Raw genomic sequence first — 115,343 nt, 5'->3', positions numbered from 1 at the left:
TGAGAATGACCATGACGAACTTTCAGAAGATGCGGATCTGTATGAGCATTTTAGGATTGAAATAGATAAAAAACAAGCTCCGATCAGAATTGACAAATTTCTGATGGATCGTCTGCCAAATGTTACCAGAAACAAAATCCAGAACGGCATAGAGTCGGAAGCGATTAAAGTCAATGACAAGATTACAAAATGCAGTTACAAAATAAAGCCACTCGACGTTGTTACAGTTTCACTTCCTCATCCGCCAAGAGAAGACGTTGTAATTCCTGAAAATATTCCGCTGAACATTGTCTTTGAAGATGATCAATTGCTGATCGTCAATAAGCCTCCGGGAATGGTGGTGCACCCAGCATACAATAATTGGACTGGCACACTTGTAAATGCTTTGGCATATCATTTCCAGAATCTTCCGACCTCAAGGAATGGAGAGATCAGACCGGGCCTTGTACATAGGATTGATAAAGACACAAGTGGTCTCCTTGTTATCGCTAAGACTGAGTTTGCCATGTCGTATCTGGCCAAACAGTTTTTCGATCATACCATAGAGCGAACTTATATCGCCATGGTTTGGGGTGAGCCAAAAGAAAATGCCGGAACAATCAGGAGTAATATGGGAAGAAGTCTGAAAGACCGCAAAGTTATGGCTGTATATCCGGAAGGCAGTGAAACAGGCAAGCATGCCATTACTCACTATAAGGTTTTGAAAAATATCAGATATGTATCCTTAATTCAATGCAACCTTGAAACTGGAAGGACACACCAGATAAGGGTACATATGAAGCATTTAGGACACCCTATATTCAATGATGTAACTTATGGAGGAGATAAGATATTAAGGGGAACAAGCTTTTCAAAGTATAAACAGTTTGTAGAAAACTGCTTTAGCATCATTCCGCGCCAGGCGCTTCATGCAAAAACGCTTGGCTTCATTCATCCGACCACTAAAGAGTTTATGCAGTTTGATTCAGAACTTCCTCAAGATTTTAAAGATGCTATTGAGAAGTGGGAGAGTTATGTGGAGTACGAATAAAGCGGAAAGCGAAAGGCTTAAAGCGGAAAGTAATAAAAAACAAGACTTCCACTTTGTGCTTTTCGCTTTCAGCTTTTAGCTTTAGTCAATTACAAGCTTAGAAACCTGTCTTTTATTATCTGCAATAATTTCTACATAATACATGCCTTTCTGCAGACCTGAGACATCTCCAAAAATTTGCTGATCTCCGGCTGCTTGCCTTCCTTCATAAAGCGTCTTAATGAATTTGCCGTCTATTGAATTAACATTCACTTTCAACTGTGTTGCTTCTTTCAAACCATAAGTAAGGTTGATCTGACTGTTTGAAGGATTTGGGAAAAGATTTATTTCTTTAGACAATTCAAGAGATGCAATTCCTGCTGGTGCTTCCACAGCATTCTGGATAAATAAAACTTGAGACTGAGTTCCAAATCCAGGGACAGTTGTTTCAGAAAAGATTATTGTCAGTACGGGAAACTTTGCAGTTTGAGTGTACCATGTAAAGGAAGTAATGTTGGTTGTTGCAGTAACCGGCGAAGGCAATGGAAATATAGTTACTACATCTGTTATAGTTGCCACATTTTTTATCCTTAAAGCCTTTTCATAAGTGACTGCGTTATTCAAAACCAGAGAAGCCTCTTCATCTGCAGTAGATGTAACAGTAGCTGTCCTAGTTGAGTTACCAGAAAATCCCGAAAGCGAAAGGGATGCAGTCCCGCTAAAATTGTCTGTAAAAGTACTGTTTAAGGAGAAAGGATAAGATAGATATTTATAACCATCGGTATTTACAGCACTGCCGATATCCGTATTTTTGTACCCCCAATTAATCAATTCATTAGTAGTAGCTTGATAATACTGATATTCGGTCTTTGTGCTTTTAACTGATTGAAGAGCCAAATTAGCACTCGGATATGTTGAGACATCTCCAGAAGGAACAGCAACTACTTCGTTCTGGTAGGTACTTTTTAATGTCTTTCCGGAAAAATCTCTTGATGTAGCCGGATCAGTCAAATCTCCTACAACAAGGTTGCCCGGTTCATACTCACGGCTTGTGAATTTGTCTCCGATTTCATAATTATTTGCTGAAGTCAAAGTGATGGTTTGTGCATTTGTCATTTGCATAGTAAATAGAACTAAACAAGCTGATAAAATTTTTTTCATATGGTATAAGGTTATAATTTAACTTTGTAATGTAAAGAAAGAGTCCTCTATGGGAAAACGAAACATGCTTATTTCAACTATCTTATTTTCACTAATGCATGTTTCTATAAAATTTTTAAGCGGATTCAGTGTATTTCAAATTGCATTTTTCAGAGCTCTGATTAGTCTGAGCATCTGTCTGTACCTACTTAATAAATCCGGCTTAAGCCTGAAAGGTAACAGGCAAAGCATGCTTTGGTTTAGAGGATTTCTAGGAACTGCCTCAATTTTTAGCTTCTATTACACACTCCAAAACATTCCTTTAGCAACCGCATTTACAATAAGTCAGCTTGCTCCCTTGTTTATCGGAGTATTCGCTGCTATGTTACTAAAAGAGAAAATAAGCCGACTTCAATGGCTTTTTTTAATTCTGGCATTTTCAGGCGTACTATTAATTAAAGGCTTTGACCTGAGAGTAACCACATTTGATATTGCAATTGCTGTATTTTCTGCACTTATGACAGCAGGTGCACATTTTACTATCAAAGTCATAAACCAGGATGATCCCCCTGTAAAAGTAATGACTTATCTACCTCTGGTTTCGCTGCCTCTGGTTACTCCTTTTGCCTTTCTTTTCTGGAAAACTCCTACTTTATTAGAAATCTTTCTTCTTTCAGGCATCGGGCTTTTGGCTCATTTCGCCCAATTGTTTCTTACGAAAGCCTATCAACAAGAAAAGGCATCCAACCTTATTCCATTTTATTTTCTTGGAGTGATGATGTCTATCCTTTGGGGTTATCTTGCCTTTGAAGAGACTTTTAACATTCAGTCTATTACAGGCATGGCCTTTTTAATAATTGCCGGCAGTCCGGATATTTATAAAAGCATAATGGCGCAGAAAAAACCTAAAGTTTCTTAGCAGCCTCCCAATACTTATCCATTTCAGCAAGAGTCATTTTCCCCAATTCCTTGCCATCTTTTTTACTTTCTGATTCGAGATAATTGAATCGCTTGATGAATTTCTTATTGGTTTTTTCCAATGCATCTTCGGCATTTATATCTAAAAACCTTGCATAATTAATTAGTGAAAACATAAGGTCACCAAACTCACTTTCAGCCTTTTCCTTCTCAATTGCTTTATTCTCAGCAACGTTAAACTCAGCTTTAAACTCTGCCATCTCCTCTTCAACCTTTTCCCAAACCTGTTCCTTTTTCTCCCAATCAAAACCTGCACCACGGGCTTTTTCCTGTATCCTCATTGCCTTTACTAAAGCTGGGAGAGATTTTGGCACACCAGACAGCACTGTCTTTTGCCCATTAGATTCTTTAAGTTTGATCTGCTCCCAGTTTTTCTTCACTTCCTCTTCATTTTCAGCGTTAACATCTCCATAGATATGTGGATGTCTTCTTATCAACTTTTCACACAATGAATTGATGACATCTGCAATGTCAAAGTTGTTTTGTTCTGAGCCTATTCTGGCATAAAAAACAATATGTAAAAGAATGTCTCCGAGCTCTTTTTTTATCTCATCATTGTCTTTTTCAACAATTGCGTCTGAAAGCTCGAATGTTTCTTCAATAGTTAGATATCTGAGAGAATCTATCGTTTGCTTCTTATCCCAAGGACATTTTTCTCTCAGTTCGTCCATTATAGTTAACAATTTGTCAAAAGCTGAAAGCATTTCTTTCCGTCTTTCGCTTTTATTTAAGTCATTATAAATCATTTTTCGCTATTCCTAGTTCTATACAATAATAAGGTTTTGCTGTTAATAATTTCATCCTGAAAAACCAGAAATTTTGACATAAAATTTATTTTTGGCACGTTATTTAAATAAACAAAAAATACCGGAAAACCTTTTACTTTTACGGCAGGAATAGCTTTTAAACAGAAAATAAAATCATTAAAAAGTGACACTAATCAAATCAATTTCAGGCATTAGGGGTACGATAGGAGGCAAAAGCGGAGAAGGTCTTACTCCAATTGATATTGTGAAATTCACCACGGGATACGCTCAATGGATCAAGTCCAGAGGTGAAGGGAGAACTGTTGTAATAGGAAGAGATGCAAGACCTTCCGGGCAGTTGGTTTCCGGAATTGTTACTTCTACTCTGATATCTATGGGACTGGATGTGTTAGACTTAGGATTGTCTACCACTCCCACAGTAGAAATGGCCGTTACAATGGAAAATGCTGCAGGTGGCATAATAATCACTGCTAGTCACAATCCAATTCAATGGAACGCGCTGAAAATGCTAAATGAAAAAGGCGAGTTTGTATCTGAAGCAGATGGGAAACAAATCCTTGAATTTGCAGAGAATGAATCTACGGAGTTTTCCGAGATCAAAAAGATCGGGAAATATACGACCGACGACAGTTACATCAAGAAGCATATTCAGGCGATCCTTAAACTTCCGCTTGTCAATAAGAAATTGATTGAACAAAGAAATTTTTCAATCGCCATAGATTGTGTCAATTCAACGGGAGGTATTGCCCTTCCGATGCTACTTGAAGCACTGGGTGTGAAAAAAGTAACTCAATATTATTGCGAGCCTAACGGACAATTTCCTCACAATCCAGAGCCTCTTCCGGAAAATCTCACACATATTTCAAGAGAGATTTCTAAAGGAAAATTTGATCTTGGAATTGTTGTAGATCCTGATGTTGACAGACTTTGCTTTGTCTGCGAAGATGGAAGCATGTTTGGGGAAGAATATACATTAGTTGCAGTAGCTGATTATGTGCTTAAGAATAAGCCGGGCAATACTGTTTCAAATCTTTCTTCAACAAGGGCATTAAAAGATGTTACTGAAAAAGCAAAAGGTAGCTACTTTGCTTCTGCTGTAGGAGAAGTGAATGTAGTGACAGCAATGAAAGAGCATAATGCAGTTATAGGTGGTGAAGGAAACGGAGGAATTATTTATCCGGAGTTACATTATGGCAGAGACGCTTTAGTGGGTATTGCGTTGTTCCTGACACACCTTGCTAAATTCGGCAAATCGATTTCAATGTTGAGAATGCAATATCCGCCTTATCATATATCAAAAAACAAAATCGAGCTTACTCCTGACATTGATGTAGATTGCGTAATTGAAGAGATTAGAAAGAAGTACAACAAGCAGCCTATAAATAATATTGACGGGGTGAAGATTGAATTTGACAAAGAGTGGGTTCATTTAAGAAAATCAAACACAGAACCAATTATCCGAATTTATTCAGAGTCCGACACACAGGCAACAGCAGATCATCTTGCCAATAAAATTATTACGGACATAAAGGAGCTACTTTCAAGACATGCATGTCTACTTAGATAACGCCGCTACAACAATTCTTGACCCGATAGTACTGGATGCCATGATGCCCTTTTTTAAAGAGCATTTTGGCAATCCTTCTTCGATTCACACACATGGCAGAGAGGCAAAATCCGCTATAGAAAAAGCCAGAAAAACAGTTGCCTCTCTTCTCAATACTTCCCCTTCAGAAATATTCTTTACCTCAGGAGGAACAGAAGCTGACAACACTGCCATTACAAGCAGCATTAAAGCTTTTAACATCAGGCATGCAATCACTTCCCCGATAGAGCATCATGCAGTGCTTCATACTCTTGAACATCTGGAAAAAGAGGGAAAGATACAGTTGCATTATGTGAAGCTTAATGAAAAGGGAGAAGTAAACTATGATGATCTTGAACATCTGCTTCAAAATTACAGCCACTGCTTTGTCTCTTTAATGCATGGGAACAATGAGATCGGCAATCTCACTGACATCGCTAGAATCGGCGAACTTTGCCGTAAACATGGAGCTATTTACCATAGTGACACCGTACAAACAGCCGGACATTTTCCGCATGACCTTCAAAAACTAAAAGTAGATTTCATTGTCGGATCCGCGCACAAATTCCACGGACCAAAAGGTGTTGGTTTCCTATACGTAAATGGTGATCGTAAGATCAATCCATTAATTTATGGTGGTGCACAGGAACGCAATATGCGCGGAGGCACTGAAAATATCTATGGGATAGTTGGTCTTGCAAAAGCGTTAGAGCTAGCATATCAAAACATGGCCAGTCACAAAGAGCACATAAGCAAGTTGAAAGCCCATATGATCAGCTCTTTGAAAACCGAAATACTAGGGGTAGATTTTAATGGTGCCTGCGCTGACCTCGAAAACAGTTTATATACCGTTTTAAGTGTAAGTCTACCACCTTCGGATATGAATGAAATGCTGCTTTTTAATCTTGATATTAATAAGATATCTGCTTCTGCAGGAAGTGCATGTGCAAGCGGCACCGATGCAGGATCACATGTTTTGAATGCCATTAAAGCTGACCCCGAAAGAGGCCATATTAGGTTCTCTTTCAGCAAATACAATACAATTGAAGAAATAGATTATACAGTTAAGAAGCTTTCTAATTTCTATAAATAAGTTGTTAAAAATGAATGTGTATGATCTGTAAAATGTATATTTTTCCTGTAATTTATCCACATTTTTAATCCCTGTTTTCGCCTGTCACGTATATATAACCAGCACCAACGATTAAAAGTCATGGACAGGCGCACAACAATAAATCTCAAGCTTTTCATAAGAAGATTTAAGAGAAACTATGAGTACTACACCAATCTTTACAGTGGTAAAAATTGCCAAATGTATCTGGATCAGTTCGAAAGAGATAACCTGAAATTAGCACAGGTTCTTTTCGGCAGAGAGGGAGTCCGGATGATGAAAGAGAACATCAATTCGCTTCATTTATCAACTTAATTCTAAACTAAACTAAATGAAAAAACACGGATTGGTTGCCGTGTTTTTTTATTTAAAGCGGTTCGTGCACAAATCTACAGGAAGGCCACTTTGGGAAAACTTTAGATAATAATTCACACCCGCTGCATGCTCATCTAATTTCCTTCCTTTTTCAACCTTTACAACGACACCTCCAAATTCTCCAATCCCTCCGTCAGTCTGATAAACGCCTGGGACCAATCTGACATACTCATAACCAAATAGTTCAGGGACCCCTCTCATTAGATCTACAACAAATTCGTTTGAAAAATGTGGAATGTGCTCAGCAAATTCAATCAGCATTTCATTATCATCTTTGCTCAAGACAAACTTTGCTCTGTATTCTTCCTGCACTGTATCAGCAACGAGGGTATCCATTTTAGCCGTAACTACATCGCATATTCCAAATCCCTCCTGACAGCCTTTTGCTCCTTTTCTGAACCTGCTTTTTACCTCTTCCACCATCATTACAGGATCAACCGTAAGATTTTTGCTTATAGGAGCCGGATCCTCCGGAACCTCTGTTGTTCGTTTATCCTGCTCCTTCTTTTCACATGAAAAGGAAATCCCGAGAACCACCATTGCTACAAGCCCTATTCTTTTCATAGCTTTAAAAATCTATAACTCCTAAAAAATTAACTTCATTTAATATTTAATTGTTAAGAAGAGTGACTTGATTACGAACTTATCCCCTATTTTTACCTTTCTAATTTTAAGATTCAAAACGCTGATCGAATAATGAAAAAATTCTGGCTGCTGCTATTCTCCGCTTTACTACCTTTCATATCTTTTTCACTCCCCAAACTTTCCCCCCATGCCAAAGTGAGCCTCATCACAGTTGCTCCCGGACAAGAATTATATTCAAGCTTTGGCCATAGCGCTATCTGGATAAAAGATGATTCCAACTATATAGACAAAGTTTATAACTATGGAACTTTCGACTTCGAAACACCTGGATTTTATTCAAAATTTGTAAGAGGAAAGCTGTTGTATATGCTTTCTGTTTCCAGGTCTGATTATATGTTTTATGGTGCAGAACAGGAACAAAGATCAGTTATTGAACAACAGCTCAACATGACTTTGTCACAAAAGCAGAAACTATATAATTTCTTGGAGACAAACTACTTACCTGAAAACAGATACTATAAATATGACTTCTTTTATGACAACTGTTCATCAAGATTGAGAGATGCTTTCAAAACAGCATTGGGAGACTCTCTTCAATTTAAAAATATAGTCTTCAAGGATCAAAGTTTCAGGCAACTGATAGATCCATATCTTGTAAACAAGCAGTTTCAGGATTTAGGAATGGACCTTGGACTGGGTGCACCAGCAGATAGGATTGCTACTCCCTCACAATACATGTTTCTTCCTGATCACCTCATGAATGCTATAGGCAATGCAACGGTGCTTTCAGACTCAGGGAAGATGGCTTTTGTGGCCAAAAACAATATCCTTTTCAAAGCAAATCCACCAAAGGACCATGGCGCGCCAGTGACTCCTGCGATGGTATTTGCTGCGCTTCTACTGATTGGAGGTTTTTCTACTTTTGTTACCTGGAAGAAAAGACCTGAAGCATTTACCATGGACGGAATTCTGTTTCTTATACTTGGCTTATTCGGTCTCCTACTATTGTTTCTTTGGTTTGGCACAGACCACAAGGTAACTGTGCACAACTGGAACATCATCTGGGCATTTCCAACACACCTCATTGCGGCGGTTCTGCTGTTCAAAAAGAAAAGAAGTGTTACTACTGGCTATTATTTTCTTTTGAACGGAATAGTAGTTCTGATCTTTACAGCATGTATATCGGTCTTGCCACAAGAGATTAACATGGCAATTATTCCATTTCTCCTGCTTATTATTTTAAGGTCATTTACTCTTTATTATAAAATTACCAAAAGAAGAAATTTCTACCCTCTATGAATCTGGAACATCTTTGCCTTGAAGTAATCGCATTGACAAAAGAGGTGCGTTACTTTATCAAGAACGAACTTGAAAATTTTGATCTTTCAAAAATTGAACATAAAGGAAAGAATGACCTGGTGTCATATGTCGACAAGCAATCTGAAACGTTGTTAGTAAAAGGCCTTAAAGATATACTTCCGGAGGCAGGTTTTATCACCGAAGAGGCTACTATCAACAGGGAAGAAAAAACTTATACTTGGATCATAGATCCTTTGGATGGCACGACAAATTTTCTCCATAAGGTACCTTCTTTCTCCATTAGTGTTGGTTTGATGACTGAGGGAAGAATAATATTGGGAGTGGTCCATGAAGTGAACCTTAATGAGTGTTTTTATGCTTGGGAAGAAGGAGGAGCCTATTTAAACGGAAATCGCATTTTTGTTAATACCAACACCAAACTTGCTGAGTCTCTTATCGGAACAGGATTTCCTTATAGTTTGCTTGACAAAACCGATGTTTATTTCGAAATTATAAAAGAATTTGTCAAAAAGACCCATGGAGTGAGAAGATTAGGATCCGCTGCTGTGGATCTTGCTTATGTTGCCTGTGGACGATTTGACGGTTATTTTGAATTCAATCTCAAAATCTGGGATATAGCGGCAGGGATACTGCTCGTTAAAGAAGCTGGCGGAACTGTGACAGATTTTATGGGAGGAAATGATTTTCTGTCAGGAAAAGAAGTTTTAGCCTGTGGAAAGGCTTATGATGAAATCAGTACGGTGGTCAAAAAACGATGGAATTAATTACAGAATGAAAATCAATATATTATGCAAACCTTTTTGATAGCAGTTTTATTTCTTTTGTCCCTGGCTTATTTAATCAGGCTGGGTTATAGAAGCTTTAGCCAAAAAGGTCAATGCAACAAAGGCTGTTCCTGCAGCACAGTTGACATCAAAAAAATTGAGCAAGAACTTTCTCAAAAACAACTTTAGGAAAGTTATTTTTTTATTTCGAGCCTATTTAACTTCATTTTTTATCAGATAGCCTATATTATTTTTTTTATAGCTACGGCTGGGTTGATAATTCATCTCTCTTTGAAAAAAGTCAGAATCAGTATGTTTTTTACGACTTAAAACAATTTAAAGAAAAATAGACTTTTTCTAATAGGAATGTTATCTGAAGAAGTAAAAATTTTATGGAAAATTCAGCAAATTACAAAGAGAACAATGTTTTAGCGCTTATAAATCTTGAAGAAGTTTGCCTTAAAGTTATCGAGTTAACAAAAGAAGTTCTTAGTTTTCTAAAGCACGAACAGGAGGGTTTTGACCGATCAAAAATTGAGCATAAAGGGAAAAATGATCTTGTATCCTATGTCGATAAACAATCCGAAATTATGCTTGTTCAGGGGTTGAAAAAAATTCTTCCGGAAGCAGGATTTATCACAGAAGAGGCAACTATATCAAGAGAGGAAAGAAAATATACCTGGATCATAGATCCACTGGATGGGACCACAAATTTTCTCCATAATATGCCTTTTTATTCCATTAGCGTAGGACTGATGACTGAAGGTCGTATGATTTTGGGAGTGGTTCATGAAGTGAACCTCAACGAATGCTTTTATGCTTGGGAAGGTGGAGGTGCTTATTTAAATGGAAAGAGAATATTTGTGAATCCTAATACTTCCCTTGAATCTTCCCTATTAGCGACGGGATTTCGATATAAGAAACTGGATAAAACGGATGCCTATTTCGAAATGATAAACGAGTTTTTTAAAACTACCAATGGAGTTAGAAAGCTAGGATCAACAGCAGTCGATCTTGCCTATGTTGCATGCGGAAGACTAGACGGATGTTTTGAATTTAACCTTAATAGTTGGGATATAGCCGCCGGTGTTCTGCTTGTTAAAGAAGCAGGAGGTATCGTAACAGATTTTAAGGGAGGGAATGATTTCCTTTCAGGAAAAGAAGTTTTAGCCTGCGGAAAGGCTTATGAAGAGATCAGCAAGGTAGTTAAACAACTTTGGAATTAGGAGCGCAAGAAGACTATCAATCTTTTATTCAAATCAGCTCAAAGCTGTATTAGAGGAAATTTTAAGTATTTTTTAATTTTTCCTTACCCAACAAATTGAATTTTTTTTAGTCCAGCCATACAATCTATTAAGATTTTCTTCGTTCTTCTACATTACCCTATTGGAAAAACACAATAGAAGACTACACATTTAATTGATTTAGTGAAATTTACCAATTTGCCTCCTAAAACAATTTAAAGTAAATTAAGCTTTTAATAATAGGAAGGCTAACGAAGAAAATATAAATATTATGGAAAACTCAGCAAATAATACAAATCGTAAGGAGGATTTCAAAAAGCCACTTACAATTTTTGAAGCGATAAAAAATAATCCTTCAGAAGAAACCACTGAAAATTCGGAAGCTTCTTCCAAAGAAAATGAAAAGAAAAGTAAGGAAAGAAAATTTAAGGATTTTCTGTTCCCTACCTGGATGCTATTTTAAATTATACAATTCTCTTTAGGTCAAAATGCTCCATTGGTGAAATCACAAGTGGAACCTTTTCTACTGACACAGAACTGGTGTCCAGACCAAATGCGCTTGTTTCTGACAAGCTGATTTCCTTAAGGATAAAATAGCTGTTCATAATCAGCCTTTCATCTGCTGACAAATCATTATCGTGGCTCAGGTGTTTCTCAAGCACAACAAACCTGAAATCTCCTATAACATTTCTCTTGGAAAGTGAGGTATACCGGCTGGTAAAATCCACTTCTTTGTTAGCAACCAGATCTTCTACAACTTTTCTGAAAAAGAGGTTAATCCTGTGTTCAACTCTGAAACCAAGTCTGAAATCTACACGGATCACATCATTCGGCTCCAGGAATTTCACTTTATATTCCATGGTATAAGGCTCATCCAAAACATCAATATGGAGGAACCAGTAAATATCTGCTCTTTTGGGCTGTTTCTGAAAAATTGAATAGATCACCTTTGATTCTATTTCTCTCAGGCTGTTTGCACTGGTGAGATATACTAAATGGGTTGCATATTTAGGAATAGAAAGATCGTTGCTAAGTTCCTTAAGCAAGGGAATATAATCATCCAACTTAATGAATTCAGTCAATCTGTTTTTGATTTTACGTGCAGCATACCATGTATACATTACATAAATCAGAATACCACTAATAACCAGTGTAACGTAACCTCCATGCATAAATTTGGTAAGGTTACCGACAAGGAATGTGAGCTCGATTGCCATGTATACCACAAAAACCAGAGCCACCCAGAAGAAGGTCACCTTTCTTACAAAATACAGGTAAAAACAAAGCAGCATGGTGGTTACAATCATGGTGATGTTGATGGCAAGCCCGTAAGCAGCTTCCATTTGGGAAGACTCTTTAAAGTACATTACAATTCCAATACAACCTGCAAGCATCAGCCAGTTGATACTTGGTACATAAATCTGGCCTTTCATAATGGTAGGAAAACTTAATTTCACCTTTGGCCACAAATTCAGTCTGATGGCTTCAGAGATAAGTGTAAATGATCCGCTTATTAAGGCCTGAGATGCAATGATAGCCGCCATTGTAGCTACGCCGATTCCAATTGGTAGAAACCATTGAGGCATTATTGCATAAAAAGGATTTCTTTCATTCAAAAAACCTCCTGAGCTATGTAATATCCAAGCTCCCTGGCCCATATAGTTCAGTATTAAACACGACTTTACAAAAATCCATGAAATTCTGATATTAGGTCTTCCACAGTGGCCAAGGTCAGAGTAAAGTGCTTCTGCCCCAGTAGTACAAAGAAACACTGCACCAAGAAGCCATAATCCTCCGGGATAATTCATTAAAAGATTATATGCATAATAAGGATTGACAGAGCTCAATACGTGAGGGAACTGTATTACTTCTTTTATACCCATTATTGCCAGCATACAAAACCAGATAAACATGATCGGGCCGAATGCATTACCCATAAACTTAGTACCAAGCCCCTGAATGATGAAGAGCAGAACTAGAATACAGATTACAATAGGCATTGTATTTATTTCCGGATTAAAGATTCTTAAACCTTCGATAGCAGAGGAAACCGAAATAGGAGGAGTAATAATACCGTCAGCAAGCAACATACTGCCGCCAATCATTGCCGGAAATACCAGATAAGGACTTCTTCGGCGGATAAGTGCAAACAAAGAAAAAATTCCACCTTCACCGTTGTTATCAGCTCTAAGTGTAAGTATCACATACTTGATGGTTGTTTGAAGAGTCAGGGTCCAGAATACGCAAGACAAACCTCCTAGCACCAAATCTTCATTTACTTTGCTATCCCCTATTACTGCTTTCATCACGTACAGAGGCGAAGTCCCTATATCACCATAAATAATTCCAAGCGTAATTAATAAACCGGTAAAACTGACTACGTCAACTGCGTACTTTGAGCTTTTCATAAGAAATAAATAATTGGGGCAAAATTAACATTTTGCTGCGTTTGCGGAAAATAAAATCTGAGGAATACTTTTCTTCACAAAAATTTAAAATTTATTTGCCACCTTGAAAATTAAACAGCAGATTATCAATTGATTTTAGGTTAGATGACCTTACATTTTCCGGCCATTGAAAGTAGTTGGACATGTGATTTACTACAGCTTCTTTGTACTTTCTTACCTCATCTATGTCAAAGTAAAGTGCCCCAGTCCTTCTGACGAAAAAATCTTCTGCTCCTGCGATCATTTCTTCTTCAAGACAATACTGAAGTTGAATACTCCAATATAAAGAAATACCTTCTAAAGCCTCTTCTTGAGCATATTTCAAGACTTTTTCTGTGTTTGATCCAAATCGGTAAAAGACCTTTTCTGTTTCTTTCGCCGAAAGCCCTACTCTCTCCCCATCTTTAACATAGTTGGCAAGCACCTTTTCCAAACTTTCAGAAAATTTGCCTCCAGCGAGCTGTATTGCAGCAGTTTGACAATAACCAATGTCTTGACCAATTTTCACCTTAATCCTTTTCCGAATGATGTCTATCACTTTTTCAGCCATCTTTCGATAACCGGTCAATTTTCCTCCGGCTATAGTAATGAGCCCGCTTTCATACTCAAACACTTCATCTTTCCTGCTGATAGCTGATGGAGACTTTCCTTCCTCCCTCACCAATGGCCGAAGTCCTGCCCATCCAGATTCTATATCGCTAAGCTTCAAATCTGAATTCGGAAAAATCTGATTTGTAGCATTAATCAGATACTCTCGATCCTCAAGAGATATTTCAGGATCAACAATGTCTCCGGTATAAAAAGTATCAGTAGTACCAATATAGGTTTTGCCTTCTCTCGGTATTGCGAAAACCATTCTTCCATCCGGCACATCAAAATATACAGACTGACCTAATGGAAGTTTTTTATGATCAATCACAATGTGAACTCCTTTTGTATGAATGATTTTTGATTTCTTTGAAGATTGGTCCAAAGCGTCTGTTTCATCCACCCAAGGGCCTGTGGCATTAATTACATAATCAGCATTAATAAAACATATATCTCCAGTGATCAGATCTTTAGCTTTCACTCCAACGATCTTTCTTTCACCATTAAACAACATTTCTTCTGCCTTAAGGTAGTTAAGAGCAAGACCGTCCCTGAGCACAGCTTCCTTAATTATTTCAAAAGTAAGTCGAGCATCATCCGTCCTGTATTCATAATATAAAGCCCCCCCAATAGTTTTGGTTTTATCAAGCAAAGGTTCTCTTTTCAGAACCTCCTCGGCTGACAGCATTATCCGACGTTCCCCTTTTTTTACACCTGCTAGAAAATCATAAAGCCAAAGTCCGAATCGAGCTCCAAGCTTACCTATACTTCCCTTCTCAGTCAGAGGTAACAACATTTTCTCTGCAATCGTCAGGTGAGGTGCATTTTTATGAACAATTGCCCTTTCTTTGCCGACTTCAGCAACTAGGGCAAACTCAAATTGCTTGAGATATCTCAGACCGCCATGGATAAGCTTTGTAGAACGGCTGGAAGTTCCTTGTGCAAAATCCTGCATTTCAATTAATGCCGCCTTCAATCCACGTGTCTGAGCATCTAAAAGAATTCCAGCACCTGTAACTCCGCCACCAATGATCAGAAGATCAAACTTTTCATTCACCAAACGATCTCTGAACAGATTCCTGTTTTTATTACTGAAACTTATCATAAAGCATTAACTAATTTGCTGGTTATAATATAAATACTTAAAAACTAATTTTTCAACGGGATTTGAACCATTAGGTTATTATAAAGACAACTCATCCGAGGGAACGAATATATTCTTATGATGTTCTCAAATAAAGGGGAGGTAATATGTCTATTCATTTTGATAAATTTGCTTCTGATGGGAACGCTTTTATAAAAGAACTGTGTATGCGGTTCAATTACCCTGACAGAAGAACGCAGGCCAGTATAATAATCAGAGCTGTTTTACATACTTTAAGAGACAGCATCGCAATTCCGGAATCGCTTAATGTACTTTCTCAATTGCCAATGTTTTTAAAAGCTGTTTATGTGGAGAACTGGAAATACAGAGAGAAACCAAGAAGACATAAAAGCATTGAAGATTTTACCAGGGCGGTTGAGGAAGAACAAAGAGCATATGGAGAAAGCAGGTTTGATTGGGACATTTCTACAGAAGAAATAGTGAGAACTGTTCTTGATTGTTTAGGCAAATATGTTTCTGAAGGAGAATATGAAGATATTGCAGCTGAGCTACCAGAGCCGCTTAAAGACTTAATACAAGTTAAAATAAGAACTTAGTTTATTAAAGAAAATAAATGGAAAGACTGACTGAAAAAAAATCTGCTCCCTCTCTCTCTCTGAATCTATAAGCTTTCAGTCAGTCTTCAATAAAAGAACTGTAAAAATTTATTTATTGTTTATTTCAGATTATTTTTCTCTACAACGTACAGTAATTTGGACTCTGCCAAATCAGAAGGTGAAACAACTTGCTCCTCCAGAGGCGGATTTTTACCATATCTTTGTTCCATTATAGCCTTCACTTCCGGAGAGCTTAAATCAAAATCCTTCATCTTCTTCAGTGGACAAAGTTCCAATCCAAACGCCCTTTGGTATATTTTCCATACCAATTCCGAACAGTATAACTGATCATCAGACCAGCCAAAATAGATATCATAATGCTTTCCCACCATTTCTTTACCAAGTTTCTTTGCTATGTAAACTTTCTCTGTAATAAGATATTTATCACGTTCTTTTAACCTCATTACAGTATAAAAGGCGTTATTACCTCTTTCTATCCATTCCTTTAACGGAGTTATACATACAGGTTCAACAGCTTCCAAGACAAAAGCTTTTCCTTTGTCCAAAGTAATGATTCCGACATGACTGAATTTAGAATGTGTTGCAAGTTTCACGGCCTTGCATTGATCAGAATCCATACTTTGAAAAATAATGTCACCTTCTATAAATTGACCCTTTTGTATCTTCTTATTAATTCTGTTGTAAAGCTCCCCTCTTGCATTTGAAACATAACTAAAAATGGAAAGAGCTATAAGTACCGCCAAAAACAATAATGCTTTATTTCTCATACATTAACATGCATTTCAAGCTTACCATTAAACAAAAAAACCGGAAATAATCCGGTTTTTACTGTATTGCAAACTACTTTATTTAGTTACTTTTTCTTTCACTGGGTGAACCGGATAATAAATCGTATCCGACAAGCTTGTTCCCGGTGCAACCATTGGAAGGACATTCTCTTCTTTCTTAACTTTAGCATGTATTAAGAACGGCTTATCCAGATTGTGTGCTTTATTTACTGCAGCTTTAAGCTGATCAACAGTTTCAACACTTACTGATTCCAATCCAAAAGCTTTTGCCAATAATACAAAGTCCGGATTCATGAGCTCCACGCCTGAATAGTTCTTTGCATAGAACTGCTCCTGCCACTGTCGCACCATTCCAAGATATGAATTATCCAGCAACAATATTTTTATAGGCCATTTCTCCTGTACACATGTCATTAGTTCCTGAATATTCATCTGGAAAGAACCGTCACCTGTGATGCACCAAACATCTTTATCTGGCGCAGCAGCCTGAGCTCCCATGGCAGCTGGTAAGCCAAAGCCCATAGATCCTAAACCGCCTGAAGTAAGGAAGTGATTAGGCTGCATTCTTACAATGTATTGAGCAGCCCACATCTGATGCTGACCAACATCTGTTGTTACAATTGCATCAGGAGCCATCATCTCTTCAAGCACCTTTATCGCAGTTACTTCATTAAAATCAGTATAATCTGGTAGAAGAATCGGGAATTCTTCACGTGAATCATTAAGATTCATCAACCATTCAGCACGCGCCTTGCTGTTTCCAGAATCTCTTGTATCCGGCAGTTGTGGTAAAACCAATTTCAAATCTCCATGAAGGAATACATCGGTTTTAACATTTTTGCCATGCTCGCTTCTATCAATATCGCAGTGAATGATTTTTGCTTTAGGAGCAAATGTTGCAAGCGTTCCTGTAATCCTGTCATCAAAACGGATCCCTAGAGCTATGATAAGGTCTGATTCCTGAACTGCCAGGTTAGCATATTTCATTCCATGCATTCCCAACCATTGAAAGAACAATGGATCATTGTATTCCATAGCACCAGTCCCAAGGATTGTAGAAATCACTGGAATATTTTCTCTATGAACAAACTCTCTTAGTTCATCCCATGCTTTAGCCAACAACACACCATGTCCAGCAATTACAAGAGGTTTCTTTGCATTTTTGATCAATGTAGCTGCCTTATGAATGTCTTCATTTGTTGTCAAACATTTTTTCGGAGGCTGAGGTTTTTGAAAATGCTGTTCCCAATCTTCGTCAAGATCAATAAAGTTACCCTGAACACTTCTTGGAATATCGATAAGCACAGGACCCGGACGGCCTTCAATACATATTTTGTATGCTTCCTGAAAAATAGAAGCCGCATCTTCCAGCTTCGTAATCAGGTATGTCTTTTTTGTAATTGGAATACAGATACCTGTAATATCAGTTTCCTGGAATGCATCTGTTCCTACAAGATGAAGCGCTACCTGACCGGTAATCGCAATCATTGGAACTGAATCAGCGTATGCATCAGCAATACCAGTAACAAGGTTTGTTGCTCCTGGGCCTGAAGTCGCCAGGCAAAAACCCGGTTTGCCTGCTACTCTAGCATAGCCATTCGCTGCAAAAGAAGCTCCCTGCTCGTGACGAACAAGAACACTGTTTAGCTTGCTGAATGCTAATGCATCATATATAGGAAGAATTGCTCCACCTGGATATGCAAACAAATCTTCTGCTCCTAAAAGCTCGATTAGTTTTACAATGTATTCGGCACCTCTTAATTTAATTCTGGTCTTCATAAATTGCGGGTTGACTGTCTCTATTTAATTTCATCTGTTACGCAGCCCTCTGAAGCGGAAGAAACCGTTTTCAGATATTTGTATAACAGACCTTTGTTTGCTTTATATGCTGGTTTAACCCAGGCGCTTTTTCTTTTCTGAAGCTCCTCTTCGGAAACTAAAACATCTATTGTATTGTTGACTGAATCGATGATAATTTTATCACCATCTCTCACAAGACCGATAGGACCACCTTCCTGAGCTTCAGGAGTAATATGACCCACTACAAAACCATGGGTACCTCCTGAGAATCTTCCATCAGTAATTAAGGCAACTGAATTACCAAGGCCTTGTCCTATGATAAGTGATGTTCCCTTAAGCATTTCAGGCATTCCCGGAGCACCTTTAGGACCAACGTAACGAATTACAACAACATTTCCTGCTTTTACTTCGCCCTTCTCAATTCCAAGGTTCATATCTTCTTCCGAATCATAAACCTTAGCAGTTCCTTCGAAACGCTCCCCTTCTTTACCAGTAATTTTAGCTACTGATCCGTCCGGCGCAATGTTTCCGTAAAGTACCTGAAGGTGACCTGTTGCTTTAATCGGATTGCTCAATGGATAGATGATAGTCTGATCTTTAGAAAGGTCAGGGAATGTTTCAAGATTTTCCTTTACAGTCTTTCCTGTAATCGTCAAGCAATCACCATGAAGAAGACCTTCTTTCAACATCATTTTCATGACAGAAGGAAGGCCACCTATATTGTCCATATCCTCCATCATATATTTACCGCTTGGCTTGAAATCTGCAAGCATTGGAGTTTTATCAGACAAAGCCTGGAAATCTTTCAGATTAAACTTCACATCAGCAGCCTTTGCAATAGCAAGGAAGTGAAGGATCAGGTTTGTAGAACCACCGAGTATCATTGCAACTCTCACCGCATTGGTGATAGACTCATATGTAATGATATCTTTTGGCTTAATATCTTTAATAAGAAGGTTTTTGATCGCCTCTCCAACATTAAAACATTCTTGCTTCTTCTTATCGCTTAATGCGGGTGCTGAAGAGCTGTATGGTAATGACATTCCCAATGCTTCAATTGCTGAAGCCATTGTATTGGCTGTATACATACCACCACATGCACCGGCACCTGGGCAAGCATTCTGAATAACTCCTTTGAAATCCTCTTCAGTAATTGTTCCTGCGAATTTTTTACCTAAAGCTTCAAAAGCAGAAACGATATTTAATTTTTCACCTTTCCAGTTTCCCGCTTTGATCGTACCACCGTATACCATCAATGAAGGTCTGTTCAGACGAGCCATGGCAATAAGAGCACCTGGCATGTTTTTATCACAACCCATGATAGTAACCAATGAGTCATAGTAATGAGCTCCTGCAATAGCTTCTATACTGTCAGCAATCACATCTCTTGAAATAAGAGAATATCTCATCCCTGGCGTACCCATGGACATACCGTCACTCACTCCTATTGTATTGAATTGAAGCGGCTTTAAACCAGCTTTGGTAACGCCTTCTTTAACCCATCCCGCTAAAGTATTCAAGTGCATATTGCAAGTATTACCTTCGTAACCTGTACTCGCAATCCCCACCTGAGCTTTACTCATATCTTCTTCTGTAAATCCTGCACCATACATCATCGCCTGAGAAGCAGGCTGAGTCTGGTCCTGAGTTAATCTGGAGCTAGTTTTATTTATTTTTTCCATTGAATAATTTCCTGTAATGTAAATATTGTTTTTCCCACTGCTTAGACTGCAAGCAATTCTTTCTTTTTTGTTTTGATTAGCTCAGCAACTTTGTCACCGATCTGGGTAGTTGTATACTTGGAGTCTTTCTGGATATCAGAAGTAACGATACCCTGATTCAAGCACTCTTCAACTGCCTTTCTGATTAGAGAAGCTTCCTCGCTTAAGCCAAAAGAAGTTTCCAATAACATTGCAGCAGAAAGAATTGCACCGTTAGGATTAGCAATGTTTTTACCAGCAGCTTCGGGATAAGATCCATGGATTGGCTCATAAAGGGCAGTTTTGCTACCAACTGAAGCAGAAGGCAGCATACCAAGAGAACCTGTGATAACAGAAGCCTCATCTGTAAGGATATCACCGAACATGTTCTCTGTTAACACTACATCAAAGAATTTAGGATTCTGAATGATCTTCATTGCTGCATTGTCAACAAACATGAAATCAAGCGTTACATCGGGATAGTTTTTAGCAAACTCTTTCACAACTTCTCTCCAAAGTCTTGAAGTTGCAAGTACATTGGCTTTGTCAACTAGCGTCACTCTCTTATTTCTCTTCTGAGCAGCTTCAAAAGCAAGTTTGCTTATTCTTGTAATTTCTTCTTTTGAATAAGAGCAATTATCAAATGCAATATTTCTGTCTTCGCTTCTTCCCTTTTGTCCGAAATAGATACCGCCTGTAAGCTCTCTGAAAACAACAAAATCAACTCCATCAACAAGGTCAGCTCTAAGAGGAGAAGAGTTTGCCAAAATTTTATATGTGTTAATTGGTCTAATATTAGCGAACAAACCAAGGCTTTTTCTCATAGCAAGAAGTCCTTGCTCCGGCCTTACAGGAGCGTTCGGATCATTGTCATACTTAGGATGACCGATAGCACCAAAAAGAATTGCATCAGAAGCCTGGCAAGTTTTGAATGTCTCTTCAGGAAATGGATTTCCAGTAACATCAATTGCAATAGCACCAATTAAAGCTTCAGTATAAGTAAATTCGTGGCCATACACTTCTTCAATGGCTTTAAGTGCTTTTAGAGCCTGATCCGTTACTTCCGGACCAATACCATCTCCTTTAAGGACTGCAATGTTCTTTTTCATTTAATTAATAAATAATTATTTTCTTATTAAAAATACCTTTATTCGTTTTTACAATAGCTGTTACCAGACCTTTAAAAGTGCTTTCTACTTTGGTGCCTTTGGTCACTTCTTGCTGATTAAGTGCATTTACCAGGGTAATTTCTTCGATTGTGCAATCATCTGTAGTAAATGTGAGCACACCTCCGACGCTTGGGTTCGGGAAGACATTAATTGAATTTGTAATTTTATCATTTGGCTGCATCACAGAAGTTACAGTCCCAGCGAAACAATAAGCTGAATCATACAATAAAGAATCACTGCTGGTTGAAACTACTACTACTTTAATTTTTTTACTGAAATCATCTTCAAAATCCAAAATTGACTTTTCAATTTCATTTTCTGAAAGACCATTCCAATAATTATTTTCAATTTCTAAAGGAAGGAAGAACGTTCCCTCAGGGAGGGTAATATAACAATTAAAAGCATCTCCAATTGCTACATTGGCCTTTGTATAATTAAGAAAATTATTTCCTTTTATGCTTTTCGGTATATATGTGCATCCTAAACTGATGTTTGGACCATTATTGTCTTTAAACGTATTACAATTTATTGCAATGTTTTTGGTATCACCATATACCGATGCATTATAATTGTCATGAAAGAAATTACCAATAATATTAAAAGAAGAGGGGTAATATTCGTCATTCAATACAATCCCATATCCACTATTATGAATTTCATTATTTACAACATAAACATCTCCGACTGAAATACTAATAGGCGCATGAAATATTGCAAATATTTCATTTTCAACTATAGTAACGTTCCCTTCCACTCCAATACCTATAAATCCACCGTAAATACGGTTATTAGAAATAGTTGAATATAGGGATAACGCGTTAATTTTTATTCCAACAGCACCACCTGCTATGGTATTATTTGAAATTTTAGGGCTACAATCTACAATGTCAATAGCAGCAATATCGTCGGAATGAAGCCAAAATTCTCCAATCTTAAATGAAGCAAATGAAATAACTGAACCTTCACCGCTTTTGGGATCATAACTTTCTGAAGTTCCAGAAAATTTTATACCATTCCAATAGGGTGCATTCTGTGATATTTTAAAATAAATTGAATCCTCAATCGTACCAATGGCTCTTAATGTACCGTTTACCTGAATAAAAAGATTTGGGTCAACTAGTACTTCAACTCCAGGATCAATAACAACCTTTACTCCTGAAGGAATCAAAATATTTTTAGTAATATGGTATGGACTATTCGCCTTTGTCAGCGTCATATTTCCCAATATTCCACCGATATCAGTAGCTCCAGCTTTAATAGCCGCACAAACAATCAGTGCAAAAAGTAAATACTTCTTCATTGCTTATTTTACTAAACTCAGGTATTTACTTCCTTTTTCGTAAGCCTCGATTTTGTCTTTAATGCTTAGAAGATAATCTATATCATCATAGCCATTGATTAGACAAGTCTTTTTGTAGTCGTTGATTTCAAAAGACTCAGAAACGTTGTGTCCAACGATTTCAATCTTTTGTTTCTCAAGATCTACATTAAGTTTAAGGTTTTTATCAGCTTGTACTTTTTCAAAAACGGTATTTAAAAACTGCTGAGAAACCTGAACTGGTAAAAGACCATTGTTCAATGCATTGTTTTTAAAGATATCTGCAAAAAAGCTTGATACCACAACTTTGAACCCAGCATCTGTAATCGCCCACGCAGCGTGCTCACGGCTTGATCCGCAACCAAAGTTTTTGCCAGCTACTAAAATTCTTGATCCAGCATAGTCGGAATTATTCAGAACAAAATCCTTCTTAGGATTATTCTGTTCATCGAATCTCCAGTCTCTGAAAAGGTTTTCTCCAAAGCCTTCTCTTGTAGTAGCTTTAAGAAATCTTGCCGGAATGATCTGGTCTGTATCGATATCCTCAATAGCAAGAGGAGTTATATTTGAAGTAATAGTTACAAATTTTTCCATGGAATTAATTCAGATTAAAGTCACGAACATCAACAATTTTACCGCTCACCGCTACTGCTGCTGCAGTTAATGGGCTAGCCAGCAATGTACGTGCGCCTGGTCCCTGACGGCCTTCAAAGTTTCTGTTTGAAGTAGACACACAGTATTCTCCTTTCGGCACTTTATCTTCATTCATTCCAAGACATGCAGAACATCCTGGTTCTCTTAACTCAAAACCTGCTTCTGCCAATACTTTATCTATACCTTCTGCTATAGCTTGTTTCTCAACCTGCTTAGAGCCTGGTATTACGTATGCATTAATATTTGCAGCTTTTTTCTTTCCTTTCACAAATTCCGCTACCATTCGCAAATCTTCGATTCTTGAATTGGTACAGCTTCCTATGAAAACATAATTTACCTGTTTTCCGATAAGACTTGCACCTGGTTGAAAATCCATGTATTCAAGAGATTTCTTAAATGAAAGTCTGCTTGCTGCATCGATTTCTGTTTCAGCAGGAATATGTCCACTTACTTTGATTCCCATTCCCGGATTTGTTCCGTATGTAATCATTGGCTCAATATCTTCAGCCTTGTATGTTAATACCTGATCGAATTTTGCATCTTCGTCAGAGAACAAAGTCTTCCAGTAAGCAACAGCTTCATCAAACTTAGCACCTTTCGGAGCAAATTCACGGCCTTTGATATATTCAAAAGTAGTTTCATCAGGAGCAATCATTCCACCTCTTGCACCCATTTCGATGCTCATGTTACAGATGGTCATTCTTGCCTCCATAGAAAGAGATCTGATTGCAGATCCAGCAAATTCTACAAAATATCCGGTTCCGCCAGCTGCACTGATTTTAGAGATGATATAAAGAATGATGTCTTTTGAAACAACGCCTTTTCCTAATTTACCATTGATCTCAATTTTCATGGTTTTAGGTTTGCTTTGCATCAGGCATTGTGTTGCCATCACCTGTTCTACTTCACTTGTTCCGATACCAAATGCAATTGAGCCAAAAGCACCATGCGTAGAAGTATGACTATCTCCACATACCATAGTCATTCCGGGAAGTGTTACACCCAATTCAGGACCAATCACGTGAACAATACCTTGGTAAGGATGACCTAAACCATAAAGCGTAACGCCAAATTTATTGCAGTTTTCAGACAGCTTTTCTACTTGCTGTCTTGATAAAGCTTCTTTTATAGGTAAGTGCTGATCTTTTGTAGGAACGTTATGGTCAGCAGTAGCAAGGGTATTTTGTAATCTGAAAAGAGAGATACCTCTTTTCTCAAGACCTGCAAAAGCCTGAGGACTTGTCACTTCGTGAACAAGATGTTTATCGATGTACAATACACTAGGGCCACCTTTTATTTCGGTTACCACGTGTGCATCCCAGACTTTGTCAAATAAAGTTTTAGCAGCCAAGGTAATAGGGTTTTAAAATTTTTATACTCTAAACTTTTTATTGATTTCTTTAACTAAGGATTATTAGCAGTAAGGCGCCATTAATTCATTCAAATCGGCATCCTCAATCTGCTTTCTCTGATCAGCCATATCAAGGAATTTCTTGTAAACCTGATCCAATTGTTCTTTTGAAAGCTGGTAGCCAATAGTAGTAAGACGGTGGCTTAATGCTGCTCTTCCACTTCTTGCAGTAAGAACGATAGATGATGCATCAGCTCCAACATCAGAAGGGTCTATGATTTCGTAGTTCTCCCTATGCTTAAGGAAACCATCCTGGTGAATACCTGATGAGTGCGCAAAAGCGTTTTTACCAACGATAGCTTTGTTCGCCTGAACCGGCATTCTCATTAAAGAAGATACAAGATCACTGGTTGGAACTAATTTTTTAGTATTGATACCTGTCTCAATTCCAAGAGAAGGATGGCTTTTAATAATCATCGCCACTTCTTCAAGAGAAGTATTTCCTGCCCTTTCTCCGATACCGTTGATGGTACATTCTACCTGTCTGGCGCCATTTGCAATAGCTGCAATAGCATTTGCCGTGGCTAGACCAAGGTCATTGTGGCAATGCGCAGATATGATAGCTTTATCTACGTTTTTAACATTGTCCATAAGATACTTGATACGCTCACCGAATTGCCATGGCAAAGTATATCCGGTAGTATCAGGAATATTAACAACTGTAGCACCCGCGGCGATAACTGCTTCAACCATCTGTGCAAGGAAAACAACATCAGCACGTCCAGCATCTTCGCAGAAAAACTCAACGTCATCAACAAATTTGCGTGCATACTTAACTGCGGCAACCCCTTGTTCGATAACTTTTTCTCTCGTTGTTCTCAGTTTATACTGAATGTGCATATCAGAGCTTCCGATACCTGTATGAATACGTTTTCTTTTGGCAAATCTCAGGGCTTCAGCTGCACTATCGATATCCATTTCTTTTGCTCTGGTGAGCGCACAGACGATCGGTTCTTTTACTGCCTTACTGATTTCAACAACGGAGTTAAAATCCCCAGGGCTTGAAATCGGAAACCCTGCTTCGATAACATCAACACCAAGTTCTTCCAATGCTTTGGCAACCCTGATCTTTTCTTCAGTATTCAACTGGCAGCCTGGCACCTGCTCTCCATCACGAAGTGTTGTGTCAAAAATATAAACTCTTTTAGCCATAACTTTTTGTTTTCTCTACAGACGTATATTTTTAATGAAAAAGCCATCCTCAATTGTTGAGAATGGCCTTTTTTATTCGTTTAAATGCCTCACCCAACTGAAAATTTGACTTTCAGCAGCAGGAGGGTTTTAAATAATATATTAAATGACTTAAACATTTTCAATCTTGTAACACTTAACAGTTCGCCACAATTCCACTTTTTTATGCGATAATACTTACAAATTTACTAAATATCATCAGCAATATGTCATTTTTTAACTTAAAAAATGCATATATATACGGTTTCAAGACAATTGCTCACAAAAACATATCCAGTAAACTATCTATATTTTAGTAAATTACATAAAATATTCATTAAAAAAAATACAGTTTCAAAAAACACTCAAAACATTAAAATCACATTGAAATAGCTATGGCAGTTATTTTCCAAGGAGCTCTCAAAACTTTGAATTTGGGTAAAATTATTCTAAATTAATGGGGCTCTCGTTCATAAAAACTTTTACTTTTCCACCCATGTTTAAAGGTTAACTAGAATAACTCCAAATGAAGGGATTAAGATTTTCAAAATTTACACCTCCACCTAAGGGAGATTCAGGGTTTGAAAACCTATCAAAGGTTTTTTTCCAATTGCTGAATTATACCTCAGGAGACGTTTCCGAAGCACTTAACTGGATGAATGACCTTGACCGTCAACATGGATTAACGGATGACAGTTATGGAATGGGAGATTTTATCCGTGAACTGAACGACAAGGGCTTTATCAAAGAAGAAAGTTCCGAAAAGGGAACTTTTAAACTTACCGGCAAATCTGAGCAAGTTATAAGAAGAAATGCCCTGGAAGAAATATTCGGAAAACTTAAGAAGAATCAGAAAGGGAATCATAATACTTCAAAAACCGGATTGGGAGATGAGCCGAGCGCAGACATCAGACCATACCAATTTGGAGATGCTCTCGATTCAATCAATATTACGGACTCACTTCATACTGCTCAGATTAATCATGGAATTGAGGAATTCAAGCTTACCCATGAGGATCTTCAGGTTCAGGAAAAAGAACATAAGTCTCAGACCAGCACGGTCCTGATGATAGACATTTCCCACTCCATGATATTATATGGAGAGGATAGAATTACTCCTGCTAAAAAAGTAGCCATGGCTTTGGCTGAACTTGTGAAAGTAAAATATCCAAAGGACACGCTTGATATTATTGTATTTGGTAACGATGCATGGCCGGTTGAAATCAAAGATCTTCCTTACCTTGAGGTCGGCCCATACCACACCAATACTTATGCTGGATTAGAACTTGCGATGGACATTCTCAGAAGGAGAAAAACCAATAACAAACAGATCTTTATGATCACGGATGGTAAGCCCACCTGTTTGAAGGTAGGAACAAAATATTATAAAAACAGTTTCGGTTTGGACAGAAAGGTAGTGAATAAGACACTTGAAATGGCGGGCCAGTGCAGGAGACTAAATATTCCTATAACTACCTTTATGATTGCGAAAGATCCATATCTTCAACAGTTTGTCCAGGAGTTTACCAAGACAAACAACGGACGTGCCTTTTACAGCTCACTTACCGGACTTGGAGAATATATCTTTGAAGATTTTATTAGAAACAGAAAAAAAACAGTGAGATAATCACCTCTTAAACCATGAATCCTAACAGTCAGATAAAAACACTCGGACAGCTGAAAGCTTCCGGGTATACTTCAAGAAGTGTAAAGGAAGAAATGCGGGAAAACCTGGTCCGGGCACTCAGGGAAAAGAAAAACCTGTTCGGGGAAATTAAAGGATATGAGGAAACTGTAATTCCTCAATTACAAACTGCAATTCTTTCGAGACACAACATCATACTTCTTGGATTAAGAGGACAGGCAAAAACTAAAATTGCCCGTTTGATGACGAATCTCCTTGATGAATACATGCCAATTGTAGCGTTCAGCGAGGCCAATGATGACCCATTGAACCCTTTAACTCGATATGCTAAAGATGTTATCGATGAAAAAGGTGATAACACTCCGATTTCGTGGGTACATCGTTCAGAGAGATATACTGAAAAACTTGCTACTCCTGATGTTTCTGTATCTGATCTGATTGGGGATCTTGACCCAATTAAAGCCGCTTCATTAAAACTCACTTACGCAGATGAGAGAGTAATTCACTTTGGCCTTATACCGAGATCTCATAGGAGCATCTTTGTCATCAATGAACTTCCTGACTTACAAGCAAGGATTCAGGTTGCTTTATTTAATATTCTTCAGGAAGGTGATATTCAGATAAGAGGCTTTAAACTTCGTTTGCCTCTGGATATTCAATTTGTGTTCACTGCAAACCCTGAAGACTATACCAATAGAGGTTCGATTGTTACACCATTAAAAGACAGGATAGATAGCCAGATATTGACGCACTATCCTAAATCTCCTGAGATTTCTAAACAGATAACTATGCAGGAGGCGAAATTGACACAGTTTCAGAAAGAGTGCATAAAAATGCCGGAGCTACTAAAAGACCTACTTGAAAATGTATCTTTTGAAGCTAGGGCAAGCGAATACATTGATCAGAAAAGTGGTGTTTCTGCAAGGCTTACTATTTCTGCACTTGAAAACTTGTATAGCACAGCAGAAAGGCGTATGCTGATAAATGGGGAAAACAATACTTCAGGTAGAATCAGTGACCTTTTCGGAACAATCCCTTCCATCACCGGAAAAGTTGAATTGGTTTATGAAGGTGAACTCGAAGGGATTTCTAATGTGGCATTTTTTCTTGTTGGAAAAACAGTAAGAAAGGCATTTGAAAAAATCTATCCTTCTCCGGAAAAGATTAAAAAATCTAAAAAAGACAATCCTTATAAAAAGATTACAGACTGGTTTAGCGACGGTAACTATATAGACCTGGTCCAAAACATGTCAAATCTGGAATATCAGAAATCTTTAGAAAGCATTCCCGGATTAAAGGAGACTGTTTTACATTATCAACCCGGGCTTAGTAAGGAAGATCTCACTTTACAGATGGAGCTGGTTCTACACGGACTTGCTGAAACAAGTCAGATAAGTAAGCAAAAACTGGATGAAGGGATACAATTCAAAGATCTAATGAGTACCATGTTTAACCTCGGTCCTGATCCTGATGCAGATGAAACTGATTATGGATTTGGAAGAAATTAACTAGCACAAATCTTAAAAAGTATTGGCCTCTGAAAATGATTTTTATCATCACCAGAGGCCAATTTTTTTGCATCAAATCCAAAGTTCAATTACACCAAATTAACTTTCATTGACTTTAAACTTTCAGCTTTTAGGTTTCAACTTATTGCACATCTATTGAATATTCACATTTGAATGTTTTGCCCTTTACAAGAGATCTCATAGCTTCCTTGTCTTTGAACTGACCTTCAAATCCGATTTGATCTGCAACTCCAAACCAAGGCTCCAGACAAATAAACGGACCTGGTTTAGTCCAGACTCCCAGATAAGGAAATCCAGCAAAGTCCATGGTTATTTTATGAGATGACTTTTTGCTCTTAAGGCTTACCACACTTGATTTTAAATCCTTGAAAATGATTGCGTCTTTTCCTGTAAACAGATCTACTGAAAGAGGCAGAATGTTTTCATTATTCAAGACAGGTTCGGACTTTCCGTTAAGCAAACCATCTGTTAATAAATACCTGTTGACTGTTTCTTTCTTTTCAAACTCAAGATAGTAATCCGTAAATTCTTCTCCCTGCTCTATTGGGCAACGCAATGCAGGGTGAGCTCCTATTGAGAAATAGATAGTTTTATCATCTGTATTTTTTACTTCATAAGAAACGATCAGCTTGCTTTTCTGAAGCTTGTACTCAATGGTCAATTCAAAGTTATATGGATAAAGCTTCAACGTTTCTTCTGAACTAGAAAGCTTATAAGTAAGAGATTGATCTTGCTGATCTACCAGGTCAAAATGCATATCTCTTGCAAAACCATGCTGAGGTAATTCATATACCTCATCATCTGACTGATATTTATTTCCTGCGAGTCTTCCTACGATAGGAAACAATACCGGCGCCCTTCTTCCCCAGAATGCTGGATCTCCCTGCCAGAGGAATTCCTTGTTTGCCATTGTTTTTTTGAGACTTATCAGTTCAGCGCCCGAGCTTTTCACGCTCACCTTAAGGCACTCATTAATGAGGATTGCTACCATTTCTTTTATTTTCGGATCCTGGAGGATCAGTTAGGGTTATTAATTCTTACCTAAATATACAAAATACAAGTTCCTGCAAAATACCTTTAAAGGTCATTTGCAGGAACTACAAACTTAAAATTATTTTAATAAATATCAGTGTTCTTTATGCAGCTTCTCTTCCTCTTCTTCCAGATCCGGGTTATTTCTAAGCTTTACTGGCTTGGATTTTCTCTTTGCCCGCATATTAAGCATTTCAACACCTAATGAGAATCCTATTGCGAAATAGATATAGCCTTTTGGCACATGATAGTGGAATGCTTCAGCCACAAGTAAAATTCCTATTAGCAATAGGAATGTAAGTGCAAGCATTTTAATTGTTGGGTGCGTATTTATGAAGTGGCTAATGCTTTTTGCAAAAAGCAGCATCACTACAATAGAAACTATTATGGCCGCAATCATAATTGGCAAATCCCTATGAGGATTATTCACTAATCCTATTGCCGTCAGAATGGAATCAAAAGAAAATACGATGTCAAGAAGCACTATCTGGATAACAGCAGATACAAGCGATAATTTCTTTGTTTTAGCTGCATCTTCTTCCTCACCTTCAAGTTTTTCATGTATTTCAGCAGTACTCTTATATATAAGGAAAAGTCCTCCGCTAAACAAAATGATATCTCTCAAGCTGATATCTATTCCGTAAAAGTCTTCAATTACCGGTTTTGTAAAGCCAACGATGATTGAAATAATCATCAGCAGAAAGATTCTTATAATGAGTGCAAGACTAAGACCAATTAGTCTTCCTTTTTTTTGATCTTCGGCAGGGAGTCTGTCGGATAGAATGGAAATAAAGATAATGTTATCAATTCCCAAAACGACTTCCATAATTGAAAGCGTTAGGAAACTGACGATGCCTTCGGCAGTCAGGAATGGTTCAAGCATTTCTTATAAGAATTTAATATAATCCTTAACGCAAATAACCGTTAAAAAGTGATTATTGCAAATAAATCATAGTTTAAGCTCTTTAATCAAGCTATTCAAATCAGAGCATGCTTTAAAAAATGCGCTCTTGTGTTTTATTACTATAACTCTCAGTTTTTCAGGAATTTCCTCACTTGATGCAGCTTCATAAACCTCTATTGCAGACCTTTCCCGATCAATACAGTTCTCGAATAAACCCTTCTTATCAACCAGTGTATTTCCTGATGCCACATCCATCCATCCTTTGTATCTCACATTTAGGATAGTGATTTCTTCATCCTCCATTTCATCTCTACTTTCTGAAAATGGGAGTAACTCCAGAAAAAACCTGCCGCTTTCTGTCGCAAATTTATTTAATATATCTGCAAGGTAAGGATCTTTAATGCTATCAGCAGCTTTCTTATAATCTGCTTCTCTAGCATTACAGGTCTCAATCAACTGATTGACTACTAATGCGGTAACATAATCCGTTTGCATGACTTCTTTCCTCCCCTTTCTTAAGAAAACAAGTAAATTAAGGGTAAAGTTTAATCGGAATTAGGGCATTAGAAGTTTATCTATCAATTTAATTCAACCACTTGGTCTTTACTAAAGCGATTGATTTAAGATTAACAGGATAATTTATTCCTAATGATTAATTTGAGATTATAGCAGATTCTTATAGCCTGATTGCTCAAGCTTTTGCACAGATTCTTCTACTTTTTCTTTAAGAAAGGTTTTATACTTTTTCAGATTAGAAGCGATCTGAGGGTCGTGAGAACCAATAATCTGGGCAGCCAGAATACCTGCATTTACCGCACCATCAAGGGCTACTGTGGCAACCGGAACTCCCGCAGGCATTTGCAGAATAGACAAAACAGAATCCCAACCATCTATAGAATTAGAAGACTTCACAGGAACCCCGATAACAGGAAGTGTAGTAATGGATGCAACCATTCCGGGAAGATGTGCTGCACCACCAGCGCCGGCAATAATTACTTTAAGTCCTCTTTCTACTGCATTTTCAGCATAAGAAACCATTCTATGAGGAGTTCTATGTGCTGAAACAATTGTTACTTCATAAGGAACTTTTAATTCATCCAGAATTTCTGCAGCCTTCGACATCACTTTTAAGTCTGACTGACTTCCCATTATAATTCCGACCATTTTTTTTTGTTTTTTACCTCATCCTAAATCCTTCTCTCGAAGAAGAAGGATTTGAGTGTGGTGGTAGTTTTATGATTAATCTGTTATATCTTAGTTTGTACTTTAAAACTCAAATACTTTTTAAGCTTTCCGCTTTGAGGCTTTAAGCTTATCAAGCTATCACTCTGAATTTTTCTTTAATAATGTCTGCCTTTTGCTTTAAGCCAGAAACCTCGTCATCTAAAATTGTGATGTGGCCCATTTTGCGGAAAGGTTTAGTTATTTTCTTTCCATAAAGATGAATATGAACCCCTTCTATACCAAGGACATCATTTAACCCTTCATATTTCGCAAGCCCCGAATATCCATCAGCTCCTAGTAGATTTACCATGGCAGCTGGCTTTAACTGTTTGGTAGATCCAAGTGGCAATCCAAGAATTGCTCTTAGAAGTTGTTCATACTGGGAAGTGAAATTCGCTTCGATGGTTTGATGGCCTGAGTTATGTGGTCTAGGAGCAGCTTCGTTTACCAGGATTTTTCCGTCTTTCGTTAGAAACATTTCAACAGCAAGCAAACCAACCATTCCCAAAGATTCTATTACTCTTTCTGCAATCTCAACAGCTTCTTTCTCCTGTGCTTCAGTAATCTGAGCCGGAGCCATAAGGTATTCGACCAGATTATGAACAGGATGAAAAATCATTTCGGTTACCGGGAAATGTGCTTTTTCACCTTTGCTGTTTCTGGCAACGATTACAGAAATTTCCTTTTCAAATTCAATTTGCTTTTCTATAAGAGAAGGCCCGTCCATGGCTTTAGACAGATCCGAAACAGAATTTAATTGCTGCACACCTCTCCCGTCATAACCTGATTTGCCTAACTTTTGAAAGGCGGGAAATAAGTGAGGGAATTTTGAAAGCTCGTCAATATCATTAATAAGCTCAAAATCAGATGTAGGAATCGAATTGTTCCTGTAAAACTGCTTCTGAAGTCTCTTATCCTGAATAATTTTAATGCATGAAGGTTGAGGAAAAATCGTCTTTCCTTCATTTGCTAGTGCCTGAAGGGCATCCGCATTCACATTTTCGATTTCAATTGTTATAAGATTCTTATCTTTTCCGAAATTATAAACAGTATCATAATCTGTAGGATCTCCGAGAACAAACTCGTGGGCAATTTTTGCACAAGGAGCCTCTTTATCAGGATCCAGGGTACAAACATAAAGGTTAAGATCTACGGCTGACTGAATGAGCATTCTTCCCAGCTGACCTCCGCCAAGAATTCCTAATTTAAAATCCTGATAAAATTCCACTATTGAAATCTGTTTTTTCTCAAAATTACTAAAAATAAAAACCCCGGCCATACAGACTCGGGGCTTTTAACTAACCAGATGAAAAAAATAAACCTGAAAAATTTAACCTAACACATGATCATTTAAATTTTTAACATCTATCTGTTTTGATCTAATTAGAATTTAAAGATTGCGGCTAAACCAAATGTTGTTTGGCTATTTACAGCTTCACCATTTTTATCTTCATAAATTTTTGTTGGAGAAGTATCCATTCTGAACTCTGGCTTCAGGATAAAAGCACCATCGGCAAGGGTAATCGGGGCAGTGATAGTCAAAGAGTTGTTTGTGCTTTTCAGATATCTCATTCCGTATTTGTCTTTAAAGTGCTCATATCTAACACCGACACTTAGGAAATCTGTAATATCATAGTGAGCATATCCAGCTATACCACCCCAGGTAAGTGTAGATTTGTCTTCTCCATAAGGAGCTGAAAGTGCTTTGAAAGCTTCTTTTGTATTGTTGTCAGCTGCTTTATAGAAACCGTATGCTCCGTTCAAACCAACATAGAATTTTTCTGTAAGCTGATATCCTGCAGTAAGGTCGAATAAGTGTCTGTTGTAGTTAACAGACCAAGGAGTAGCACCACCTGTTGTGTCAAGAGAAGTATCATCGTTGTACCCACCAATCCAGTTTACATAAACATTCATTCCTTCAATTGGGCTTACAAATAACTGGGCAACACCTGATTTTTGTTTGTTGTTATCAAAAAGGTTATCCCAGTTGTTTACCAAACCAACCATTAAACCCAATTTATCGCTGAAAGCATAATTTGCTTTTGCACCCACATGGTAGAAAGGACCATTATTGAAAAGGTTTGATAAAGAGTAATTATAGTTAACCGGAGCGTCAATTACTTCATAACCAATGTGAGTACCGAACTGACCAACTGTAAATGAAAGTTTATCTGTTGCTTTGTAGGTTCCATATGCCTGTTTAATGGAAACGGATGAACCATAGATATTTGAAAAAGCAGGATTTGTATAAAGGTTTGCGCTACCTGTAGTGTAGCCTTGTGCATTTACGTTACCAAAGTTTCCTAACTCCGCATTCGGGCCAAAAGTAAGATCCGCAACGATATCAACCTTTTTTGATGAATACATGAATTTAGTCTGAACCAAGCCGAGAGCGATCTGATTTGTAGTTCTGTCAAATGCCCTTCCTGCTGCGGTAGATCCAAGTAAACTTCCTGATTTAGGTCTGTTAAAAGCCCAGTTGTAATAGGAGTCTATGTAACCTGTGATTGTTAATTTTCCTGGCTCAGCCGCGGTAGAATCTTGTGCTTTTGCTGTCAATACACTTAGTAAAAAAGTCAGCGATAGCAGTAAGTTAAATTTACGCATAGTACTTGTTTGTTTAGTTAGTAAATAATTTATAAAGGTTAATTAGTAAAGGTTAAGTTATTTGGTCTTTCACATTGAAATAATCATAATATAGCCTATGTAAACTTAGATAATTTTTATTTCCCTGTCAATAGCCTTAATAGAAAAATCCAAAATAAATATCAAATAATCAGCAAATACGAGGCAATATCAACACATTAAATTGAAATTATCCAATTTTAAATGATATAAAAGATAAAATTGAAATTTGAAAAATATTAGAATAATACAATTTAATACGTTCAGAGAAAAATATAATGAAATCAAGAAAAGCCGCAAAACTCAAAGAAAACAGGCTTTTTTACCAAAACAGGAGTAGATTTGAATACTAACGATAACTAAAATGTTATATTCTTTAAAAACTTGGCTAAAATTTTAACCTATTTTTTATAAAAAGTAATATTTTCTCAAAATATATGTCTTGTTTTAAACCTGAAATGAGACAATAAAAACAAATCGATTTATAACCCCTCCAAAAAATACCTAATTCAACCATTTCTTATGATTTCATATAAACCCTGAACAAAAAGATAGCATCAAAATTAAGAAATGAAGTAAATTCAATAATTCACGCCTAAAATTTCAAGCCATAATTAGAAAATTCACAAATTTACAAAAGTGACCCCAAAACTGAGGAAATAAAGAATAGAAGTAAACTCTTAAAAAGTCCTGATACAGCGAATCAACAATATAAAAACAAGTAAAAATGGATTCAAAGTCCCACAGCAGTTTTAAAAAAACGTAATTATATGGGTTCCACTACTAAAAAAGTAAATAATCAAACAGACAATACAGGTGGAAGTCGAAATTCCATAATAAAAAAGGGGCTAAACCTATCAAAGTTCAGCCCCCGTTAAATGTCTGATAGAAAAGTATCTGAAACTACCCTAAAAGAGAGACTCCAGTCATTTCTTTCGGCTTTTCAACTCCAATTAGCTCCAACACTGTAGGTGCAACATCCCCAAGCTTTCCGTCCTTCAACTTTCCTTTATATGAATTATCTACCACAACAAACGGAACCAGGTTAGTTGTATGAGCTGTATTCGGACTTCCATCTTCATTGATCATAACATCTGCATTTCCATGATCCGCAAGAATCAAAAGAGTATACCCATCGGAAAGTGCTTGCTTTACAATTGCCTCAACACATTCGTTTACTGTTTCAACTGCTTTCACTGCCGCGCTGAAAACTCCTGTATGTCCAACCATATCTGGATTCGCAAAATTCAGACACACAAAGTCAACTTCCTTCTTTTTGATTTCAGCAATTATTTTGTCTTTAATTTCAAAGGCACTCATTTCAGGCTGTAGATCGTAAGTTGCAACTTTAGGAGACTGACATAAGATTCTGCTCTCGCCTGCAAACTCTTTTTCTCTTCCACCAGAGAAGAAGAAAGTAACGTGAGGATACTTCTCAGTTTCTGCAATCCTAATCTGCTTTTTGCCAGCCGCAGCCAATACTTCGCCAAGAGTCTGATTAAGATTGTCTTTATCAAAAATAACTTTTACACCTTTAAAGCTATCATCGTAATTTGTAAGTGTTACATAATACAAATTAAGCTTTTTCATGTTTTGCTCAGGAAAATCTTTCTGAGTCAGCGCAATGGTAATCTCTCTTCCTCTATCTGTTCTGAAGTTAAAACAAAGCACCACATCACCTTCTTCAACAAGTGCAAGAGGCTGATCTTTATCATTTACCACTACAAGTGGCTTGATAAATTCATCCGTCACACCTTCTGCATATGAGTCCAGAATTGACTTTTGAACATCTTTTGTTTTAGTACCAGCACCATTAACCAGGAGATCATAGGCAAGCTTAACGCGTTCCCATCTGTTATCTCTGTCCATAGAATAATATCTTCCGATAACAGAGGCGATCTTACCAGCAGAACCATCAAGATGATTCTGAAGGTCACGGATATAACCTATTCCACCTTTTGGATCTGTATCTCTTCCATCAGTAAATGCGTGTATAAACACATTGTCAAGACCTTTTTTCTTTGCAATACTGCACAAACCTTTCAGGTGATTAATATGAGAATGCACCCCGCCGTCAGAAACCAAGCCCATAAAATGGACTTTCTTGTTGTTCTTTTTAGCATAATCAAGTGCATCAACCAAGGCTTGTTCGTGTTCTAACGTACACTCATCAACTGCTTTGTTGATCTTCACAAGGTCCTGATAAACAATTCTTCCGGCCCCAAGATTCATGTGTCCAACTTCACTATTACCCATTTGGCCTTCCGGAAGTCCAACCGCAAGTCCCGAAGCTTCTAGTTTGCTATTGGGATAATTTGCATATAAAGAATCAACAAATTGAGTGTTTGCTTTGGCAATTGCGGAAACCTCTGGATTTGATCCCAGGCCCCATCCATCCATAATGATTAGGATTACCTTCTTATTCATTTCAATAAATATTTTTAAAAACGATCACTAGTTACTTAAAATTTAAAAAACTTAAAAGTTAACCAGGATTAACAATTAAAAAAAATGTATTGTTAATGAATAATTTATAAGATATAATTGACGATGGATTTAAATGATTAACAGGATTTTTCAATGGCTTATGCATATATTGGTAAAATTCCTTTAACTTATTGGCATAATTTTAGCTTAAAAGAAAAATATTAAAATTCGAGTTAATTTATGAGAAATCGCTCTTTTTTAATTCTTACTATACTTCTGATGATATTTAGTAAGGATATCGTAGGCCAGTCCGATGTACTTGAAGGCACAAAAAATGCCTTGAAAGCCGGAAGCTCAAAAGATCTTTCGAAATATTTTAACGATATGGTGGAAATTGGCCTGAACAAAGAGGATAAAAAAACCTACAGCAAAACTCAGGCAGAATTCATCCTAAGAGATTTTTTCAAACAGTACCCTCCTACAGATTTTCAATATGTGCACCAAGGTTCTTCCAAAGAAGGCATGAAATACACAATTGGAAAATATATGTATAATGGAGGCACATTCAGGGTAATAACAGTTGTAAAACAATTTCGCGGAAGTTACCTGATCGATTCAATAGTATTTGAAGAGTAAATAATAAATAACGCAAATTTCTCGAAGGCTCTGAAGATATTCAGAGCTTTTTTTATTTTTGTCCCGTGAATTTTCTTTCAGAACAAGCAATTTTTGAGTTTATAGACTCAGCCCTTGCGGAAGACGTCGGGAACGGCGATCATTCCACCTTGGCTTCTGTGCCCGCAGATGCCATCAATAAAGCACAGCTTTTAGTAAAAGACGAAGGAGTGTTGGCCGGTGTAGCACTTGCGGAAATGATATTTTCAAGAGTGGATCCGGACCTCAAAATGGAAATTCTTATTCCGGATGGAATCAGAGTGAAGCCAAAAGATGTAGCATTTAAAGTGCATGGCAAAGCCAGGTCTATTTTAACAGGCGAAAGGCTGGTGCTTAACTGTATGCAAAGAATGAGTGGTATTGCAACGCTTACAACAACATACAACGAGCTTATCAGAGATACAGGCTGCAAACTTTTGGACACAAGAAAAACAACTCCAAACTTCCGTTTACCTGAAAAATGGGCAGTTGCAATCGGAGGAGGAGTAAATCATAGATTCGGCTTATATGATATGATTATCCTTAAAGACAATCATATTGATTTTGCAGGAGGAATAAAACAAGCAATTGAATCTACAAAAAATTATCTTCAGAAACATTCTTTATCACTAAAAATAGAAGTGGAGACAAGGTCACTTAAAGAAGTGGAAGAAGTGCTTAATGTAGGAGGAATTGACAGAATAATGCTTGACAATATGAGCCCTCAACTTATGAAAGAGGCAGTAACTCTAATAGCCAGAAGATATGAAACTGAAGCTTCCGGAGGCATCAATGAATCTACTATAAGATCTTATGCACTAACAGGCGTTGACTATATCTCCTGTGGAGCATTGACTCATTCATTCAGGAGTCTGGATCTTAGCCTTAAGGCATTTTAAAAAATTTAAATACAGAAGAATCAGGGAATTATGATTATTAAAACAAAAAAGTACCAGTTACCTAAAAACACTTACGTAAAGATTGCTCTTACAAACCTTGTCAAAAAGCAGTGGTGGTATATATTCGGACCAATATTGTTCGGATGTATTGCCATATTCCTTCCAGAATATAAATGGTGGTTTATAGTAACTGCAATCATTGCTGTCGTTGGTTACATCTTATTCTGGGCAATTCAGTTTACAGGAGTTACGCAACTACCACAAAATCAAATTATGTTTGATAAACTTACCTATGAAATTGACAGCAGACAGGTACTCATCAAGTTAAACCCTAAACAGGGAAGTCAGATACAATGGAATATGGTTGTAGCTGCTGAAAAAACCAAAGATGCCTATCTGTTAATAATCAATAAAGCCCAGATCATTCATCTTCCCTTTAAAATCTTCAATTCGGACAATGATATTCGTTTTATGGATAGCATTTTGAAAAGGAAAGAGTACATAAAATAAGCTGAAAGCAAAAAGCGTAAAGCAGAAAGAAACAAAAGCAGATTTAAACTTTAATAATATAGAGGGAATGTTATCTAATGATAACATTCCCTCTTGCTTTATGTAATAGTAAAAAGGAAAAGCTACCTTATACAGATAACCTTTCCTTGTATTCAAATCTTAATTTTACTTTCCGCTTTAAGCTTTCTGCTTTGAGCTTTTGACTTAATTCTTAACCATCTTCAAATGATACGTCTTCCCATTTATTACAACCTTTAGAAGATACATGCCTGAGCTTAATGAAGCTCCTATTTCAACTTTCTCTTCAATACCGAGATTCTCAGCAGTATCAATTACTTTACCAGACAAGTCAACTACATATACAGAATAAGTGCTGCTATAAGGTGAAATTACAGCTAGCAGAGATGATTTCTGGAACGGGTTTGGAACAAGGCTTAACCTTGTCTGATCTTCATTTGAGACTGAAACAATTTTACTTAGTTCATGTGAACCATCAAAATCCACTTGTTTTAATCGATAATAGAATATTCCATTTACCGGATAACTATCTTCAAAATTGTAATATAAAACTGACGAACTTATGCCTGCTGCGGGCACTTTAGCGATTCCGACAAAGTCTGTTCCATTGGTTGATCTCTGGATTTCAAAGTAACTGCTGTTTTCCTCTGATGCTGTAATCCAGGTTAATGAAGTCAAATTGCTTTCACGAGTTCCTTTAAACTCCAATAATCTTACGGGAGAAGTCTCACAACCAGTTCCCGTAGTTGCAATGACTGGCAGCCTGCTGCAATTGTTTCCAGTTGAAATTTTCCAGTCATAAAAATACATGTAATCATTTGCATCAGCATCACCTCCGCGAGTTCCTGTAAGAGATACAACACCAGAAGGATTAGAAGTATAAGGATATGACGCTCCGGTGGAATTCCAGAGAGGCTCACCATTTAGGTTGAGAGCAGATATTCTAAATCCCAGATTTGGCCCCCAGGCAGCCTTAACGTCGAACCCTGTAAAACTAAAGGAGATCAGACTATTCGCCATCGCAGTTGTTACATTTACCGGGTCTGAAGTAAATATTCTCGGAGGAGATAATGCTGTTCCTGAACTGTTCACAACTTCCACAGTAATTGTTGCTGTGGAATTATTAGCATAAATATTTCCAAAAGGAACTTTGAAAGAATTAAGTGTAAAATCCTTAGTAGCTGTAAATAGTAATACATTATCCGCAGGAGCTGCTCCCCAGTTTGTGCCAGTTCCTAAAGAAGTAGTAGGACCTACACTTCCTGTAGTGCTGCTCATATCCTGTACATAGTAAGTTCCGGCAGCTGGTGCATTGAAAGTAGTTACGCCTGTCGCCAATGGAGTGGTGGAAGTAGCAGTTGCATACCAGTTGTATGGTCCCCCAGTAGCACTTGCAATTGAAAGCTTAATAGGAGCACTAGACGCACAGCCATCAACTGCTATGGGAAGGCTCGAAGTGATAGTGATACTCGCCTCGGTAGAAGCACAACCGGATATACTTGCAGTAATTTTATACACTCCCGCCTTTCTTACATTGAGTAATGTTTGCGCTTCTTCACCCGTAATACTATTACCATCCAGACTCCATTGCCAGGTAGTTGAGGCGGGAAATGCTGCTCCATTAGAAACTGTGAGATCAACAGAGGCAGGATTACATAAATTAATAGGACCGGTAGGCGATATTAAAGGTAAAGGCAATGTACTGCTTATTATAATAGTATCTGATTTGGTACACGCCACTGCATTTGCAGCATCCAAAGAATCTCGTATGACCACGTAAGTGCCCGCTCCATTAGCAGCTGTAACTGAATATTTGTTATCTGCAGTGTTACTGCTGTTATTAACTAGTATAGATGCAACAGGACTAATTTTTTTCCAGGTAAATCTAATTGAAGTACCTGTGGGAGTATTTGAGTTCAGTTGAAAAGGAAATGAAGATCCGCATGCACTTATGTCTGCACCCAGCGAAGGTGTCTGACATGGTGGGGTATTTCCACAGAATTTATTAGTATCAACTGGAGCCACTTTTGAATTTATAAAGCCAAGAGCACCTACCAGTCCAGCGTTGTAATCAATACATACTTCAGAATTAGCATAGTCGCTCCTATCATCTGTGTATGTTCCATCACGTTTTCCTCCTACTAAAGCTCCCAACTGCTGGTTTTTAGCAGGAATAGTAAGAGAGTTATCGCCGTTCCCAGGATTGTCATCTCTAAGATAAACATTTCTGTGGTGAGGTTTCTGTGGTGCAACATAACCAGTTCCTGCGGGGGAAAAACCAACTATATAGGAACGTTTTGAAGAATTGTTCCCCATTATATAATCAATGTCTTTAAAAATAGCGTTAATAGTAGCAGCAGAAACATCATTATTCAGCTTTGAATAAAGACCAATAAGGAATGATGCTAAAGCATTATATCGCAAAGCTCCCCATGAAGCATTTCCACCATTAAAAATACCAGCACCATTTCTATTTCCTGAAATATAACCTGTGCTTATTCTATTATTAAAGGTAGTCTTTGCGGTTGTACTTCCTAATAAAGCCAAATTGTATAACGCAATTTCTTCATTATTTCCATAATCAAAAGCCCAACCTGTATTTATTGTAATCTGAGATTCGTAAGAAAGAGCCTCTGTTTTATAACTTACAGTGCCAGTAGCAAAATATAATTCTGTACACAAAGTAGCATAGTCATCCTTCCATGATCCATTTGCCGAATAAAAACCTCCGTCTCCTGAGCCTGCAGTTCCAGGATGATTTTTAGCATAAGTATATGCATAAACTGCATGAGTAAGGCAAGTCGCTGCGTAAGCGGGATCAAACTTCTTATACATTCTTGACATTAGAGCGAGAGTTGCTCCACAAAATGAAGCCATCGATGCATCATTTGGATTTTTATAAGCAACCCTAGGCTGTCCGCCATTCCCAACCGATTCTGTTTGCATTTTCACCGCAGTTTCCCATATCATGTGGTCTGGTCCTCCCTGACCAACCTGATAGTAAAATGTGGTGGCATTAGGAGTACATTTTATGAGAAAATCGGTTTCATGCTTCATTTCATCCAGTACATCAGGAATACAATTAGGATCATGGGCATTGTCTTCAAAATTCCATTTGCCAGCAGCTTTGTATCCCTGGTAATCAAAAGAGTACCTGTCGTCATAACCAGTTTTAAATTCCGCATATCCTTTGAGAAGCATATAGGCTGAATAAAACTGTGTCTGCCCAAACTTCACATGGTCTCCGCAATCATGCCAACCACCCGAAAGATCAGTACCACCATCTGCATCTGCGGTAAATGCTTTGCCTCTCAAGGCTGCTGGCACACCTGTGGGCAAGTGATTATAAATTGTCCAGTTATTATCACCTGATCTTTGGGCACCATAAAACCTAGTGGACATCCATAATGCTTTTTGATAATCGGCGTTCGTGAGTGTTTGAGAAAACGCTGTTTGACAAAAAATGAAGAGGATAAATAAAATTTGGTAAATCTTTTTCATTGGTAGACAACTCTATGATCTATTAATTTACAAATAAAAAATTGTACCATAAACAGACTGAATGAGGCGTATAAAATCATGCATGTAATAAATCCTCACTATTTTTTAACTATTTAGCTTTAATAATTTATTACTTAGCACCCAAAATTCGAAACATTATTATACTCCATTGAATTTCAATGCAGTAGTGACGCCTAATTTCACCTTAGATAAATCACATAATTAGACATAAAAAAGGCAAATTTGGCTATCCAAAAACAAAAGTGCTTTTCCCCGTTACCCAGAAAAAAGCACTTAAACTTGCGGCGAACCAAAAAATTAAACTGTCTCTGTATAGGGGGTTATTTCAAAAAGCTATAATTAACATCTCTGTCAGCAATGTTTGACAAATTAGGTCCTTGATAGGCATAATTTGGAACAAGCATTAGTATGTTCCTCTAGGTTGAATATACTTCATTTTTATGTGGTCTAATGGCATATCCATTCTCCGAATATTTTTCACATAAGAATTATAAACTTGCGAATGGACTTAATAAGAATGCAGGCAGTTTGTCTTCGTAATTCTGAAATTTCCTTTCAGGAACCTCGTTGGGCAGTATCAAAGCTGAAAAAACTCCCAATCATCAGGTATAGTTAATTTAAAGTCATCAATGATTTCATTTATCAGAGATGAAACCCTTCATCATCTTCTCAAGATTAAAATTTTCTCGTCCTCTTTCTTCTTAGCATCAAGAAGTATCACTGGTGTAATCTTCATCATGCCTACTGCTCAAGCATTCAAGGCTATAGGATCAATGTTTCCGGTATTAGACCTTTTGACCTGTATATGCAATGTTATTGGAAGAGCTAAGAGCAAATCCCCTCTTCCAATAATTTAATATATACAGAAAAATTTTTTTAACTTATCGTTGTAAGCTTATAGTAAAGATTAAACTATTATTCCTTTGATGGAATTACAATCATTAACTTTAATAATGAGACATAATTAGAATGCCGTGAGCTACATAAGTAGCTCACGGCATTCATTATTGTTTTACGAGTTTATATTTGTAATTCACATTTTCAGAAATTACCTCAACAATATAGAATCCCGGTGGATAATCTCCTCCTAAAGTAATTTCAGATCCTGAATCAACCTCCTTTTGACCAACTAAAAGATTTGATTTCAAATCATAAACTTTCACAAAAACATTACCACTTAATGAAGATAAATTCAGTGTGAAGGCACTATTAAATGGGTTTGGATAAATATTCACAAGTTGGTGTAATGAGGACAAAATACCGGTTACAGACTGAACAGTAACAACTTTAGAAGGGGAGGTTGTACTTCCATAAGAATTAGTAGCCAGGACAGAAATAGTCGCATTACCTCCATTAAATTTAACTACCAAAGCTGAAGTACCTTGACCAGAAACAATTTGTACATCTCCCGTCACAGTCCACACAAAATTTGTTCCTGAAACTGCTGTCACACTATATGTATTGGTTTCCCCTACGTTCGCTGTTGCAGGCCCTACAACTTGAGGAACATCCGGAGGAGCATTTACACAGATTTTATTAGTATCCACAGGAGCTAGCCTTGAATTAATGAAGCCGAGGGCTCCAACTAAACCTGCATTATAATCTATGCAAACCTCAGAATTAGCATAATCACTTCTATCATCAGTATAAGAGCCATCTCGTTTTCCGCCCACTAAAGCCCCCAATTGTTGGTTTTTGGATGGAATAGTAAGAGTATTATCTGCATTTGGTGGATTGTCGTCTCTGAGATAAACGTTTCTATGATGCGGTTTCTGAGGAGCAATATAACCAGTTGCAGAAGGAGTAAAACCAACTATATATGAACGTTTGGAAGAATTACTTCCCATTATATAGTCAATATCTTTGCAAATAGCATTGATAGTGGCTGAGGACACATCATTATTCAGTTTTGAATAAAGGCTAATCAGGAATGACGCAATGGCATTGTATCGCAAAGCTCCCCAAGAAGCATTTCCACCAGTAAAAAGCCCTGAACCATTTCTATTTCCATTGATATATCCAGAGTTTATTCTATTGTTAAAGGTAGTTTTTGCTGTTGTGCTTCCCAATAAAGCTAAATTATATATAGCAATTTCTTCATTATTGCCATAATCCAAAGCCCATGCAGTATTGATTGTTATCTGAGATTCATAAGAAAGCGCTTCTGTTTTATAACTTACAGTTCCGGTTGCAAAATATAATTCGGTACATAAAGTTGCATAGTCATCCTTCCATGATGTGTTAGCTCCATAAAATCCTCTATCACCTGCACCTGCTGTACCCGGATGATTTTTTGCATAAGTATAGGCATAAACCGCATGTGTAAGGCATGTAGCTGCATAAGCAGGATCAAATTTTTTGTACATTCTTGACATGAGTGCCAAAGTTGCACCACAAAAAGATGCCATCGATGCATCATTGGGATTTTTATAAACTACTCTTGGCTCTCCTCCGTTCGCAACTGTCTCAGTTTGCATCTTCACTGCTGTTTCCCAAATCTTATGATCAGGGCCACCCTGACCGACCTGATAATAAAAAGTTGTGGCATTAGGAGTGCATTTTATAAGAAAATCTGTTTCATGCTTCATTTCATCCAAAACATCAGGAATACAGTTCGGATCATGCGCATTGTCTTCAAAATTCCATTTGTTAGCAGTTTTGTATCCCTGATACTCAAATGAATATTTGTCGTCATAACCTGTTTTAAATTCTGCATATCCTTTGAGCAATATATAAGCTGAATAAAACTGAGTTTGACCGAATTTTACATGGTCTCCGCAATCGTGCCAGCCACCCGAGAGATCTGTGCTTCCATCAGCATCTGCGATAAAAGCCTTTCCTCTTAAGTTTGAGGCTACACCCGCCGGTAAATGATTATAGAGAACCCAGTTATTATCACCAGACCTTTGAGCTCCGTAAAATCTCGTTGTCATCCACAATGCTTTTTGATAATCCAGCTTCGTAAGTGTCTGTGAAAAGCCTTGTATATTTATGAAGACTATAGGAAGAATTACTTGAATGATTTTTTTCATGACTGCGGTAGTATCAACAAACTATTAAATTACAGGTACTAATTTTTTAAAAACTAGGCATCTTAAAACAAGCATTTCAATGCATTAGTCCTACTTGAATAAACTCAATGAACTAGACGAATTGCAGTCTGAAAAAGCAGCTTGTGATCTGACCTTCCCCAAATTAATGTTTTTGACTTGTTATATCATTTCTCGAAATAATACCATAAAATACAATTAATAAGAGAGTGTAAATTATTAATACTTTCTGAGGAATTGCTGGCTACAAACCCTTACTTAGCTCATTATGCTATATGCAGCTAATGGGAATGGTAAATATTGAGATACAATATTCGATGACAAAAGCTATTACCTGAAGTCTTTTAAAGCCATTTCACATTGTTCATTCCAGTTATAAAAGTCAATTAGACATTGACCGAAAAATGTCCATTAGTCCGAACAGATCGATGATTTAAGTAATTTCAAATGTGAAAAAATAAAAAAAGTGGCCAAAGATAAACTTTAGCCACTTTTTCAATATTGTACAAATAATTATTACTGCTTAACTAGCTTACATCTGAAGTTGCCTTTATTTGTAATCAGTTCAACTATATAAAATCCTGCAGGATAATCTGCACCAATAGTTATCTGAGTACTGGAGAATACTTCTTTCTGATCAATCAAAAGGTTAGAATTCAAATCATATACTTTGACTAATGCCTCTCCATTAAGAGTAGACAAATCCATTAAGAATTCATGATTGGAAGGATTTGGGTAGATTTTAATTGACTCTGCCTGGCCGTCATTGATTCCTGCAGGACGAACATCAACTAGCTTGGCCGGAGAAGGTGTTGTTCCGCCTGAATTTGAAGCCACAACAGAAACGCTTGCATCGTTATTGCCAAATTTAATAACAACACTATTGGTACCTTGACCGGAAATGATCTGTGCATCGCCCGTTACTGACCAGGTATATGTTACGCCCTGAACTTGAGTAACTGTATAAGTAGCATTCGCACCTTGACCAATATTATCGGGACCAGATACTTGCGGCTGAGTCGGAGGTGTTGATGTACATGAAGCATTGATCGTTGCAACTACAGGCAACCTCGCACATCCATTTCCTACACTTACATTCCAGTTATAATAATAGAGATACCAACCGCTTCCGACAATCCAATCAGGATCTGTACCCTTTATTGACACGACACCTGAAAGAGTATAAGGATAAGTTGCACCTCCTCCATTCATATTCAATTTAGCTCCTCCCGTAACTTGACCGTCCATGTAGTAATCAGTTCCTTGCGGTATAGAAAATCCAAGGTCCAAAACCTGTGAACCACCAGGACCTGAAAGCGTAAATGATTTAGATGCAAGTACTGTAGTTTTGTCACTTTTGAGGACCCTTACCGTCAGTGTTCCTGCTGCATTTGGGTATACAGTAACAGAGTTAAGTGTAAAAGCACTAAGTGCATCAAATTTTAACTTATAGGCATAATCATTTCCATCCCATATAGTTCCTATTGAATTATTTGCTGGACCTACATTGCCTTTTGTTCCTCCACCAGAAGCATCTTGCACGTAGTAAGTTGTAGTTGAGGAAATCGAAGGAGTAGTAAAGGTATTGCCGGTTGAAAGGGCACTTCCCCCTGAAGATCCGCTATACCAGCTATAAGGTGCCGTACCACCACTAACGCTTAAGGTAACTGTTCCCGCAGAAGATCTACATCCATTGACAGGAGTAGGCAAGCTGGAGGTTAATTTAATTTCGTCAGAAGTTGAAGTACACCCTGAGATACTTGCTGTAAGTTTATATGTTGCCGCTTCATTAACATTGGCTAATGTGCTACTAGTTGCACCATTAATATTTACTCCTCCTTTTTGCCATTGCCAGGTAGTTCCGGAAGGGAAAGAAGAAAGGTTAGAAGGTGAAAGACTGTAACTTGCCGGATTACAAAGAACTTTATCTGCACCTAATGCAGGAGTTTGTAATGTTGCAGAAATAACAATTTCATCCGTTTCTGTGCAGACAATCTTACCGGTATTGTCTACAGAGTCACGAACAACAACATAAGTACCTGCGCCATTCGCTGCTGTTACGCTATAGTTTGCATCTGCTGCATTACTTGAACTGGTTATAAATGTGGCGGCAGAAGGACTGGTTCTCTTCCACGTAAATCTGATATTTCCTCCACCATTTGTTTTAGACTGAAGTGTTACAGGAAAAGAACTTCCGCACATACTGATATCCGCTCCAAGATTTGGTTTTTTGCAGCTTGAAGGAGGAGTAACATTGCCACAAGGATACCACATGTTACCTGTTGCAAGCAATACATAGATTGTTCTTAAAGAGTTCTGAAAGTATGGAGCATCGTCCAATCTGGAACCTACGTTACCTGAAGTAACTGAGTTTTGGGTCCACCAGTTGAAGAAAGAATTTGCATCATCTTGACTAGATGCCATTGCCGCTAAAGCAAATGCACCTGTAAATGCGGAATTTCTATAATCCACATTTTGAGAACCATCTCTTTTGTAGCCAGCTTTTATACCACTGATTCCAGGACCACTTTTAACCCACGTGGTAAGTTTAGTCAGCCATGTTTTTGCATTTGGAGTTCCCCACCATAAATAATCAATTGCAATTCTCCATGGTGCTCTTGCAGCATCAAACTGATAATCGGATCTTGTTCCGCCACCATCTGCAGCCCTTTGCTCACAATCTCCTGACCCGCCAATACCTCCGTTAGAATCACTCCATGCAGGAATTAAACCTGTACTAGTATGAGCAGAAGCTAATAAAATTGTATAACTATCATCTGCAGCCTTTAACCAAAATGATGATTGCTCTGGTACAAACTGAGCAAATGCTCTATAATAGCCAGGAGAAAAATAGGAAGGGTTAGTACAGTTACAACCTCCAAACCAATCTCCTGCTTTTTGAACTGTCAAACCACTACAAGTTGTGAATTCCCAGTTTTTAATATTATTAATTAATGTTTTACCATCTGCTGCATAAGAGCCTGAAGGCCACTGACAGCTTGCGATTACTAATGCCATGGCCGCATCAAGATCTCCATCTGTAGCTCCATTAAAACCATCGGCACCAGAGCATCCACCTATCCGCCAATTCATCAGCCCATGGTTGTTCATATTATTTTTATAAAAGCCCCAAAGGCCATCAAAAAGAGTTTTGTCCCCTCTGTATACAGCCAGAAGCATTCCATAGCCAATGCCCTCAGAATAAGTTTTTCCACCACCATCTTTTACCCTTGCTGTACTTCCGCAAGTTTCTACCCATCTTGTTTTCCAGTCATTATACCAGGAATCTGCAATAGCTGAAGCTTCAGTTTTTGTTTTGACATTTTGCTGAAATCCATAAGGATAACTCCTGTTCTGAGGATAAGCATAGGTTGGCGTTTGAGCCTGCAATACCTGTATCTGAAAAACAGAAACAAGACAAAGTAGCAATAGGGTAAATTTTCTCTCCATAATAATTAATTGAATGGTTTTCCAAACCGGTTTATAAATTTATAGATACAAAATAGGATTTAACAATTATTGTTTAGCCAAGTTATAAATTTCATGTAATATAAATACAAAAAAATATAGTTTTTTTCCAATAAGATAGTTATAACAGCTATTTTTAAAATTGTATTAACCTCAGGAGTGAATTTTTAAACTACTCAAAACACAATTTTTTAAATGAAAGGTGTAATTATAAAGACTTAGTAAAAGTGGGATACGCAGCTTGGGACAATAAACTTTTACTCAAAAAATCTAAAAACGGAGCTACTGCTGCTGAAAATTTTCAAAAAAATAGGGTGATGTAGCGTTTTGAGGAAATTAAATTAAAAACGGATTAAAAATAAAATTCATTTAACGGAAATTTTCTGATCTACAAAGAAGAAAATCCCGCAATAGCTTGCAGGATTTTTAGAATGTCTATCCTAGCTAAAGATATTATAGGTAATAAAACTCAATCCATAAGCTAAACCAGTCATATAAACTAGTTGTAAAATGGGCCATGTCCAGCCTTTAGTTTCCCTACGAACAATAGCCAGTGTGCTCATGCACTGCATGGCAAACAGATAAAATATAAGCAACGAAAAAGCCAGTGCAGTTGTATACATTGGTCCCCCGGTTTTTGGATTAATCTCCTCTTTCATGCGCTGTCTGATTGTAGTATCATCATCTCCACTGTCACCCACACTGTATATTGTTGACATGGTTCCGATAAACACTTCTCTTGCTGCAAATGAAGTGATAAGGGCCACTCCGATTTTCCAGTCAAAACCTAATGGTCTGATAACCGGCTCTATAAAATGTCCAAACTGGCCAGCATAAGACATTTCCAGTTTTTTACCGGCAACAGCGTTTTCAAAATCCTGGCTTGGTTCCAGTAAATCAGGCTGTTCTTGTCTTACCTCAGTGATCGCTTTGGTTTCAATATCTCCAGGACCATAACTTGCAAGCACCCAAAGCACTATAGAAATAGCCACAATCACTTTCCCTGCTTCAAGAACAAAAGTTTTTACTTTCTCATAAATAGTTAAACCCACATTTTTCCATCTTGGTATCCTGTATGCAGGGAGTTCCATTATGAAAAAACTTCTCTGTTTATTCTTGAGAATTTTATTCATAACAAATCCGGAAATAATTGCTGACAGAAAACCGATCAGATATAAAGACATTAACACAATTCCCTGAAGATTAATAAACCCAAGCAAATCGACTTCCGGAACTACCAAAGCAATAAGAATTGTAAAAACAGGAATCCTGGCAGAACAACTCATTAATGGTGTTACAAAAATTGTAATGAGCCTTTCCTTCCAGTTTTCAATGCTTCTTGTGGACATAATAGCAGGAACAGCGCAAGCTACACCTGAAATAAGAGGTACAACACTTCGCCCACTCATTCCAAATGGTCTCATGAGTTTATCCATAAGAAACATTACTCTGGACATATATCCCGACTCTTCTAAGACAGCAATAAATGCGAATAAAATAGCAATCTGGGGGATAAAAATAAGTACTCCACCCAGACCGGCAATCAGACCATCTGTCAAGAGATCTGTAAACGGACCGCCCGGAAGGTTCTGCTTCAAAGCTCCATTGACCCATGCAATTCCGCTATCTATCAAATCCATTGGATAGGATGCCCAGGCAAAAATTGATTGAAACAAAACAAGCAGGATAAAGAAAAATATCAGATATCCGAAAACTTTATGAGTCAGTATCCTGTCTATTTTTGTCGAGGTTAATTCTTTATCATCTACAGATTTTTCTTCAACGGTTTCTTTCAGAATACGGGTAATTACATCATATCTGGCGATTGTTTCTTTTGATTGAAATGCTTTAGAATCAAAACTCCATTTTTTAACAAGTCTTGCCAGTTCTTCTTTTTCCTTTTGAGGAAGACCACGCATATTGTCATACTGATGTGCTAGCAAAATTGCCTGATAGTCATTTTCAAGGGAAAAGCTCTCCTTTACTTCTGATATAATTCCTGAAGCCAAAGGACCAGGCTTATAATAACTTTCTGGAGGTGTGTGTACAGGGCAGGCAATGGCGGCTTTAAGCTCACGGATACCAGCGCCTGTTCTGGCGTTAATTGCAACTATAGGTACATTAAGCTCCTTTTCAAGTTTAAGAGGATCAATCTTAATCCCATGCTGCTCTGCAAGGTCTAGCATATTCAGAACAAGAATGACAGGGAATCCAAGATCTCTGATCTGAGTGAATAAAAGCATGTTCCTCTTAAAAGTAGATGCATCTATTACAACAAGAAGCAGATCGGGTGAAGCAGGGTCCTTTTTGCTGTGCAGAAGGTCCAGCACTATCTGTTCATCAAGAGACTTCGGATAAAGACTATATGTGCCGGGAAGGTCAATTATTTCAGCATAAAGGTTCTCACTGATTTTACTTGTACCAGTTTTTTTGTCTACAGTGACTCCAGGAAAATTTCCGATTTTTTGATTTAAACCGGTAAGGTGGTTAAATAGAGAAGATTTACCGGCATTAGGATTACCCAGAAGGGCAACTTTTAACCTCGTTGTTTTTTCAATAGACATATCCCAACAGAGACCAGGAATTTAAAGCAGGATAACCGGAATATCTGGCACTCAAATTCAGAGGTTAATTTTTACTTGAATGTTAACTAAACTATCGCAGCATTACAGTAGCTGCTTCTTCTAATCGTAAAGAAAGATTATATCCGGAAACTTTAATACAAATAGGATCACCTAAAGGAGCTTTATTGCTCAACTCCACCATACAACCAGGTAAACAACCCATTTCAAGCAGTTTCAGAGACATTTCTTCGTCATTGAAACAACAGACGATTCCCTTTTCTCCGATTTTAAGATCTGCAATGCTTTTTTTGGGTTCACCCATGCTTATTTAGACTGATTTCAAACAAATTTACTACCTAAACGTGAAGCAAACAACACTGGTATTGCTTTTACAAAAATAAAAATTCAAATATAAGATTTACTAAAAGTAAGAAAAGTCAGGGGACTATTATCAAAAAATAATTGGCAATCTTATAAATATACTTTTTAAGAGAGGTATTTCTCAAGATCTTTTAATTTAATCATGCCTTCATAATACGCTTTGGCGAATATCACACCATAAACCCCAAGATCCTGAAGCTTATCAATATCTTCAACAGATCTCACCCCCCCGCTGGCCATTAGCTTAATATCAGGAAATTTATTGAGAATCTTTTTATAAAGATCAAACGGAGGACCAGCAAGTGAATCATCACAGTTAATGTCCGTGCATTTTACATACAAAATGCCCTGATTATGAAAATAGTCCAACAAGTCAAGCACATCTACCTCAGTACTTTTGGACCATCCCCTGGTAGCTATTTTATCATTATTGACATCGGCTCCCAGAATTATTTTATTTCTTCCATAGGAGATAATCCAGGAGGAAAATAAATCCTTGTTGTTTACCGCAATAGTAGAGGCATGGATAGCATTTGCCCCATGTTCAAAGGCGAGTCTGATATCGTCATCATCATTGATCCCACCACCAAAATCAATAGCAAGATCAGTATAACCAGCTATCGTTTCAATTACCTCCTGATTCATGATCCTCCCTTTTCTTGCCCCTTCAATATCAATCAGGTGTATTTTTTTAATGCCATGATCCTGAAACTTCAAAGCCATATCCAGAGGCCGCTCATCATAGATTTTAATGTTATCAAGGTTTCCGTTCTGAACTCTTGCAACTCTGAGCTTTACAACTGAAATAGCCGGAATTATCTCGATCATGGCAGTATATAACTTTTAAAACGTATTATCTGATACCTTTTATGAAAACGTCAATATCCTTCTCCAGGTTTTTGCTTCCTGTAATCGCCTTTACAAATGCGCTTCCTATAATTGCACCTTTAGCATAATTCGTTGCGAAGGCAAATGATTCTTTATCCCTAACATTGAATCCAATCATTAAAGGATTCTTCAGTCCGGATCCCTTTAGTCTGGAAAAATATTCCTCCTGTTGCTTGATGTCTTTTGTGTTTCCTGTGGTACTGTCTGTAGAAACTGCATAGATAAATCCAGTTGCATGATCATCAATGAGTTTCAAACGTTCTGGTGAAGTATGCGGAGTTACAAGGAATATATTCGAAAGGTTGTTCTTCTGAAAGATCTCTTCATAATCCTCCATATATTCCCTAACTGGTAGATCCGGGATAATTACTCCATCAATACCTACAGCTGCTGCGTCTTCACAGAATTTTTCAATACCATATCGCAAAACAGGATTGATATAACCCATTAACAACACAGGTATATGAATCTCTTTACGCATGTCTTTGATCTGCTCGAAAAGACCTTTAATAGTCATTCCATTTTCGAGCGCAATTTCACTGCTTCTCTGAATTACAGGTCCATCAGCCAATGGATCAGAAAACGGCATACCGATTTCCACCATGTCTACACACGCATTTTGTAAAGCCCTTAAAACAGGAAGAGTGTCATTCAAAGCAGGATAACCCGCTGTGAAATAAATATTAAGCAATGGCTTTTGATTCTCGCTGAAAGCCGCAGTCAATCGGTTTTTTACCTGAATTTTAGTATCCATTACCTTAGTCTTTTAAAAATTCTTCTTTTCTGGTTATATATGTCATCAGATCTTTATCGCCTCTACCTGAAAGGTTCACTACCACAGTATCAGATGGTTTAAGATTTAGTTTTGCCATAGATGCAATTGCATGTGAAGATTCAAGTGCAGGAATGATTCCTTCCAGCTTGCTCAATAAGACTGCAGCTCTAAATGCTTCTTTGTCAGTGATTGCTAAAAACTCAGCTCTTCCTGTTTCGAACAGATGGCTATGAATTGGTCCTATACCAGGATAGTCAAGACCCGCAGAAATTGAATGTGCTTCAACAATCTGACCATCTGCTGTCTGCATTAATAAGGTCTTGCTTCCATGCAACACACCTGGTTTTCCAAGGAAAGTTGTTGCAGCAGAATAACCTGAATCTACACCCATTCCTGCAGCTTCCACTGCCACAAGTTTTACATCCTTTTCATTCAGATAATGGAAAAATGCTCCTGCAGCATTACTTCCACCACCAACACATGCAATTACATAATCAGGATTTTCTGAGCCAGTCTTTTCTTTCAACTGAGCACGAACTTCTTTACTTATTATTGCCTGGAATCTAGCAACCATATCCGGGTAAGGATGTGGCCCTACTACAGAACCAATAATATAATGCGTATCAGAAGGGTTATTAATCCAGTCCCTGATAGCCTCATTGGTAGCATCTTTTAATGTTTTGCTCCCTGAAGTAGCCGGTACAACTTGAGCACCAAGCATCTTCATACGCTCTACATTGGGCTTTTGACGTTCCATATCAATTTCGCCCATGTAAACGATACAGTCAAAACCCATTAAAGCACAAACCGTAGCTGTTGCAACTCCGTGCTGACCGGCGCCGGTCTCTGCTATAATCCTTCTCTTACCAAGTCTCTTAGCAAGAAGAATCTGACCAAGCGTATTATTTATTTTATGTGCACCGGTGTGACAAAGATCTTCTCTCTTAAGATATATTTTTGCTTTGAAGTGTTCGGAAAGTCTTTTAGCAAAATATAAAGGAGTAGGTCTTCCCACGTAGTCCTTTAAGAGGTTGTTATACTCTGTGATAAAGGATTCCTCATTCATAATTTTGAGGTACTTATCCTTTAGTTCTTCTACATTGGGGAAAAGCATTTCCGGAATGTATGCACCCCCGAAACTCCCGTAAAACCCGTTTTCGTCTACTGTAAAATTCATAATGCTTTTAGCTTTTGAGCAAATGATGTTATACTGTCTATATTTTTAAATGCAGGTGTGATTTCAAACCTGCTGTTTACATCAATGGCGTGAATATTTAAACTTTTGCTTAGATCCGAAATTTCTCCCAGATGTTCTTCGCCAATACCTCCACTTAAAAAAAGCGGAATTTCATTATCATAATCTTTTAAAACAGACCAGTCAAATCTTTGGCCGCTGCCACCATAAGCTTCTGTCTTTGTATCCAGAAGAAAATAGTCTGACACTTTTTTAAACTTATCCAGTTCATTCACCGGCAATTGGTTGCTGACCGAAAAGACTTTAATAACCTTTAGCCCCAGACTCTTCAGCTCCTCAGCCTGAGCAGGTGATTCATCTCCATGAAGCTGAATTAAATTGAGATCCAGAGCTTTTGCGTGTTTGATAATTTCATTATTTTCTTCATTTACAAAAACTCCAACCTTTTGAATATTAAAAGGTTTAATGAAAGAAATAGCTTCATCATCACCCACAAACCTTTTGGACTTTTTATAAAAGATAAATCCTATATAATCCGGTCCAACCTGAATTAATTGCTTAAGGTTTTCTTCCTCCCTCATTCCGCACACCTTGAGCTTAATCATTTCTTAAATAGGTTTTTTGGTTTGAAATTGCTTTAGCTGCAATTCTCTTAATTCATTTGTGAAAGCCCCGAATGCTTCTCCCGGATTGGAGTTTTTCATAAAATTCTCCCCGATAAGAAACCCTTCAAAGCCGTATTCTTTCAACTGAAGAATGGTTTTAACATCATGAATACCGCTTTCAGAAACCTTAATAAATCTATCAGGAATCTCTTCCGAAAGCTTGTAGGAAGTTTCCAGGCTCACTTCAAATGTCTTTAGATTTCTATTGTTGACACCAATAGCATCTATTTCATCCCAGTGATTAGCCTCCAGCTCCTCAAGATCATGTACTTCCATCAAAATTTCCATCCCCAGGCTTTTAGTAAAAGCAGCCAGCGCTTTAAGTCTCTGTGGCTCCAGTACTGCAGCAATCAGGAGAATTACATTTGCTCCCATTGATTTTGCCTCCAGTATCTGATATTCGTCTATGATAAATTCTTTCCTTAAAATCGGACATTTGATTACATCTCTTGCATGAAGTAAATCTTCATCTGAACCACCGAAAAAATCTATATCTGTCAAGACAGAAACTGCGCTTGCTCCGCAATTATCGTACGCAGAAACAACTTCTTCAACAGTAACTTTATCATTGATAATGCCTTTTGATGGCGATTTTCTTTTAAACTCTGCAATGATTCCTGTTCTTGACGGATCTGTAAGAAACTTTCTGAAAGAAATGTTCGGTAATTCAAAGTATGCCGACTTTTCAAGCACACTTGGAGGAGTAAGCCTTTTCCTCTGCTCTACTTCCTTTATTTTGCGCTCGATGATTTTATCAAGTATGTTCATATTATTAATTCAGAGATAGCAATGTTTTAAATGCGCTCAAAGCTTTGCCAGATGCAAGAGACTCTTTAGCAAGCCCGATAGAATCTTCCAGGCTAAGGTCTGGTCTAGCACACCAGATTGCCATTGCTGCATTTACAATGACCGCAGAGGTTTGTTCCTCTGTTGCCTCATTGCACAATACATTAGTAAATATTTTGGCAGATGATTCAAGAGACTTCCCTGATGACAAGGCTTCTGCCTTAAGCTTTTTGAAACCTAAATCCTCTGGCTGAAGAATGGTCTCCTTTTTATTGCTGATCAGTTTGAATGCACCTGTAAGAGAAATTTCATCATAACCATCTAGAGAATGCAATATGGCAAAGTTTTTACCTGTCTTTTGGTAAAGATAACCATAAAGCCTTGCCAATTCAAGACTGAACACCCCAACAAGTTGGTTTTGAGGAAATGCAGGATTAGACATTGGTCCAAGCATATTGAAAAATGTTTTTACTCCCAGATCTTTTCTGATAGGACCTACATTTTTCATGGACGGATGGAAGAGAGGAGCATGCAGGATACAAATCCCAGCTTTTTCAATCTGCTTTCTTAAAGTACTTATATCGTTGGTAAACTTATAACCGAAGTGTTCCATGATATTAGAAGACCCAACGCCTGAGGAAACTCCGTAATTTCCATGCTTAGCAACCCTGACACCAGCTCCAGCTACCACAAAAGATGCTAGGGTAGACACGTTAAAGGTATCTTTACCGTCACCCCCCGTACCGCAAAGATCTATAGGATTATATTCGGATAAATCTGTTGCAAGACAAAGCTCAAGCATAGCATCTCTGAAGCCTTCCAGCTCCTCAACAGTAATGCTGCGCATCATGTAGACAGTCATGAAGCACGCCATCTGACTATGATTGACACGCCCCATGGTAATATCAGTCAGAGCCTGCTTTGCAGTATCTTTGCTCAGACTCTTTTGTTCCAGTAGCTGAAGAATTATTTCTTTCATTATTCAAATCGGATTAACCGTTTAACCAGTTTTTCATAATCAATTTGCCATTTTCAGTAAGCACCGATTCAGGGTGAAACTGCACTCCTCTTACCTTGTGCTTCTTATGTCTAAGAGCCATTATATTGCCTTTCTCATCTGCGGCAGTCACCTCAATCTGATCAAGATTGCTCTTAGGATCTACAGCCCATGAATGGTATCTTCCACACATAAACTCCTGAGGAAGGCCATTGAAAATATAGTCTGGTACGGAGACCTTTGTTTTAATTGACAGGCCATGATATACCTGATCCAGGTTGATAAGGCTCGCTCCATATACTTCACCTATTCCCTGATGACCAAGGCATACACCGAAAATATCTTTCTCAGCCCCATATTTCTTTACTATTTCATGTAAAATACCGGCTTCTGAAGGAACTCCAGGCCCCGGAGAAAGGAGAATTTTATCAAAATTCTTAACCTCGTCAATGGAAATTTTATCATTACGATGAATTTCCATGTTTGACCCAAAGCCCAACTCTTTTATAATATGAACTATGTTATATACAAAAGAATCGTAATTGTCTAAAACTAAAAGGCGCATTGTATTTATATTTCTTTAGCTAGTTTAATTGCCGTGCGCAGAGCAAGCAATTTATTATTTACTTCATTTAATTCGCTTTGCAATTCAGATTTTGCAACTACTCCTGCTCCTGCCTGATAATACAGATGATTGTTTTTACTCAGGAAAGAACGGATCATGATAGCATGGTTGAAATCTCCATTAAAGGAAAGCAAGCCGATACACCCTCCGTAATATCCTCTGTTTCCATTCTCAAATTTGTTGATCAGCGTCATCGCCATATGCTTAGGTGCACCTGAAAGAGTCCCTGCCGGAAATGTATCAGCCACAAGACTTAACGAAGATTTTTCACCTTCCAATACACCAGTTACTTTAGAAACAAGGTGAATAACGTGAGAATAATATTGTATTTCTTTAAATGTTTCTACTGAAACCTCTTTTCCACTGCGGCTCAAATCATTACGTGCCAGATCGACAAGCATCACATGTTCTGAGTTTTCTTTAGGATCGTCAAAAAGTTTTCTGGCAAGCTCAGCATCATTGTCATCGTTTCCAGTTCTTTTAAAAGTACCGGCAATAGGGTGAATACTTGCTTTTCCGTTTTTAATTACTATTTGTGCTTCAGGACTTGAGCCAAAAATTTTAAAACTTCCATAATCGAAATAAAAGAGGTACGGTGAAGGGTTTACAGATCTTAAGGCCCTGTAAACATTGAATTCATCGCCAGTATAACTTTGGGAAAACCTTCTGGAAAGTACGATCTGAAAAACATCACCTCTGTAGCAATGATCAATACCTTTTTTCACAACATCCAGGAACTCTTTATCCGTGAAATTTGATATTTCGTCATCGCAGGGGAAAAATTTATATGAAGCAAAATTCTTATTTATCAAAAGAGACTCCACCTGATCAAGTCCTTTACATTCATCGTTGTAACAGTGCTCAAAAATAAACAGCTCATTTTTGAAATGATTGATGACAATTACATACTGATACACATGGTAAAGAATCTCTGGGATTTTTCTATCATCAGATTCAAAGGTCTTGATTTCCAAGTCTTCGAAATATCTGACAGAATCGTAGGCTATATAACCAAATAACCCATTGTTGCTGAAATTAAACGGACTTTTTTCTGTTTCAAAAGAAGTTTTAAAACTTTCTAATGCACTCAAAACCTGAGCTCTATCGGTAATTTTTACTGATTTCGAAGTTTTGTTAGGGAATTCAGTAATGATATTTCCCTCAGAAACTTCAAATTTTGCCAGAGGACTACAGCAGATGTATGAAAAGCTATTCTCATTGCTATGATAATCTGAGCTTTCCAGCAGAATGCTGTTTGCAAATTTATCTCTGATTTTCAGATAAATGCTGACCGGTGTAATAGTGTCCGCTAATAATTTTTTGTAAGATGTTTTAAGTATGTACTGTGCCATAGTTATCTTATCCCTTAGTTTATCTTATCCCCATTTAAAACTAAAAAAGCTTGCTGTTGTTGAACAGCAAGCTTCCCTTAATATTTTTATGTATACATAGCTCTTGTGTTCACATTTCTTAAGAAATGCTCCACCACCAGCTCATATGTACGTTTAACTTCATGTTTTTATCGACGAATGCCCAAAGTAATTGATAATTTTTCGAAAGTCCAAAAGTTAGACAAAAAATATTGCATTAACTAATCCCAAAGGAATTGTTATCTTTGTATTTCATAAACTTTACTATGTTGCTCAAAGAGGTCAATTATCAGATTCAGGGTGTGGAATTAACCGAAATCGCAAAAGAATTCGGTTCGCCTGTTTATGTTTACGATGCGGAAAAAATCCTTTCGCAGTTTCAAAGGTTAAAAAATGCTTTTTCAGGTGTAAATTTAAAGATTAAGTATGCAGCAAAAGCATTGACCAACCAGGCCATCCTTAAGCTTTTAAATAAAGCCGGATCAGGGATTGATGTAGTTAGCTTACAAGAATTGGAGCTAGGTCTTTTGGCTGGCTTTACTGCAAAAGACATCATGTTTACTCCAAACTGTGTGGCTTATGAAGAAATTCAGGCTGGAGTGAAAAAAGGTGTAACTATCAATCTAGATAACCTTCCTTTCCTGGAAAAATTCGGTAAAGAATTTGGCTCATCAGTACCTTGCTGCATAAGAATCAATCCACATATAGACGCCGGCGGAAATGTTAAAATCATGACTGGCCACAAAGAATCTAAATTTGGTATTTCAATAGAGCAGTTCCCTGAAATTCTTGAAGTAGTTTCTAAATACAATATCGATATCATCGGCCTTCACATTCACAGTGGTTCTGACTTTAAGAGTGCAGATGCATTCGTGAAAGCAGCTGATATTCTTTTTGATCTTGCTAAAAACTTTAAGAACCTTCGTTTCCTTGACTTCGGAAGCGGTTTCAAAGTGGCTTATAAAGAAGGAGATTATACAACAGACATAGCAGAACTTGGAGAAAAGATGTCTTCTTCATTTCAGCAATTCTGCAAAAACTATGGCAGAGAACTGGAGCTTTGGTTTGAACCAGGTAAATTTCTTGTAAGTGAATCAGGATATTTATTGGTGCAAACAAATGTTGTAAAAGAAACACCTGACCTGACTTTTGTTGGAGTAAACTCTGGCTTGAATCACCTTATCCGCCCGATGATGTATGGTGCTTATCATAGCATAGTAAATATCTCTAACCCTTCTGGTGCCGAGAAGCCTTATAATGTAGTAGGATATATCTGCGAAACAGATACATTCGGATCAGGACTAATATTAAACGATGTTCGTGAAGGTGATATCCTTGCCATTAAAAATGCAGGAGCTTATGGTTTCAGCATGAGTTCAAACTATAACTCAAGATTCAGACCTGCTGAAGTACTTGTTTACAAAGGCAAAGCGCATCTTATCAGAAAAAGAGAAACAATGGAAGATCTGCTGAGAAATCAGGTGAATATAGAGCTTTAAGAATTAAGAGGCTGTCCGACAAAGACAGCCTTTTTTTTATGAGAAACTTTTCGTTACAAATTTTCCTCCAAGACATGGAGTACCAAACGAAAACTTAGTTGTTAAACAATTACTCTTACTTTCCTATCAAATTCATCCAAATATGATGCAACACAAAAAACAGCTTTAAACCATTATACGACTTAAATCATCTATTTAATAAGAAAAAACTTTCCTCCTTTAAATAAAAATGTTTGAGCACCTAATCTAATTTCCTCATTATCCTTCAAGGTTTTAAGTCCATAAATATCTTCTTCTATAGTATGCAGGCTTCCTCCGGTATTGTATGCAATCTGAATATAGTCTGCCATGATATTCTGCCTGACGCCACAAAGAATAATTTTAACAGGTTTGTTAATATTTGACAATAGCGATATATCTTTTACCTGAGCATAATTATCGGCAATCATAATCAGAGAACCACCGTTGGGAAATTTATTTAACGCATAAAGGCAAGCCTCTAAATTATTTTCAGGACCATCTCCTCCTCCACCTTTCTTCATGGTTTTAAAAGCTTCATTCTCTACGCTGTCAATATTTGAAGATTGAATACCATAAATGCCTCCAGTCTTTCCTATAATTTTCTTGCTATCGTCCATATTATCCCCATCGTTAAAAAATACAAACCTATTTACATTGCTTATATTCTTTCTTCTCCATAAAAAAGTTTGGGTAAGATATGGATACATGCTTCCAGTTACGTCTTCCACTACCACAGCATTACCTAAGAAAAGAGAATCTTTATAATTGGCAAGGAACTTTAAAACTACCGTATCTCTAAGAGAATTTTCGATATGAAATAATTTTTCATGGGATCTCCATACTGTATCACAAATTTGAATTGTGTCTCTTAAACTTTCTACTTCAATCTTTCTATTCCAGACAGACCTTGATTTATATCTTGTTCCATTTTCCAGCTTTTTTTTCGACTTCGGAAGATACTTGCCTGTAGTATCCTGTTTTATAATAATAGTATCTCTACAGCTTATATGCCTCTCCTTAAAAACGTCATCTTTGCATGCTTTGGTTAAAAAGTCTTTCACAAACTTTATCTCATCATTTGATGTCATTTCTCTGACTGTTCCATCTCTATCTTTAATTACATCCTTAGGTTGAACATGAAATATAAACCCATGAAATAAACTATCAGCTTCTTTGCGATTTTTAGCTGCATTCTGTTTTATAAGACGCCAGTGAATAAGATTATTATCGAAAAGTAAAGGGTATAATTGAAATAGATTCTTCAATCTTTCTCTGTTCAATATTTCCTGACTGAAAGAATTATTCGATTTGTATCCTGAATAAATCAGATCTATTCCTGCAATTTTAAACTGTTTTATGGAATCAATTTCAGATTTGTTTTTGATTAGCGTTTTAGAAAAATCCATCTCTATCACGAAAGTATTCTTTGGCAAATCTTTCAAATCAATCCGCTCCACCGTCTCTTCCCTTCGGGAAATTATATAATCGAAACTGACTACTTGTCCTGAGGATGTAAGGAAAGAGATAGCAATTAAAAAGGTAAAAAATAAATTTTTCATATAGACTATTTAAAAAACTATTAATAAAGATAGTGGATGTTTTATTCTTCCTCAAAATTTATTGTCCATTCTCAATTCACCATTATGTGGAGTCGTCCCTAAATTATGTAGTTAAAATTTTTGAAATATATCTTTTTAATTCATTAAAGTGAGATTGACAAGTCTGGTCAGAGTTAATAAAGAATTAAATTATTTTGCAATCGTATCCTCCATCTGAGAATCCCCAATATCCACACCTTTTGCTCCTTCATCCTTTCTTTTTTTCTCTTCCTCTTTCTTTCGCTCATATTCTTCAGGATAGAACTTTTTAATGCATTCATTCAGACTCATCATTTCATATAATGACAGGATATCACTTTTAAAATACCTTATTTCATCCTTTGTAAAGTTGCTCTTCGGAGAATTTATCAGAAGCATTGTTTCATTCATATAAGCGTCCCCTTCTTTTCTGTCTCCAACCTGGTAAGCAGCTGTAATTGCTGACCCACGCACATGAAGACTGATTTCTGATCCTACGCCAGTAAAAAGTTTCATATAGGTTTTAATCAGCTGGGATGCATTTTCTTTCTTACCAGCACGGGAATAAAGAGAAACAAGCCCAGCAATTTTATAGGCATAATAATTATAGTATTCAGGCTCTATCTGTTGTAGGCTTTTAATGCTAAAAACAATTGAAGCAGGATCATTCAGAAATACTTCTTTATCTCCTGTCAGGGAATCAAATGGTAAACCTAAATTCACAATGAATCCTTTCCGAGAACTGACGTCACCGAATATATAATTGCTTTCAAACATTAATGGATACTGGGGATTCTTTTCAGTAAAGGCCTGAAGAAAGTCCATCTGTAGGATTTCAGATTTTATAATATATGAATAAGTCTTTTGCGGGAAGCGATAAAATTTATCCTTACTGATATGCAAATCCAAATTAGAAAGATTGTATGGCAACTCGAGCTTGCCTGATGAAACTTGTTTCTCCTGAATCAATTCGAGAAAACTCTTGACCGAAATGTTTTTATATATACTGTTACTTGATGCTATTTGAAAACTGTTCATCTTATTATAAACTGAATCAGCAATGCTAAACTTCAGATCGTTCTCGCCATTAATAAAGTCCCGATACCAGTCTGCCAGCAAATCATTTACACCTATGACGATTACATCTTTTCTATAATTTTCAGTAAGCTGAATTCCATACAAAAGCAGCCAGTTTTGCGAAAACAGTAAAGCATTCTGCTCGCATTCATTCAAAACTCTCTTTCCGTGTGCCGAAAGAGTTGGGGTAAAATGGACTAAGGACAAAAATCGATTGTACTCTTTTATATTATTAAAATGCTTGGCACGCATAGCAATCAGCAGATAATTATATGCGAAAGAGTTCTCATTTAGGCCAATTTTTGAAACAAATGGTTGTTTAGAAAATTCTTTCAATGATTCGAAATAATACTGAGTAGCTGTAGTATCATTCTTTTCCAACGATTGAATGATCTGATCCACATATGCCTCGAATAAACTTCGTTGCAATGAATCCGGAACAGAAGCTTTGCCATGCAAAACTTTGATTACATCTTCTGACCAACCATCGTAGCCTGAATAAAGAGTTTTCGGCTTGAAGAGATGAGCATTTTTCTTATAATATTCATTAGCTCCCCTTCCATAGGTAGAATATTTCAAGCCAGGTGCTGTCACAAATTTCTGATCTTTATAACTCCAGAGCATAATTAAATCCTTTGATACCTCCGGACTTGAAATAAACCAGCCTGATGGTTTCCTATGCAAATAGCCCATTGTCTCATAATTTGTAATGAGGTATTTAAAGACCTCTTCGAAAGAGATGAAATACTTCAGGTCTTCAAGCTTTCCCGCAACTGATTCATTCGAATAGTTTTTCTCACCAATAAGTTTTCCAAATAAATCATATTCCTTCACGAGTCCTTGGGGCTGATCATTTATATAATTTAAAATCTTCCTCTCTTGTCCATTGTAATAAAATGTTTTGTCCGGACCATTCCGTTTACCATCTGTTTTCGTTTCTTCAGATTTTAAATTTCCGTTTGAGTAATATTCCCGGCCAATAAGGATGTTCCCTTCTCTTCGATATTCGTTTTTTAACTTCCCTAGAGGTGAATATTGCAATCTGAAAAGTACTTGATTTGAAGCACCCATTGTAGAGTCGAAAATATTTCCGTTTCTATAAAAATATGTTTTAGTGGATATTCCTGCCTGCTCGGTTTCCGTGGTCGAATAAACTTTTACTTTATTAGAATAATAAGTTTTAATAACACCCTTTTCCGATTTAACAACTACTGTGTCAGTAATTTTGGAGTCCCGAAAATCTTGACTTTTACTTACATCAGGCAATACTTGAGGAGAGCCAATCTGTGGTAAATAATTTTTCACATCGTCAGAAAAATAATCAAACTTTATTGAGCTACCCATAAGCTTGTAGCCCTTATTTGTTAAAACGATTCTTACAACGCACAGATAGTTACCGGTATCATTTACATTGAATGTCACCAGCACAAACTTTTGTTCGTTATCCTTGTTAGCAGGAAGCTCATAGGCTTTTTTAAATCTGACAAACTTCCAGTCTATACCTCTTTCATAGATTTCACTGTGGGCAGATAACACCTTTGAATAACCTCTGGAATACTCTCTTTCCAGCGAAGCATTTTTTTCTTCTTCTTTTTTATTTTCAAATTCCTTTATCTGTGGAACTGCATTTACCGAAACTACTTCATTCTTTAATTCCTCATACTTACATTCCTGCATGAGATTAAAAACATGTTGGGCAAATTTTTTGGGGTTATTAATCTGGGCTTTAACAACTGCACAATTGAGTACAAATAGTAGGGCAAAAGTATATTTCATAAGAACACTAAAAATTATAAATATAAAGTTACGGAATTTTCGTAAGACAGCATTTTAATAAATTTAATAAGCTTTACTCTTCCTATCTAGCGTGATCTGGAGAAGCTCTACAGCAGAGTGTTATGATCCTTTCTTTTATTGTCTAACAAAGCCATGTTACTTAGATATTGAATAAACATTGTTAAAGGCATCAAGAATACTGGTATCCCTATGAATGCGCCATTCGCTGCGCCATCCTGAAGGTTTGCAACTTGCATCAATATAAAACCTATCCCAATCATCCCGAATATTGTTAAAAGGTATGTTAAAAAATGCCAACGGAATTTTAAGAATCGGAATAAAAAGGAGATTATAAATGGAAGCATAAAAGGTGATATCAGAAGTATGGAGAGAGGCATCATAAGTTAGTTTTTAACAGTAATGTATACTTATTCTATTAAAACTTTAAATCACAGATATAACCTCGAGTTGTGTTTAGTTTTTTCTTATATATTTTTCGCCACTTTTATCAATCTTATAATCCACGTATTCTATAATTACCACTTTTGGATTTTCAAATTGCTCTATAAGCTTTTTCAAATCAAATTCAATTCGATGAAACGGGCTTACTATAAAATGTGGAGATCTAACATTAATAGGCCGATCATTTAAAGTAATTCCTGGAAATTCTGATTCAAGAATCCAAAATGTATTTATTATCGGGTAATCTTTTTTATAATCATAGGTGTCCCTATAAAAAACAATTTTACCAACCAATTTCACACTTTTTTTGGAATTGAAGATATATAGCCAATCATAGCTATCTTCTAAAATTATGTCTTCAAATTCCATAGAGTTAACTCTCGTCCAGTAATAATCATCATTATTGGCAATAAAAGACCCTTCAATAACCATTGCTGATTTATCAAGCCATTCAATAAACCTATGATAAGGAGATGGCTCACCCATTTCCCGCAATCTTATTACCCTCTGAATTAAATCTACTGTCAATGATTTTGAAAATTAAACTTAATGTGTCTGTTATTGCATTGGTAGCTATAGAAAATACTACATCATCCACTGAAGCCCAAATGCCATATAAAAATAATTAAAAGAGTAGGATTTAAATCGAGGTGTTCGCCTATTCCTCACACCCTGCAATGACCACAACACAATAATAGGCCCAGTGTTTTATTGTTTAGTAATTATCAAATTCAAAATTGTCATAGTAAAAATCTATATCAGTTTTTTTATAATCAATAGACATTTTTAGCTGTTTTATTCCTACTAATTCCTGATTATCTTTATGTACATTTGGATTTTGGAAAAAGTAAACCTTATCTGTTTCGTCTAAGCCGTCTATATAAAAAACAATAGCAGTTATCCTCTTTGCTATGTTCGATAAGTGAATTTCACAATTACCCCATTTATCATTTAATTCATATATTTTTCTGTTGTCATTAATTAATTCCATGAATACTCGACGAGCTAATGATCTAAGTCCAATATGTGCATCAAATAGGTTTGTAAATTCATAATTAAATTTAGGAGATAATACAAAAGATAATATATTAGATCTCTCTTTTAATATTTGGTCAGCGTGATTGAAAACGTAATATTTAAATTGTTCAGCAAACCTATATGGGTTATGGCTATGGACTGAGTAAGTCATATCCTTTTTCTCTTTGTGTATAGTATAAGATAGATTGGGATAATTGATTGAATTGTGGTGGCTTAATCCTTTCTCGATAGCATCTTCTAACTCTTTAATTTCTTTTTTTGCAAGTGAAGCCTTATTAAAGAAAGAGTCATATTGATAATTGGCTACAATATTCCAAACACAAGTAGATTTTTTAACTTCCCTAATAATATTATCTGTAAGTTCTTTATTAACTCCACTAAATCTTTTTACTTCAAAGTATAAATTATATGGAGAGTCAAGGTATATGTCAGGTAATGCATGGCTATTAATACCCATTAGGGTTTGTTCTCTGGGAATATTTTTTTCGAGATTTATTGGGAAATCGAAATCTTTAAGAAAAGAAATCATTAAGATTTCTGAATAGGTTCCTGACCAATTTCTTAAATCTAGTAATTTTTTGCTTATAATTGGTTGTAAGTCTTTATTCTGAAGAAGCTTATTAATTTTATTAATGAGCTTTATTTTATAGATACTATTATCTGCAATTACAGTCTTGCTATCTTTCGCTATTTTTTCTATGAAATTATTAATTAGCATACTGTATTGTTATTATTACATTGTGCCTAACTAAAGGTTAGGGTTCTAGTTGGCGCAAGTTTTAAAAAGCGTCACTATCAAACTCAAAGCCAACCCACCTTATAAAATTAAACAAAATAGTGCGGGATTTAAAGCTATATATTCAACTTTCACCGATCACCCCGCACTGACTAAAACCCAATGTTGTGGGACCTTTATATTCTCACTTTCTCATATGTCCAACTAAGTTCATCCAAAGTCATTTGTTCAATGTCAGCTGGTGGCTCTAGAATTATTTTTTCAATCTTCTCAGCAAAAGAGTGTTTGGTTGTTTCCTTGCCTATCCAGCCAATTAATACGTTACTTAAATTCTGATCACCAAAACTGCTCACTAATTCGTTCTGTCTATCACTCCTAAAACCTCTAATTACGAGATCATTAAAATGCAACACACTCTCTTTAGTTTGAATACTTGTCCATTCAGTTAAAAGTGATTTAATATCTATTTGGGTCTCCCAAAGCATTATTAATATTGAGTCAATACTTTCAAGTTCTGGTATTGGATATATTGTCAAACATTTAGAGAAAAATACTTGCCCAAAGTTCTTTATTAATTCATTCTCTTCGTAAGTCCATTCGCTTTTGTCATAATACTGAAATTGTGATAAGACAAGTTCAGCAGAATGGTGTAAAAATTTCAGTTCGGATGTAAGTTCAAGCAATCTCGGAAGAAAGTGCTTGAATTCTTCTATACTTGGCTTCTCTGTCTTTGCAGCTGTATTATAGTCATAAAGTAGTTTAAATGGGATGTCATGTACAGATAAGGTCACGAGTTCACTTTCTTGGTTCTTTGTCAAACAACATGCTGTGCAAGCGTCAAGTGGTATTGTCGCCTTGTACCTCTTGAATATTCGGTAAGAATTTGAAACTATATCCTTTAACTCTTTCGTCATTTTAAAATGGCCCAAAACATTTGAATATACCCCACATGGCATACATTTTTCTTTTACCACTAATTTAACGAATTCCTAATTTTGTTAAAAATATTAGTCAATAATACTTGCACCACTTAACCCGCAACTTATTTTTTACACGCCATTTGAATCTTAAAATTAATTCAATAATTTGCCTTAAGCAGTCAAACTTTCGCATTCAAATCTTCACCGACAAATGCCTAACCAGATCAATGACAAGAGTGTATTTTCATTGCTTGAAGTAACCAAAAGCATACAAAAGACGCTTTCTGAACGATATAAAAATGCTTTCTGGGTAATGGCAGAAATGAACAAGCTGAATCATTACAAACACTCAGGTCATTGTTATCCGGAGCTCGTTGAAAAGCAGGATGGAAAAGTTATTGCTCAGTTAAAATCCATTCTTTGGAAAACGGATTACTTAAACGCAAACGACAAGTTTCTTAAGATTCTTAAAGAGCCGTTAAAAGATGGCATCAAGATTTTATTCCTTGCAAAAATATGTTTTGATCCGGGTTATGGTTTAGCGCTTAACATACTTGAGATTGACCCAAACTATACTCTTGGAGATCTTGAAAGAGAAAAGAAAGAAACTATACAAAAGCTTCATAACGAAGGTATATACAATCAAAACAAAACATTAAAGCTTCCTCTGTTACCACAAAGGCTTGCTATCATATCTGTAGAAACAAGCAAGGGTTATGCAGATTTCATGAAAGTAATTGAGGAAAACTCATGGAATTATAAATTCTTTACCTTTCTCTTTCCCTCATTACTGCAAGGCGAGAAAGCTGTAGAAGACATCATCAGACAACTGAGGAATATCAAAAAGGTAATAGAACATTTCGATGCTGTTGCAATCATTCGAGGCGGCGGAGGTGATGTGGGATTGTCATGTTATAATAATTATTTACTGTCAAAAGAAATTGCCTTATTCCCGATTCCTGTTTTGACTGGAATTGGCCACGCAACCAATGAAACGGTAGCAGAAATGATTTCCTTTTCAAATCAGATAACCCCAACGAAGCTTGCTGAATTTCTCTTACAGAAATTTCACAACTTTTCCATTCCCGTTCAAAAGGCCGAGGATAAAATCAAAGACAAAAGCCTTCGAATGATCATGGATGAAAAGGCGAGATTTCATAGCACTTCCAGGTTATTCAGGTCTGTTTCAACTAACAGTATAAATAAATTCAAAAATGATATTGTTAATGAAAGCAAATCATTATCACATCATTCATTTTACATACTGAAAAAAGAAAACCTTTGCCTGAAAACAGTCACAGCAGATATAAGAAAAGATACAAAAGTCCACCTTCGTCAATCTCTTCTACTTTTGGCTCAGAATAAAAAAGAGATTGTCAAACGCTTGCCGGGATTTATAGAATCAAAATCACAAGAATTAAAAAACTTAGAAAAAAACATCAAAAACATGAGCCCTGAAAGCGTGCTGAAAAGAGGCTATAGCATTACCTTGTATAATGGTAAGGCTTTAAAAAGCGTTGACAAACTGAAGAAGGGAGATTTAATTCAGACAAGAGTTATAGACGGTGTTATTGACAGTAATGTTAAATCAATAGATCAATCAGACAAAGATGCGTGAAAAAATAAGCTATACAGAAGCCTTTGAAGAACTTCAACTAATTGTTTCAGAAATAGAACAGGGGGAAATTTCTGTAGATGACCTTTCAGATAAAGTAAAAAGAGCCGCACAGCTTATAAAAATCTGCAAGACTAAACTAAGTACAACAGAAGAGGATGTGAGTAAAATTCTGAAGGAATTAGAGAATGAAGAGTAGGTGGGAACAGTTAAGTACAAGATCTGTCTGATCCAATTTTTTTCCTTGTATTATTTATTGTGTACCTGTAGAGACGCCATGCTGGCGTCTCAGAAACTCTGTTAAAGAACCAAAATTAAATTTTAATACCACCTTTATTATATCATTGAATGTTGTATGTCCAATTTCACCCCTTATGGAAAGGGAGACGCCAGCATGGCGTCTCTACATGATTAAACCCAGTGTAACTATAGCTGAAAAACAAAAAAGGCCATCTCTTAGTGAGACAGCCATTTTCCTATGCTTTACTTACAGTTATTTTAACTTACTATTTTTACTTCTTTCTGATACTCCATGACAATTGCAACCTTTAGGTCTAAATTTTTAAGAGGTCATTGTATCATTATTTCCCCTTATCCAACTTCTTTCTCAGAACATCAAAATTCGCGTGAACAAAATTATTTACTCCTTTTGCTCCTTGCCTCCAAAGTATAGTTCCGTTCTTATCTAAAGAATAAATCATGATGTACCCTACCTTAGCATTATCAACGTAATCAAAGTAAAGAACGTCTGACTTTTTCTCCTCTAGGGCTTTTGAAAATTCCTCTCCGCTTAAGACTTTTACCGGATATGGATATTTTGCTTTTATATCTTCCTCATCTCTTGAGCCTATATGTAATTTATTTACATAGATAGTCTTTTCTCTGATACTCTGTTTCGGAGCAATCAGATCATCCATCCCATTCAATAGGTAGCCTTGTAAATTATAGATATCTTTAATTATTCCTCCTTTTAAAGAAAACTCTTGCATGCTGGTTGGAACGAAAATGAAATTTGATTTTTTTACTTTTCCTTTAGCATTCACCTCTGGCCCAAGATAAGCATTCCTTTTAACCGTTTTACCAAAAGCCAATCCTCCTCCAACAGTAGTTCCTACCTTTACATATTCAAAACTTAGAAAAATATACTTATCATTTTTCTGATAGTCCCCAATTTTCGTTTCAAGCTCATGAGAAGAGATTACTTTATAAGGGGTTAATGTCCAATCCGTCTTTAATACTTCATTCAATGGTTCTTTTATATCATTTGTATATTCCTCTGACTCGTCAAGAATTACAACAAGCGTTTTATCTTTATAAGAAATAGGCTTGCTTAGAGGGTTTAATCCTAAATACTGTCCCAAAACAGCACTTGAAAACAGGATAAAAAACAAGAAAAAAAGACTGCTAATTTTAATTCTATTCATTTTTGTAAAATTTAATCTTACGACAAAAATACATAAGACTAATCAGATTAAAAATCTCAGTTTCAGACAAACATTACTTCTAAAGCATAACTAAGAAGGGCCTTAAAGGCCCTTCTTTATGATAAAATCCTAAATATATAACAACAAACGTCTATACCAGTTGCCCTTCTTTCTTCTTCGCAATTGCCGGCCCTCCAAGATAACGGCAATCCTTAATATCCTGCATACTAGTAAAGTTCACCTTAACCTTATCGTATTTGTAAGAGTCTCTCAACTTTATAGTCATGTTGTTATCTCCCATGCTAAGATCCACATCTCTCATAGTCATCTGGCAAGGATGCTCATAACCACACGCATGCGTGATTTCAAGCAACTCTTTTCTTAGTGTTTTAATATAATTATAACATCTTTCAGACTTCAAAGTCACGTCTACCCCCGCTGCAAGCCATTTATTCTGAGTAGCAACACCTGCAGGGCATCTGTTTGTATGACAAACCTGAGCCTGAATGCAACCAATAGACATCATCGCTTCTCTTGCAACATTTATGATATCCGCGCCCATTGCAAATGCAGTAAGTGCCTTGGCAGGAAATCCTAGTTTACCTGAAGCTATAAATACGATTCTGTCTGATAAACCTCTTTCTGCAAATACTTTATAGATTTTACTGAAGGCATAAGCAAATGGCAATGAAACGTGGTCAGCAAATGCCGGAGGCGCCGCTCCTGTTCCACCTTCTCCTCCATCTATTGTAATAAAATCCGGACCAGTACCTCTTTCTGCCATCAAGTCAGCAAGTTCTTCCCACATCTCAAGTTTCCCAACTGCTGATTTTATTCCAACAGGTAAACCAGTTCTATCTGCTACCTTTTCTATAAAATCCATCATCTCAGCCACATTTCCGAATGCTGAGTGACAAGCTGGAGAAATAACATCTTTACCCATTGCAACCTGACGAATTTCAGCTACTTCAGGAGTAATCTTAGCAGCAGGGAGCACTCCACCTTTACCTGGTTTAGCACCTTGTGAAAGTTTAAATTCTATTGCTTTTACAAACGTGTTCTTTTTAACCAAGGCCTCCATTTTCTCCATTGAGAAATTTCCTAACTCATCTCTCACTCCAAAATATCCGGTACCTACCTGAAAGACGACATCTGCACCAAAAGAATGATAAGGAGCTAAACCTCCTTCACCTGTATTATGATAACAACCAGCTTTCAAAGCTCCCTTGTTCATAGATTCAACAGCTTTTGAAGAAAGCGATCCATAACTCATTGCAGAAATATTTACAATAGAATAAGGTCTGAACGGTTTTCTTCTTTTATTAGCAAGCCCAATAACCTTTGCGCATGGAACAAAAGCGGGATCTTCGATATTCGGATGCCCTGGCCTCAGCCTGAAAGGAAACATAGCAGGATTAATGAAAATATGACCTGCAGCATTCTGATCCTGGTCAGTACCAAAACCTTGATAATTATTTTCCCTCTTTGAACTTGCATAAATCCACGACCGCTGGCTACGGTTGAAAGGAAGCTCCTCTCTGTTGTTTGCAACGATATACTGTCTCATTTCAGGTCCGATCTTCTCAAGCAAGTAGCGCAAGTGACCAACAACAGGAAAATTGTGCTTGATCGTATGTGCACGGTTGAAGAAGATGTCTTTAATGGCTATCGAAACTATCACAACCAGCGGAACGATCCACCAGAAATGATTCATGAAGAAATGAAGGATAGAGTCCATAATTCTGTTTTGCTATTTTATAAAAACTAATGTTATGTACGAGGTAATTTCGCTTTGGATTTCTTTAAAAACGAAGAACAATGCCTATTCAGGTGAGTTTTAGGTAAAAATAATGTAAAACTATGAAAAGACTAATTTTTTGCAGCTTGATATTTATACATCTGTCTTGCAACAAATCACCTGAAGAACAGAAGGCAAAGATGCTGGAAGATAAACTTCAAAATGCAGCGGATTTGGAAAAGGCAAAAGCTGACTCTTTAGATCTGGCAGCGAAAAACCTTAAAAAAGAAGCAGATTCCGTAAGAGATGTAGCAAAAGAATTGAAGGACTCTTCGAAAAATATTAGAAAATAAATCCCCATCAGTTTCAATATTAAGAAACCAGGATTTATTTTCTATTATCTTATTCAACTTATGATCACAAACCTTAATCATTTGTGAGGATCATCTTTACATTTGGCAAAAACTTCTTAGCCTCTTCAAATTGAGCTGGTTTCCAATACGCATGATCAGAAATGTTTACTGCTTGAAGATTGGGAAGTTGAGCCAGAACGGGTGGAAGTTTGGCCATGTAATTTGTGCCTGTCAAATCGATATATCTTAATTTTTTCAAATTGGCCATTTCGGCAGGAAGTGTTGTAATCCTGTTAAAAGAAACATCCAGACATTCCAAGTTGGTTAATTTTCCAATTTCTGGAGGTATGGCAGTAAGCTTTAACATACTGATATCCAACTTTACAACTTTCTCCGGTTCAGCCAGCGCCTCCTGGAGAGAAGTGTATTTTTTTGCGTCCGGACAATAATCCGGGAAAAGAGGTTTAGAAGTTACGCTCAGAAGAGAAAGGCCTAAAATGATAAAAAATGCGGCCGGAACGATTATTTTTTTCATAGTTAATAGAACTTTGAACTTAAAATTAACGATTTTTATAATAAAAAAGCAGAATTGTCATATTCTGCCCGTTTGTTATCCCGCAAATCGTTAAATTTGTAGTTTCCTAAGAATATAAGAAGTTAATGCTGGCGAAATTAGAAGAACTGAAGAATTCACTTGAAGGCGAGTTTTTTACAGACCTTACCATGCGTACTCTTTACGCAACCGATGCATCTGTTTACCGCGAACTGCCATTGGCTGTGGCAAGACCAAAATCGGAGTCGGATATTAAAAAACTTATAACATTCGCCAATCAACATAAAACATCGATCATTCCACGTACTGCTGGTACCTCACTTGCTGGCCAGGTTGTAGGAAAAGGAATCGTAGTGGATGTTTCATTTCACTGGACAAAAGTTCTGGAAATCAACAAGGCAGAGAAGTGGGTAAGAGTACAGCCAGGTGTAAATCTTGACGAGCTCAACAAAATTCTTGAACCTCAAGGGCTTTTCTTTGCTCCGGAAACGTCTACCTCTACCAGATGTATGATCGGGGGAATGGTGGGAAACAACTCCTGCGGTTCTCACTCTGTCATTTACGGAACTACAAGAGATCACACTCTTGAACTGAAAACTATCCTGAGCGACGGCTCTAACGCAACTTTTAAAGCGGTTACCCTTGACGAATTTGAAGCAAAAGTCAAAGGTTCAAGTCTTGAGAGTAACATTTATAAGCATATTAAGAATATCCTTTCTGACTCCGCCAATGCTCAGGAAATCAGAAAAGAATTTCCCAAGCCTTCTATCAGAAGAAGAAATACCGGATATGCAATAGACGAATTGCTCGAATCACAGCCATTCACTTCTGGTAAGCCTGCATTTAACATGTGTAAACTACTTGCCGGTTCTGAAGGTACGCTTGCATTTACTACTGAAATAAAGCTTAACCTCGTGGATGTGCCGCCAAAGCATAAAGCTGTTGTAGCTGTTCACATGAACACCATCGACGAAAGTACAAGAGCGAACCTAATTGCCCTCAAGTATAATCCTGGTGCTGTCGAACTTATTGATGACATTATTCTCCAATGTACCAAACATAATATTGAGCAAACCAAAAACCGCTTCTTTGTGCAAGGAGATCCGGGAGCATTATTGGTAGTTGAGTTTGCCAGAGAGAGCAAAGAAGAAATTGAAAAGCTTGCCAGTGAAATGGAAGCTGAAATGAGAGCCAATGGATATGGATACTATTTTCCGGTACTTCATGGAGCTGATGTAAATAAAGTCTGGAGTCTTAGAAAAGCTGGCCTTGGCTTGCTGGCAAATGTTCCTGGCGATCCTAAAGCAGTAGCCTGTATTGAAGATACAGCAGTCGCAGTAGAAGATCAGCCGGGATTTATTAAGGAGTTCCAACAAATACTTGATAAGCACAATAAATCATGCGTCTTCTACGCACATATTGGTGATGGGGAAATTCACCTTCGCCCTATTCTTGATCTGAAAAAGGAAGAAGACAGACAAATGTTCTTCACTATCACTGATGAAGTAGCAGATCTTGTAAAAAAATTCCAGGGATCACTTAGCGGGGAGCATGGAGATGGAAGAGTTAGAGGGGAATTTGTTAAAAAGATGATAGGAGAAAAGAACTACAACATGATTGTAGAGCTTAAACATGTATGGGATCCTAATAATATCTTTAACCCAGGAAAAATAGTTCATACTCCCAAAATGAATGAATTCCTGAGATATGAATCCAATCAGGTTACCAATCAGTTTAATACTGTATTCGACTTCTCAGAAAGTCAGGGGATATTAAGACTTGCAGAGCAATGTAATGGTTCCGGAGATTGCCGCAAATCGCATATCATAGGCGGGACTATGTGTCCTAGCTTTATGGCAACGAGAAGCGAAAAAGAAACTACCAGAGCAAGAGCCAATATACTGAGAGAGTTTCTTACCAGATCTCCTAAAAAGAATAAATTTGCCCACGACGAAATTTACGAGGTAATGGATCTCTGTCTGTCCTGCAAAGGTTGCAAATCAGAGTGCCCATCCAACGTGGACGTGGCGAAGATGAAAGCAGAATTCCTTCAGCAGTATTATGATGAAAAGGGAGTTCCTTTCAGAGCCATGATGATAGCGAACTTTGCGAAAGCCAACAGCATTGTGAGCAATTTCTCAGGCTTGTCAAATTTTGTGATGAAAAACAGCCTTACAGGAGGCATCATGAAAAAGGTATTGGGCATGTCAAACAAACGTCCATTACCACTTCTTTCACCTGTTACTCTGAGAAAATGGGCTGGTAAAAATAAGGAAGCATTACAGGCAAAAGGCAGCAAAAAAGGAAAGGTCTTCTTATTCTGCGACGAGTACACTAATTATAATGAGTCCGAAATAGGAATTAAAGCAATAGGATTACTAACCAGGCTTGGCTATGAGGTTGAAATACCTCAGCACCTTGAAAGTGCAAGAACATACATGTCTAAAGGACTTATCCGTGAAGCTCAGAAAATAGCAAGAAAGAATATAGACATGCTAAAAGACAAAGTAACCAAAGAGCATCCAATGCTTGGTATAGAGCCTTCTGCTATTTTGTCTTTCAGAGATGAATATCCTGCGCTGGCAACACCTGAACAAAAACAGGCTGCGGAAAACCTTGCAAAGAACAGCTTGCTTATAGATGAATTCCTTGCAAAAGAAGCAGAAGCTGGACGAATCGATGCCAATGCTTTCAAAAAAGAGGCAAAGCAGATAAAACTTCATGGTCACTGCCACCAGAAGGCACTTTCATCTGTATCATATACCCAGAAGATTCTTACCCTGCCTTCAAACTATAAAGTGGAGGTAATTCCATCAGGATGCTGCGGAATGGCAGGATCCTTCGGATACGAAGAGGAGCACTATGATGTATCTATGAAAGTTGGCGAACTTGTGCTCTTCCCTGCGGTCAGAAATGCTTCTGAGGAAACCATTATTGCCGCACCGGGAACAAGCTGCAGACATCAGATCAAGGATGGAACCGGCAGGTCGGCTAAGCACCCTGTAGAAATTTTATTTGAAGCTCTTGCATAAACCTAAACATTTGAATAACAGATCAGTTAGGGAAATTCTTAACTTCTTAGTTCTCAGAAAACATTAAAAGAAAACAAATAGAACCATACCGCATTATGAAAAAAATAGCTTTTGCGATACTTTATTTTCTCATCTGCAAAGTATCCTTTGCACAGATGAGCCTCACCCCTAAGGAGAAACAAGCAATGGACTGGCTTCAGACTAAAACCAAGGCTTTTAAAGCTTCAAAGAATGATAGCCTATTTGTTGTGAATAACAGTGAAAAGCCTTACTACATCGTTCGTTTCAGTCCTGGTGACCAAAAAGAAGACATAGATAAAGAAATATTTGCTGCAAAAGTTGGTGACATAGTAGGGCCATTCAGAGGAGATTCTTTTTGTTATTCATTTAAAGTAAAAAAATTCAGCGAGCCTCTCAATAGAGTAAAAGCTGATCTTATCCAGTTTATACCAAAGTCTTTTAAAGATGAAGCTGAAATCAAAAAGTATATAGATAAGTATACAGCACTTATCAAAAAAGACGATAAAGAGGTTTATAAGATTGCATTGAAAGATGAAGAGAAACTTGCTCTAAAAAGAAAAGATCTTGGATGGTTCTGGGAGAATCAAAAAGACAAAGAATATTATGAGCAAGTTTATGCAGCAGAAAAAGGTGAACCAGTTGTAATAAGAAATGCAAAAGGCATTTTTATTCTGAATATTACAGCGGAGAAACAGGAAGCACCTTATAAGGTTGAGCTTGTTCCTCTGGTTAAAAAAATTGAATAATAACAAAATTCAAAAGGCCCATTAAAGAAAGGGCCTTTTGAATTTCAAAGCATAATCAATATCATAATATTTTTATTATCATCACAACTTCAATCTCTGTTTCATAAGAAAACAAGAACTTTTTCAATACCATATTATAATGAAACCTTCTATTAAAGATCGCTTATTGGTGAAAGCAAGCTTCTCCTTATTAATTTTATGGATCTGCCTTTGTTTTCTCTTTTACAAAACAATAATTTTCCTTTTCCCATCGCATATTCATGCATGGACACAATCAGACAGGCTAGCAATTGCATATGGATTTTTAGAAAATAACTTTAATTTTTTTAAACCTCAACTTTATAATCTGGAAACTCTGGGCGGAATAACCAGGGTAGACTTTCCAATCAATGAATATGTAGTAGCTTTAATAATGAAAATTACTGGAAGTAAGTCACCTGTGATTTTTAGAATATACACGCTAACCTATTCCTTCATTGGTTTATATTTTTTATTCCTACTTGTTTATAAGTATGGAAAATCAATTAGAAAAGCATTCCTGGTAGTCATTTTTGTCTTTACATTGCCGGTGTTCACTTATTATCAGGCAGGATTTTTACCCACAATGACATCACTTGCCAATATATTTATATTCTATTATTTCTATATCAAATCTTATGAGGAGAATGAAAAACAATCATATACCCTATCAATCATTTTCCTGACGCTTGCTGCTTTAACACGTACACCATTTGTAATCTTTTTATTTGCAGCTTTTCTTCACTATATCTTGGAAGAATTCCTTTATAAGAAAAGAGATGTTCAAAAGCTGGTTCTATTCATCTTAGCTTTTGGAAGTGTCATTTCTTATTATTTATACAATGAATATTTAGGCAAAAAATATGGAAGTGCATTTTTAAATTCCATAATGCCTTCAAGCAGCTTAAAAGAGGCTTTAAGCTTTTCTGATTTTCTTTTCCAGAAATGGAAATATGAACTTGCCACTAAATATCATTACCTGGCTTTTGCAAGTGTATTATCTTACTTTATTTATCAGCATTTAGTAAGGAAATCTAATACTCAAAAGATAAAAATTGACGTACTCTATTATATTTTAATATCCTTAATCGGGACAATAATTTATTTTTTCCTCATGCAACTTCAGTTTGAAGATCATGAATATTACTTTTTAGACAGCCTCTTGATTCCTCTGATACTGTTGTTTGTCTATTTCCTCTGCGGAATTACTATTGATTTTAAATCTAAGAACCTTGCATGGATACTCCTTACCTTTTTCTCAGCCGCATCAATAAATGATTCGAAGGAGATTCAGAAATACAAATACACAGATCACTTATGGAACAGGCAGGAAATTACAAGAAAAAACTTTATTAATAGCGATCGTCTGGCAGATAGCCTTCATATTAATAAAGATGCAAAAATATTGGTTCTTGGCTCATATTCGTCAAATTTACCTCTAATGCTTATGGATCGAAAAGGATATACATGCATTAGCTTCACAGAAAAGACCATTAAGCAAGCCCTTCAATTTCCCTTTGACTTTCTAGTGGTACAAAATCAATTTATTTTCCCGGATTTATTTGCTGCATACCCAAATATTACCCAATCTTTTACAGCCATAGGAAGCAATGATAAAATTACCTTTTTTAAAAGAAACAAGAACATCAAGCCAGAAACCTCCTGTATTGACTTCTTAGGGATTAATTCTAAAAAAGAGTTAACGAAAACAACCTTCTATGATTCTACTTCCTGGAAGTGGAGCAACTTGATTAGAAGAGATCAAGACATTATCATCAATGAGGGCCAGGAGTGGGGACCAACTTTAAATGTAAATACAAAAGACCCAAGAATAATAAGCAAGCGAAATGTCTTTGTTCATGTGAAAGCTAATGGTGATTATATGCACAAAGCAAAGCTGATCTTAACATCAGAAAAAGGAGATTCTATTATAGACTTTCAAGAATCAACCTTTCCAATTTATGCAAACGCCCAAAAGAATCAGCATGACTATTATTTCTTAATGAAGATTAAACCTGGCACTTCGAATGGAGAAGCTGAATCAAATAAATTGTTCATACATAATGTAGACAAAAAGTTAATAACGGTTAATCAATTTGACATCATATTTTATTAAAGCAGAAGAGAAAAAAAAGGAGAATTATTATAATTAAAAATTAATGATTTATTCCCTCAACATCCATGATTTGATGAATAACCCAGAAAGAGGTGTAATAGGATAGGGTTAATACAGCCTGGACATAATTCAGAGCTTTACTTATTATGTGGTAGGAAAATACAATCTGAAACTCGTCCCCTTTCCCTCTTCGCTCTCCACCTCTATCTTGCCAGAAGCGTTTTCCATAATTCTTTTAACTATATACATGCCAACTCCAGTACCCTCAACATGCGTGTGAAGCCTCTTGAACATTCCAAAAACTTTATCTTTCTTACTCATATCAAATCCCATCCCATTATCAGAAATCGTTATTAAAACATAATTATCAGATGTAGACTCTGATCTTACTGAAATAATGGGAGTCCTTTCTGGAGAGCGGAATTTAATAGCATTGCTAAGCAGGTTGTATATAACACTACGAAAATTTTTCCGTGAAAACCTTATTGAAGATATCGACAAGTCAGAAGAAATCTCGGCTTGAGATGACTTAATTTGCTCTGAATACTCAACTTTAAAATCTCTAATAATCTCTTCGATTTCAATCCGCTCTTCATAATTTTCTGTCCCTTTCTGAATTTTACTGATCTCAGAAAGCTCTTCGATGGTCTTTTTAAGCTTTTCTACACTAAGTACAACAAAGTTCAGCATTTCATTGATATCACCTTTGCATTGCTGATTTGCTTCTTCTAGCAAGCTTTTCAGCAAGCCCTCCATATTTACAATCGGACTTTTAAGGTCATGAGAGGCCGTATAAATAAAATTGTCAAGTTCAGAGTTAATCTTAATAAGCTCGACATTTCTTTCTTCCAAAGATCTTTCATAATTATATCTGTCAGTAAGGTCTGTACCCATTACTATAAAACCTTTGACTTCTCCCCTGATATCAGAATCTGGTATATAACTCAGTTTATAATAAACTTTCTCATTGTTTTTATTATTAAAATTATTTTCAAAATTAACTTCCTCACCAGCCAAAGCACGTTGTAACATTGGCAAAACGTTGTTATAATTTTCTTCACCCAGCACATCTCTGATATGTTTACCATTGACACTTCCATTTATTTTAAAAATTTTATAGTAATGACTATTGGCAAAAACATATTTAAGATCCGTATCTAAATATGAAATAAGCGCGGGAACTGAGTTGGTAATAATCCTTAACTGCTTCTCTCTATGCTGCAGCCTCTCCTGATTTCGTCGAAGCTCTCTGGTCCGCTCTTCTACAATTTCCTCAAGACTCGTATTAAGCCTTTTGATTTCCTCTTCAATTTTTTTTCTATCGGTAATTTCAGTTGCTGCAGCTATTATTTTAATCACTTTTCCTTCTGAGTCTCTTTCGAAGACAGAGTCTTTAGAGAGACCCCAATGCCAATTCCCTTGTTTATCTCTTGCCCTATATTCAATAGATTTGGAAGTTTCAAAACCAGCTGAAGCAAACTCTTCAAGATGCTTTAGAATTTTTGGCTGGTCATCCGGATGGATCAGTAATCTAAACGCATTCTGACCCATAGCCAGAATCTCTTCAGAGGTGTAACCAAGAACTTCTTCAACATATCTATTAATATAGATTGGTGTTTGTGTTTGCAGTTCGTGAATGATCACTACATTAGGATTGGCCTCCATAATCTTTGTTATAAATGCCCTGCTTTCTTCCAGCTGATTTTCAGTCTTCTTAAGATTGGTAATATCCGTAGCAATTCCGATAACCTGGACCACTTGTCCATCTTCATTTCTCTTGAATACGCTATGCCTCAGATGATACCAACGCCAGCTCCCATCAGCGTGTCTTATTCTCCCTTCTACTGACTTTACCTCTCCATTATTTAATGTCTTCAGCTCTTCCCAGTGTTTAAAGTGTTTTTCAAAATCACCCGGATGTAATAATGCAGTCATGAAATTATCAGCGAGACCTTTAAAATATTCCGAAGGATAACCTAAATCACCTCCGGGAGACCTCGTTGAAAATATATTACTTCTCTTTTCAAGATCATACACATAGATGGAATTAGGAGAAGTATCAAGTATACTTTGTACAAAATGCTGACTTTCCTGAAGGTTTAACTCAGCTTCCTTTCTTTCAGTAATATCCAGGCTTGATGCTATAATCTGAACTACATTTCCTGATAGGTCTTTTTTAAAGGCAGATACAACAACATGAATCCACCTCCACGAGCCATCTGAATGAAGGAGTCTGAATTCAGCTTTCAGAGTTTCATCACCCATATATTTTAGACCGGTCCTTATTCTGGTTAATATTGGCTCATCATCCGGATGTATAATTTTCCAGAACACATTCATGGGATCTTTAAAGTCTTCAACATAGCCTAAATCTTCAAGTATGGATCTATTTGAAAAAATTAAAGTATCCGAGACGACATCCTCTACAAATATATAGTTGGGTATTGTTTCTGTGATCTTATTTACAAAATGAATATTATTCCTTAAATACTCTTCCGCTTCTTTCTTCTCAGTTATATCTCTTGCAACCCCTATAACTTCTTTAACACGCCCCCATTCATCCCTGCTAAACACAGAAATCTGGTTGTTCAGCCATTTTACAGTACCATTTGAGGAAACTACTCTGAATTCAAACGTATTTATGGCATTTTGACTCATCTCCCTTAATTCCGTATGCTTCTTATTAAAAAATTCAAGATCGTCAGAATAAACTATCTTCTGTAAAAAGTCGATACCCATCTCTTGCACCTCTTTGGCACTATAACCTAGGGTATTTATAACATTATTGTTAACGAAAATATTCCTTTCTTCAAGCACATCATAGACAAAGACATCGAAAGGGCTTGAATTCATTACTTTGTCAATAAAGTTAAGACTTCGCTTTAGCTGCTTTTCTGTTTCCTTTTTCTCCGTAACATCCGTTATCGTACCTGTGACCTGTTTTACACTACCGACTTCATTTCTGTTAAAGACTGACTCCTTCAAAATAAACCATCTCCAGCTCCCATCTGCATGCCTGAGTTTTGTATTGGTGACTTTTACTTCACCATCCTTTAATTCAAGAATCTCCTTAAAATGGTCAGATTTAAGATGGACAAAGTCAGGGTCCATAATCTTATAAAAAAATTCATCTCCAAAAGCTTCAATTTCTGATGGCTCATAGCCCAGCGATTGCTTGGAAAATTCATTCACAAACACAAATCGCCTTTCTTCTATATCATAAATGTATATTGTATTGGCAACAGTCCCTAGTATTTTCCTGATAAATGCAGCTTTGTGTTCTTTACCCAATTGGTCTTCTCCCAATCCTCTTTTTCTGGGCTTCCTGTTTTTTCTGCTTATATATTTCATACGCTTAAATAAAAAGGAAATGAATACAAGCAGTAAGTATGTCGAAAACGGAAATTACTTTTAAAAATAGTCAATAAGAATTCAGCATCTGTAATCAACAGACAGCTTGATTTATCTCCTAATCTTTCAATGACGACGTTCAACTCCGGAAAAAATTAATTACTAATACACTAAATTCAACCTGTTAACCGACATTATGTTTTCCATTGAAAAACAGTTATAAGTGGTGATTTGTAAGATCCAAAAAGTCTCTTTAAAAAGAATCATATTTTATTTTCCTCACAATGAACATCTTGAGCAAAATGGGTAAATTGCATTAAAAAATATCTGAAGATGCCAGTAATCCTCATCACCTGTAGCATTCTGCTTTTGCTTGTTTTAATGCTTTTCCTGAAATTTAATGCCTTTATATCCCTCACACTTGTGTCGCTATTTCTGGGCATCTCTTTCGGAATGCCTGCGGATAACTTGATAGCCTCCATACAGAAAGGTTTTGGAGACACTCTTGGAACTCTTACTTTCATAGTAGTCTTCGGTGCAATGCTGGGAAAAATTGTAGGAGAAAGTGGTGCTGCCTTGCAGATTAGCAATAGTCTTAATCGGTTGTTTGGCCCAAAAAATGTTGTGTGGGCTGTTGTACTTACAGGATTTATTATAGGAATTCCTCTGTTTTATACAGCAGGTTTCGTTTTACTTATTCCTTTGGTATTCACAATAGCTGCTGTCGGTAATTTCTCCCCAGTATATATAGGAATCCCTATGGCAGCTGCACTTTCCGTAACACATGGCTTCCTTCCTCCGCATCCGGGTCCGGTAGCCCTTGCTTCCATCTTTAAAGCAGACCTTGGCCTTACTCTGATCTATGGAAGTATTATCGCAGTGCCAGCCATTATCCTTGCCGGCCCAATTTATGGCCGTTTTGTAAAAGACATAAAATCCTTGGGAGGGCCTGCAAAATCAACTGTGCAACCCTTGGAACTACCTTCTTTCGGAACAAGCTTATTCACCGCCTTATTCCCTGTACTCTTAATTTCTATCGGAGCCTGTCTGATTCCTTTTTTAACGAAAGATACCATTGTTTATAAACTGGTAAACTTTTGGGGGAATCCTTTTATAGCAATGCTTTTAGCAGTTATTGTAGCTACTTACAACCTTGGCATTTCAAGAGGTCAATCGGTAAAGGAAGTTATGGACCTTTACAATGTTGCTATATCCGAGGTAGCTTTAATCATACTTATAATTGGGGCAGGAGGTTCATTTAAACAAGTTTTAATCGACAGCAAGTCGGCGGATTACCTTGCTGAAATATTTCGTGGCAGCAGTCTATCTCCTCTCGTTTTAGCCTGGACTATGGCTGCCATCATCCGATTAGCTCTTGGTTCCGCAACAGTAGCCGCGCTTACTTCCGCAGGAATAATTTTACCCTTAATTCAAAGTACACATGTAAGTCCGGAACTTACTGTCCTTTCCATTGGCGCTGGAAGTCTTATGTTTTCGCACGTAAATGACGCCGGCTTCTGGATTTTCAAAGAATATTTTAACCTTTCCATTGCTCAGACAATCAGGAGCTGGTCTGTAATGGAAACTATTGTCTCTATTACAGGGCTTGTTGGGGTACTATTACTGAATTTGATTCTGGCCAGTTAATTCAACAGTTGAGCAACAGCGACAGAATAACCCTACCTCTTTGTTATAGCTCAAATTGTTCCTTATGTTAAGTTAACGACCACGATCTTCAGAAAAAGATTTAAATAAAAAAGGAGGCGATGTTTACCGACCTCCTTTTTATTTATTTTAAAACCTTAGATTTATTTTACAACCGAATAAAGTTCTTCACGCTGAGCTTTTACTTTTTCACTCTTCACAAATTCCTCGTAAGTCATCAGTTTGTCGATCAAACCATATGGAGTAATTTCAATAACTCTGTTGGCAACAGTCTGCATAAATTCATAGTCATGAGTTGCAAACAAAATAATCCCTTTAAAATCTTTCAAACTATTGTTCAATGAGGTGATCGACTCAAGGTCAAGGTGGTTAGTAGGCTCATCAAGTACCAAAACATTTGCAGACTCCAGCATCATTTTAGAAAGCATGCATCTTACCTTTTCTCCTCCAGATAAAACTTTAGACTGTTTTAATGATTCTTCACCTGTAAAGAGCATTTTTCCCAAGAATCCACGAATAAAGCTTTCGTCTTTTTCTTTGGAAAATTGTCTTAACCAGTCTACAAGATTTAAATCAGAAGAATTGAAGTAACTGCTGTTGTCTTTAGGGAAGTAAGACTGCGTTGTAGTAACACCCCACTTAAACTCTCCCTTATCTGCTTGTTGAACACCCATCAGAACATCAAAGAACATTGATATAGCAAGAGTATCTTTGCTTACAAATGCAACCTTGTCGTTTCTATTCAGACTGAAAGTTATATTGCTAAACATTGGCTTCCCGTCTTCTCCGATTTTGCACAGGTTATCTACAGACAATACCTGATCTCCGACTTCCCTTTCTGGCTTCCAGATTACAGCAGGGTATTTTCTGCTTGAAGGTTTAATATCATCAAGGGTAAGTTTATCAAGAAGTTTTTGCCTTGAAGTTGCCTGTTTAGACTTAGAAGCATTAGCGCTAAACCTCGCAATGAACTCCTGTAATTCAGCTCTTTTCTCCTCTACTTTTTTATTCTGATCAGCTCTTTGTTTCGTCGCTAACTGACTTGAATGGTACCAGAAAGAGTAGTTACCTGCATATAACTGGATTTTAGCATAGTCAATATCAGCCACGTGGGTACAAACCTGATCCAGGAAGTGTCTGTCGTGACTTACAACTATTACAGTATTTTTAAAATCTGCAAGGAAATTTTCCAGCCACATTACTGATTCTATATCAAGGTGGTTGGTAGGCTCATCAAGAAGAAGGATATCAGGATTTCCGAAAAGTGCCTGTGCAAGCAATACCCTTACTTTATCCTTACCTTCCAGGTCTTTCATCAAACTGTAGTGAAGATGTTCTTTTACACCAAGACCGCTAAGCATCTCTGCAGCTTCCGATTCTGCATTCCAGCCATTAAGATCTGCAAATTCAGCTTCAAGGTCAGAAGCCCTAACCCCGTCAGCGTCGGAAAAATCCGGTTTGGCATAAATAGCATCTTTTTCCTGAATAATATCGAACAACTTTTTATGGCCCATTAATACTGTTTGTAAAACAGGAACTTCGTCAAACTCAAAGTGATTCTGTTTTAAAATTGCAAGACGTTCTCCAGGAGTAATGGCAACAGATCCTGAAGTAGGGTCTATTTCTCCGGACAATATTTTTAAAAAAGTGGATTTTCCTGCTCCGTTCGCTCCTATCAAACCATAGCAGTTTCCTGGAGTAAACTTAATGTTAACGTCTTCAAATAAGGTTCTTTTTCCGTATCTGAGGGTAACGTTTGATGTACTGATCATATTTTTTTCTGATTCCTGATATTGTAGAAAGGCAAATTTACAAATAATTGCCGAGACTATCTTCTTAATATTTCTTAACTCTATTTCATTAGAAAATATCCCAAAGACTTATAAAAATTTTTATATTTCAGCATAATTATTTTGAAATCCTTTAAATAATTTCTCCTTGAAAAAGTCTTCTTTTTTAAAAAAAACCTCCAAAATATTTCTGATTATTATCATCTGCCTCTTCATTCTGGCTATTGCTCTGATAGACACAGTTGATAAAACTCCCTTGAAAGAAACCGCTTATTACCACCAAATGATGGAACAAGTGGATACACTTCATTATGAAGAAGACTCCCTCTTTATCACTGGAGGATGGGCCAAAGCCAATATTACTCCTTTGCAGCCGCTCCAGATTGCTAGCTATGGGCTAAGAAGAGATTTTGATGGCGTACATGATTCTTTATTTGTAAGAAGCTTTGTCTTTAAATCGAAAGAAAAGAAATGCGCGCTTATAACGATGGATCTTTTGATAGTCCCTCCCTCAGTTGCAGCAAAGGCCTTGCCTCTGCTTCAAAAGGAAGGCTTTGGAAGAGATGAGGTATATTTTTCTGCCACACATTCTCACAATGCAGCTGGAGGTTGGGCAGAAGGAGCTGGAGGTCGGTTTCTTGCAGGTACCTTTGAAGAAGACTATGTTCAATTCATTGCAGATAAAATCGTTACTTCAGTTAAAAATGCCCAAAAAACAGCCGCTCCAATTGAGTTAGGTTTCGGAAAAATTGATGCCTCAAAACAAGTAGCAAACAGGCTGATAGATGGAGGAAAAATCGATCCTTACTTGAGGATCCTAAAACTTAAAAAGAACAATGGTGAAAATGCAATGATTTTATCCTACTCAGCGCACCCTACATGTCTGGCAAAGAAAATTAACTATATCAGCTGTGACTATCCTGGCTTTCTGGTAGACTCTCTAGAGAGGAGAAAAGAAACGGACTTCGCAGCCTTCTTTGCTGGGGCTGTCGGGAGCATGAAGCCAGGCGAAACAGGAACAGCAGATTTTGAAAAAGCTTCGACCATTGCAGATAGCCTTGAGGAAAAAGTAATAGCAATCAGTGACAGCATCCATCTAGAAAAACCAAATGAACTTCTTTCTGATTTTATCCCATTATATGCAAGAAGTGCTCATTTAAGACTAACTGAAGATTTCCGCATTCGTCCATGGGTATTTAATTGGTTGCTAGGTAAGCAATCACCAGGAATTTCAGTATTCAAAATTGGAAATAATGTTATGATAGGTACTCCATGTGACTTTTCCGGAGAGTTAATGACGCCTTTGGACAGTCTGGCTAAAACTAAAAATCTGAATCTTCAAATAACTAGCTTCAACGGAGCTTATCTCGGTTACATTACTCCTGACCGATATTACAATCTTGTGAAAAACGAAACACGTGAGATGAACTGGTTTGGGCCATTCAACGGAGCTTATTTCAGCGAATTGATTGCAAAAATATTAAGGAAACTTGAATAGGTTTTCATCTGAATCTAAAGTCCAAATGCATAAAGGTTAAAGCAATAGCTTTAACCTTTATGATTTAATAAAATATAGTCTTATTGCTTAATCAGGCGAAGAGTTTCGCTTGCTTTATCATTTGTCACCTTCAGCATATATACTCCTGATGGCTGAGAAGAAAGATCTACTCTCAAATCATTTCCTGAGAATTCAGCTTTAGGGTTGTCAATTTGCTTTCCATAGCTGTCAAATAATTGTAAATCTCTTACAGCAGAATTATCCGATTTCAATGTGACTACATCCTTACAAGGATTTGGGAATGCCGCAATAGTATTTTGAGTTCTCTTCCCGAAAACACTTTGAACAGTAGGGGTTACTTCAATAATTTCGATACCGTTTACCTTGGGTTGGCCAATGTTCTTAGCAAATACTATATTAAGTGTATCATCATCACTCACCTCTACAACATAGGTTTTGGCAGTACCTGTAAATTTCCCGACTTCGCTAAAGATATCAAAGTTTGAAAGTTTCTTCTCTCCTTCAATCCAGATATCAAAAACTCTTACACCTGGTTCATTAAAGTAAAGCTCGGCAAAATAGAGTCTAACCTCAACAAGCGTAGTAGCTTTCACTGGAAATTTCCATACTAACTCAGAAGCACCTTTGAACTCTGAAAGACTTCTTTCACTCTTCATTACTTTTACAGGCACTGATAGCGGCATTGATGCATCAAAAAGAATAGTATCAAACACTGTATAAGTTCTATTCCCATCAATCGCCGTATCCACATAAATAGAGGGTGCGTCGGGATGATCATTGCCCCAAGCTACTGCAGATGTATCTATACTCGATACTGTAGTACCCCCGGCATTAACTCTATAGAGAGTGGTACTATATACAGTTCCCGTCGGTTGAGCGGATGCATTTATTGCAAAAAACAAAAAGAGAGCTAGCCCTCCTAAGAATTGAAGTGTAAATATTTTTTTCATAATTATTAATTTGGCTAAATCATTTCTCTTCACACAACCTGTATATGTACACCAGTGTTTAGGCTTTGTTTTAAATGAAATCTGTTTGCCCACATTATTTATGGAGATTGCTCTGATTTATAAAAATTTCCCCCTCATTCTATTCAATAAAAAAAAATGATACCCTTAAAAAATTAATCTCTTTTTAATCCTATCTCATGCAAAAGCCCAAAGTGATAATATTCAAATACCATATATGATAAATTGATTTTAATTGCACAAAATTAGAGTTTATAAAATGTACCTTTAAAATCATCAAAAAAATACCAAACAGCCCCAACACTTTCTTAACAATATTGAACTTGTCTGGTTATCAATTTTAGGAACTTAACTAAAAAAAGAAAATTATGACAACTAAAGAAAAAGGTGCTCCAAAACCTCAGCCTACTAAACCTGAGGCACCAAAAAAACCAGAACCAAAAAAGAAATAAGGAAAATTTCTTTTACAAAAGCATGAGCCAATAGATTCGTGCTTTTATTTTTAAACAAGAAGAGGAAGGCATAAGCCTTCCTCTTCTTTTATTATACATCTTTTTACCTCGTTCTAATAGAAGTTGGTCCTCTTAGGATACCGAGACCCTTTAAGGCCAAAGTAAGCAATGAAAATATAACACAGGACAGGAAGAATAAATCCGGCTTTACCCTCTATTAATGCATGAGAAACGAATGGTACCACCGCTCCTCCGACAACTGCCATAATAAGCATTGCAGAGCCTTCCTCCGAAAATTTTCCAAGACCGTCAATCCCCATAGTAAAGATGCAAGGGAAAAGAACAGAGTTAAATAAACCTACAGCCACTATTGCGTAAATGGAAATTTGAGAATCTATTAACATAAAGCCCATTACAAGCAATGATGCGATAATAGAAAATATACCAATGCTCTTTCTTGGGCTAATCTTAACAAGTAAGGCTGAACCAACAAACCTTCCAACCATAGCACCTCCCCAGTATAAAACCGCCAAATCACTTGCTGCAGAAGCTAGATAAGTACCTATTGTAACCTCAGCACCTACATATGCAAAAATAGCAAGGGCACCAAGACCGGCATGAGAAAATTGCCACACCTGAGTTCTAGGAGGGTTTGTTTCCAAAACAAGAGGCTCAATTTCTTTAGTATTAATTCTAGGTAGTCTGGAGAAAAACAGAAAAACACCAAGCAACAATAACACTATGCCAAGCAGTACAAATGGAAGCTGCACAAAATGAACTACAGAATTTCTGATTTCTTCAGGTGACATATCAAAATAGCTCCTTTCATTAAGACCAGAAAGCTCCATAAGAAATCCTGAGGCAAACAATGTCGCTACAAATGCTCCCAGAGAATTAAAGGCCTGTACCAAAGTTAATTTACTTGCACCCTTTCCCCTTGAACCAAGCAGAGCTACATATGGGTTTGCCGCTACCTGAAGGATGGTGATACCTGTGGCTTGAATGAATAGAGCTGTCATAAAGAATGAGTAAGATCTCATTCCTGTTGCGGGATAAGCAAGGAAGCAACCTGCAGCTGCAAGGCCTAAACCCGTCATCATTCCTTTTCTGTAACCGATTTTATCTATTAATTTCCCGGAAGGCACTGCCATTATAAAATATGTGGCAAAAAACAGAAAATTCATAGATATTGCTTCAATGTAGCTAAGCTGAAATACCGTTCGTAAATCATTAGCAAGCATTATATTTGTTACCGTTATGAGTCCCCACATAAAAAACAATGTGGAAAGCACCGCGAACACAATCGTATAATTGGGTGATTCTTTTTCTGGGTTTAAAAAAGACATATTTAGAATGATTTACAAGTTTGAATTTTTCCTGGGTTCTATATAAATAAAAATTACGAATAAAACTTAAACTTGTTACCTAAATATACTTTTATCAATAAAAATTATTATTAAAAAATGATTATATACAATCTCACGCTTGTTTCGCTTCCGGAAATTCAATCGGAAGTATTGAATGAAATAAAAAAAAATTACATTCCTGGCTTACAGGAAAACAGGCATGGATCAAGTTACAAGGTTATGAGAATCCTATCCGGGGAGGGGAATGAAAGTACCTTTGCGTTACAGATTTCATTTGATAATCAAGATAATTATATTTCATTCGCTGGCAACTACGAATATATACTTCTTGAAGAAATACAAAAAAAATTCCCCAATCAGGTTATGCCTTTTGCAACCCTTCTTGAGGAATTATAATATCGTTTAATTTAAGTTATTATCTTCCTTTATAAGATTCATGGAATTTAACCTTTTAAAAAGAAAAGGTTAAATTCTGTCAAAACCTGTATACGGAACCAGAACCTCCGGAATTTTAATACCATCCTTATCCTGATTATTTTCAAGTAAAGCAGCAACAATTCTTGGAAGAGCTAGTGCACTGCCATTTAAAGTATGCAGAAGTCTAGTTTTTCCTTCAGATTTAAAGCGTAATTTAAGTCTGTTGGCCTGGAATGTCTCAAAGTTACTTACAGAACTCACTTCAAGCCATCTTTTCTGAGCCGCAGAATAAACTTCAAAATCATATGTCAGAGCAGAGTTAAAACTCATATCTCCACCACAAAGACGCAAAATACGGAACTGTAGACCAAGTTTGTATAACAATTCTCTCACATGATCAACCATTTTGTCCAGAGCTTCATAAGAAGAATCAGGATGAACGATCTGAACAATCTCCACCTTATCAAACTGATGCAACCTGTTTAAGCCTCTGACATCAGCCCCCCATGATCCCGCTTCTCTTCTGAAACAAGGAGTGTAACCAACATTCTTCACAGGAAGATCTTCCTCTTTAACAATAACATCTCTGTAAATATTAGTGATCGGAACCTCAGCAGTTGGAATGAGGTAAAAATTATCGGCAGATGCAAAATACATTTGCCCCTCTTTGTCAGGAAGCTGACCCGTAGCAAATCCTGAATCCGCATTTACTAAAATAGGAGGTTGCACTTCTCCATAACCGGCTTTCAGGGCTTCATCCAGAAAGAAGTTAATCAAAGCTCTCTGAAGTCTGGCACCTTTACCTTTATATACAGGAAAACCTGCACCAGTAAGTTTTACACCAAGATCAAAATCAATGATGTCAAATTTTTTAATAAGCTCCCAGTGGGGAAGTGCACCGTCATAAAGTGCCGGAGTGCTGCCATGTTCAAAAACATTTAGGTTTTCTTCGGGAGTACGTCCTTCTGGAACTGATGAATGAGGAAGATTGGGGAGCTTAACCAATGTATCATTTAATTCGCCTTCAAGACTTGCAAGTTTGTCCTCCTGTTCTTTACTCTTAGTCCTAAGATCAGCAGCTACAGCTTTAGCCTCCTCTGCAGCATCTTTTTGACCAGTTTTCATCAACTGCCCAATTTCTTTGGCCTTTGTGTTGCTTTGAGCAAGTATATCGTCAAGAAGTCTTTGCGTATCTCTTCTTTGTTGGTCAATCTCGATTACCTTATCAACGAACGTTTCAGCATCTTTAAAGTATTTTTTCTTCAGTCCGGCAATTACTTCCGTTTTATTCTCACGTATAAAAGCAATCTGTAACATATATTTTATTTGAAAAGAGCACAAATAAACCTAAAAAGACCACACGAGTCCAAACTTTTTATTTATTTTCCGCGTTAAAAATTTTAAATAAATAAAAATTACTTGACAATTATCTCCTGATAATTTAATATTGCAGAACCAAAACAGCATTTGAGCTTTTTCTTAAACAAGTTCATTTCTTTTTAGTTTAACTTAACATCTTAATAAATAACCAGTTTTCATCCTTAAATGGGTTTCCCTTTTAAAACATAATCAGGGTTGGTTAGTTGATCGTGTTTAATCTATCAGAGCATTTCTATGTACAATATTGAAGAATTAGAGGACAGATTATTATCTGAATTGAAGGACATTGCCGAAAAGTTAGGTATTCAGAATTTTAAAAAGCTTCAGAAAAAAGAACTCATATATAAAATCCTCGACCAACAGGCGGTAATGCCAGAGCCGCAACTCACCGAAAACAAACAAATGATGACAATTGACAATACGGAAGACGGCTCAAGAGATGAAAAGGAGCCTAGAAAAAGGATCAGAAAGAGAGAAAATGTAAAGGAAACTGAGCCAGCTAATGAAGAGTTCCCTTCCTTTTCCAGTTCAAATGAATTTGTTTTCGAACCTTTCCAAAGAGAATCCGAGCCACTATTTGAAACAGCAGCCCCAGCAGTTTCCACTTTTGAAGAAATCAGAGAAGAAAAGCCTGTAGAAAGAATAAAATCAACAAGACCAACACCTCAAAACAGCGGTGGCGTTAGTATGCGTGAGTTTGATGGCATTATTCTTAACTCAGGTGTACTAGAAATAATGCAGGACGGTTATGGTTTCTTAAGATCAGCAGACTATAACTATCTTGCGAGCCCTGACGATATATATGTATCTCCTTCACAGATAAAACTATTCGGATTAAAAACAGGTGACACTGTTAAAGGTCAGATCAGACCTCCGAAAGAAGGTGAAAAATATTTTGCTCTACTAAGAGTTGAAAGTGTAAACGGAAAGACCACGGAAGAAATCAGAGATCGTATTCCATTCGAATTCCTTACGCCTCTTTTCCCACAGGAAAGACTTAACCTTAGCACAACACACAATCAATTATCTACCAGAATCCTTGATCTTTTCGCACCAATCGGAAAAGGCCAAAGAGGTATGATTGTAGCTCAGCCTAAAACAGGTAAAACAGTTCTCCTAAAAGAAATTGCAAACGCTATTGCCACAAACCACCCGGAAGTGTATCTGATGATCCTATTGATCGACGAGCGTCCTGAGGAGGTTACAGATATGGCAAGAAACGTGAAAGCTGAAGTAATCTCTTCTACTTTCGACGAACAGGCTGAAAGACACGTAAAGATTGCTTCTATTGTACTTGAGAAAGCTAAGAGAATGGTTGAATGCGGACACGATGTTGTTATACTGCTTGACTCAATCACAAGGCTTGCAAGAGCATATAATACAGTTGTTCCGTCTTCAGGTAAAATACTTTCGGGTGGTGTGGATGCAAACGCTCTTCATAAACCTAAAAGATTCTTCGGTGCTGCAAGAAACGTAGAAAATGGTGGATCTCTTACTATCATTGCAACTGCTCTTATAGAGACTGGAAGTAAAATGGACGAGGTTATCTTTGAAGAATTCAAAGGTACCGGTAACATGGAACTTCAATTGGACAGAAAGCTTTCAAACAAAAGAATCTACCCTGCTATTGACGTTCCTGCTTCAGGAACAAGACGTGAAGATCTTCTTATGGATAAAGATGAGCTTTCAAGAGTTTGGATTCTTAGAAAATACATGTCAGATATGACGTCCGTAGAAGCAATGGACTTCCTGATAGACAAAATGAAAAACACCAAGGACAACAACGAGTTCCTTGTTTCAATGAACGGATAGGTATTAAACTACCAATAAACAAAAAAGCGGCCCAGTGCCGCTTTTTTTCTACCTATCTAACAAACTTTTGATACAGGATCTGCAAACATTCTTCTTTTTATTCCTTTTTAAATTCCAATAGATTACAAGTTTGTTCATATCACTTTTTACATAACACTATGAGAAGTGTAAGACCTCACAATACAAGAAAAGCAGGACTCTCTCCCGGAACCCTTGCAGAAAGAGAAAGCATTGGTACCGCAGCTTTTATAACCATTATGAGTTATAACGAAGCTTCACTTGAGGAACGAAATATTACAAATCTTGATGAACTGAAGCAATATAAAACTTCAGACAAGGTTTCCTGGATCAATATTGATGGAACAGAAGACAGCGAAAGCCTTAGTAAGATCGGGGAAATATTTAACTTACATTCTCTGTTGCTTGAAGACATATCTATAGCTGGCCAAAGGCCAAAAGTAGACGACTTTGATGATCAACTCTTTGCAACGTTAAATATGCTTAGCTATGATGATAAAAAAAACTGTATTTCAGTAGAACAAATCAGCATTGTTTTAGGACCTAATTATGTACTGTCCTTTCAGGAAGCTGGAGGAGATGTGTTCGATCCTAACAGATTTCGAATCAGGACAAGCAAAGGAAAACTCAGAAAATCTCCATCTGATTATCTTTTCTATACACTCATAGATACCATTGTGGACAATTACTTTCTTATTCTTGAAAAAATCGGTGAGAAGCTGGAAGATATAGAAGACGCACTTATTGCAGAGCCTACCGAAGATATTCTTAACGAATTGTATTCAATAAAAAGAGAGCTGATACTTTTGAGAAGATCTATTTGGCCACTACGCGAAGTATTAATGAAATTTGAAAGAGAAGAGTTTGAACAGATTTCTCCGACCACTCAAACTTATTTTAAAGATGTCTACGATCATACCGTTCAAATCATAGACACACTGGAATCTTTCCGGGATTTATCCGGTGGCATGCTTGATTTGTACATGTCCAGTATCAGCAACAAAATGAATGCAATCATGAAAGTGCTGACTGTTATCTCAACGATCTTCATTCCCCTGTCATTCCTTGCGGGAGTTTATGGAATGAACTTTGAAAACATTCCCGAGCTGAAGAACAAATACGGCTATTATATTTTCCTCGCCTCTTGTTTTGTTATAATCGTTTCAATGCTTGCATACTTTAAAAAGAAAAAATGGCTCTGAAAAAGCATTACTTTACTTTTATCAAATGCATTTCAAATATTAAAGTTGCATTGGGAGGAATTACATAAGCTCCGGGGTGCTCATCATCTTTTACACCTTTTTTACCATATCCAAGATTACCAGGAACAATCAAAACCCCCTCCTCACCTTCTGACATCAGCAGAACTCCTTCATCCCAGCCAGGAATTACCTCTTTATTACCCAAGACAAACTGAAAAGGACTTCCAGCATCATAACTACTGTCAAACTGTTTTCCATCAGCAAACTTCCCTCTGTAATGTACCTTTACTTTTGCTCCTGAATATGCTTTCTTCCCAGTACCTTTTTTCTTCACAACGTACTTCAAGCCCGATTTTGTTGTAATGGTATCACCTTCAGCAAAAGCGTAGTTCACCGTAAGTAAAAAAGCTAAGCAAAAATATATTATATGTTTCATAACTAAATTTTAGAAAGAAAAACGGAGATTAAAAAAATAGGTTTAAAGAAAGAGAGGGCTGCCCAATAAGAACAACCCTCTCTCTACTATTTATTTCTTGATGTTACTTCTTAACATCGAGTACCTCGATATCAAATACTAAAGGTGAATTTTTAGGAATCAGATATTTATCTTTGTTTGCAGGATCAGGTACTCCAGTCTTTCCATAACCAAGAGGAGACGGAATAAAGATTGTGGCTTTATCTCCTTTACCAAGCACCTGAAGCGCATCTTCCCATCCTGGAATGACCCTTCCTAGACCTACAACAACAGTGAAAGGATCTTTACCTACTGAAGAGTCAAATGTCGTTCCATCAAGGAGTTTTCCAGTGTATTCTACAGTAACAGTATCGCCTTTGGTGATAAGTGGAGAATCTGCATCTTTCGTAATCAAATATGAAACACCATGCTTTGTTCTCTGGGCAGTAATTCCTTCTGCTTTCAATTTTTTGTCAATAATAGCTTGGTCTGTTGCTAATTGACCTTTTACAGAGGCAGAATCAAGCATTTTGGTGATATATTCATCAACCATTGCCATTTGCTGCTTATTCATCTCCTGCTGTTGTTTTCTATACTTTTCTCTCTCAGCAGCTACTTCTTTTTTGGTATACACTTTTACTACTTTAACATTGAACGTAGTAAAGCTACCTGGTTTAATTTCTTTAGGCATTTGAGTATTGAATCTCTTTTGGTAAAGAGAATCACTGCTCACTAGAAAAATAGCACTGTCACCTTCACTAAGCAAAACCAATCCTTCTTCAAGACTTCCTTTGAAAGGTGATTCTGAAACAAGTATATCTATTGGGTTTCCATAATTTTGTTTTGCTGTGCTGAATGTGTCCTTTTCATTCTTATAGCTCATTTGTACAAGGGCTACGCTTCCAACTTCAATATTCTTGCCCCCAGTTGAGTCCTTTACAATCTTGTATTTAAGGCCGTTCTCGGTTTTTTTATATCCGTCACATGAAGACAGGATACCGGAAGCGGCTAAAATACATAGGCCAACTGCCGCAACACTTTTCTTTAACATAATGATTTTTCTAGTTTATAGTTCTGATACAATTGTTCTTTATAGGCTGGAAGCACTTCAATAAATTTCTTTACAGTATCTTCAAGATTCAAATTTGATTTTCCTCCTGCTGCATTCAGATGACCTCCTCCTTCAAAATGTCTCCTTGCGAATTCATTGACAGAAAAATCACCTTTGGACCTGAAAGATAGTTTTACAGAATCTGGTCTGTCTATAATAACTGCCGCAATCACCACTCCATCAATGGATAGAGCATAATTGACCAACCCTTCCGTATCTCCGGTTTGCGAATCAAACCTTTTCAAATCCTCTTCCGATATCGCTATATATGCAGTATAAAGGTCTCTTATAACGACAAGCTTTTCCTGAAGAGCAAAACCTAAAAATCGAAGCTTGGATTCTGAGTTATTATCATATATAAGCCTGTGGATCCTTGATACATCTACCGCAAGGTTCAGAAGTTCTGCAATAATCATATGCACTTCCTTATTCGTGCTGGGATGTCTGAATGAGCCGGTGTCTGTCATAATTCCTGCATAGATGCATTCACCTATGCAAGTGTCAAGATATTCTCTGTCGCCTAAGCCAATAATAAGCTTATAAATAAGCACTGCGGTGGCGGCAGCTTTGATATCCCAGAAAACAAAGTCAGCAAAATACTCCGGTTCAAGGTGATGATCAATCAGAACTTTTGTGGCCGTGGCATTTTTTACAAGATCTCCGAGGTCATTTATTCTACCTAGGGCGGAAAAATCCAGACAAAAAATAACTTCTGCTTCCTTTACTAATTTTGCAGACAACTCAACATTTTCTTCATAGACAATCACCTCATCATTACCATTCATCCAGTTAAGAAAAGTAGGATAATCGGTTGGGGTAATTACCTTCGGATCATGACCTTTTTTCTTGAGATAAGCCCACATCGCAAGCGAAGAACCCAAAGCATCAGCATCAGGTTTTGCATGAGTTGTGATAACAATTTTTTTTGGAGTCCTTAGGATTTCCCTTAAAGATACAAGATCCTGCATTGATTTCTTGGACGAATAGACCCGTAGAATTTAATTATGCTTAAACAAAATTCTCTAGCTTTTGATTATAAAAAATTAGAGAATCGGCGCAAAATGAGAATTTTTTAAAAAAAAACCAATATTTCAGGAATCTGTATAATTTTGCGCTCTGAAATTTGTAACCCTAACAACAAAAATATGGCTGGTAACAGAACTTTTTCAATGATTAAACCTGATGCAGTAGCGGCAGGTAATTCAGGTGCAATTTTAAAGATGATCGAAGAAGCGGGATTCAGAATTGTGGCTTTAAAAAAATTCAAACTTTCTGAAGAGCGTGCAGGTCAATTTTATGAAGTACACAAAGAAAGACCTTTTTACAACGATCTTAAGAAGTATATGTCTAGCGGATTTATCGTACCAATGATTCTTGAAAAAGACAATGCAGTGGCTGATTTCCGTAAGCTGATTGGTGCTACAAACCCTGCAAATGCTGAGCCTGGCACTATCCGTAAATTGTATGCTAAATCAATCGAAGCAAATGCAATCCACGGATCTGACTCTGATGAGAATGCAGCTATCGAAGGAAGCTTCTTCTTCTCTGGACTGGAGCAATTTTAATAATGCGAAAAGCAAAAAGCTGAAAGCAGAAAGTTAAATTGCTCTCTGTCTTCAGCTTTTCGCCTTACGCTTTCAGCTTTGTGCTTACAGCTCTGTTACTTCTTCCGTCTGTCCCTGCCTCTTCTCTACCCAGAAATTATTAAATCCTTCTCCTACATAAATCATTAGATAACCTTGTGTCAATAGTTCCAAAATTGCAAGGAAGTTGTAAACCATAGCTATCTTGGTTCTGAATTCTGAAATGACATCTTCAAAAGACAGCCTAGCAACACCGCTGAGCTTGGTCAATATATATTCTTTCTGATTTTCAATGGTATAAGGATACTGCACCACCGTATGAATAGGCTTGTTCTTTTCCTCTTCAAATTTTCGTAATACTCTTTCATAAACTTTCAGAAGCTTGTAAAGATCAATATCCTGGAGTTCTGACTCTACATCACTTACTTCCGAAAGTTGTTTTAATTCCTTTACAATGTTACCACGCTTTTCGAGGTTCATTCGTTCCTCCTCAAGATTAGCAAGATCATTAATAATGCTCTTATACTTTTTATATTCAAGCAGGTGGGCCACAAGTTCTTCCCTCGGATCGACCTCATTACCTTGCTCATCTATTTCTGGTCTTGGCAATAACATTTTGGCCTTCACTCTCATTAAGGTTGCAGCAACAAGGATGAATTCACTGGCAACCTCAATATTCATCTCTTCCAGTCGATGGATATACTCAAGGAAGTCATTGGTTATTTTTGAAATAGGAATATCATAAATATCCAGCTCATCTCTCTCAATGAAAAAGAGCAAAAGGTCGAACGGACCAGTAAAGAGGGGTAATTTAATTTCGAAGCTCACTTAGTAAATTTAACAGTAGTCTTTCAAACGGCAAAATCAATCCTGATTTATAATCCGGGCCATAATTTGGATGCAAAAATCATAACTGACTGACTTATAACAAAAGACACTACAAAATTGATTTTCTGGGTCTATATATGCATTATAAAAAATCCTTTTATAAAAAACTCAGTATAATATCTGGGTTATTCTGGCGTTATTTGCCTGAGGCACATTTTTTCTTTTTTTAATTTAAGAAAACATATATTCTTTTATCTTTGTTTTAGTTTGGACTTGCCATGTTAATAAAACCGGGAAAATTATTGGGTCAGATCGACTCTCCTGAAGATCTGAGAAAACTGGATGAAACGCAGCTTTACCAGGTTTGTACCGAGCTTAGACAATTTATCGTTGATAATGTCTCAGTTTACGGAGGACATTTCGCTGCCGGGCTTGGCGTGGTCGAACTTACCGTTGCGCTTCATTATGTATTTAATACCCCTAAAGATCAGCTTGTCTGGGATGTGGGACATCAGGCCTATGGACACAAAATTCTGACAGGCAGAAGGGACGTTTTTCATACAAACAGACTCTACAAAGGCATTTCCGGTTTTCCGAAAAGAAGCGAAAGCCCTTATGATTCATTTGGTGTCGGACACTCATCCACATCAATTTCTGCTGCTCTTGGTATGGCTGTGGGATCTAAATATAAACAAGAGTCTGACAAACAGCATATAGCAGTAATCGGCGACGGAGCTTTAACAGCCGGACTTGCATTCGAAGCAATGAATCATGCCGGGGTTTCCAACAGCAATCTGCTAATCGTACTCAATGACAATTGCATGGCAATTGATCCTAATGTTGGGGCGCTTAAGGATTATCTTACAGACATTACCACATCACAGACTTATAATAAACTTAGGGACGAGGCATGGCACATTTTGGGTAAAATAAGCAAATTCGGGCCGAACGCTCAGACTATTGCTTCCAAAATTGAAACTGCTTTAAAATCTTCTCTGCTAAAAAACAGTAATCTTTTTGAATCTCTTAAAATAAGATATTTTGGTCCAGTAGACGGTCATGACATTGACCATCTGGTGAATATCTTTAATGATCTCAAAAATATTCCGGGACCCAAAATCCTTCACTGTGTTACAACAAAAGGAAAAGGATTCCCTCTGGCTGAAAAAGATCAGGTGAAGTGGCATGCTCCGGGAAAATTTGATAAGCTAACAGGAGAAATCAGTATCAAACATTATGATACTCCTCAGGCTCCTAAATTTCAAGATGTTTTCGGCCATACTATTGTTGAGCTGGCCGAAAAGAATTCTAAAATAATGGGGATTACCCCAGCTATGCCATCAGGATCTTCATTAAATATCATGATGGACAAAATGCCTGACAGGGCATTTGATGTTGGTATAGCAGAACAGCATGCAGTAACTTTTTCTGCGGGATTAGCCACGCAAGGACTTATTCCTTTTTGCAATATTTATTCTTCTTTCATGCAACGTGCATATGATTCTGTCATTCACGATGTTTGTCTGCAGAATTTACCTGTAGTTTTCTGTCTTGACAGAGCCGGACTTGCAGGCGCCGATGGTCCTACACATCACGGAGCATACGATATTGCTTTCATGAGATGTATTCCGAACATGGTTGTTTCTTCTCCTATGAATGAGAGTGAATTGAGAAATCTCATGTACACGGCTCAATTGGATGGAAACGGGCCATTTACAATCAGATACCCAAGAGGTCAAGGAGTAATGCCAGAATGGCGCCTTCCATTCGAAAAGATTGAGATTGGAAAAGGACGTACAGTAAGAGAAGGAGAAGACATTGCAATACTAACGTTCGGCCCAATAGGGAATAATGCAGTAGACGCTTGCAATATACTTGATCACGAAGAGTTAACGCCAGCTCACTATGACATGAGATTTGCCAAGCCACTTGACGAAGAGCTTTTACACAAGATCTTCAAGAAATTTAAAAAAGTCATTACAGTTGAAGATGGCTGCTTGCAAGGTGGATTTGGAAGTGCTGTTCTTGAATTTATGGCAGACAACAACTACTCAGCAAAAATAGTGAGGCTGGGTATTCCGGATAAAATCATAGAACATGGTGAGCAGCCACAGCTTTACAAAGAATGTGGTTATGGCACAGAAGGAATTGTAGAAGCAGTCAGGTCTTTAACCAGCATTGTTCATCAAGAATAGAATATCACAAAAATTAATGGCTATTTCATCTTTAAAATACAAATCAGCAGGCCGCGGGCCTGCTGTTGTTTTTATACACGGATTCTGTGAAGAAAAATCCCTCTGGAAAGACTTTTTAAACCACTTCCAAAGCGATTACCATGTAATAACCCCAGACCTGCCAGGATTTGGCGAAAGTCCATTGGATACCACACCTGTAAGCATGGAATACTTTGCCGATGAAGTAAGAAATCTGTTAAAAGATCTTTCTGTTAAAGAATGTGTCATAATTGGGCATTCCCTTGGCGGATATGTGGCCCTGGCATTTGCAGAGAAATATCCTGAAATGCTTAAAGGAATGGGCTTGTTTCACTCTACAGCTTTTGAGGATAGCATTGAGAAGAAGGAAAATAGAAACAGGACCATTCAATTTATTGAGAAAAATGGAGTTGATCCTTTTGCAGACAGCTTTGTAGAACCTCTGTTTTTCATGAGGAACAGAAAGAATCTGCAAGAAGAAATTCAGATGATGATTGAAACAACCAGAAATACTTCAATGCAATCAATCATTGAAACAACCAAGGCAATGCGCGACAGGAAAGAAAGAATAGATGTGTTGAAAAATGTGGAAGTACCAGTTCTCTTCATTGTTGGTAAAGACGACGGTCCTGTACCTTTGGAAAAAAGCCTTGAACAATGTTACATGCCCAAATACAGTATAGTTCATTTTTTCTCCGAGTGCGGCCATATGGGAATGTTCGAGAAGAGAGAGGAGACATTAAAGGCCGTTGAGAAATATCTGGAGTTGTGTTTTTAAATACCATTTTGCTCTATTAGCCCATTCTTATACGATTATGGGCTCATTTATTTTTACAAACCTTCTACATAAAATAACCCAGTGTCATTCGCTCCTTAGTTGGAAACGATGGTTGGAATTTAATTTTTTTAGTCAAGAAACATCTGATTAATAGAAAATTATAATGACCTTCGCTTAGTAAGTACATTATATATGAAAATCAAAATTTATTTCCTGCTTGCTCTTTTTTGTGTAAGCTGTCACAAAGACAAAGAGGAAATTACCTTTCCTGGATTTCAACGTTTTTTTGAGCTCCCCCTAAGCTGCCAGGGAGAAATTGTTTCCCTTCTGCTACCTGATGATTCCTATTTAATAGCTGCAGACAACAAAGAGGGAGATGTGTACCTATTAAAGATTGCTAAAGACGGGAAAAGATTGGGCGAAATATCCTTTGGAACTGAACAGACTGAGGAAGTTAAATCTATTTTTAAAAATGCCAATGGAAACTACATAGTTGCCGGAACGACCATAAATTCAACAAATAATAATATTTTCATTTGGGAATTTAATGACAAGCTTCAGTTAGTTAAAAATCATGGATATGGTGAAGTTTCTTATTTATCAAAGCTGATTTATATAACCGAAACTGCTAAAGCTGGAACATATCTTTTAATTGGAGAAACCTCTCTCGAAAAAGGGAAAAAAGTTATTTCTGTTGAGACCGATTTAAAGAATAGTGCAACTCCTAAAGAACTTATCATACAGGATTTCCGGGAAGGTATTCAATCAGTATTTCAAACACCAAACTCCGAATTACTGTGGACAGGATACTTCACAGATGGCAACTTTACTAATATTTCACTCATAAAATCAGATTTACAATGCAACTTTGAGTGGAACCTGAACTATACTTCATTTGATAACAGAAATCAAGTGGGGTATGGCACTATAGCAAACAAGTCCGGAGATCTATTTATTTGTGGCTCTAACCAAACAGATGAGACCGGAATAGATTTTTTTATTGCAAAAGCTAGTCTTAATGGCAAAAAGATCAAAGAGTACACTTATGAAAGACCTGCAAATCAATTTCCGAAGTCCATTATGCAAATGAATGGAGAAATTTTTATTGCTGGATCTACAGAAGAAAACGGGACCCGTGATATCCTGGTAGTCAAGTTCAATTCCGACCTTATCCCCACCGGACAAAAAATAATCGGCACTCCAAGCCAAGATGAAGGAAGGTTAATATTGCCAGCTCAAGATGGCTCCGTTCTGCTTCTTGCTAAAGTCAGCATTGGAAATGAATGTAAACTCGCTGCTTATAAGTTCAAGCCGGGAGAAGTACATTTTTAATTATATCTTATCCTTTCTAATAAAAAAATGAACAGACTGTAACATTTAGAACCCCTTATTTGTCTCAGGTGCTGTTCATTTCAATTTTATCTGCAAATAATTGAAAATAGAAAAATATAACGAAGCTGTAAAACTCTATTATAACAGACTCTTCTGGTATGTTGCAAAGAGTGCTGATGACAATGATCTAGCCAAGGACATTGTTCAGGATTGCTTTGCAAAATTGTGGATAGAGAGGAAAAATATAGATGAAAACAAAATAAAACCCTGGTTATTCTCTGTCGCACACAATTCGATGATCAATCATATAAAGCGAGAAAAGAAGTCTGTCTCAATAGAACAAAGTGGATTACACGAACCACAGGTTCCAATTAATTCAGAATTTGAAACCAAAGAAGTCATCGAAAAATGTCTGGAAGGACTTCCTTCAATTCAAAGATCTATTATAATTCTGAAAGATCTTGAAGGATACGATTATAAAGAAATAGGTAAAATAACCGGACTAAGTATGGAGCAAGTAAAAGTTTACTTATTTCGAGGAAGACAGAAGTTAAAGAATTCCATTAAAGAAATAAAACTGTTGTTATGAATAGCACACAGATAACTCGCGATAATGTAGAAGAATGGCTTTTTGAATACTGTGAAGGAACTTTGACTGATGAGGAAAAATTGAATGTCGAAGCCTTTATAAGCCAAAATCCCGAATATCGGGAAGAGTTGAGTTTCTGGGAAGATTCTTATCTGCCACAATTATCTGCATCTCCTCTGCCGCCGGAAGCGCAGCAATTATTGAAAACTAACTATTTTCACCTGAAATTTTCAACATTATTTAAATGTATGGCTGTTCTTTCGGCACTATCATTCATTCTAATTCTATATTTTAAATCACACAACGAAGGAAGCAAAAGTCAACAAAAGAGTATACTTAAAACTGACAAACATATAAGGCACTCTGAAAACCCTGCCGTTCCTGAAAAGAGACAACTTGAAACGCTCAGAATTGTGAAAGCGGATAATCCAAAGTCAGAAATTTTAAACACGAAAATAGTTGAAAAGATCCAGGAGAATAACTTAAAAGTTTCAGACATTGCCATTTCTCCAGATTCAGCCTCTGTTGAGCCAGGTGGTTTATTACCCAAACTGAACAATGAGATAACAGATGAATACACGAGGGAAGCACCTGTTGCGAACCCGCTCCCTGCGGATCAGACAGAAAAGAAAGAACTTGGGAAAAATAACATTACGAAAGCCAAACTTTCTCCTTCACAAAGAAGGAAGGTTGCACGGGAAATAAGAAAAGCACAAGACTTGAAAGAACAAGAGCAGCTCATGAATGGGAACAAACCCTATATAGTACCATCAGATGAGACTATGCAATAAACCAATGAAGTTCTACTTAATTTTTGCATTTCTGTGTGGCTTCTTTCAAAATTTGCAGGCACAAAGTCAGATCACTGCATTGCCTTTGAAATACAACCCTGCCAATGCTGGCTTTACAGGAGGAGGACGGTTATCAATATATGCCGCAACACAACCTAAATCAGGCAGGAATGAATTTCAGATAGCCACAAAATCTTTGCATTCTACAGCTTTTTCTTATGATCATTTTATTCAAAAAATATCCACGGGTATTGGTTTTCAGACAGCTTATATGGGGGAATCAATAGAACCTGCAGAATATGATTATGGATCCTTTCTCAATGCCGATTATATTCCGGGATATTATAACTCCTCTGTAAATGGCTATAATTTCCTTGCTGCCATTTCTCCGAAAATTTCCTTTCAGGGAAAATATACACTTGCTCCAGGTTTCAGTATTGAATATACTAACCTGACTATAAATACTAAGTTTAGTCAACTTTACCTGTACCCAGAAGCAAATTATAATCTTGAAAAATACAAATACACTATTGGCATTTTACTCAACACAAAAAATTACTTCATAGGCTACTCATCCCAGGTTTATTATAAATCAAAAGGAAAGCATAATGAAGTTTATTACCAATTTCCCTACTTCTTATTTCAGGCAGGCTGCGTTTTAAAAAGAAGCAATAAATCCAAGTTCGTCTTTACGCCTACTTTACTTGTGAGAGTGAGGAACTTCGATATTAAAGGCTATAAAAAGTTCTCCCTACTAATCAATCTAAACTTTAAATACAAAAAAATTATATGGGGAGTAATGCCAGGCATCATGGTCGGCTATCAAGGTGAGTCTATTACATTTCAGCTTAACTATTCACCTGTAAATTTCCAATATTTGTATGACCCTATGGAGCGCTTTAGCAAACAGTTTGAGTTGAATATTAAATACAGAATATTCAAAAATCATGGGTTGACTTCACATTAATCTTAAATCAGAATTATCTAATGATCATAAAGCATAAGGCTCTGCTATACGCTGATATCATTAAAAACTTTTTAATTAATTTTTTGCATTCACTGTAACATCTCACTGTATTCATTTGTCTCAGGAACTGCCAATCAAGATTATAAAAAATCAAACGGCATAATAATTTAAACATGTTCTAAACTTCAGCGGGCGCCATCTGAAATCGGGACGAATAACAAGTTCAAAAATTAATCTGACAAAAAAATGAAAAAGACATTAAGACCACTATATGCTGTTGCCATTCTTAGCATTAGCTTATTATGTACAGATACATTCGCCCAAAAGAACTGGCTTGACGAATCTTTCGGAAGAAAGGGGATTCTCCGATACGATGATTTAACCTTGACTAAAGACTTTGATGAAGCTGGAGCAGTCTATCAGGGAGACAAACTTTTATTAATAGGAGTTGACACTTCCAAAATAATCAATAGATTCTCAATGGTCCGACTTAATAATGATGGAAGCCCTGACTATTCCTTCATACCAAGGAATGTTATTGAAATTGATTCAATAGATTGCTTCTCCCAAATCCTTGTTGCGCAAGACAAAAAAATTGTCCTTTTGGGAAGAAAATATAAAGGAGACTCAACTTATGAATATTTTATATTAAAATTAAATCAGAATGGTTCAGCAGACGAGGGATTTGGAATAAAAGGACTGGTTACTATTCCACATGACAACAATTACATTGAGCAGCTTAATTGTGGCATCGTACAACCGGATGGAAAAATTGTCATTGGCATGACCTCAATGGATCTGAGAACGACTTATGATGCAGAAGTTAAATCAAATAAAATAACTTTCTTCAGACTGAATAATGACGGAAGTAATGATGTGAGCTTTGGCAATGGAGGAACGGTTAGTTATGCGATCTCCTACATAAATCCAGAACTAAGTATGAACCTTCAGCCGGATGGCAAAATACTGGTTGGAGGAGCCTATACAAAAAACTGGAGCACTAATTCTGCCGCTATCACACAAATGCGGATCAATGCGGATGGAAGCATGGATAATAGTTTCGCCGATAATGGAGTACTTGAACTTACCTATCATGATTTGGAAATTGATACTACATCATCAAAGGTCAGATTTGTTCAAAACACAGTTTTTCTTGATGATAATCAGATGGTGTACACAGTGACTGAATGTCCTAATATAGGTCCTTATTCAGATTGTGCCTCTAAGATCATGAGACTTAAATCGGACGGCACTCCAGACTTAGATTTTCAAATAAGTTATGATGAGGTAAGCTCATTGCCATATGCAGATTATGGCTATACAAAAACTTCTGATAATAATCTTCTTTTGAAAGATGAATTTGGTTTTCGTAAGATAAAGCTGGACCCGTCTAAAATTTCGATAGTGGCTAATATACAAATTGAACAAAAGGCTTTATTCAAACCCTATCCCAACCCGTCAAACGGAAGCTTTGCTATAGAAAATGCCATCTCGGTTCAGCAAGTGATATTGACGAACAGTTTAGGTCAAAGAGAGACCTTTGATGATGCATCAAATATACAAACGCAAATGAAAGGGCTTCTTTTCGCAACAATAGAAACTCAAAATGGCAGTTACACCTTTAAGGTTGAAGTATTCTGATAATTATAAGAATGCTCTGCGTTTTAACAAAAATGGAACACAAGATTTATTGTGTCAAAAATTAAAAATGGTCCCCAATATGGGGACCATTTCAATTTTTTTGAGATTATTGCTTAACCCACTTTCCGTGCAATATTCCACCCGAATGATGCATCAATACAATGTAACTCCCTTTGGGCAACATATGAATATCCACTTGAGTCCAAGCACCTGATGTAATCATCACATTACCTAACATATCACAGATGTCAATCCTGGATATATTCATATTCTCAGGGTTACCGATATTCAGATATTCGCTTCCTGGATTTGGATAAAGCAACAAAGAAGATTTAGACTCTTTGCTAGGTAAAAAAAGACCCGTGGTCGTACCGAAGAATTCTCTGAAAACTCTTTCAAGGGCGGTATTAATAGTGGTCGTGTCCACGGGCTTGTCCCATCCATCATATAATCCGAATGAAGATTCCTTGTAAGAATGGTAGGTAAAATGATACCCCAAACTATCAAATATGTGCATTGCATCTGCTACCCATTTGTCTCCGCCTTTATCATTTACAAAACAGTTTCTGGCAGCGCCAAATTCTCCAAAATATACAGGAAAACCTTTGTCTTCAATGTATTTTGAATAAGCTGTAATTTTTTCTACCAGATATTGGTAGTTTCTGGCTCCCAATGGAGCATTGGAAGGAGAATTATAAAATTCAGTCGTAATAGATGCTGTTGCTCCAGATGGAATGTTATCACCCTTCATCCAGCCACTTATTATATATTTATGACCTTTTATTGCCCTAAATCCAAAATTGGGGCAAATGACAGATGCGGCCGCTTTATTTCCGGAAATTGCTACCGAATAATTATCGTTATGACCAACTGATTTTTCTTCTGAATATGCCCCTGAACCATCTGCTGAATACCACCAGTATGTTCCTGAAGTAGGATTTACAGAAAAGATGGTTCTGATTTCATTGCCATTCCCGTCCAACTCTTTCAGCACGAAATCATCAAAGTAAACTTTACCCGTTCCGATTTTATTGGATACAAATACAACTCTTCCCATTAAAATTTTATCGTCTGAAACAGTAAAGGGTTTTCCTGTATAATATTTCCAGTCACTATTACCTGTGCTTATCGAAGGATTGGTATAGTTACCGGTAAAATAAGTGGCATCCGAAGGAGGTGTAATAATGTCTTCATCAGGATATTTACCTCCGTCACCGGTATTTGCCCAATCAAGACTCTGATGTGTATATTCAAAAGGGTCATACAAATGAACCGTATACATCAGATTATCTTCTGTAATCTGAGGATAGTTATTGTTTACATCAGAGTAACCATAATCGCAATCTAAGGCAAGTGCTCTTTCTGTAACAATTAGGTGATTATTATCTACACTTCTGATACTGTCTATAATCTTTTGGGCGAGATTGCTCCAGTTTTGCATACTTCCCAGCGGTGTTGGCTCATTCAAAATATCGTATGCACCAATTTGTGGTTCATCTTTGTAGCGATCAGCAATTGCTTTCCAAAGAGCTGAAAGCCGTTTTTGGTTTTCTAGATTTGTCCATAATGCTCCACCTTCACACCTAGATTGATATCCTCCCTGCGGGACGTGCATGTTCAATATTAAAAATATCCCGTTCTTTTTTGCCCATTGCACATTTTTATCAATCCAGTCCCATCCGCTTTGCTTATAGATATAAGGATTCGCATCATCTTCAAACGTTTTATAATTTAAATAAAATCGGATGGCATTCATTCCAAGATTATGAACCCTTTGTAAATCTATTTCTGAATGGTGAAGTGAAGGAGACAGGTTATCAACATAAACAACATTTCCAAAAGCCATTCCGCGCAGGTAAATTTCCTCTCCTTTAAATTTGAGCTTTTTGCCTTCCCTTTTTACAAAATCCTGACAATAAGAATTGAAAACTATAAAGAGTAAGCTTAATACAAACAGTATTTTTCTTTTCATATACATGTGAATAGGTTAGAATAAGTCATACAATAATGTGCTATACAATATGGTATGTTTCCAACTTTAACTATTCACAAAACCCGAAAAACACTTCACAAAAAGTGTAATTAATTATTATTCAGAAGATTCCTGAAATTCAGTTGGTGTTTTGCCTGTCATACTTTTGAATACCCTGTTAAAACTTCCCGGACTGCTAAAGCCTACTGAATAAGCAATTTCACCAATGTTAAGATCTGATTCTTTCAAAAGCCTTTTTGCCTCATTTATTCTGATCTGATTTACATAGGTTTTAAAGTTGCACTGAAATTTCTCCGAAATGGTATCTGAAATAAATCTCTGATTTACACCTGTTGCTTTAGAAATTTGAGAAAGATCTAATTCTGCATTATTAAAATTTTCATTGATGTAGTCGAGGAAATTGTAGCCAGTTTCAGGCTTTTCGTCAACTGCGACTGGCTTATATCGAATGTTAACAGGATCTGTCTTTTGTTCCGATTTTTTTCCTTTTGAATAAAATCGAAGAAACAAACCAATAAAAATAAAAAATTCACTAACTGACATAGCTATCAGAACATTGGTATTGTCCCGATAAAAACGCAGTCCATATAATTCCAAAGAACCTTCTATTTCGACTTTAGGATTTAGACCTGTTGCAAAAGAAAGTTGATTTAATCTATTCCATTCCGGCTCGGAAAAATCACTTTTAGGCTGACCAATAGCAGTATACCACCAGTCTGGAGTAGAAAATTCTTTAAATTTCAGCAAAAGTGTCTGTCTTTTATCTCTGATTTCAACATTTGCTGAGGAATGCCTGTCTCTGAGCCTGTGAGTAGTATCTTTAACATTTTGATCCTTTGTAACTAAATAGATAACGAGATCCGATACATTTTTTGAAGAAACTTCAACTTCCAATCGGTTATATCCTGAAACATCCAAGATCTGATATGCAGGTTTTGCAACATTAATCCCAGCATAAGGCAAAACAAATCCTTTCTTAAGCATGAAGTGAAAACCTATAACTGAGTCGTTCTGGTTTGAACTCAATACTGTGGACAATCCATTATCATTTATATCAGTATAAAAATTTACATTCAGCTTTTTGTCAGAAGGGAAAAGTACCAATTCTTCTTTATGAAAGAACACAAAAAATATTGCTGTAAGCAAGGCAAAGCTGATTACGATTAGACGAATGCTAGCAGTATCCCGAATAAAATTTCGGAACAGATTTTTATTGAATGCTTGGGGAATGAGTCCCTTCATATAAATTAAAAGAGCAAATGCTGTTTATTACCAAACGAAAATAATCTCTTCGGTTTTTTCTTTTAAAAAAATTAAAATAACAAATCAATCATATATTGTACAAACCCCAAAACTGAAATTAAAACAATATACCCGACAGGAAGGGCATTATTATTATTCCGCTTTTTGTTATTTCATTAAATCGTGGTTTCATTAATAGGCCGATGACCATAGTTAGAAAACCAGTCACAAGGATTATTACAAAAACGTAAACCATTAAAATCATTAACATATTCTTATTGTTTAGTGATCCAAAAATGAGATGATCATTAGTTTTTAACTTTAAATTCCTCAAATAATAAACCGTTTGAATTGAGTAATTTGATTTGAGTTATTAAGAAGACTTCTTATATCTTGGGTTTTAAATATGAAAAAATAACTAAAAAAAAGGCTACCTTTAATAAGGTAGCCTTTCTTATCTTTGAATAATTCCCTGGGGATTATTTTTGAATTTTTACATCAATTGTGATTGTACCAGAGGCGGTAGCAGAACCCGAAAGTGCTTTAACATAAGCTAAACCAGATTTTCCACCAACTGTAGTAAAGGCAAATACTTTTCCAACAGCAAGATTTGTAACTTGTGTATCAGTCGCACCTGATGCATTATCAGCAAGAACATTCGCTCCAGTTACAGCATTAAAATCTGCTTGTGTTAAGCTAGTAGATTTAAATTTTGTAGCATTTCTTACTGACCAAGTTGTAAGACCTGTAAAAACTGCTGCTGCATCTGAATTACTAGGAGCAGCCATTGAAGCTCCGTTAGTTTGTCCATGATAAAATACAAAGTCAATTAGAGAAGCATTTGTTTTAGCATTTGCCTGAGTGTATACTAGATTAGCCTCTGCATCATAGAAGCTTCCAATAGTTGCGTGATTTTCGTTACCAAGTATTGTTGCAGTGAATGTGCTGATCTCACCAGTTTGAACAGTGCCTGCAGTAACTTTGATAGTTTTACTTGTTGAATTACCATTTTTATCAGTAACAGTGAAAACATATGCATATACTCCAGGATTAGTAGGAACTGTAGTAGTTAGCTGATCTTGGTAAGTATTCTGATTAGAACCTTTCAATGTAAATGGATTTGAATTTGCACCATCTGGAGCATAATCTGGCAATATCAGTCCTTCTCTTGTTACAGTAAAAGTTTCCATGTCTTTATCTCCTTTGTTAGCAACCCATTTTACATTCAAAGTAGAACCTGGTGCTAAAGTAACGTCCCCAGTTGTTAGTCCTGGTCCTGCAATGAACTCAAGGCTTGGTGCTGGTTTCGGATCATCATCATCAGAACAGCTAGATAAAAGTGCAACAGCCGCGAACGCCAGCATTGAAAAGAATTTTGAGATTTTTTTCATACTTTTTTTAATTGTTAAATTGTTTTAAGGTTAAATTAATTTAAGGGTAAATATATAACTTTTTCTGTTACTCATGTTTTAGGAAAATGTTTCAAAAACGGAATAAAAATTACCTATTTTTAAACCGATAGCTTCATATTTTGTTTAAGTAACCACAAAGAAATAATAACTTATTAAAACTATGTTAAAAAGATTTTTTGTATTCAGTTTAATATTTTTCACTCACTTAGTTTACTCTCAGTCTAAAAAACCTATCGGGATAGAAGATATCTGGCTCAAAGGCACCTTCCGTCCGGAAATCCCTCAGGGGTTTTCCTGGATGAAAAATGATTCCTACTATACCGAACTGGTCAGCGATGAAACAACTCAGCGCATCATCCAATTTGATGCCAAAAATGGAAATCAAGTTAAAACCATATTTACTTCTACAGAAATAACTATTCAACCTCAGATAAATATAGAAGAATATTTTTTTAGTCCTGACGAAAGCATGCTCCTGATTGCCTCGGCAACAGAGCCAATTTACCGAAGATCTTCCAAAAGTATTTTTTATCTCATTAACCTTTCTTCCAAAAAAGCTATACCCCTCTCCTCATCAGAAAAAATTGCCTATCCTACTTTTTCTCCGGATGGAAAGAAAGTAGCATATGTAAAAAACAATGATCTGTACTTTACATCTATCGCAGACGGAAAAGAAACCAGGATCACATTTTCCGGAATGATCAATAAAATCATTAATGGAAGTACAGACTGGGTATATGAGGAAGAATTTGAAATTACCAAAGCTTTTTCCTGGTCAGAGGACAGTAAAAAGATCGCCTTTCTGACTTTTGATGAATCGGAAGTAAAAGAATACAATATGCAACTTTGGGATGGTCTTTATCCTACAGATTATAGATTCAAATATCCAAAAGCAGGCGAAAGAAATTCAGAAATTACAGTTTCCTGTTATTCTACAGAAGACAATAAAACCAAGGAAATATTCTCAGGAAAAGGACAAGACCTTTACATTCCAAGGCTTCAATGGACCAAAAACCCTTCATTGGTGAGCTTCATAAGAATGAACAGACTGCAAAACCACATGGAAATTTTACATGCTGATGTTTCTACAGGTAAACTATACACAGCTTATGAAGAAAAATCTGATACTTATATTGAGATTAATGACAACCTCACCTATTTGGCCGACAACAAACACTTTGTTTTAACAAGCGAAAAATCAGGATTCAGACACATTTACCTGTATAATCTTGAAGGAAAGGAAGTTCGACAAATTACCCGCGGCAACTGGGAAGTGGAGAAAATTTCAGGAATTGATGAAGCAACACAAAAGATCTTTTATACCTCTGCCGAAACGTCACCGTTGGAAAGACAATTTTATACCATAGGTTTCGATGGCAAGAGCAAAAAACAACTAAGTGAAGGCAAAGGAACTCATGAAATAGAAATGAGCTCCAATAAGAATTTTTATCTAGATATCTTTAGTACAATCAGCACTCCACATGTTGCTTCGATATTTAATAAATCAGGAAAAGAAGTTCGTCCGGTTACAGAAAATAAGGAATTGCTTCAGAGGATGGCGGCATTTTCAATTATTGAACCTGAGTTTTTCCAGTTTAAATCTGCAAACGGAGATTCTTTTGATGGCTGGATGATTAAGCCAAAAGAAATTGCTGCTGGGAAGAAGTTACCTGTAATGTTTTATGTATACGGTGGTCCGGGATTTCAGACTGTTAAAAATGAGTGGATGGGCCCCAACTATTACTGGTTTCAGGCTTTGGCTGCAAAAGGGTATATCATAGTCAGTGTGGATCCGAGAGGTTGCGGCGGAAGAGGAGCCTTGATAAAAAAAATTACCCAAAACAGCCTCGGGAAATTTGAGACAGAAGACCTTATTTCTTCTGCAAAATATATTTCCAGTCTCAACTATGTAGATGGCAGTCGCATCGGAATCTTCGGCTGGAGCTATGGGGGTTATCTTTCTTCACTTGCTATGACCCTCGGCGCTGATTACTTTAAAACCGGTATAGCAGTCGCCCCTGTTACTAATTGGAGATTTTATGATACCATTTATACAGAACGTTACCTGGGACTTCCACAAGAAAATCCGGAAGGCTATGACAAATATTCCCCACTGACCCATACTGCAAAACTAAAAGGCAACTACCTTCTGGTTCATGGAACTGCTGATGACAATGTGCACCTTCAGAATTCGATGATGATGACAGATGCGTTAGTGAACAGCAATAAGCAATTTGAGTTATTTTATTATACCAACAAGAACCATGGCATTTATGGAGGCTATACTAGGTTCCATTTATATAAGAAAATGAGTGACTTTATCGAAAAAAATCTTTAATCAGGATTAA

The 115,343-nt window shown here is 36.9% G+C and carries 90 protein-coding genes (1 of these 90 cut by a window edge); 36 read left to right on the top strand and 54 right to left on the bottom strand.

The annotated features are described in order from the left end of the window. Positions 1-1,030: the 3' portion of an RluA family pseudouridine synthase gene (locus tag J7604_RS01205; protein WP_293890024.1), read on the top strand. Its footprint begins 14 nt before the window's first position; only the last 1,030 of its 1,044 coding nucleotides appear in the window; its start codon lies off the left edge, out of view; it ends in the stop codon at positions 1,028-1,030. An 81-nt stretch (positions 1,031-1,111) separates the two neighbouring features. On the opposite strand, the gene J7604_RS01200 is transcribed toward J7604_RS01205, so the two are convergent. Further along, positions 1,112-2,170, bottom strand: a complete 1,059-nt coding sequence (locus J7604_RS01200; RefSeq protein WP_293890023.1) for a T9SS type A sorting domain-containing protein — start codon at positions 2,168-2,170, stop codon at positions 1,112-1,114. 49 nt (positions 2,171-2,219) lie between these two features. Between J7604_RS01200 and J7604_RS01195 the strand changes: the two genes are divergently transcribed. After that, positions 2,220-3,068, top strand: a complete 849-nt coding sequence (locus tag J7604_RS01195) for a DMT family transporter (RefSeq protein ID WP_293890022.1) — start codon at positions 2,220-2,222, stop codon at positions 3,066-3,068. Here J7604_RS01195 and mazG read toward each other — a convergent pair. Further along, complete coding sequence (gene mazG / locus J7604_RS01190) at positions 3,055-3,873, bottom strand: nucleoside triphosphate pyrophosphohydrolase (RefSeq protein WP_293890021.1); 819 nt, start codon at positions 3,871-3,873, stop codon at positions 3,055-3,057. The two genes, J7604_RS01195 and mazG, sit on opposite strands and share 14 nt — an antisense overlap. 184 nt (positions 3,874-4,057) lie before the next feature. Here mazG and glmM point away from each other — a divergent pair, with 184 nt between their 5' ends. The 3 genes from glmM (at position 4,058) to J7604_RS01175 (ending at position 6,905) form a co-directional block, all read left to right on the top strand. Further along, positions 4,058-5,461 carry a phosphoglucosamine mutase gene (gene glmM, locus J7604_RS01185; protein ID WP_293890020.1) on the top strand — a complete coding sequence of 468 codons (1,404 nt, stop codon included), beginning with the start codon at positions 4,058-4,060 and terminating at the stop codon, positions 5,459-5,461. After that, the gene (locus J7604_RS01180; RefSeq protein ID WP_293890019.1) at positions 5,442-6,572 is read left to right on the top strand and encodes a cysteine desulfurase family protein; all 1,131 of its coding nucleotides are present in this window, start codon (positions 5,442-5,444) and stop codon (positions 6,570-6,572) included. The genes glmM and J7604_RS01180 overlap by 20 nt, the downstream gene beginning before the upstream one ends. 120 nt (positions 6,573-6,692) lie before the next feature. Further along, the gene (locus J7604_RS01175) at positions 6,693-6,905 is read left to right on the top strand and encodes a hypothetical protein (protein WP_156026931.1); all 213 of its coding nucleotides are present in this window, start codon (positions 6,693-6,695) and stop codon (positions 6,903-6,905) included. A gap of 48 nt (positions 6,906-6,953) precedes the next feature. Here J7604_RS01175 and J7604_RS01170 read toward each other — a convergent pair whose 3' ends face one another. Further along, positions 6,954-7,529: a hypothetical protein gene (locus tag J7604_RS01170; protein ID WP_293890018.1), complete on the bottom strand. Its 576-nt coding sequence runs from the start codon at positions 7,527-7,529 to the stop codon at positions 6,954-6,956. A 132-nt stretch (positions 7,530-7,661) separates the two neighbouring features. Here J7604_RS01170 and J7604_RS01165 point away from each other — a divergent pair, with 132 nt between their 5' ends. The 4 genes from J7604_RS01165 to J7604_RS01150 all read left to right on the top strand — a co-directional run bounded on the left by J7604_RS01165 (position 7,662) and on the right by J7604_RS01150 (position 11,341). Continuing rightward, positions 7,662-8,849, top strand: coding sequence for a DUF4105 domain-containing protein (locus J7604_RS01165; protein WP_293890017.1), 1,188 nt, complete (start codon positions 7,662-7,664; stop codon positions 8,847-8,849). Then, positions 8,846-9,634 carry an inositol monophosphatase family protein gene (locus tag J7604_RS01160; RefSeq protein WP_293890016.1) on the top strand — a complete coding sequence of 263 codons (789 nt, stop codon included), beginning with the start codon at positions 8,846-8,848 and terminating at the stop codon, positions 9,632-9,634. Before J7604_RS01165 ends, J7604_RS01160 begins: the two co-directional genes overlap by 4 nt. A gap of 392 nt (positions 9,635-10,026) precedes the next feature. Next, positions 10,027-10,860: an inositol monophosphatase family protein gene (locus J7604_RS01155; protein WP_293890015.1), complete on the top strand. Its 834-nt coding sequence runs from the start codon at positions 10,027-10,029 to the stop codon at positions 10,858-10,860. Between the two features lie 289 nt (positions 10,861-11,149). Then, complete coding sequence (locus J7604_RS01150) at positions 11,150-11,341, top strand: hypothetical protein (protein ID WP_028978918.1); 192 nt, start codon at positions 11,150-11,152, stop codon at positions 11,339-11,341. Position 11,342: 1 nt separating this feature from the next. Here the strand turns inward: J7604_RS01150 and J7604_RS01145 are convergent, their stop codons facing one another. Then, positions 11,343-13,286 carry a KUP/HAK/KT family potassium transporter gene (locus tag J7604_RS01145; RefSeq protein ID WP_293890014.1) on the bottom strand — a complete coding sequence of 648 codons (1,944 nt, stop codon included), beginning with the start codon at positions 13,284-13,286 and terminating at the stop codon, positions 11,343-11,345. A gap of 91 nt (positions 13,287-13,377) precedes the next feature. Beyond that, entirely contained in the window at positions 13,378-15,018 is a 1,641-nt protein-coding gene (locus J7604_RS01140; RefSeq protein ID WP_293890013.1) for a glycerol-3-phosphate dehydrogenase/oxidase, read from the bottom strand. A gap of 146 nt (positions 15,019-15,164) precedes the next feature. On the opposite strand from J7604_RS01140, the gene J7604_RS01135 reads away from it, so the two are divergent. After that, a complete protein-coding gene (locus J7604_RS01135; protein ID WP_293890012.1) occupies positions 15,165-15,614 on the top strand; it encodes a DUF2267 domain-containing protein in 450 nt (149 codons plus the stop codon). A gap of 119 nt (positions 15,615-15,733) precedes the next feature. Here the strand turns inward: J7604_RS01135 and J7604_RS01130 are convergent, their stop codons facing one another. The 8 genes from J7604_RS01130 to J7604_RS01095 all read right to left on the bottom strand — a co-directional run bounded on the left by J7604_RS01130 (position 15,734) and on the right by J7604_RS01095 (position 25,627). After that, positions 15,734-16,402, bottom strand: a complete 669-nt coding sequence (locus J7604_RS01130; protein WP_293890011.1) for a YiiX family permuted papain-like enzyme — start codon at positions 16,400-16,402, stop codon at positions 15,734-15,736. A gap of 78 nt (positions 16,403-16,480) precedes the next feature. Continuing rightward, positions 16,481-18,202 carry a biosynthetic-type acetolactate synthase large subunit gene (ilvB, locus tag J7604_RS01125; RefSeq protein ID WP_293890010.1) on the bottom strand — a complete coding sequence of 574 codons (1,722 nt, stop codon included), beginning with the start codon at positions 18,200-18,202 and terminating at the stop codon, positions 16,481-16,483. A gap of 20 nt (positions 18,203-18,222) precedes the next feature. Next, positions 18,223-19,905 (bottom strand): dihydroxy-acid dehydratase, encoded by a 1,683-nt coding sequence (ilvD, locus tag J7604_RS01120; protein WP_293890009.1) that lies wholly within the window; start codon positions 19,903-19,905, stop codon positions 18,223-18,225. Positions 19,906-19,946: 41 nt separating this feature from the next. Continuing rightward, positions 19,947-21,032, bottom strand: a complete 1,086-nt coding sequence (leuB, locus tag J7604_RS01115; RefSeq protein ID WP_028978925.1) for a 3-isopropylmalate dehydrogenase — start codon at positions 21,030-21,032, stop codon at positions 19,947-19,949. 4 nt (positions 21,033-21,036) lie between these two features. Next, positions 21,037-22,392, bottom strand: a complete 1,356-nt coding sequence (locus J7604_RS01110) for a right-handed parallel beta-helix repeat-containing protein (protein ID WP_293890007.1) — start codon at positions 22,390-22,392, stop codon at positions 21,037-21,039. 3 nt (positions 22,393-22,395) lie between these two features. Beyond that, a complete protein-coding gene (gene leuD, locus J7604_RS01105; RefSeq protein ID WP_293890006.1) occupies positions 22,396-23,004 on the bottom strand; it encodes a 3-isopropylmalate dehydratase small subunit in 609 nt (202 codons plus the stop codon). A gap of 4 nt (positions 23,005-23,008) precedes the next feature. Beyond that, a complete protein-coding gene (gene leuC / locus J7604_RS01100) occupies positions 23,009-24,415 on the bottom strand; it encodes a 3-isopropylmalate dehydratase large subunit (protein WP_293890004.1) in 1,407 nt (468 codons plus the stop codon). A 63-nt stretch (positions 24,416-24,478) separates the two neighbouring features. Next, positions 24,479-25,627, bottom strand: coding sequence for a 2-isopropylmalate synthase (locus tag J7604_RS01095; RefSeq protein WP_293890002.1), 1,149 nt, complete (start codon positions 25,625-25,627; stop codon positions 24,479-24,481). Positions 25,628-26,171: 544 nt separating this feature from the next. On the opposite strand from J7604_RS01095, the gene J7604_RS01090 reads away from it, so the two are divergent. Next, positions 26,172-27,272 (top strand): VWA domain-containing protein, encoded by a 1,101-nt coding sequence (locus J7604_RS01090; RefSeq protein ID WP_293890000.1) that lies wholly within the window; start codon positions 26,172-26,174, stop codon positions 27,270-27,272. A 14-nt stretch (positions 27,273-27,286) separates the two neighbouring features. Beyond that, entirely contained in the window at positions 27,287-28,798 is a 1,512-nt protein-coding gene (locus J7604_RS01085) for a magnesium chelatase (protein ID WP_293889998.1), read from the top strand. Positions 28,799-28,940: 142 nt separating this feature from the next. Here J7604_RS01085 and J7604_RS01080 read toward each other — a convergent pair whose 3' ends face one another. The 7 genes from J7604_RS01080 to gpmI all read right to left on the bottom strand — a co-directional run bounded on the left by J7604_RS01080 (position 28,941) and on the right by gpmI (position 37,031). Then, positions 28,941-29,810, bottom strand: coding sequence for an aldose 1-epimerase family protein (locus J7604_RS01080; protein WP_293889996.1), 870 nt, complete (start codon positions 29,808-29,810; stop codon positions 28,941-28,943). 135 nt (positions 29,811-29,945) lie between these two features. Next, positions 29,946-30,734, bottom strand: coding sequence for a TerC family protein (locus J7604_RS01075; RefSeq protein WP_293889994.1), 789 nt, complete (start codon positions 30,732-30,734; stop codon positions 29,946-29,948). A gap of 66 nt (positions 30,735-30,800) precedes the next feature. Next, complete coding sequence (locus J7604_RS01070) at positions 30,801-31,250, bottom strand: DUF2383 domain-containing protein (RefSeq protein WP_293889992.1); 450 nt, start codon at positions 31,248-31,250, stop codon at positions 30,801-30,803. 168 nt (positions 31,251-31,418) lie between these two features. After that, positions 31,419-31,919 (bottom strand): 5-(carboxyamino)imidazole ribonucleotide mutase, encoded by a 501-nt coding sequence (gene purE / locus J7604_RS01065; protein WP_293889990.1) that lies wholly within the window; start codon positions 31,917-31,919, stop codon positions 31,419-31,421. Positions 31,920-32,070: 151 nt separating this feature from the next. Next, positions 32,071-33,258, bottom strand: coding sequence for a 5-(carboxyamino)imidazole ribonucleotide synthase (locus tag J7604_RS01060; protein ID WP_293889989.1), 1,188 nt, complete (start codon positions 33,256-33,258; stop codon positions 32,071-32,073). A gap of 104 nt (positions 33,259-33,362) precedes the next feature. Next, entirely contained in the window at positions 33,363-34,586 is a 1,224-nt protein-coding gene (locus tag J7604_RS01055; RefSeq protein ID WP_293889987.1) for an outer membrane beta-barrel protein, read from the bottom strand. A gap of 921 nt (positions 34,587-35,507) precedes the next feature. Then, positions 35,508-37,031 carry a 2,3-bisphosphoglycerate-independent phosphoglycerate mutase gene (gene gpmI, locus J7604_RS01050; protein WP_293889985.1) on the bottom strand — a complete coding sequence of 508 codons (1,524 nt, stop codon included), beginning with the start codon at positions 37,029-37,031 and terminating at the stop codon, positions 35,508-35,510. 240 nt (positions 37,032-37,271) lie between these two features. Here gpmI and J7604_RS01045 point away from each other — a divergent pair, with 240 nt between their 5' ends. From J7604_RS01045 to J7604_RS01035, 3 genes are all read left to right on the top strand, one after another. Continuing rightward, positions 37,272-37,667 carry a DUF4783 domain-containing protein gene (locus tag J7604_RS01045; RefSeq protein ID WP_293889984.1) on the top strand — a complete coding sequence of 132 codons (396 nt, stop codon included), beginning with the start codon at positions 37,272-37,274 and terminating at the stop codon, positions 37,665-37,667. Between the two features lie 65 nt (positions 37,668-37,732). Continuing rightward, positions 37,733-38,584 carry a carboxylating nicotinate-nucleotide diphosphorylase gene (gene nadC, locus J7604_RS01040; protein WP_293889983.1) on the top strand — a complete coding sequence of 284 codons (852 nt, stop codon included), beginning with the start codon at positions 37,733-37,735 and terminating at the stop codon, positions 38,582-38,584. Between the two features lie 30 nt (positions 38,585-38,614). After that, positions 38,615-39,094, top strand: coding sequence for a YcxB family protein (locus J7604_RS01035; protein ID WP_293889982.1), 480 nt, complete (start codon positions 38,615-38,617; stop codon positions 39,092-39,094). 204 nt (positions 39,095-39,298) lie between these two features. Here the strand turns inward: J7604_RS01035 and J7604_RS01030 are convergent, their stop codons facing one another. The 13 genes from J7604_RS01030 to J7604_RS00970 all read right to left on the bottom strand — a co-directional run bounded on the left by J7604_RS01030 (position 39,299) and on the right by J7604_RS00970 (position 59,380). Next, complete coding sequence (locus tag J7604_RS01030) at positions 39,299-42,613, bottom strand: glycoside hydrolase family 9 protein (RefSeq protein ID WP_293889981.1); 3,315 nt, start codon at positions 42,611-42,613, stop codon at positions 39,299-39,301. Positions 42,614-43,638: 1,025 nt separating this feature from the next. Further along, positions 43,639-45,666, bottom strand: a complete 2,028-nt coding sequence (locus J7604_RS01025; protein ID WP_293889980.1) for a glycoside hydrolase family 9 protein — start codon at positions 45,664-45,666, stop codon at positions 43,639-43,641. 534 nt (positions 45,667-46,200) lie between these two features. Further along, entirely contained in the window at positions 46,201-49,134 is a 2,934-nt protein-coding gene (locus J7604_RS01020) for a glycosyl hydrolase family 8 (protein ID WP_293889979.1), read from the bottom strand. 458 nt (positions 49,135-49,592) lie between these two features. Beyond that, positions 49,593-51,716 carry a ferrous iron transport protein B gene (gene feoB / locus J7604_RS01015; protein ID WP_293889978.1) on the bottom strand — a complete coding sequence of 708 codons (2,124 nt, stop codon included), beginning with the start codon at positions 51,714-51,716 and terminating at the stop codon, positions 49,593-49,595. A 91-nt stretch (positions 51,717-51,807) separates the two neighbouring features. Further along, complete coding sequence (locus J7604_RS01010; protein WP_028978963.1) at positions 51,808-52,038, bottom strand: FeoA family protein; 231 nt, start codon at positions 52,036-52,038, stop codon at positions 51,808-51,810. A 164-nt stretch (positions 52,039-52,202) separates the two neighbouring features. Continuing rightward, a complete protein-coding gene (locus J7604_RS01005; protein WP_293889977.1) occupies positions 52,203-52,925 on the bottom strand; it encodes a 1-(5-phosphoribosyl)-5-[(5-phosphoribosylamino)methylideneamino] imidazole-4-carboxamide isomerase in 723 nt (240 codons plus the stop codon). A gap of 25 nt (positions 52,926-52,950) precedes the next feature. Beyond that, complete coding sequence (gene trpA, locus J7604_RS01000; RefSeq protein ID WP_293889976.1) at positions 52,951-53,739, bottom strand: tryptophan synthase subunit alpha; 789 nt, start codon at positions 53,737-53,739, stop codon at positions 52,951-52,953. A gap of 4 nt (positions 53,740-53,743) precedes the next feature. Next, entirely contained in the window at positions 53,744-54,937 is a 1,194-nt protein-coding gene (gene trpB / locus J7604_RS00995; RefSeq protein WP_293889975.1) for a tryptophan synthase subunit beta, read from the bottom strand. Further along, positions 54,934-55,560 (bottom strand): phosphoribosylanthranilate isomerase, encoded by a 627-nt coding sequence (locus J7604_RS00990; RefSeq protein ID WP_293889973.1) that lies wholly within the window; start codon positions 55,558-55,560, stop codon positions 54,934-54,936. Before J7604_RS00990 ends, trpB begins: the two co-directional genes overlap by 4 nt. 3 nt (positions 55,561-55,563) lie before the next feature. Further along, positions 55,564-56,388, bottom strand: coding sequence for an indole-3-glycerol phosphate synthase TrpC (gene trpC / locus J7604_RS00985; RefSeq protein ID WP_293889971.1), 825 nt, complete (start codon positions 56,386-56,388; stop codon positions 55,564-55,566). Between the two features lie 4 nt (positions 56,389-56,392). Continuing rightward, complete coding sequence (gene trpD / locus J7604_RS00980) at positions 56,393-57,385, bottom strand: anthranilate phosphoribosyltransferase (protein WP_293889970.1); 993 nt, start codon at positions 57,383-57,385, stop codon at positions 56,393-56,395. 13 nt (positions 57,386-57,398) lie between these two features. Then, positions 57,399-57,968, bottom strand: a complete 570-nt coding sequence (locus J7604_RS00975; RefSeq protein WP_293889969.1) for an aminodeoxychorismate/anthranilate synthase component II — start codon at positions 57,966-57,968, stop codon at positions 57,399-57,401. Positions 57,969-57,973: 5 nt separating this feature from the next. Beyond that, entirely contained in the window at positions 57,974-59,380 is a 1,407-nt protein-coding gene (locus tag J7604_RS00970; protein WP_293889967.1) for an anthranilate synthase component I family protein, read from the bottom strand. A gap of 284 nt (positions 59,381-59,664) precedes the next feature. Between J7604_RS00970 and lysA the strand changes: the two genes are divergently transcribed. Then, complete coding sequence (lysA, locus tag J7604_RS00965; RefSeq protein ID WP_293889965.1) at positions 59,665-60,897, top strand: diaminopimelate decarboxylase; 1,233 nt, start codon at positions 59,665-59,667, stop codon at positions 60,895-60,897. A 191-nt stretch (positions 60,898-61,088) separates the two neighbouring features. On the opposite strand, the gene J7604_RS00960 is transcribed toward lysA, so the two are convergent. The 6 genes from J7604_RS00960 to J7604_RS00935 form a co-directional block, all read right to left on the bottom strand. Then, entirely contained in the window at positions 61,089-62,477 is a 1,389-nt protein-coding gene (locus tag J7604_RS00960; protein ID WP_293889963.1) for a hypothetical protein, read from the bottom strand. A 189-nt stretch (positions 62,478-62,666) separates the two neighbouring features. Beyond that, on the bottom strand, positions 62,667-65,348 hold the full coding sequence (locus J7604_RS00955) for a hypothetical protein (protein ID WP_293889961.1): 2,682 nt from the start codon (positions 65,346-65,348) through the stop codon (positions 62,667-62,669). 107 nt (positions 65,349-65,455) lie between these two features. Further along, positions 65,456-65,629, bottom strand: a complete 174-nt coding sequence (locus J7604_RS00950; RefSeq protein WP_293889959.1) for a hypothetical protein — start codon at positions 65,627-65,629, stop codon at positions 65,456-65,458. A gap of 193 nt (positions 65,630-65,822) precedes the next feature. Next, positions 65,823-66,338 carry a hypothetical protein gene (locus J7604_RS00945; protein ID WP_293889957.1) on the bottom strand — a complete coding sequence of 172 codons (516 nt, stop codon included), beginning with the start codon at positions 66,336-66,338 and terminating at the stop codon, positions 65,823-65,825. A 187-nt stretch (positions 66,339-66,525) separates the two neighbouring features. Next, a complete protein-coding gene (locus J7604_RS00940; RefSeq protein WP_293889955.1) occupies positions 66,526-67,566 on the bottom strand; it encodes a hypothetical protein in 1,041 nt (346 codons plus the stop codon). A 194-nt stretch (positions 67,567-67,760) separates the two neighbouring features. Next, positions 67,761-68,498, bottom strand: coding sequence for a hypothetical protein (locus J7604_RS00935; RefSeq protein WP_293889953.1), 738 nt, complete (start codon positions 68,496-68,498; stop codon positions 67,761-67,763). A gap of 217 nt (positions 68,499-68,715) precedes the next feature. On the opposite strand from J7604_RS00935, the gene xseA reads away from it, so the two are divergent. Beyond that, complete coding sequence (gene xseA, locus J7604_RS00930; protein WP_293889951.1) at positions 68,716-70,122, top strand: exodeoxyribonuclease VII large subunit; 1,407 nt, start codon at positions 68,716-68,718, stop codon at positions 70,120-70,122. Continuing rightward, entirely contained in the window at positions 70,115-70,318 is a 204-nt protein-coding gene (xseB, locus tag J7604_RS00925) for an exodeoxyribonuclease VII small subunit (protein ID WP_028978975.1), read from the top strand. Before xseA ends, xseB begins: the two co-directional genes overlap by 8 nt. 382 nt (positions 70,319-70,700) lie before the next feature. Here xseB and J7604_RS00920 read toward each other — a convergent pair whose 3' ends face one another. Beyond that, complete coding sequence (locus J7604_RS00920) at positions 70,701-71,543, bottom strand: hypothetical protein (protein ID WP_293889948.1); 843 nt, start codon at positions 71,541-71,543, stop codon at positions 70,701-70,703. Between the two features lie 151 nt (positions 71,544-71,694). Next, the gene (locus J7604_RS00915) at positions 71,695-73,281 is read right to left on the bottom strand and encodes an FMN-binding glutamate synthase family protein (protein WP_293889946.1); all 1,587 of its coding nucleotides are present in this window, start codon (positions 73,279-73,281) and stop codon (positions 71,695-71,697) included. Positions 73,282-73,403: 122 nt separating this feature from the next. On the opposite strand from J7604_RS00915, the gene J7604_RS00910 reads away from it, so the two are divergent. Then, positions 73,404-73,634, top strand: coding sequence for a hypothetical protein (locus J7604_RS00910; protein ID WP_293889944.1), 231 nt, complete (start codon positions 73,404-73,406; stop codon positions 73,632-73,634). 73 nt (positions 73,635-73,707) lie between these two features. On the opposite strand, the gene J7604_RS00905 is transcribed toward J7604_RS00910, so the two are convergent. After that, positions 73,708-74,169, bottom strand: a complete 462-nt coding sequence (locus J7604_RS00905) for a leucine-rich repeat domain-containing protein (protein WP_293889942.1) — start codon at positions 74,167-74,169, stop codon at positions 73,708-73,710. Positions 74,170-74,294: 125 nt separating this feature from the next. Here J7604_RS00905 and J7604_RS00900 point away from each other — a divergent pair, with 125 nt between their 5' ends. From J7604_RS00900 to J7604_RS00890, 3 genes are all read left to right on the top strand, one after another. Continuing rightward, the gene (locus J7604_RS00900) at positions 74,295-77,219 is read left to right on the top strand and encodes an FAD-binding and (Fe-S)-binding domain-containing protein (RefSeq protein WP_293889940.1); all 2,925 of its coding nucleotides are present in this window, start codon (positions 74,295-74,297) and stop codon (positions 77,217-77,219) included. A gap of 95 nt (positions 77,220-77,314) precedes the next feature. After that, positions 77,315-77,986 carry a peptidylprolyl isomerase gene (locus tag J7604_RS00895; protein WP_293889939.1) on the top strand — a complete coding sequence of 224 codons (672 nt, stop codon included), beginning with the start codon at positions 77,315-77,317 and terminating at the stop codon, positions 77,984-77,986. A gap of 139 nt (positions 77,987-78,125) precedes the next feature. Continuing rightward, entirely contained in the window at positions 78,126-80,120 is a 1,995-nt protein-coding gene (locus J7604_RS00890; protein ID WP_293889937.1) for a glycosyltransferase family 39 protein, read from the top strand. Between the two features lie 144 nt (positions 80,121-80,264). Here the strand turns inward: J7604_RS00890 and J7604_RS00885 are convergent, their stop codons facing one another. Further along, positions 80,265-83,471 carry a PAS domain S-box protein gene (locus J7604_RS00885; RefSeq protein WP_293889935.1) on the bottom strand — a complete coding sequence of 1,069 codons (3,207 nt, stop codon included), beginning with the start codon at positions 83,469-83,471 and terminating at the stop codon, positions 80,265-80,267. Positions 83,472-83,804: 333 nt separating this feature from the next. Between J7604_RS00885 and J7604_RS00880 the strand changes: the two genes are divergently transcribed. Next, positions 83,805-85,118, top strand: coding sequence for a gluconate:H+ symporter (locus tag J7604_RS00880; protein ID WP_293889933.1), 1,314 nt, complete (start codon positions 83,805-83,807; stop codon positions 85,116-85,118). A gap of 161 nt (positions 85,119-85,279) precedes the next feature. On the opposite strand, the gene J7604_RS00875 is transcribed toward J7604_RS00880, so the two are convergent. Next, the gene (locus J7604_RS00875; protein ID WP_293889931.1) at positions 85,280-86,908 is read right to left on the bottom strand and encodes an ABC-F family ATP-binding cassette domain-containing protein; all 1,629 of its coding nucleotides are present in this window, start codon (positions 86,906-86,908) and stop codon (positions 85,280-85,282) included. Between the two features lie 166 nt (positions 86,909-87,074). On the opposite strand from J7604_RS00875, the gene J7604_RS00870 reads away from it, so the two are divergent. Next, on the top strand, positions 87,075-88,424 hold the full coding sequence (locus J7604_RS00870; protein ID WP_293889929.1) for a neutral/alkaline non-lysosomal ceramidase N-terminal domain-containing protein: 1,350 nt from the start codon (positions 87,075-87,077) through the stop codon (positions 88,422-88,424). Between the two features lie 80 nt (positions 88,425-88,504). Here the strand turns inward: J7604_RS00870 and J7604_RS00865 are convergent, their stop codons facing one another. Together J7604_RS00865 and J7604_RS00860 are read right to left on the bottom strand one after the other, a co-directional pair. Then, positions 88,505-89,395 carry a malectin domain-containing carbohydrate-binding protein gene (locus J7604_RS00865; protein ID WP_293889927.1) on the bottom strand — a complete coding sequence of 297 codons (891 nt, stop codon included), beginning with the start codon at positions 89,393-89,395 and terminating at the stop codon, positions 88,505-88,507. A gap of 583 nt (positions 89,396-89,978) precedes the next feature. Beyond that, positions 89,979-91,211 (bottom strand): sugar MFS transporter, encoded by a 1,233-nt coding sequence (locus J7604_RS00860; protein ID WP_293889925.1) that lies wholly within the window; start codon positions 91,209-91,211, stop codon positions 89,979-89,981. Positions 91,212-91,328: 117 nt separating this feature from the next. On the opposite strand from J7604_RS00860, the gene J7604_RS00855 reads away from it, so the two are divergent. After that, positions 91,329-91,628: a DUF4286 family protein gene (locus tag J7604_RS00855; protein WP_293889923.1), complete on the top strand. Its 300-nt coding sequence runs from the start codon at positions 91,329-91,331 to the stop codon at positions 91,626-91,628. Between the two features lie 69 nt (positions 91,629-91,697). On the opposite strand, the gene serS is transcribed toward J7604_RS00855, so the two are convergent. After that, positions 91,698-92,966 carry a serine--tRNA ligase gene (serS, locus tag J7604_RS00850; protein WP_293889921.1) on the bottom strand — a complete coding sequence of 423 codons (1,269 nt, stop codon included), beginning with the start codon at positions 92,964-92,966 and terminating at the stop codon, positions 91,698-91,700. A gap of 297 nt (positions 92,967-93,263) precedes the next feature. Between serS and rho the strand changes: the two genes are divergently transcribed. Both rho and corA read left to right on the top strand, forming a co-directional pair. Then, positions 93,264-94,841 (top strand): transcription termination factor Rho, encoded by a 1,578-nt coding sequence (rho, locus tag J7604_RS00845; RefSeq protein WP_028978988.1) that lies wholly within the window; start codon positions 93,264-93,266, stop codon positions 94,839-94,841. 158 nt (positions 94,842-94,999) lie between these two features. Beyond that, the gene (corA, locus tag J7604_RS00840; protein ID WP_293889918.1) at positions 95,000-96,061 is read left to right on the top strand and encodes a magnesium/cobalt transporter CorA; all 1,062 of its coding nucleotides are present in this window, start codon (positions 95,000-95,002) and stop codon (positions 96,059-96,061) included. Between the two features lie 7 nt (positions 96,062-96,068). On the opposite strand, the gene J7604_RS00835 is transcribed toward corA, so the two are convergent. From J7604_RS00835 to J7604_RS00825, 3 genes are all read right to left on the bottom strand, one after another. Continuing rightward, positions 96,069-96,497, bottom strand: a complete 429-nt coding sequence (locus J7604_RS00835) for an FKBP-type peptidyl-prolyl cis-trans isomerase (RefSeq protein ID WP_293889916.1) — start codon at positions 96,495-96,497, stop codon at positions 96,069-96,071. A 103-nt stretch (positions 96,498-96,600) separates the two neighbouring features. After that, complete coding sequence (locus J7604_RS00830; protein WP_293889914.1) at positions 96,601-97,566, bottom strand: FKBP-type peptidyl-prolyl cis-trans isomerase; 966 nt, start codon at positions 97,564-97,566, stop codon at positions 96,601-96,603. Continuing rightward, entirely contained in the window at positions 97,560-98,594 is a 1,035-nt protein-coding gene (locus J7604_RS00825) for a DHH family phosphoesterase (RefSeq protein WP_293889912.1), read from the bottom strand. Before J7604_RS00825 ends, J7604_RS00830 begins: the two co-directional genes overlap by 7 nt. A gap of 177 nt (positions 98,595-98,771) precedes the next feature. Here J7604_RS00825 and J7604_RS00820 point away from each other — a divergent pair, with 177 nt between their 5' ends. Continuing rightward, positions 98,772-99,191, top strand: coding sequence for a nucleoside-diphosphate kinase (locus J7604_RS00820; protein ID WP_293889910.1), 420 nt, complete (start codon positions 98,772-98,774; stop codon positions 99,189-99,191). An 84-nt stretch (positions 99,192-99,275) separates the two neighbouring features. Here J7604_RS00820 and J7604_RS00815 read toward each other — a convergent pair whose 3' ends face one another. Continuing rightward, on the bottom strand, positions 99,276-100,037 hold the full coding sequence (locus J7604_RS00815) for a segregation/condensation protein A (RefSeq protein ID WP_293889908.1): 762 nt from the start codon (positions 100,035-100,037) through the stop codon (positions 99,276-99,278). Positions 100,038-100,315: 278 nt separating this feature from the next. On the opposite strand from J7604_RS00815, the gene dxs reads away from it, so the two are divergent. The 7 genes from dxs to J7604_RS00780 all read left to right on the top strand — a co-directional run bounded on the left by dxs (position 100,316) and on the right by J7604_RS00780 (position 108,348). Next, the gene (gene dxs / locus J7604_RS00810) at positions 100,316-102,232 is read left to right on the top strand and encodes a 1-deoxy-D-xylulose-5-phosphate synthase (RefSeq protein WP_293889906.1); all 1,917 of its coding nucleotides are present in this window, start codon (positions 100,316-100,318) and stop codon (positions 102,230-102,232) included. A 16-nt stretch (positions 102,233-102,248) separates the two neighbouring features. Beyond that, the gene (locus tag J7604_RS00805; RefSeq protein WP_293889904.1) at positions 102,249-103,028 is read left to right on the top strand and encodes an alpha/beta hydrolase; all 780 of its coding nucleotides are present in this window, start codon (positions 102,249-102,251) and stop codon (positions 103,026-103,028) included. Positions 103,029-103,220: 192 nt separating this feature from the next. Continuing rightward, entirely contained in the window at positions 103,221-104,360 is a 1,140-nt protein-coding gene (locus J7604_RS00800; RefSeq protein WP_293889902.1) for a hypothetical protein, read from the top strand. A gap of 100 nt (positions 104,361-104,460) precedes the next feature. Continuing rightward, positions 104,461-104,949: an RNA polymerase sigma factor gene (locus tag J7604_RS00795; RefSeq protein WP_293889900.1), complete on the top strand. Its 489-nt coding sequence runs from the start codon at positions 104,461-104,463 to the stop codon at positions 104,947-104,949. Further along, complete coding sequence (locus J7604_RS00790; RefSeq protein WP_293889898.1) at positions 104,946-105,740, top strand: hypothetical protein; 795 nt, start codon at positions 104,946-104,948, stop codon at positions 105,738-105,740. Before J7604_RS00795 ends, J7604_RS00790 begins: the two co-directional genes overlap by 4 nt. Positions 105,741-105,744: 4 nt before the next feature. Beyond that, positions 105,745-106,707 (top strand): hypothetical protein, encoded by a 963-nt coding sequence (locus J7604_RS00785; RefSeq protein ID WP_293889896.1) that lies wholly within the window; start codon positions 105,745-105,747, stop codon positions 106,705-106,707. A gap of 246 nt (positions 106,708-106,953) precedes the next feature. Then, on the top strand, positions 106,954-108,348 hold the full coding sequence (locus J7604_RS00780) for a hypothetical protein (RefSeq protein WP_293889894.1): 1,395 nt from the start codon (positions 106,954-106,956) through the stop codon (positions 108,346-108,348). Positions 108,349-108,454: 106 nt separating this feature from the next. On the opposite strand, the gene J7604_RS00775 is transcribed toward J7604_RS00780, so the two are convergent. The 3 genes from J7604_RS00775 to J7604_RS00765 form a co-directional block, all read right to left on the bottom strand. After that, entirely contained in the window at positions 108,455-110,320 is a 1,866-nt protein-coding gene (locus tag J7604_RS00775) for a cellulase family glycosylhydrolase (protein ID WP_293889892.1), read from the bottom strand. A 117-nt stretch (positions 110,321-110,437) separates the two neighbouring features. Next, positions 110,438-111,583, bottom strand: coding sequence for an AraC family transcriptional regulator (locus J7604_RS00770; protein WP_293889890.1), 1,146 nt, complete (start codon positions 111,581-111,583; stop codon positions 110,438-110,440). A gap of 479 nt (positions 111,584-112,062) precedes the next feature. Continuing rightward, on the bottom strand, positions 112,063-112,974 hold the full coding sequence (locus tag J7604_RS00765) for a hypothetical protein (protein WP_293889888.1): 912 nt from the start codon (positions 112,972-112,974) through the stop codon (positions 112,063-112,065). 181 nt (positions 112,975-113,155) lie between these two features. Here J7604_RS00765 and J7604_RS00760 point away from each other — a divergent pair, with 181 nt between their 5' ends. Next, the gene (locus tag J7604_RS00760; RefSeq protein ID WP_293889886.1) at positions 113,156-115,333 is read left to right on the top strand and encodes a S9 family peptidase; all 2,178 of its coding nucleotides are present in this window, start codon (positions 113,156-113,158) and stop codon (positions 115,331-115,333) included. The last annotated feature ends 10 nt before the right edge of the window (positions 115,334-115,343 follow it).

It is taken from the genome of Sporocytophaga sp. (assembly GCF_017745095.1).
Taxonomy (GTDB): domain Bacteria; phylum Bacteroidota; class Bacteroidia; order Cytophagales; family Cytophagaceae; genus Sporocytophaga.
Note: the sequence above shows the minus strand (reverse complement) of the source record. Positions and strands in the feature narration are given on the sequence as shown.

Bases quoted from the DNA above. Each gene is read 5' to 3' on its own strand.
- serS (WP_293889921.1), bottom strand. From the start codon at position 92,966: ATGTTACAGATTGCTTTTATACGTGAGAATAAAACGGAAGTAATTGCC.
- J7604_RS01085 (WP_293889998.1), top strand. From the start codon at position 27,287: ATGAATCCTAACAGTCAGATAAAAACACTCGGACAGCTGAAAGCTTCC.
- J7604_RS00900 (WP_293889940.1), top strand. From the start codon at position 74,295: ATGCTGGCGAAATTAGAAGAACTGAAGAATTCACTTGAAGGCGAGTTT.
- J7604_RS00765 (WP_293889888.1), bottom strand. From the start codon at position 112,974: ATGAAAAAAATCTCAAAATTCTTTTCAATGCTGGCGTTCGCGGCTGTT.
- J7604_RS01200 (WP_293890023.1), bottom strand. From the start codon at position 2,170: ATGAAAAAAATTTTATCAGCTTGTTTAGTTCTATTTACTATGCAAATG.
- J7604_RS00775 (WP_293889892.1), bottom strand. From the start codon at position 110,320: ATGAAAAGAAAAATACTGTTTGTATTAAGCTTACTCTTTATAGTTTTC.
- J7604_RS01095 (WP_293890002.1), bottom strand. From the start codon at position 25,627: ATGGCTAAAAGAGTTTATATTTTTGACACAACACTTCGTGATGGAGAG.
- J7604_RS00780 (WP_293889894.1), top strand. From the start codon at position 106,954: ATGAAAAAGACATTAAGACCACTATATGCTGTTGCCATTCTTAGCATT.
- J7604_RS00940 (WP_293889955.1), bottom strand. From the start codon at position 67,566: ATGCTAATTAATAATTTCATAGAAAAAATAGCGAAAGATAGCAAGACT.
- J7604_RS00805 (WP_293889904.1), top strand. From the start codon at position 102,249: ATGGCTATTTCATCTTTAAAATACAAATCAGCAGGCCGCGGGCCTGCT.
- J7604_RS00920 (WP_293889948.1), bottom strand. From the start codon at position 71,543: ATGAATAGAATTAAAATTAGCAGTCTTTTTTTCTTGTTTTTTATCCTG.
- J7604_RS01165 (WP_293890017.1), top strand. From the start codon at position 7,662: ATGAAAAAATTCTGGCTGCTGCTATTCTCCGCTTTACTACCTTTCATA.
- J7604_RS00830 (WP_293889914.1), bottom strand. From the start codon at position 97,566: ATGTTAAAGAAAAGTGTTGCGGCAGTTGGCCTATGTATTTTAGCCGCT.
- lysA (WP_293889965.1), top strand. From the start codon at position 59,665: ATGTTGCTCAAAGAGGTCAATTATCAGATTCAGGGTGTGGAATTAACC.
- J7604_RS00895 (WP_293889939.1), top strand. From the start codon at position 77,315: ATGAAAAAAATAGCTTTTGCGATACTTTATTTTCTCATCTGCAAAGTA.
- J7604_RS01160 (WP_293890016.1), top strand. From the start codon at position 8,846: ATGAATCTGGAACATCTTTGCCTTGAAGTAATCGCATTGACAAAAGAG.
- J7604_RS00915 (WP_293889946.1), bottom strand. From the start codon at position 73,281: ATGGACTCTATCCTTCATTTCTTCATGAATCATTTCTGGTGGATCGTT.
- ilvB (WP_293890010.1), bottom strand. From the start codon at position 18,202: ATGAAGACCAGAATTAAATTAAGAGGTGCCGAATACATTGTAAAACTA.
- J7604_RS00955 (WP_293889961.1), bottom strand. From the start codon at position 65,348: ATGAAATATACTTTTGCCCTACTATTTGTACTCAATTGTGCAGTTGTT.
- J7604_RS01070 (WP_293889992.1), bottom strand. From the start codon at position 31,250: ATGCAAACGGATTATGTTACCGCATTAGTAGTCAATCAGTTGATTGAG.
- J7604_RS01130 (WP_293890011.1), bottom strand. From the start codon at position 16,402: ATGAGAAATAAAGCATTATTGTTTTTGGCGGTACTTATAGCTCTTTCC.
- J7604_RS00865 (WP_293889927.1), bottom strand. From the start codon at position 89,395: ATGAAAAAAATATTTACACTTCAATTCTTAGGAGGGCTAGCTCTCTTT.
- J7604_RS00790 (WP_293889898.1), top strand. From the start codon at position 104,946: ATGAATAGCACACAGATAACTCGCGATAATGTAGAAGAATGGCTTTTT.
- J7604_RS00905 (WP_293889942.1), bottom strand. From the start codon at position 74,169: ATGAAAAAAATAATCGTTCCGGCCGCATTTTTTATCATTTTAGGCCTT.
- J7604_RS01075 (WP_293889994.1), bottom strand. From the start codon at position 30,734: ATGCTTGAACCATTCCTGACTGCCGAAGGCATCGTCAGTTTCCTAACG.
- xseA (WP_293889951.1), top strand. From the start codon at position 68,716: ATGCCTAACCAGATCAATGACAAGAGTGTATTTTCATTGCTTGAAGTA.
- J7604_RS01090 (WP_293890000.1), top strand. From the start codon at position 26,172: ATGAAGGGATTAAGATTTTCAAAATTTACACCTCCACCTAAGGGAGAT.
- J7604_RS00770 (WP_293889890.1), bottom strand. From the start codon at position 111,583: ATGAAGGGACTCATTCCCCAAGCATTCAATAAAAATCTGTTCCGAAAT.
- trpB (WP_293889975.1), bottom strand. From the start codon at position 54,937: ATGAATTTTACAGTAGACGAAAACGGGTTTTACGGGAGTTTCGGGGGT.
- J7604_RS00890 (WP_293889937.1), top strand. From the start codon at position 78,126: ATGAAACCTTCTATTAAAGATCGCTTATTGGTGAAAGCAAGCTTCTCC.
- trpD (WP_293889970.1), bottom strand. From the start codon at position 57,385: ATGAAAGAAATAATTCTTCAGCTACTGGAACAAAAGAGTCTGAGCAAA.
- corA (WP_293889918.1), top strand. From the start codon at position 95,000: ATGAGAAGTGTAAGACCTCACAATACAAGAAAAGCAGGACTCTCTCCC.
- J7604_RS01005 (WP_293889977.1), bottom strand. From the start codon at position 52,925: ATGATCGAGATAATTCCGGCTATTTCAGTTGTAAAGCTCAGAGTTGCA.
- J7604_RS00990 (WP_293889973.1), bottom strand. From the start codon at position 55,560: ATGATTAAGCTCAAGGTGTGCGGAATGAGGGAGGAAGAAAACCTTAAG.
- J7604_RS01010 (WP_028978963.1), bottom strand. From the start codon at position 52,038: ATGGGTGAACCCAAAAAAAGCATTGCAGATCTTAAAATCGGAGAAAAG.
- rho (WP_028978988.1), top strand. From the start codon at position 93,264: ATGTACAATATTGAAGAATTAGAGGACAGATTATTATCTGAATTGAAG.
- purE (WP_293889990.1), bottom strand. From the start codon at position 31,919: ATGGTCGGAATTATAATGGGAAGTCAGTCAGACTTAAAAGTGATGTCG.
- J7604_RS00910 (WP_293889944.1), top strand. From the start codon at position 73,404: ATGAAAAGACTAATTTTTTGCAGCTTGATATTTATACATCTGTCTTGC.
- leuD (WP_293890006.1), bottom strand. From the start codon at position 23,004: ATGGAAAAATTTGTAACTATTACTTCAAATATAACTCCTCTTGCTATT.
- J7604_RS00950 (WP_293889959.1), bottom strand. From the start codon at position 65,629: ATGATTGGGATAGGTTTTATATTGATGCAAGTTGCAAACCTTCAGGAT.
- leuB (WP_028978925.1), bottom strand. From the start codon at position 21,032: ATGAAAAAGAACATTGCAGTCCTTAAAGGAGATGGTATTGGTCCGGAA.
- J7604_RS01150 (WP_028978918.1), top strand. From the start codon at position 11,150: ATGGAAAACTCAGCAAATAATACAAATCGTAAGGAGGATTTCAAAAAG.
- J7604_RS01055 (WP_293889987.1), bottom strand. From the start codon at position 34,586: ATGCGTAAATTTAACTTACTGCTATCGCTGACTTTTTTACTAAGTGTA.
- J7604_RS00800 (WP_293889902.1), top strand. From the start codon at position 103,221: ATGAAAATCAAAATTTATTTCCTGCTTGCTCTTTTTTGTGTAAGCTGT.
- J7604_RS01045 (WP_293889984.1), top strand. From the start codon at position 37,272: ATGAGAAATCGCTCTTTTTTAATTCTTACTATACTTCTGATGATATTT.
- dxs (WP_293889906.1), top strand. From the start codon at position 100,316: ATGTTAATAAAACCGGGAAAATTATTGGGTCAGATCGACTCTCCTGAA.
- J7604_RS01175 (WP_156026931.1), top strand. From the start codon at position 6,693: ATGGACAGGCGCACAACAATAAATCTCAAGCTTTTCATAAGAAGATTT.
- J7604_RS00785 (WP_293889896.1), top strand. From the start codon at position 105,745: ATGAAGTTCTACTTAATTTTTGCATTTCTGTGTGGCTTCTTTCAAAAT.
- J7604_RS00820 (WP_293889910.1), top strand. From the start codon at position 98,772: ATGGCTGGTAACAGAACTTTTTCAATGATTAAACCTGATGCAGTAGCG.
- J7604_RS00835 (WP_293889916.1), bottom strand. From the start codon at position 96,497: ATGAAACATATAATATATTTTTGCTTAGCTTTTTTACTTACGGTGAAC.
- J7604_RS00960 (WP_293889963.1), bottom strand. From the start codon at position 62,477: ATGAAAAATTTATTTTTTACCTTTTTAATTGCTATCTCTTTCCTTACA.
- ilvD (WP_293890009.1), bottom strand. From the start codon at position 19,905: ATGGAAAAAATAAATAAAACTAGCTCCAGATTAACTCAGGACCAGACT.
- J7604_RS01030 (WP_293889981.1), bottom strand. From the start codon at position 42,613: ATGAAAAAGATTTACCAAATTTTATTTATCCTCTTCATTTTTTGTCAA.
- J7604_RS00875 (WP_293889931.1), bottom strand. From the start codon at position 86,908: ATGATCAGTACATCAAACGTTACCCTCAGATACGGAAAAAGAACCTTA.
- J7604_RS01155 (WP_293890015.1), top strand. From the start codon at position 10,027: ATGGAAAATTCAGCAAATTACAAAGAGAACAATGTTTTAGCGCTTATA.
- J7604_RS00860 (WP_293889925.1), bottom strand. From the start codon at position 91,211: ATGTCTTTTTTAAACCCAGAAAAAGAATCACCCAATTATACGATTGTG.
- mazG (WP_293890021.1), bottom strand. From the start codon at position 3,873: ATGATTTATAATGACTTAAATAAAAGCGAAAGACGGAAAGAAATGCTT.
- J7604_RS01135 (WP_293890012.1), top strand. From the start codon at position 15,165: ATGTCTATTCATTTTGATAAATTTGCTTCTGATGGGAACGCTTTTATA.
- J7604_RS01145 (WP_293890014.1), bottom strand. From the start codon at position 13,286: ATGAAAAGCTCAAAGTACGCAGTTGACGTAGTCAGTTTTACCGGTTTA.
- trpA (WP_293889976.1), bottom strand. From the start codon at position 53,739: ATGGATACTAAAATTCAGGTAAAAAACCGATTGACTGCGGCTTTCAGC.
- gpmI (WP_293889985.1), bottom strand. From the start codon at position 37,031: ATGAATAAGAAGGTAATCCTAATCATTATGGATGGATGGGGCCTGGGA.
- J7604_RS01195 (WP_293890022.1), top strand. From the start codon at position 2,220: ATGGGAAAACGAAACATGCTTATTTCAACTATCTTATTTTCACTAATG.
- J7604_RS01025 (WP_293889980.1), bottom strand. From the start codon at position 45,666: ATGAAAAAAATCATTCAAGTAATTCTTCCTATAGTCTTCATAAATATA.
- J7604_RS01180 (WP_293890019.1), top strand. From the start codon at position 5,442: ATGCATGTCTACTTAGATAACGCCGCTACAACAATTCTTGACCCGATA.
- J7604_RS00970 (WP_293889967.1), bottom strand. From the start codon at position 59,380: ATGGCACAGTACATACTTAAAACATCTTACAAAAAATTATTAGCGGAC.
- J7604_RS01140 (WP_293890013.1), bottom strand. From the start codon at position 15,018: ATGATAAGTTTCAGTAATAAAAACAGGAATCTGTTCAGAGATCGTTTG.
- xseB (WP_028978975.1), top strand. From the start codon at position 70,115: ATGCGTGAAAAAATAAGCTATACAGAAGCCTTTGAAGAACTTCAACTA.
- J7604_RS00975 (WP_293889969.1), bottom strand. From the start codon at position 57,968: ATGCGCCTTTTAGTTTTAGACAATTACGATTCTTTTGTATATAACATA.
- J7604_RS01020 (WP_293889979.1), bottom strand. From the start codon at position 49,134: ATGGAGAGAAAATTTACCCTATTGCTACTTTGTCTTGTTTCTGTTTTT.
- J7604_RS01110 (WP_293890007.1), bottom strand. From the start codon at position 22,392: ATGAAGAAGTATTTACTTTTTGCACTGATTGTTTGTGCGGCTATTAAA.
- J7604_RS01170 (WP_293890018.1), bottom strand. From the start codon at position 7,529: ATGAAAAGAATAGGGCTTGTAGCAATGGTGGTTCTCGGGATTTCCTTT.
- feoB (WP_293889978.1), bottom strand. From the start codon at position 51,716: ATGTCTATTGAAAAAACAACGAGGTTAAAAGTTGCCCTTCTGGGTAAT.
- J7604_RS00880 (WP_293889933.1), top strand. From the start codon at position 83,805: ATGCCAGTAATCCTCATCACCTGTAGCATTCTGCTTTTGCTTGTTTTA.
- J7604_RS01060 (WP_293889989.1), bottom strand. From the start codon at position 33,258: ATGGCCGGGGTTTTTATTTTTAGTAATTTTGAGAAAAAACAGATTTCA.
- J7604_RS00855 (WP_293889923.1), top strand. From the start codon at position 91,329: ATGATTATATACAATCTCACGCTTGTTTCGCTTCCGGAAATTCAATCG.
- J7604_RS00885 (WP_293889935.1), bottom strand. From the start codon at position 83,471: ATGAAATATATAAGCAGAAAAAACAGGAAGCCCAGAAAAAGAGGATTG.
- trpC (WP_293889971.1), bottom strand. From the start codon at position 56,388: ATGAACATACTTGATAAAATCATCGAGCGCAAAATAAAGGAAGTAGAG.
- J7604_RS01080 (WP_293889996.1), bottom strand. From the start codon at position 29,810: ATGGTAGCAATCCTCATTAATGAGTGCCTTAAGGTGAGCGTGAAAAGC.
- J7604_RS00825 (WP_293889912.1), bottom strand. From the start codon at position 98,594: ATGCAGGATCTTGTATCTTTAAGGGAAATCCTAAGGACTCCAAAAAAA.
- J7604_RS00935 (WP_293889953.1), bottom strand. From the start codon at position 68,498: ATGACGAAAGAGTTAAAGGATATAGTTTCAAATTCTTACCGAATATTC.
- J7604_RS00760 (WP_293889886.1), top strand. From the start codon at position 113,156: ATGTTAAAAAGATTTTTTGTATTCAGTTTAATATTTTTCACTCACTTA.
- J7604_RS01035 (WP_293889982.1), top strand. From the start codon at position 38,615: ATGATTATTAAAACAAAAAAGTACCAGTTACCTAAAAACACTTACGTA.